Origin of the sequence: Mycobacterium pinniadriaticum (assembly GCF_026242045.1) — a bacterium.
GTDB lineage: Bacteria > Actinomycetota > Actinomycetes > Mycobacteriales > Mycobacteriaceae > Mycobacterium > Mycobacterium pinniadriaticum.
Genome location: NZ_JAPJDO010000007.1, coordinates 1 through 112,269 on the forward strand (window position 1 = coordinate 1; position 112,269 = coordinate 112,269).

Genomic DNA, 112,269 nt, shown 5'->3' on the forward strand with positions numbered 1-112,269 from the left:
TTCATGGTTGACCCCGCCCGTCTGCGACGCAAGCACCTCACCAGGCCGAACACCACGGCCAAATTTTCATCCTCCACCACCGGGCGCAGCCCCCCAGACAGCTGCTCGCGGAAAGTCCCGCGGCGCGGGAAATCACTCCCGCATGACTAGAACACGTTCTAGTGTTTCGGCATGGGATTTCTGAAGCAAGAAGTGCCCGTCATCGACTTCGAGTCGTGGAGCAAGGGCACCCGTGCCGAGAAGATCAAGCCGATGGCGCGGCACTGGGCCGAGGTCGGCTTCGGCACCCCGGTGGCCCTGCATCTGTTCTATGTCGTCAAGATCCTGCTCTATGTCTTCGTCGGTGCACTGTTCGGACTGGCCACCACCGGCATCGGTGGGCTGACCGACATCGGCTCGTGGTGGTCGGAACCGATCGTCTACGAAAAGGCCGTGCTCTACACGATGCTGTTCGAGGTCGTCGGGCTCGGGTGCGGTTTCGGTCCGCTCAACAATCGGTTCTGGCCGCCGATGGGCTCGATCCTGTACTGGTTGCGCCCCAAGACGATCCGGCTGCCACCATGGCCCAACCTGGTGCCGCTGACGAAGGGTGACAGCCGCGGTCCCGTTGACGTGGTGCTGTATGCGGCGCTGATCGTGATGCTTCTGGTGGCCTTGTTCTCCGACGGCACCGGGCCGATCCCGGAACTGGGGACCACGGTGGGTCTGCTGCCGACCTGGCAGATCGCGACGGTCGTCGCGCTACTGGCGTTGGCGGGGTTGCGCGACAAGGTGATCTTCCTGGCTGCCCGCGGCGAGGTGTACGGCGCGTTCGCGGTCGCCTTCCTGTTCGCCGGCGTCGATGTCATCATCGCGGCCAAGCTGGTGTGCATGGCGATCTGGATCGGCGCGGCGACCTCCAAGCTCACCCGGCACTTCCCGTTCGTCATCTCCACGATGATGTCCAACAGCCCGGTGGTGCGGCCGCGGTTCCTCAAGCGGATGTTCTTCAAGAAGTTCCCCGAAGACCTTCGGCCCGGCCCGATGTCGCACATCCTGGCGCATGTCAGCACGGCCATCGAGGGACTGGTGCCGCTGGTGTTGTTCTTCTCCCACGGCGGCTGGCCGACCGCGATCGCCGCGTTCGTCATGGTGTGCTTCCATTTCGGCATCCTGTCGGCCATCCCGATGGGTGTGCCGCTGGAGTGGAACGTCTTCATGATCTTCTCGGTGTTGTCGTTGTTCGTCGCGCATGCCCAGATTGGGATCACCGACATCACCAGCCCGTGGCCGATCCTGCTGTTCCTGGTGCTCGCCGTGACGGTGGTGCTGGGAAACACGGTGCCGCGCAAGGTTTCCTTCCTGCCGGGAATGCGTTACTACGCCGGCAACTGGGATACCACCCTGTGGTGCGTGAAGCCCTCGGCCGAGGCCAAGATCGAGCAGAACCTGGTGACGATCGCCAACATGCCGGCCGCTCAGCTCGAAAAGTTCTACGGCAGCAAGGAAGCCGCGCAGATCCCGATCTTCATGGGGTATGCGTTCCGGGCGTTCAACACCCACGGCAAAGCCCTGTTCACCCTGGCGCACCGGGCCATGGCTTATGGCAACAACGACGTAGACGAAGAGGCCTACTCCATCACCGACGGCGAACGCATCTGCAGCATGGCGATCGGTTGGAATTTCGGCGATGGGCACATGCACAACGAGCAGCTCATCGCCGCGATGCAGAAGCGCTGCCACTTCGAGCCCGGTGAGGTCAGGGTCGTTCTGCTCGACGGCCAGCCGATCCACCGGCAGCGACAGGAGTACCGGCTGGTCGACGCCGCGACCGGCGAGTTCGAGACCGGCTACGTCGAGGTCGCCGACATGGTCACCCGCCAGCCCTGGGACGACACGTTGCCGGTGCACGTCACGTCGGGGAAGTAGGGCACCGGGCGGGCTGACCGAACGGTTGGTTGACCCGCCCGAAGCCTCCCAGAGGGGACGTGTTATTAATCGAAGATCAACCCCTCTGCGTCTAAGGAGTAGGCCGATGGCTGAAGCGGTAATTGTCGAAGCTGTGCGTTCGCCGGTCGGCAAGCGCAACGGTGGATTGTCCGGTGTGCACCCCGCCGAACTGTCGGCCCAGGTGCTCAACGGCCTGGCCGAGCGCGCCGGGATCGATCCCGAGATCGTCGAGGACGTCATCTGGGGCTGTGTCATGCAGGCCGGCGAGCAGGCGCTGGACATCGCCCGCACCGCGGTGCTGACCGCGGGCTGGCCCGAGACGGTTCCCGGGGTGACGGTCGACCGTCAGTGTGGTTCCAGCCAGCAGTCGGTGCACTTCGCCGCAGCCGGTGTAGTGGCCGGCCACTACGACGTCGTCGTCGCCGGTGGCGTCGAGTCGATGTCGCGTACCCCCATGGGCGCATCGCTGGCCAACGGCGGCAACCCCTACTCGGCCGGTTTCAAGGGCCGCTACGACCGCACGCCCAACCAGGGCGTCGGCGCGGAGATGATGGCCACCAAGTGGGGCCTGGACCGCACCGCGCTGGATGAGTTCTCCCTGGGCTCACACGACAAGGCGGCTGCCGCACAGGATTCCGGCGCGTTCGATGATCAGATCGTGGCGATCAAGGATCCCGAGGGCAACGTGGTGCTCAAGGACGAGGGTATCCGCCGCGGCACCACACTGGAGAAGATGGGCCAGCTCAAGCCGGCGTTCTCCGAGGACGGCGTGATCCACGCCGGCAACTCCTCGCAGATCTCCGACGGTTCGGCCGCCCTGCTGTTCATGTCGGCGGAGAAGGCGAAGTCGCTGGGGCTCAAGCCGATCGCCCGGGTGCACACGGCAACGCTGGCCGGTGCCGACCCGGTGATGATGCTGAGCGCTCCGATCCCGGCCACCCAGAAGGCGCTGGCGAAGTCGGGCCTGAGCCTCGACGACATCGGTGTCTTCGAGGTCAACGAGGCCTTCGCGCCCGTTCCGATGGCCTGGCTCAAGGAGTTCGGCGCCGACGAGAAGAAGCTGAACCCCAACGGTGGCGCGATCGCGCTGGGGCACCCGCTCGGCGGCTCCGGTGCGCGGATCATGACCACACTGCTCTACCACATGCGGGACAAGGGAATTCGCTACGGCCTGCAGACCATGTGCGAAGGCGGCGGCCAGGCCAACGCCACCATCCTCGAGCTGCTCTGAGCGTGACCGACGTCGAGACCCCCGCCGCTCTCGGTGAGCGGCGGGGCAACGTCCTGCTCATCACGATTAACCGCCCCGATGCCCGCAACGCCGTCAACGGCGCGGTCAGCACCGCGGTCGGTGACCTGCTGCAGCAAGCTCAGGATGACGCCGGCGTCTGGGCTGTGGTGATCACCGGTGCCGGTGACAAATCGTTCTGCGCGGGCGCGGACCTGAAGGCAATCTCGCGGCGGGAGAACCTGTTTCACCCGCAACACCCGGAGTGGGGGTTCGCCGGATACGTCCGCCACTTCATCGACAAGCCCACCATCGCCGCGGTCAACGGCACCGCGCTCGGTGGCGGCACCGAACTGGCCCTGGCCAGCGACCTGGTGGTCGCCGAATCCAGCGCCAAGTTCGGGCTGCCGGAGGTCAAACGAGGCCTGGTCGCCGCGGCGGGCGGAGTGTTCCGTATCGTCGATCAGCTGCCGCGCAAGGTAGCCATGCAACTGCTGTTCACCGGCGAGCCGATCACCGCGACCGAAGCGCTCGAGTGGGGCCTGATCAACGAGGTCGTACCCGACGGCACGGTCGTCGACGCCGCGCTGGCTCTGGCGCAGCGGATCACCGTCAACGCACCGCTGGCCGTGCAGGCCAGCAAGCGGGTCGCGGTGGGTGTCGACGACGGGACCATCACCGCCGATGAGGCCGGCTGGTCGCGCACCATGCGCGAGATCGGCGCCCTGATGAAATCCGAGGACGCCAAGGAAGGCCCGCTGGCCTTCGCCGAGAAGCGTCAGCCGGTCTGGAAGGCGCGCTGACGGGTTCGGTCCGCTAGGCAGGCTGGGTGGTCGTCGTCGTCGACGTCGTCGACGGCGCCTCGGCCGGTAGTGAGGTCGGAGTCGTGGTGGGGCTCTCCGACTCGGTGGAGCTCGTCGTCGTGGTGGTCGTCGCCACGTCGGGCTCCGGTGCGTCACCGGGGCTGAGCACGGTGTCGATCATGTAGATGTAGGCACCGCGCGCGGTGTAGCTACACACCACCTTGGCGGTGTCGTTGATCTTGATGTCGCCACCCTTGCCGGTCACCGTCACCAGGCTGCCCTGCTGAGTGGGCATGGTGCCCGCCACATCGTCGGGGCCGAGGTAGCCGAGCACCATGTGGTAGAAGAGCGTCGAGGTCAGCAACGCCGGGTCACTCTTGAGCTGCTCCAGTGTCGCCTCGTCCAGCTTGGCGAACGCATCGTTGGTCGGTGCGAAGACCACGTACGGGCCCCCGTCGAGCACGCTGACGATGTCGACCGCCGGGTTGAGCTGGCCGGAGATCGCCGCGCTGAACGTGCTCAGGTCGGGGTTGGCGGCGATGGCCGCGGACGCGGGCTGGTTGCCCATGCTCTTGAACGAGCCGGCTCCGGTGGGAATCCGGTTCTTGTAGGCGTCGCAGCCGGAACCCTGTGGGTCGGGCAGCTGGCTCATGCTGGGCACCGGGATCTCCGATGTCGTCGGCGCCGCCGGAGTGGTGGTCGTCGGCGTCGGTTCGGCGTAGGCCTGGACGGCGGTCGGGATCGCGACGGCGATGGCCGCCAGCGCCGCGACGACGCCCAGGGACTTGGTACGAGTGCTCACTTGGGCTCCTTTGAGTCACTAGTGGAGTCGGCGAAAAGCGGGTCCCCGTTACCGCTGCGCCGTGCAGAATCGTACTGGCAGCAAAGTGTCAGGCTCAAAACGGGCGGTGTATCCGCAGGTCAGAGCCCTAGTCGGGGTGCGTGCGTGCGAAGGCAGCCGAGCGGTCTGCCTACGATGTCGGCCATGGCCGAACCACTGATCATGTCCGTGCGCGGACACACTCCCGACCTGCACGCCGAGTCCTGGATCGCGCCCAACGCGGCGGTGATCGGCCAGGTGCGGCTCGCATCGCGGGTCAGCGTCTGGTACTCGGCGACGTTGCGCGCCGAGGCCGAGTGGATCGACGTCGGTGCGGGCAGCAACATTCAGGACGGTTCCACCGTGCACGTCGACCCCGGGTTCCCGGCGCGGATCGGTGCCGGCGTGACCGTCGGGCACAACGCGGTGTTGCACGGCTGCACGGTGGAGGATGGATCCCTGATCGGGATGGGCGCCATCGTGCTCAACGGCGCGGTCATCGGGGCGGGCTCGATCGTGGCCGCCGGGGCGGTGGTGCCCCAGGGAATGGTCGTGCCGCCGCGGTCGCTGGCCGCCGGGGTGCCGGCCAAGGTCCGGCGCGAGCTGTCCGACGCCGAGCTCGAGGGCAACCGCCACAACGCCGCGGTCTACGAACACCTCATCGACCTGCACCGTGACCCTTCCTAGGTTTGGGTCGGCGCCAGACTGCCGATATTCGTAGTGTGAAGTCGCTGTGGATTGTGGTCACCTGCGCCGCGGTACCGGTGACCAGCGGGCCGGCCGTCGATTTCATCGAATCGCTGGATCATCCGATGACGGCCTCCGACACTGTCCTACGTGACCACGTGCCAGATCCGCCGGGTGGGCTCACCACGATCGCCGATGCCGTCGCCGCCGCGGCGTCCGGCCGATCGCCGCGAGCGGTTGCGACGGTGACGCCTCGACCGGATCTGCTCCTGGCGAAGGCTCGGGCGCTATGACGGTGTTGTCCGAGATCCGCGCCGTGGTCACCAATTCGGCTGTTCGGCAACAGGAATGGCCGTCGATGATTCGGCGCAGGCGCGTCGTCGTGTGCATAGTGCTGGTCCTCGGGGCGGTGTTGCTCGGCTACTCGCTGACCCGAACGCCCGGTGACACGACGTTCTACTGGCTGACGCTGGCGCTTGCGGCGGTATGGGCCCTGGGGGCGCTGTTGTCCGGGCCGCTGCACCTGGGGTGTATCCGCTGGCGCGGGCGCAACCGGCGCCCGGTGCTCACCGGGATCGCGATCGGATTGCTGCTGGGCGGCGTGTTCGTGGTCGGCGGGTTGGTGGCCCGCGAGATCGGGCCGGTGGCCGAGCGCATCACCCGGGTGCTGGAGTACGCCAATCACGGCAGCCTCGCGCTGATCGTCGCGATCACGCTGGTGAACGGTCTTGCCGAGGAATTGTTCTTCCGCGGCGCTGTGTATCCCGCACTGGGTGCGTTTCATCCGGTGGTGATCTCCACGCTGTTGTATGCGGTGGCCACATCGGCCGGCGGCAACCCGATGCTCGGCTTCGCCGCTGTCATCCTGGGCGCGGTGTGTGCCGTCGAACGCCGCGCCACCGGCGGAGTGCTGGCACCGGTCCTGACCCACATGGTGTGGGGGCTGATCATGGTGCTGGCGCTGCCGCCGATGTTCGGCGTGTGGGACTAACTCAGCGGGTGCGCGATCTCATCGCGCGTCATCCGTGCCGCAACGAGCGCGATCGCTGCGAGCAGCACCGGCGCGACACCGGTCACGGCGAAGATGACCTCGATCGGGACCACCTTGGACAGCGGGCCGGCGACGGCCATCGACACCGGCATGAATGCCAGCGAGACGAAGAAGTCCAGGCTGGACACCCGGCCCAGCATGTGCGGCGGTACCCGCCGCTGCAGCAGAGTTCCCCAGATGACGCCGGCGCCTTCGGCGAGACCGATGACGAACAGCGCAATCAGCATCACCGGCAGCGAGGACGTCGTACCGACGATCACGAACGGCAGCGAGCCCACGCCCCACATCGTCATCATCACCGTGAGGTAGCGGCGCGGCAGTGGCCGGGAGGACACGACCATTGCACCGACCGCGCTGCCCACCCCGAACGCGGCAAGCATCAGGCCGTATACCTGCTCGCCGTGGGCGAACCGCTCACGAGCGATGAACGGCAACAGCACCTCGATCGGACCCAGTGCCAGGAACACCCAGGTGCTGGCGAACAACAGCGTCCAGCGCAGCCATGGCGTGTGCACCACGAAGCGCAGACCGTCGCGCAGATCGGTGAGCACGTGCGGCTTCTCGCGGTCGACGGTCAGCACGATGTGCTTGCCTTCGCCTGGGTGCATCGACACCAGAAGGACCAGTCCGGTCACCATCAGCACGGTCACCGTCACCGAGCCGAGCGCGGGGAAGGTGAGCCCGACGAGGACACCGGCCACCGCGGGGCCGACAGCCTGCTGCAAGGTCGGCCGGACCGCGCCCTCGACGCCGTTGGCGGCCAGCAGGTGTTCGGCCGGCAGGATCCGCGGCAGGTACGCGTTGTAGGCCGGGAAGAAGAAGGCCGCGCCGATGCCGAGAACCGTTGCGGCAACGGCCATATGCCAGAGTTGCAGCTCGCCTGCCAGGCCGAGGATGGCAACCGCACCGGTCGCCGCGGCATTGGCGACCTCGACGGCGATGATGATCGCGCGCTGTGGGGCGCGGTCGGCGACGATACCGCCGACCAGCATGAAGGCCAGCATGCCGCCGGCCAGGCAGGCGGCGACCAGGGACAGCGCGGCCGGATCGTCGGCCAGGGCGATGACCTGAAGCGCCATCACCACCGTCCACATGCCTTCGGCGAACAGGAATAGCGACATCGCCGTGATGAGCAAGCGGAATTCGCGGAACTGGAAGGGCGCGAGCACGCGCCAACGGCCGGTGGTCCGCACCGGCTCGTCGGTGTCGCAGTTCGTACTCATGACATCGATGGTCGCTGACCGATCGGCGCCACGTCCAACGATTTTCGGGTCAGTCGAAGAGGTCGTCGATGGACGGCGCGGCGCGGCCGGCGAGTTTGTAACTCACCCACTTGTTCAATGAGATGCCCTGTTCGGCGGCCTCGATGATCAGCCGCTCGTGCAGCACGGGGGAGGTGCGCACCGCGAACTTGCCGCTGTAGTGGTGGTCGGTCAGCGACTCCGGTGGATCGATGCCGAGGTCGGCCAGTTCTTCGAGTTCTCGGGCTATAAGTTTCTCGACCCGCTCGATCGCTTCATGCGGCGTCAGCGCTGTCGCGTAGCGGCCCTTGAACTCCAGGCAGAGCCCAAGGTACTGGCAGTAGTCGTCGGACCACTCGGCTCGGTAGGTGTAGTTCGGCATCGCCTCATGATGGCGAGGACGTCCGACAATTCCGGGTGACCTTCGGCCAGGGGTCAGGGAACATGTGGCTTTCCCGAAACGCGATATCACCGGTGATATCGCGTTTCGGAGAAGAGAGGTGTAGGCCTGCCAGCGACCTAGTCGTCAGTGAAGGTGGGGGAGCGATGCTCCTGAAATGCCTTGGTGCCCTCGCGGAAATCCCTGGTGCCCAACAGGACCAACTGGCCTTCGCTCTCCCGGCCGATCGCTGGCTCGAGCTCGGTCAACGTCGCCGCGTTGATCGCCTGCTTGGTCTTGCGCAGCGCGATCGCCGGCCCGGACGCCAGCCTGTCGATCACCGCGGCCGCCCCGGCCTCCAGCTCGTCGGCCGGGTGCACCGAACTGACCAGACCGCTGTCGAAGGCCTCGGCGGCGGAAACACGTTCGGCGAGAAGCGCCATCTTCATCGCGCGGGCCCGGCCGATGGACGCGGCGACCAACGCCGACGCGCCGCCGTCGGGCATCAGCCCGATCTTGGTGAACGCCAACAGAAAGAACGCCTTCTCCGAAGCCAATACGATGTCGCAGGCCAGCGCCAGCGACACCCCGACCCCGGCCGTCGGGCCCTGCACCACCGCCACCACCGGCTTGGGCAGATTCACGATCGCCCGCACCGCGCGGTTCGCTTCCTGTAGAACTTCGTCCGGTGTATCCGGCCTGCGGTTCGACTGGTCCTCGGCGCTGATGCCCGCGCCCGAGCTGAACCCGCGGCCCGCCCCGCCGAGGCGAACCACCCGCACAGCGGGGTCGTCGGCCGCGTGCGCCAGGACATCGGCCAGCGTGCGCAACATCGCCGCGTTCAGCGAGTTCAGGCTGTCCGGACGATTGAGTGTCACCGTGAGCAGTCCGCCGTCGAGCGACACGGTCAGCTCCGGGATGCCGGCGTAGGCGTCGATGGTCGTCATGGCTGCACCTTAGGCGTCGACGGGGGCGCAGGCCGCGCCGGGTCAGCCCAGGTGTAAATAGTTAAGGCGGCGATCAATCAACTGGAGGGTAGACAGCTATGGCCGGACCACTGCACGGGTTGCGCGTCGTCGAGCTGGCGGGCATCGGCCCCGGTCCGCACGCCGCGATGATCCTCGGCGACCTCGGCGCCGACGTCGTTCGCATCGATCGGCTCGGCAAGGGCACCGGAACCCCCAGCAATGACTACCTTCTGCGTAACCGTCGCTCGGTGGGTGCCAACCTCAAAGACCCCGCCGATCGCGACATGGTGCTCGGGCTCATCGCGAAGGCCGACGTGCTGATCGAAGGCTTCCGGCCCGGCGTCACCGAGCGTCTGGGCCTGGGCCCGGAGGACTGTGCCAAGGTCAACGAGCGGCTGATCTACGCCCGGATGACCGGGTGGGGTCAGACCGGTCCGCGCAGCCAGCAGGCCGGCCACGACATCAACTACATCTCGCTGAACGGTGTGCTGCACGCCGTCGGCCGGGTCAACGAGCGTCCGGTCCCGCCGCTGAACCTGGCCGGTGATTTCGGCGGCGGCTCGATGTTCCTGCTCGTCGGCATCCTGTCGGCGCTGTGGGAGCGGGAGCGGTCCGGCAAGGGCCAGGTCATCGACGCCGCGATGGTCGACGGCTCGAGCGTCCTGGCCACCATGATGTGGGCGTTTCGCCACATGGGCATGTGGAGCGACGTGCGCGGCACCAACATGCTCGACACCGGCGCGCCCTACTACGACACCTACGAATGCGCCGACGGCCGCTACGTCGCGGTCGGCGCGATCGAGCCGCAGTTCTACGCCGAGCTGCTGGAGAAACTGGGCCTGAACGCCGCCGACCTGCCCGACCAGAACGACGTGGCCCGCTGGCCGGAGCTGCGCGCGGTGCTCACCGAGACCTTCGCCGCCCAGGACCGCGACCATTGGGCCAAGGTGTTCGCCACCAGCGACGCCTGCTGTACTCCGGTTCTCTCATTCGCCGAGGTGGACACCGAGGCCCACAACACCGAGCGCGATACCTTCTACACCGAACAAGGTTCGATGTTTCCCGCGCCGGCTCCGCGGTTCTCCCGGACCGAGCTCGATGCGCCGAAGGCGCCCGGCGTCCCGGGGGCCGACAACGACGCGGTGTTGCGGGACTGGGTATAGTCCCCAACCAACCAGTAGGTCGACTTAGCCGAAAGGAAACTCATTCGTGGAGATCAAGGACGCCGTTGCCGTCGTCACCGGCGGTGCCTCGGGCCTGGGCCTGGCAACCACCAAGCGCCTGCTCGACAAGGGCGCTTCCGTGGTGGTGATCGACCTCAAGGGTGAAGAGGTCGTGGCCGAGCTGGGCGAGCGCGCCAAGTTCGTCGCCGCCAACGTCACCGACGAAGAGGCGGTCACCAAGGCGCTGGATGTTGCCGAGTCGATGGGCCCTGTGCGCATCAACGTCAACTGCGCGGGCATCGGCAACGCCATCAAGACCCTGGGCAAGGACGGCCCGTTTCCGCTGGATGCGTTCAAGAAGGTCGTCGAGGTCAACCTGATCGGCACCTTCAACGTGCTGCGCCTGGCCGCTGAGCGGATCGCCAAGCAGGAACCGCTCAAGGGCGAGGAGCGCGGCGTCATCATCAACACCGCGTCGGTCGCCGCCTTCGAGGGCCAGATCGGTCAGGCCGCCTACTCGGCGTCCAAGGGCGGTGTAGTCGGCATGACGCTGCCGATCGCTCGCGACCTGTCGCGCAGCCTGATCCGGGTGTGCACAATCGCGCCGGGCTTGTTCAAGACCCCGTTGCTGGGCTCGCTGCCCGAAGAGGCCCAGCGCTCACTCGGTCAGCAGGTGCCGCACCCGGCCCGCCTCGGTGACCCCGACGAGTACGGCGCGCTGGCCACGCATATCGTCGAGAACCCGATGCTCAACGGCGAAGTGATCCGCCTCGACGGGGCGATCCGGATGGCTCCGAGGTAGACATGACTCTGACGACGAAGTTCACCGAGGCCTTCGGTGTGGAGCACCCGATCGCCCAGGGCGGTATGCAGTGGGTGGGGCGCGCGGAACTTGTTGCAGCGGTGGCGAACGCGGGGGCTCTAGGTTTTATCACCGCCCTCACCCAGCCCACGCCGGCCGACCTGGCCAACGAGATCGCGCGCACCCGCGACATGACCGACAAGCCGTTCGGGGTGAACCTGACGATCCTGCCCACGATCAACCCGCCGCCCTATGACGAGTACCGCCAGGTGATTGTCGACGCCGGCATCAAGATCGTGGAGACCGCCGGGTCCAACCCGGCCCCGCACCTGCCGATGTTCCACGACAACGGCATCAAGGTGCTGCACAAGTGCACGTCGGTGCGCCATGCGGTCAAGGCGCAGAGCCTGGGTGTGGACGGCATCAGCATCGACGGTTTCGAGTGCGCCGGACATCCCGGCGAGGACGACATCCCGGGCCTGGTGCTGATCCCGGCCGCGGCCGACAAGATCGAGATCCCGATGATCGCCTCGGGCGGGTTCGCCGATGCCCGCGGCCTGGTGGCCGCGCTGGCCCTGGGCGCCGACGGCATCAACATGGGCTCACGATTCATGTGCACCGTGGAGTCCTGCATCCACCAGAACGTCAAGGAAGCCATCGTGGCCGGCGACGAGCGCGGCACCGAGCTGATCTTCCGCAGCCTGCACAACACCGCCCGGGTGGCCTCCAACGTCGTCTCGCGCGAAGTCGTGGAGATCCTCGCCGGCGGCGGTCAGTTCGAGGACGTCAAGGACCTGGTCGCCGGCGTGCGTGGCCGCAAGGTGTTCGACGACGGTGATATCGACGCCGGCATCTGGACCGTCGGCACCGCGATGGGCCTGATCAACGACATCCCGACCTGCGGCGAGCTCATCAGCCGGATCGTCAACGAAGCCGAGGACATCATCGCCGGCCGACTGGCTGGAATGGTCGAACCGAGCGAAGACGCGAAAGTGCCCGCCTGAACTCAGGCGGGCACTGCACGCGTATCGAAGCTCCGAGAAGCGCCAAACCGCGGGTTCGCGGTGAGGCGCCGATCGGCGCTGCGCTCAGCTGGCGTTAGCGAGCGGGGGCTTGTCCTCGAACTGCTCCGAGGTGTCACCCTCCACGAGGAAGTCGCCGTGGTAGAGCGCATCAAAATCGATTTTGATGACATCGGCATTGGTGTCGTCGATCCACATACCCAGGACTCTATGAGCCGCTTTTAAGGAATCCTTGAGCCGGGATTCGGAGTTTCATGGCAATTCTTACTCCCGAGTCAGGTCGCTGGTTACTCGTGAGTCAGGTTGGTCACACCCGAGGCCAAAAACCCCTACGACTAGGGTGGGGGCTGAACAGGGAGGACATCACAGACATGACGCCGCAGACCGTCGATCATCCGTTTTTCGCCCGCTGCTGGAAGGTGTTGTCGGCCCACGAGTCGAGGGCCATGCGCGACCTCCGTCGAGACAATCTCGCGGGCCTGTCCGGGCGTGTCCTCGAGGTGGGGGCCGGCACCGGAACCAACTTCGCGTTCTATCCCGACACGGTGAGCGAGGTCGTCGCGCTGGAGCCGGAGACCCGCCTGGCGCCGCTGGCCAAACAGGCCGCCGCGGCCGCCCCGGTCCCGGTTACGGTGATCGAGTCGACGGTCGAGACGATGCCCGCGACTGAACCCTTCGATGCGGTGGTGTGCTCGCTGGTGTTGTGCTCGGTGGCAAACCCGGATGCGGTGCTTCGGCAACTTCACGCGGCGCTGAAGCCGGGCGGCGAGCTGCGCTACTTCGAGCACATCGCCACACCGGGCTGGCGGGGTGGGTTGCAGCGCCTGGCCGACGCCACCATCTGGCCGCGGTTCGCCGGGAACTGCCACACCCACCGCGAGACGGAGAGCTCGATCGCCGGTGCCGGATTCGTCATCGACACCGCCCGCCACGAGGCGACCTTCCCGGCGTGGGTGCCCCTGCCGGTGCAAGAGGTCGCGCTGGGACGGGCGAGCAGGGCCTAATTCTGGAGGAGCTCGGGCAGCTGTTGGAGCAGCCGGGGCAGCGCCGTGCTCGCCGACGCCTGGATCGAAACGGTGGCGTTGGCCGTCAGCGGTGTCGGCTCCGGGTTGATCTCGATCACCGTGACGCCCCGGGCCAGGGCTACGTCGGGCAGTCCGGCCGCCGGGTACACGATCCCCGAGGTGCCGACCACCACCATGACGTCGGCGGTGGCGGTCGCCTCCACTGCCGCCTGCCACGGTTCGTCGGGTAGTTGCTCACCGAACCAGACGATGCCGGGTCGGATCAGTCCACCGCATTCGCAGTGCGGCGGCATCTTCGCCAATTCGGGTTCGGGCATGTCCGGCAGCGGGCCGTGGTAGCGAGAGCCGCAGGTGTCACACCAGAACTCGGACAGGCTGCCGTGCAGGTGATAGACCGGCTTGCTGCCGGCCCGCTCGTGCAGATCATCGACATTCTGCGTGATCACCGTGACGTCGGCGTAGTCCTGCCAGGCCGCCAGTGCGCGGTGACCGTCGTTGGGTGCCACCCGCCCGACCAGGTGATGGCGCCACAGATACCAGGCCCACACCCGTTCCGGATGGCTTTGCCAGCCGTCGGTGCTGGACAACTCATAGGGGTCGTACTTGGCCCACAGGCCGGTCTTGTCGTCGCGAAATGTCGGCACACCGCTCTCGGCGGATATCCCCGCCCCGCTCAGCACCGCGATACGCACATCCCCCAAAATAGCCGGTCTAAGCGATACTTAGCAGGTGTCGGAGTTGGGGGTCTGGTTGCGCATTGACGAACAGGCGGGGCGGCCGCTGTTCGATCAGTTGAGAACACAGGTCATCGCGGGTATCCGCGAAGGGCGGCTGCCACCGGGCACCCGACTGCCGACGGTGCGTGAACTGGCCGGCCAGCTAGGCCTGGCCGTCAACACCGTGGCGCGCGCCTACCGGGAGTTGGAGACCGCCGGGATCGTCGAAACCCGAGGCCGATTCGGGACGTTCGTGGCCCGCGCCGATCCAGCCGATGCCGCGATGGCGGCCGCAGCCAGCGCCTACGTGGAGGCCGCGCGGGCCCTCGGCTTGGGCAAGGTCGAGGCGTTGCAGTATCTGGACGCGGCGTTCGGCTGACACCTCACTCAGCCGAATTCCAGCAGGGTGTAGGCCCCACGGAAGCGTTTCGTCGGACCGAAGTCCCAGAGCGCTGGAAACACCTTGCTGAAGAAGAATCCGCGCCCCCGGGGCATCGGGATGTCGTGGACGGCCTTGATTCCCGGCACCGTGTTGACCAGCTCGGCCAGCTGGTTCGTGCTCAGGCTGAACGGCATCGGCGGCACCCGGTAGTGCCGCGAGGATCGCATACCCTTCGGGGCGAGCTTCTTGACCAGAACCGGCGGCAGATCGAAGAACATCTGCCCACCGGCAAACCGCTTGGCGCACTCGGCGATAAGCCCCATCGCCTCATCCGGCTGCAGGTACATCAGCAGACCCTCGGCGGTGATGAACACGCCATCGCTGCTGTCCACCTGGTCCATCCAACTGAAGTCGAGGGCGGATTGGGCGAGGCTGGTGATCCGCGGCGAGGACGGCAGTAGTCGCTCGCGCAACTCGATCACCGGAGGCAGGTCCACCGACACCCAGTGGAACTGCGGATCTTCGACGGCGTCGCTCAATCGCCAGAAGCTGGTCTGGAAACCCTCGGCCAGCGCAACGACGGTGGCCCTGGGGTGTTGTTTGAGATAGTTGACCGCGCATCTGTCGACGGCCAGTGATCGCAATGCCATCTCCTGGCCCTTGCGGCCGAACTTGTCGAAATCGAAGTCGATCGAGTCGACCAGCTTGATGGCCAGCGGGTCGTGCAGGATCGCGCCGGGCAGACCGGCCTGGTGGGCGCGGCCGTTGAGGGTCAGCAGCGCTGTCTCGGAGACGCCGCGCAGCTGGCCGGCGTCTATCTTCTTCGCTGTCATTTCACCAACTTGGCCAGTGTGCGCAGGTTGCGCGTGGTGGTCGACGACTTGTAGCGCTTCTTGCCCATCGTCTTGCCGATGGTCGAATCCAGGGTGGAGGCCTTGGGTACCTGCCAGTACAGGACGCCATCGCCGCGGGCGATCTTCTCCTCGGGGCCGGCTTCACCGGCCAGCGAGGCGAGTTCGTCGAGAACTTTCGCGTCGCTGACGAACGTCACATACGAGTGGTGGCCGTCGACCTCGGGTTCGAACGGATAGCCGGCGGCGACGGCGCGGACGGCGTCGAGTTCGTAGACCAGCACCCAGGCTTCGTAGCCGAACGAATCACGGAGCGCTGCTTCAGCTTTGGTCCGGACACTCGACGCCGATCCACGGGCATCGAGGACGACGTTGCCACTGGCCAGGACGGTGCGCACGTTGTCGAACCCGGTTGCGGTCAGGGCCGCGGCGACGTCGGCCATCTTCATGTTCACGCCGCCGACATTCACGCCGCGCAGGAAGGCTGCGTAACAGGTCATGCAGCCCATGCTAGGAGTCTGTCCGGCGTGGTGGGGTTCGCCCCTCAAAGATGTTGGGGTTCCCGCTGCGGTGGGCGTTCGGCAACGCTGCAGCCGCCGTCGCCGGGTGTGGCTCGTTCTCGTGCGGGAAGACCCCGCGCACAGGATCGGCCAGGAATACGCACTTGCCGGATTAGTAAGGACCAAAGTCACATATTGCGTAGCAATAGTGGAATAACACTGATGATTCTTGATATACATGGCGGCGGCACGGTCAGGGGTGATCCACGCCTGGCGGCCACGCTCACCGGCATCGATCCAGAGAGGAAATGCCATGACCAGTGGACTCCGCAGAAGTCCCGACGTGATCATCATCGGGGCCGGCTTTGGCGGAATGTCAGTTGCCTTGCAGCTCAAACAATCCGGGATCGACACCTTTACGATCCTGGAGAAGCAGAGCGAGGTGGGCGGCGTCTGGCAGGCCAACGACTACCCCGGGGCGGCGTGCGATGTGCCCAGCGTCATCTATCAGTTCTCCGACCATCTGAAGCCGAACTGGTCCCGGCGGTTCGGAAGCCAGTCCGAGATCCGCGACTACATTCGCGAGGTCTCGATCGAGAGCGGTGTACGGTCGCACATCCGATTCGGTGTCGAGGTCGTCAGCGCGCAGTTCGACGAAGATACGTTGAAGTGGACACTCACTTTGGCCGACGGCGAGAAGTTGACGGCCGACGTGCTGGTCGGGGCCACCGGACAGCTGAGCCGTCCCCGTCTGCCCGACGTGGCCGATCGGGAACGGTTCCGCGGTAAGCAGTTCCATTCCGCGGAATGGGATTGCACCACAAGTTTGCGCGGCAAGAGAGTGGTCGTGGTCGGTGGCGGGGCCAGTAGCATCCAGATCGTTCCAGCCATCGCCAACGAAGTAGCTCATCTCACGGTGATCCAACGGTCACCGAGTTGGGTTGTCGGCAAATACGACTGGTCACCGGGTCTCGTCGAACGCACCCTCTCCAGGAACCCCGCTTTCCTGCGGGTCTACCACTTGGCGATGTGGTGGTGGTTCGAGGTCAAGTACCCCTTCGTGCTTCACCGGCTCGATGGGTTTCGCTCGGTCTACGAACTCGTGTGGCGCAGGCGGATGGCGAAGATTCTGGGCGACGACCAGAAGTACCGGGCCTGCAACCCCGATTACCGAATGGGCTGCGCGCGGCTCCTGCTGTCCAACGAGTGGTATCAGACCCTCGCTCGTCCGGACGTCTCCGTGATCCGCGACAACGTCGTCTCGATGGACGAGTCAGGCGTCGTCGTCTCCGACGGCACGCACATTGACGCCGACGTGGTGATCTGGTCGACCGGATTCACGGCCACCGAATACCTGGCGCCGATCAAGATCACCGGCTACGCCGGTGCGGACCTGCACCAGCGCTGGAAGGACGGCCCGGAGGCCTACCTCGGGGTATCGACACCCGATTTCCCCAACATGTTCATGTCCTACGGACCGAACACCGGGTCGCTGACCAACACCATCACCAGCATGCTGGAATACCAGGCCGGCTACATCCGGCAGGCCGTCGAATACATCGGGCGCACCGGTGGGGCCTACTCCATCTCCCAGTCGGTACACGACGACTTCAACGACGAGATCGAACAACGACTCCAGGGCACGATTTTCACCAGTGGTTGCCCAGGCTGGTACTCGACCCCCGGAGGCAAGGTCACGACGGTCTGGGCCGGATCGCACAGTGAGTACAAGCGTCGGATCGCCGAGTTCGATCCGTCGGTCTATCAGCGGATCGCACCGGCCGAGGATCGTGTTCGGCAGATCGAGGCCTTGGAAGAGGAGGCTTCGCTGTGACATCGGTAACCAACCCCGATGGTCTCGACATCGGTTGGGTGCTCGGGCCGGGCTCGGTGACGTGGACGGTCCTCAAAGATCCGACGACGTTTCTGGTCGGGCTTTTGCGCGAGGCGCTGCTGCTGGCTCTGCATCCGCCGTTCGCGGCCGCCGCGGTCGACCACGACAGCTTCGGGGACGATCCGGTGATGCGGTTCAAGCGCGTTGCCATCTACACCTACGCGGCCGCCTACGGCACCAAGGTCGATGCACACCGAGTCAGTGCCATGGTGCTGCGGTCACACGCGAGAATCGTCGGCAACGAACCGTTGACGCAGCAGCCGTACCGGGCCGATTCCGAGTACGAACTGGCACTCACCCAGGCCATGCTTGCCATGTCCTTCCTCGCAGTGCACGAGCAGCTTTACGGCGAGCTGCCGACGGCGAAACGAGACCAGTTCGTCCTGGAGCAGAAGCTGCCCGGCGCGCTCATAGGGGTGAACCCGCTGCACCTCCCGTCGAGCTACAGCGAACTGACTGGCTTCCTCGGGCAGGCCCGGATGAGATTCGCCACCGGGGCCCAGGCACGGGAGACCATCGGCCCGTTCGCCGCCATGCCGTTCGCACGCGGGACCGTCATCGGTGACCTACCGCCGGCCAAACGGCGACTCGCGAGCTGGGCGGCCCGCGCCGTCGCAGACATGGCGATGCTCACCATGAACGACGAGGAGCGAACCCTCCTCGCAATCGACCGGGCTGCTCGGCTGGGTTCTCGAGCTGCCGTGCGCCGATCGCTGCGTGCTCTGTCGGCATATCTGCGCAGCGACAACGGTATGGCCGCGTTTGGTGCGTTTCTGGGCAGTGGAACGGCCGGGATATTCCACCGTGCGCTGGAGGCCGATCGCGCTCCCGGTCGACGCATCCGGGCGGCAAACTTTCGGGTCCCAGATGCCATGCCGTGGTTTCACGAGCCGGACGATCTGGTGCGGAACTGGCCCGGCTCACCCGGGGCGTACGTGCTGGGACAGGGTGACATCCAGCTCGTCGCGGCGCCGACCCCGGAGGCGGAGGCGATCGGTCTGTGACGACCGCTGGTCGACTGGACGACGTGGTGATGGTGGCGGCGAAGTTACCGCCGCCACCATCACTGCCGGCTCGCTGACGCCCCGAGCAGAGGCACGCACGCACCACCAAAGAATCCGTAGGATAGCCGTCTACATGACATGCAAATTACCGATCAACGTAGGTGCCGGCGGGTATGACCACGGCGCCGCTCTTCCCCTTGGTCGTCGCGTTGTCAGTGGTCAGGGTTTGGTCCCGTCGCCAAAATGGCATGGATCATGAGCGTCAGGAGATCGCGCCGAATTGCAGTCCGACAAATTGGACGCCGTTGACCGAGCGCTCGTCGAGCGGTTGAGAATCGATGGCCGCGAGAGCAATCGAGCACTCGGTGAGGCGCTGGGCATCAGTGAGGTTGCCGTCGCCAATCGGCTTCGCCGATTAGAGGAATGTTCGGTCATGCGGGTGGTGGCCGTCACCGACATGCGCATCTTCGGTCATCGTGAGCTGTCGTTCGCCTTGCTCCGGGTGAGTGGCCGCTCGCCGATCGAGGTGGCACAGGCGATTGAGAAGCTCCCCGATGTCGTTGCCGTGACGGCGGTCATCGGCCGGATCGACTTGGTGGTGCCGATGTTGGGTCGCAATCACCGTCACCTTGCACAGTTGTTCGGAACAACGCTGCCGCGGGTCGCGGGCGTAGATTCTGTGCAGGGCCTGCTTGCGCTTGACGTTCTGAAATTCGAGTCGAAGTGGGGGGTCCTATCCGCCGACTCGGGTACTGCTCCTGACTCATACCCAAGCGAGAGTGTGGACGAACTCGATCTCAGAATACTCAAGCGGTTGCAGGTCGATGCGCGCCGTAGCTTCCGTGGCCTGGCTTCGGAATTGGGGGTTTCGGAGAGAACAGTCAGGGGCCGCGTGAAACGGCTGTCGGTCGAGAACGTCATCAGAATCCAGGCAGTATCCGATGTCAATGCGTTCGGGATGAACGCAAACGCGTACATAGGGATCACGGCCACTCGAGGTTTGACGGATGAGGTTGGTCAAAACCTGATCCAGCGCGACGATGTCGCCCAGTTGACTCGAACCCTGGGCGAGTTCGACTACATCGCGGTGGTGATCGCCCCTGACCGAGAATCTCTGCATCGATCTGTATTCGGTTCTATTGCAACGATTCCCGGTGTCCGAAGAGCGGAACTCTTCGAAGCCTGGGCGAACAGCAAGCACAACTATGCCTGGGGTTGGCTCGTTTGAAGCTGGCCGACCGTTTCCGGAACGATCCGTCGGGCATTGCCTTTCAAGGCGGCGACCATGACGTCCATGGCATCGGCCATGCCGTGGTTCTGTTGTGTCATTGGTGTCCAAATCAAGCTGTAGGTCAGGGATTTAGGCCGTGGGAGCGCGTTTGGTGTTGATTACAACCGGCGCAGGACGCCTTGCTCGGCGAAGCCTGCCCCGCGGGCCTCGGAATTGCCGTCGATCCAGACGTCCACCGAATCGTCATAGGCGCTCATTGTCGGTGGGGGACCTCCGGTCCCCATCGGCAGCCAGAATCCGCCCCGGGCTCGTTGCATACTCAGGTGCGTGTTCCGACCCTGTGCATCGGTGTAGTCAGCGCCGGTGATGAGCCCGCTGGCGTCGCGCGAGTAGACGATGTCATGCACCGGCTCCGTGCGGTCTGCATACATCAGCACTCCGTGGGATCGGACCTTGCCGTCCTTGTCCATGAACTTCGCGAGTGCGACATTGAATTCAGGCATCGCAACCAATACCGCGGCGTACTCGGCGATGGACGCCGACTCATCGCGCAAACCCCAAGTCCTATCGCGATACCCATTTCCCTCAATGCGCGCCGAGATCTCACCGACCCGGATCGCACCCGTGACCGATGCTCCGCGCTCGAAGTGGGACAGCGGATGGTCCACGCTGAGATCGGGGATGATCCCGGCTTCGTAGCCGTGTCCGGCGAGCCGCGGTTGGCTCTCCAGGTCGACGCTGACCTCGGGCGAATCGACCAGAATTCTCGAGGTCTCCAGGTCGAAGTTGATATGTGCCGAGCAGAACGTGCCGGGGCTGAGATCCTCAACGAGGTGTGCCTCGCGACCGGCCACAGCGATGCTGCACCGCGCTCGCCGGCCCCTCGGCGTTCGGCGATGTGGACACGTGGACCGTGCCGAAGACGTCGCTGTCGGTATCCCAGAAGGCGAGGAAGGCATTGTCTCGCCATGGCGCGTTGCCCCCGCGGCCGCATTCCGCCGGGACGTGGGTGTGGACGGGGTGGGCAAGCGGGCCCCAACCCGTCGTGTCCTGAACTGCCGTAGTCACGACGATCCTTCCTGCACTGAAAGCTCCGCGGTCGGGATCGCCGGATCCTCGGCCGTCTGCACCTGAGTCGGCTGTTGTCCGCGCTCGAGTATGTCCACGGTGCCGTGGCCGCCGTCGACTCGAATGAGATCCCCGGTCCGCAGATCCCGGGTTCCGGTGCAGGTGTTGACGACACAGGGGATTTTGAGTTCCCTGGCTACGACGGCAGTGTGGCTGAGTGCCCCGCCGATGTCGACGACCAGAGCGCGGGAGATGAACATCACCGAGGACCAGCTGGGGTCGGTGTGTGGCGCGACAAGAATCTCATCGGGTTCGACGACGGTGAAGTCGGGCTCCATCAGTACTCGCGCGCGCCCCTCGACGACGCCCGGACTGACTCCCACGCCGGTCAGCAGTGTCGCGTCTGAGGATGCCGCCTCGAGTCTTTTGACCTCGGGGATCCCGACCCAGTCGCCGGGCACGACGAGCTTCTTGTGCTGCTCCCAGTAGATTCGGCGGGTGGCAACGCGGGACCGCAGATCGCTCGCGTGCCCGTTGCACAGCTCGTCGATGTCCAGGAAGAACACGTCGTCGATCGCGTCGAGGGCTCCGTCAGCGACCAGGAGCACGCCGAGTCTGCGCGCCGCCGCTCGCGATACATCCAGGCCCTGCAGGAACGAGCGCTTGGCAACGCCACGCAGGGGCAGGCGCCGGCGCCCGAGTTCCATGGCCAGCATGATGACGGGCCGGGACCGAAAGGGAAAGGTGTTCAGCACTTTCCGTGCGATCCTTGTTCGATCGGTAGCGCGGGCGTCTTCCGCCCGTGCTGGGTCCTGATCGTCGGGCCGCTGTGTGTACTGCTCGATCAGCTTGACCAGGGGAGCGTCATCCTCGCGCCACACCTGGCTGGCGATCTCTCCCTCCAGCGGACCGTGGAAGCCATGCCTACGCTTGAACTCGTCGAGAGTGAGTCGGCCACGGGAGACCTCCCACATGTCTGAGATCACGGCAATCTCGGCGTGACCGCTGCCGCTCAATTCCGCTACGTCGCCGAAACCCGCCTTGTCGACGATCTTCTGCAGAATGCCGAACAGCGGTTGAATGACGGCGAGCAGGCCCGTCGTCTGTAGGGTCAGCGCGGCCTCAGTCCGTAGGACGCCCTCGCGAAACAGCGCCGCAGCGCCGTCGGCATCGAGCTCCGGCGCCGTCGCGATCGATTGCGCCCACCACTGGTCATAGTCACGTGCCAGCGCACGGGCTCTACGCGGGTAGCGCAGGAAGACTCCACCCATTTTCCACGCCACGATCGGATAGCGCCGCCGAGTCGGTTGGAAGACCATATCGGCGGGGACCTGGCCCAGGATGGTTGCGACGATCTCCTCGGCGCTCACTCCGGGTAGCCGGTCGCCCATGCGGGCGATGAAGTCGACGTTAGCGGTGTAGCGGCCGTGGAAGACCCGCACGACGTGGTCGTCCGGCCGTTCTGGCATGCGTGATTCCGCTGGGGTCAGGGCGCCTATGGCGCGGCCACTGGCCCGCACGCTGTGCTCCCCGACGCCTGCCCAGATTGACCAGTTCAACGGCGTGAGCACGCCCGGAATTGCCTCGCCGACATTAGTTCTCGTCCAATGCAGGTTGGGTGCACTCGAGCTCATCAGCGGATCTTGAAGCCAGTGAGCGTCGCCGCGATCGGTCACCGAACGCTTGCTCCATACCGTTTCCGCCCGGCACTGAAGCAGGTACACCACGCGATCCTGACCGCGGCCCGGACCGATCGCCCATTCCATTTCCAGGTGCTCGCCGAAGTTGTTCTCCGCGCGGATCGACAGGCCCGACAGCTCGCGAATCTCGTCGTCCGACAGTGCTGAGTGGGCGGCCCGTCCCGGGGAAACCGGCATCATGCGAACCTCGCCACCATCGGTGTCGAATTGGTAGGCAACCGCCTTGGACCCGATGACCTTGGACCGAATACGTTGCCGCGATTTGTCGACCGTGAAGCAATCGGGTGAGACCTCGCCGCGAACCACTGATTCACCCAGGCCGAAAGCGGCCTCGATATAGACCCGATTCGGGTCACCGGTCGTCGGCTCCAATGTCATCATCACACCGGCGCACTCGGCGACCACCATTTCCTGGACCACCACGGCCATCGCCGTGTTCTCCAGGGGCACGCCGAAGCGGCGGCGATAGGCGATGGCGCGGGGAGTGAATACGCTTGCCCAACAGGCGATGACGTGTTCAACCACCTGCTCGGCGCCGGTCACCCACAGGTAGGTGTCCTGCTGGCCGGCGAATGAGGCATCCGCGGTATCCTCTGCCACCGCGCTGGACCGCACTGCCACCGGGATGTTCTCGCCGCTACCGAGATGCAGGTAGGCCTCCCGGATCTCCGCTGATATCTCGGCCGACATGCCGGAGCTGGCCAACAGCGTCTCGATCTGCTCGGACGCGCGAGCGTCGGATTCGGGGGAGTCGGCCAGGCCCACTATCGTGGCGACCTGCTGCTCCAGGGCGCTGGTGGTGGCCCGGAATGCGGCGGTGGTGACGACGAAGCCGGGGGGCACGTGGAAACCCGCCGCGATGAGCCGCGACAGGCCGGCACCTTTGCCGCCGACGCAACTGATGTCGTCCCCACAGTCTGCCAATGGGGTGGCGGTGGTCGGCATCAGATCCCCCTCCTCGGTGGGGGTGCGCCCGCCTGGCGGCGCGTGACATGTACGGGCATGCCGTTGTCGGGATGAATGGACAACTGCGCCTTGGCCTTCGGTAGCATCCCGTTCGCGTGCCGGAAGATGAGTCGCTGCGAGATCATCGCCACCATGAGAAGTGATTCCATCTGGCCCACCCGGGACCCGAGGCAACGCCGTTTGCCGTATCCGAAGGGCAGGTACGCGCAGCGCTCGCGTTCCTTGCGCAACTCGGGCCGATGGCGCAGCGGATCGACCCGCTCCGGCTGCGGCCAGTTCTTCTCTTCGCGATGAATGCCGTATGCAAAGAACGCAAACTGCTGTCCGGTACGCATCGGGTAACCGCCGAGTTCGAAGTCCCTGATCGCCTCGCGCTGTAGGAAGACGAACGGGGGATACAGGCGCATCGCTTCGTCGATGACTCCCTGGGTGTAGCGGAGTCGGTCGAGGTCGGCGAACGTCGGCTTGCGGTCTCCGAGGACCTCATCGACCTCGTCCAGTACGCCTTGATAGATCGTGGGGTCCGCTGCCATCAGGCCGAACGCCCAGGTAGCGACGGTGGGGGTGGTCTCCTGGCCACCGAACCACAGCGCTGTCACATTCTCGCGAATCCGCTCGTCGCTCAGCGGAGTGCCCTTGTCATCCACTGCGTCGATCAGGATATCGAGCATGTCCTCGGCCTCGCCGCTGCGAGTACGTCGTCGCTCGCCGATCAATTGATGGGCTCGCGCGTTGATCGCGTCCAGGTCCTTCTTGCCCTGCCGCACGGCGGGGAAGGCGTTGACCAGTGGACTTGCGTTCGTCAAGTAACGAGCCGCGATGTACTTGTTCGAGCTGGTGAAGCGCGTGAGAATGAGCGGAATCTCCTCAGGTGCCATGCCGCGGTTGAACAGCGTGCGAGTCAGAGCGAGAAACGTGCCGAATTTGATTGCCGGATAGAGCTCGACGACCTCGCCGGAGGCGGCGTATCGGTCCAGATCGGCGACTTCATCGATGATGGCCTCGACCGTGCTCTCGAAATAGTTCCGCATCATGCGCGGACTCATCATCGGGAGCATCTGGCGATGAAGTGTGTTCCAGAACTGGGCGTCCACCGTGGTGGCCACGCTCTCGCCCAACATCGGGTACAGCGATTCACGCATCGTTGTGGCGATCGTGGTGTCCTCGAACTCCCGCCCGAGAATCGGCTCTGCGAGTTCGGCGCTGCTGACGAAGACCAGGTGTCTGTTTCCGAGCTTGACCTCGAAGATCGGGCCGTAGTTCGCCGCGGACTGTTCGAGGAATCGCAACGGGTCGCGCACCATGTCGAGGGCCGAGCCGACAATCGGTAAGCCTCGCGGTCCGGGAACACCACGGGCACCGGATGTCCCGCCTTTGCTTGCCGGCGTGGTCATCTTCCCACCACCTTCAGGACGATGCCGTCCAGCTGGTCGGTCAGTTCCAGTTGGCACGCCAGCCGGCTGAATTCGGTGACATTGCCGTCGAACTCGAGCATCTCGGCCTCGAGGTCATGCGGCGGGCCGACCTTGTCGAACCATTGGGGGGCGACGTGAACATGGCACGTCGCACAGGCACACCCCCCGCCGCACTGGCCATCGATCCCATCAATCCGATTGTCGACCGCCAGCTGCATGATCACGTCACCTGGGTCACCGCAGACTTCGATCCGAGCCTCCGAATCGGGGAGCTCGAAGATCACCTTTGGCATCCAAATCCTTCCAGGAGTGCAGTATGCGTGCCCATAGAACGATATAAGTGGCATTAACTACGCGTCAAGGCGACTACAGGACAAAGGATGCGTATCAATTCGGAGAGATCGCGCCGCGAGCTGGCATATCGACCGATGGCCCGCTTCCTCATCGGCGGCGTGGCGTTTGCCGCCGCCAGGTTCGTCGCGCGGGTAGGCCTGGCGGCCCGCAGGTTCTGGACATTGTGCGCCGCGGTTGCGGCGGTCGACTTCCTTGCGCCCGGACGCGAACGGTCGCGATCTCGTGTGGGTCGCTCGGAGACGATGCGGTGAGATGTCGTGTCTGTGCCCCACCGCATAGTAGGGACGCCCCTTTCGGGGTTGAGTCCACCGCCTCGGCCCCTCACACCAGGCGCCGTGATATGCCTAGTAATAGTTGCCTATGACTATGTGTACATAAACTTGCGATGCAGAGATGTACAACTATGCGTAGACACCGTCACAACGGCCGGTCGTCCGCTTCGAGTCGTGGAAGGACATCGCGGATGATGGTCAGGACCGTTCGAGTCAGCAACAGAAAGACGTCGTCGCGCGACAACCTGTTGTGGACCAGCCACTGTCGCCCGGCGGCGCGAGTCAGGCCGCCGAAGGCCAGCAACAGGGTGTGCAGCCGTTCGTGCTGCGGGTGGTCGTGAAGGCATAGCGCTTCGAGCATGCGGTGAGCAGCCACATGGTCGGCTTGTTCGAGGATTTCTTGTAGATCCCGATCGCCCGCGTCGATGCTGATCGCCGAGGTCCACATCGCCCTATGGCGTGCGGTGACCGAGAGCCAGTAGTCGATGCTGACCCGAATCCGCTCCTCGATCGCGTCCTCGGGTATGCCCTCCACTACCGTCGCGGGCACATTGGGCGGGACGAGCGCCAGGCGGCGGACCACTTCAAGGTAAAGCTCGCGTTTGGTGCCGAAGTAGTAGTGAATCAGCGGACGGCCGACGCCGGACTCGTCGGCTATCGCCCCGGTGGACACCTCGCTGTACGGTCGGCGCTCGAAGTGGCGGGCCGCGATCGCCAAGATCTGTTCACGACGGAGCTCCGAACCGATGCGTCGCCGCCGAGGCAGCGGTCGTTCGGCTGCCGTGTCGGTCGGTCGCATGGATGGGCCGTTCTTCTCCGGTGTCGTCGGGGGTGGCCTTGATGGGTGGTCACCCGCTTCGTTAAGCCTTAGCACATGCTCGCATACCAGAGCGGCACCGAACCTCGATCCGATGCCTGCGATGCAAAGCGCGGAAAAAAATGCGCAATTTGTTGACCAGTGCCATGCCAGGCAAATAATATGCGTTTCATGCCCCCAATCGACTACGAGGGGGCCTCGATGCGGTGGACGTGCCGGGGCGCGCGGTGTTTGCCAGTGCGGTCGGTCAGCGGGCCAGTCAGACAGGTGCAGAAAGGGTTCAGGCCATGGGAATTGCAGCCGTGACACCAAACGCCAAGCCGGTGACCGGTACCAAAGCGGAGGTCGAGGAGACCACTTGGGCACTCGGGCCCGGTTCGGTGACCTGGCGAGTGATGAAGGACCCCACCGTGTTCATCATCGGCTTGCTCCGAGAGGCGATGCTGCTGAGCCTGCATCCGGCTTTCGCCGCGGCGGCGGTCGACCACGACAGCTTCAACGATGATCCCATCATGCGTTTCAAGCACATCGCTTGGTACACCTATGGTGCCACCTACGGCACCCCGGACGACGCGGAGTTCGTCAGCGATATCGTCCGTCGCAGGCACAACACGATCGTTGGCATGGAGCCGCTGACGCAGCTGCCCTACCAGGCGAACGCCGAGTACGAACTCGTCCTGACCCAGGTCATGCTGCAGGCCTCGTTCCTAGCCGCCTACGAACTCCTCTACGGCGAGCTCACCAGCGCCCAGCGCGATCAATTCTGCCGGGAGCAGAAGGTGCCTGCCGCGCTGCTCGGCGTCAACCCCGATCACCTGCCGGACACCTACGGCGGCGTCATCGATTTCATCGCCCAGGCACGCAATCGCTTCGCGACCGGCCTGCAGGCCCGCGAAGTCTTGTCGCCCTTCGCAACCGGGGAGTACCCGCGGGGAACTGCGATCGGTGACCTTCCGCCCGGGGTGCGCCAGGCGGCGATGTTCGTCCTCCGTTCCTTCTCCGACATGGCCATGCTGACCATGTCCTGGGAAGAGCGGGAGCTGATCTCGATCAACCGGCGACCCAAACTCGGGTCCCGCCGTGCCACCGCCGCCGCCATGCGGCTGCTTTCGAAGTGGTTCACGGGCGAGAAGGGACAGGCGTTCTTCGAGAAGTTCCTCGGCGAACGTTTCGCCGCGATCTATGTGCGCGGGCTCGCCGCGGAGAATGCTCCCGGCGGCCGCACCCGGGTGGCCCAGTTCGAGGTTCCCGATGCCGCGCCGTGCTTCTACCACCATGCCGACCTGCTCAGCAACTGGCCCGGATCCACGGCGGACTATTACCTGGGCGTGGAGCGCCAGCTCAACCAGGACACGTCGGCCTCGGCATCGGCTCCGGTGTTACTCAGCGCGCCGGTGTCGGCATCATCCTGACCGATCACGTGCCCGCCCCGGAGGCAGGTTCAAAGAAAGTAGGTTCATAGGTGAACGTCTCGTCGGCGATGCGCCACGTCTTGGGCCGGAATTCTCGCAAAGGCACTTCCGTCGTCATCGTTGGCAGCGGATTCGGCGGGCTGGCCTCCGCCATCGAGCTCAAGCGGGCCGGCTTCGACAACATCACGCTCCTCGAGCGGGCCTCCTCGGTTGGCGGTGTATGGCGGGACAACACCTATCCGGGGGCCGCCTGCGACGTTCCGTCGCCGATCTACTCGTATTCCTATGCGCTGAAATCGGATTGGTCTGCCCTGTTCGGCTCTCAACCGGAGATTCACCGGTACCTCGCCGATGTGGCAACCGAGTTCGGCATCGAACCGCTGATCCGGTTCGACTCCGAGGTCACCGCCGCGGAATTCGATGAGGAGAGCGGGAGCTGGACGGTCAGTACGGTGGATGGGACGGCCGTGACTGCCGACGTTCTGATCCTGGCGACTGGCCAGCTCAGCAGGCCGAGAATGCCCGATGTCGCCGGACTGGACACCTTTGCGGGTGCGTCGTTCCATTCCGCCGAGTGGGACCACGACGTCGATCTGACCGGGAAGAAGGTCGTCGTCGTCGGCAGTGGCGCCAGCGCTGTCCAAGTAGTCCCTGCCATCGCCGAGCGGGTCGCCGACCTGACCATCGTCCAGCGGTCACCGAACTGGGTGATGTGGAAGAGCCGTCGCGTGCCCGGGCGGCTGCAGACCGACTTGATGCGCCGCTTCGGATGGCTGCGCACGCTGCACCACATCGTGTTGTTCCTCGCCTACGAAGTGCGCTACCCGTTGGTGACCCGCGCCGCCGAACCGGTGCGGCGGCTTTCGCAGTGGTACTTGATCTGGCGGCTGAAGCGGCACGTCAAGGATCCGGCCGAGGTCAAGGCTGCGATCCCGGATTACCGGCTGCTCTGCAACCGGCTATTGCTATCCAACGACTGGTATCCGACGATCGGCCGTGAGGACGTGCACCTGGTGGGCGCAGCGGTCGAGAAGGTCGATCAGACGGGTGTCATCACCACCGACGGTCAGCATATCGACGCCGATGTGATCGTGTGGTGCACGGGATTCAAGGCCAGCGAGTTCCTCGCGCCGATCGCGGTCACCGGACGTGGCGGGGTCGATCTGCACCGGCAATGGGCCGGCGGACCGGCGGCATACCTGGGCATGACCGTGCCGAACTTCCCCAATATGTTCATGCTCTTCGGGCCCAACACCAACAGCATCACCAACACGATCGTGTTCTTGTTGGAACGGCAGGCCTCCTATATTCGGCAGGCCGTCGAGTACAAGGAAAAGCACCATCTGGCGTGGCTGGAAGTCAGCAACGCCACGTATCAGCGTTTCCAGGGTTGGTTGCAGAGCAAACTGGACCGCACCGTTTTCACCGACAACTGCCCCGGCTGGTACACCAACGAACAGGGCAAGGTGACAGCGATGTGGCCCGCCTCGCACTTGGCTTACGCGCGGGCCACCTGGCGGTTCGACCCGTCGGAATTCGACGGGCAGGCCCTGCCGGAGCGGATCCCTACGACGGCCGGGCGTGAGAGAGGCGGAGTAGCCCTCTGATGGCAGCGGAGAATCCTGGCCAGCACTGGCCAGCTACGCTGTGCGAGGCGTTCGACCGCACCGTGGGAAGCATCGCCGGGCAGACTGCGTTGCGGTCCGCCGAGGGCGACACCCACTACACCTACGCCGAATACCGCAACGCCGTAGCCGATGTCGCGTCGGCGCTGTACGAACGTGGTATCCGCCGCCACGACACGGTGGTTCTGATGTTCGAGAACAGGCCGGTGTTCCACATCGTCGATGCCGCGGTGATGCATCTCGGCGCGGTCGCGTGCTCGATCTACAACACCTCGCCGGCGGGGGACATCGCCCATATAGTCGCCAGCTCAGGTGCCCGTATTGCGTTGTGCGAGAGTGGCTTCGCACCCCGGATCCTCACGGCGGCGCCGGAGCTCGAAGTGATCTGTACCGACCGTGGAGTTGCGGGCACGCAGTGCCTCGATGACCTTGCCCGCGCGACCGACTTCGATTTCGACGCCCAGTGGCGCGCTGTCGAACCAGATGACGTCTTGACGCTCATCTACACGTCTGGCACCACCGGGAAGCCGAAGGCGGTCGAACTCACTCACCGAGCGATCGTCGCCGAGACGTTCCTCGTCGCCGAGGTGCTCGAGTTCCGCTCCGGGGACCGGGTGCCATCGGCGCTGCCGATGGCACATGCCGCGCAACGGTGGGGCACCCACTACACCGGGATGGCGCTGGGGCTGGAGGTCATCTGCGTCGCGGACTTGTCGACCATGGGCGCACACCTGATCGCCATTCAACCCGATATCTGGGGCACTGTGCCCCGGGTCCTCGAAAAGATGGTGGCCGCCCTGCGGACACGGTTGGACGCCGAGCCCGATGCCCAGAAGCGGGCGTTGGTCGCCTCCGCGGTTGACATCGGACAGCGTTATGCGAAGGCGCAAAGCGACGTTCGGTTCAGCGGTGGGTCGATCCCGTCCGCCCTGGCCGAACAACGGGCGGGCGCGGAGCCGATTCTGGCTGGTCTTCGCGCGGCCATCGGCCTTGGGCGGATCCGCTGGTTGATGGTCGGGGCGGCCCCGACGGCGCCACATGTGCACGAATACCTTTCGGGATTGGGGCTGGACATCGTCGAGGTATGGGGGATGTCGGAGTTGAGCTCCGCGGCGACGGTCAACCCCCCTGGCGCGCAGAAGGTCGGCACGGTCGGCCGACCGCTGCGTGAGGTCGAGGTTTCCCTGGCCGACGACGGTGAGGTGCTGGTACGCGGACCGATCGCCATGCGCGGTTACCGCGGCGATCCGGCCGCTACCGCGGCGGCGGTCACCGCCGACGGGTGGCTGCGCACCGGTGACCTTGGTGTCCTCGACGATCAGGGATATCTGTCGCTGGTCGGGCGGAAGAAGGAGCTGATAGTCAATTCCGCTGGCAAGAACATCTCCCCGGCGAAAGTCGAGGCGGCGATCAAGGCGGAGAGCCCGTTGATCGGGTCGGTGATGGCCGTCGGTGACGCCAGGCCGTACCTGACGGCGCTAGTGGTGCTCGACCCAGACGAACTCGTCCGAGTCGCGGCTCAGAACGGACTGTCCGCGTCGGAACCGGAAAAACTCGTGGAGACTGACACCGTCCGTACCGCGGTGGCCGAGGCCATCGACCGGGCCAACACGCAGCTCGCCCGAGTCGAGCAGATCAAGACCCACACCGTGCTGCCGCGGTTCTGGTTACCCGACAGCGAAGAGCTGACCCCCACCCTCAAGCTGAAACGACACGTGATCAGCCAGAAGTACCGCGACCAGATCGAGGGCCTCTACGCCTCCGCGGCGGCAGCCCGATGAGCGCCGGTCTGGCCGCCGCGCCTACCGCACTGACGCACGTGGATTCTCGTGACATCGCGACCGGCGAGGTGATGGCTACCTACGCCGCGATGGACGCTGACGCCGTGGCGGACGTGGTCCGACGGGCGAGATCAGCGACGGCCGTTTGGGGCCGACTGGGATTCGACCAGCGTCGGATGCGTCTGGAGGCCTGGGCGACCGATCTCGTGGACCACTCCGAGGAGCTGGTCACCCTCATCCACCGGGAGAGCGGGAAACCCGAAGCCGACGCCTACCTGGAGCTGGTGATCGCCGTCGAGCACATCCGGTGGGCGGCGCGCAACGCCAAGCGGGTGCTGCGTTCACGCCGTATCCGTCCCACCGTGCTGATGGCCAACTATGCCGGCGTGATCGACCGGGAACCCTTCGGGGTGGTCGGGGTGATCAGCCCGTGGAACTACCCGCTGTTCGCACCGGTGGCGCCGATCGCCTCTGCATTGGCGGCCGGAAACGCCGTGGTGCTCAAGCCGAGCGAGCACACCACCGGTGTCGGTGCGGAGTTGGTGGCGGCCTTCGCTCGGGCCAACGCCGATCTACCCGGCCAGCTATTGGCCTTGGCGACCGGATCTGCCGCCGCAGGCGCAGGTCTCATCGCCGCGCCCGTCGACAAGCTGGCTTTCACCGGATCTCCGCGAACGGGCCGGCTGATTCTCGAGGCATGTGCAAAGACCCTGACTCCTACCGTGATGGAGTGCGGCGGCAAGGACGCCCTCATCGTCGCCCCCGACGCCGACGTCGAGCAGGCCGCCGATGGCGCTGCCTGGGGCGGGTTCAGCAACGCCGGACAAACCTGTGTCGGCGTAGAGCGCATCTATGTGCACCGTGATGTGGCGGAGGCTTTCATCGCGGCCCTGAAACGTCGGTTGTCGCGTGTGCAGATCGGTACCGACGTGGGCAGCACCTACGGGCCGATGATGTTGGCCAGGCAGGGCGAAACCATGCGTGCGCAAGTGCAGGCGGCGATACAGGGCGGTGCCGGCGCACCATTGGGCGGCGCCGAACGGGTGCACGGACAGTTCGGTGAGCCCATCCTGCTCGTCGATGCTGACGAGTCGAGTCAGGCAGTGCAGGAAGAGACCTTCGGTCCGATGGTGACCGTGAGGACGGTGTCCAGCGTCGAAGAGGCGATCCGGCTGGCCAACGGAACGCCGTTCGGCCTTGGTGCAGCGGTTTACTCGCGTCGCGAGGGCCGGCGGATCGCCAGTGCGCTGCGGTGTGGCATGGTCTCCATCAACTCGGTCATCGCCTTCGTGAGTATCCCGGCGTTGCCGTTCGGCGGTGTGGGGGAGAGTGGATTCGGCCGCATCCACGGTGATGAGGGACTGCGAACGTTCAGCCGGACGAAGTCGGTGTCCACCAAGCTCTACGACATCCCGGCAATGAACGGGATGCTGCTCTTCCGTCCACGAATCACTCTGTGGGCCTTGAAGAAGATGACCAACCTACGCTTCGGCAGGACAGGACGGCGCTGAGAAACGTGAGTGTGCAGGGAACGTTCGCCTTCATCGCGCACTGCCGTGCCGATGCATCGGCGGTCATGGATGTCCTCGATGATGTCGATGACTGGCCGAGCTGGGCTCGTCCGCTGCTGGTTCAGGCGCAGTGGGAGCGCTGGGGTGAGGGCAGTGCAGGCGGTGTCGGTGCGGTGCGCAAGTTAGGTGCGTGGCCGGTGTGGATTCGCGAGCTGATCCTGACCCGCGATGAACGTGGCCACACCTATACGGTGATCAGTCCAGCAGTGTTCACCCACTATCTGGGGTCGGTGCGCATCACCGACAGTCTCGACGGTGGGGTGGACGCCGTGTGGCGAATCACCTTCACCGCCAAGCACAGTGTCATGGCGCCGCTGTTGCGAGCGGCGTTGCGAACGACCATCTCGGGTTTGTTGCAGCGCCTGGTCGCGACAGCCGAACGTCGAGCACAAGGAGTGCGGGTATGAGCGAGACGGCCGACATCGCTGTCCAGACTGCCGGCGACGCGCCGTTGCGGGGCGGGTCGCGTTGGTGACCGGGGGTTCCCGGGGGCGCCGGTGTTGCTAGGGAACTCGCGTCGGCTGGAGCCAAAGTCGCTGTCACTTTGACGAACTCACCTGAAGCAGCCGCGAAGGTGGTGTCCGACATCGAGTTCGCCGGAGGTCAGGCACACGCGGTGTACGCTTCGGCCGCCGACGGTGACTCGCGGCGTGCGGCGACCGAATCCATCGCCGAGAATCTCGGTGAGGTCGACCTTTTGGTGAGTAATGCCGGTACAACGGCGTCCGAGTGAACACCATCTCGCCAGGATTGGTCGATACGGCTATGGGCGCCAAGATGGTCCGTGCGAGTTCGGATGGCGGCACCATCGAACAGGCCGAACTGGGTGCTCCGTTCGGCCGCGTCTGCAAACCCGGCGACATCGCGCGCTTGGTCGTCTTCCTCGCCGGCCCCGGTGGGGAGTACATCACCGGGCAGCGGTTCATCGTCGACGGTGGTGGCGCGCCACCACCGATGTACTGAGCAGGTACTGAAAACGCAACGACAGCGCCTGCACCACCCGCCGACAGGTGAACAGTGCAGCCGTTGTCGAACGTTGTCGAACCTGGTGCCGAGTGGCGCAGGACGTCACAGGGTCCGTGCGATCAACTCCTTCATGACCTCATTGGCGCCGGCATAGATCTTCTGAATGCGCGCGTCGGCGTACATCTGGGCGATCGGATACTCCAAGCTGTAGCCGTATCCACCGAACAACTGCAGGCACCGGTCGACGACGACACATTGTTGCTCGGCGAGCCAGTATTTGGCCATCGCCGCAGAGGTGGCGTCAAGCTCACCCCGCAGCAGTGACTCGATGCAGTGGTCGATGAAGGTACGGGACACCTTGGCCAGCGTCGCGCACTCGGCCAGCTCGAACCGGGTGTTCTGCATGGCCAGCAGCGGGGCGCCGAACACGTTGCGCTGCTTGGTGTACTCGACAGTCAGGGCTACCGCGCGTTCCATTGCCGCCACGGCGCCGACGCCGAGGATGACCCGCTCGGCCGCGAGCTGGGTCTTGAGCTGCTTGAAACCGGTGTTCAATTCCCCGAGGACCGCGTCCTCCGGCACCACGAAATCCTCGAAGTACAGCTCGGCGGTGTCTTGGCCCTTCTGCCCGATCTTGTGCAGTGCGGCGCCACGGCTGAACCCGGTGGGTGCCGAACCGGCCGATGCCTCGGTGACGTCGACAACGAACAACGAGATCCCGGCGCCGCGGGCCCCCGGATCAGTCTTCGCCGCCAACACCACCACATCGGCGTTCAGTCCATTGGAGATGAAGCACTTGGTTCCGGTGATCGCATATCCGCCAGCGCATTTCACCGCCTTGGTGGTCATGGCCTGGAGGTCTGAGCCTGCCCCCGGCTCGGTCATGGCGATCGCCGAGATCCATTCGCCGGAGGCGAGGTGAGGAAGATAACGTTGCTTCTGCGCCTCGCTACCGTAAGCCAGGATGTAGTGCGGGACGATGATCGAGTGCACGCCGAGGTGCATGGAGGAATCACCCACGAGGGTCTGCTCGGTGACCAGCGCGGCCTCGTGAGCGAACGTCCCGCCGCCGCCGCCGTACGCCTCGGGGATCGACATGCACAGCAGACCCATCTCACCGGCTTTGCGATAGAGTTCGCGAGCCGGCCGCCCGTCGCGGACCGACTGCTCGGCTATTGGTATCACGTGATGTGTGAAGAAGTCTCGCGCCAGTTCTGCCACCGCAGCGACATCGTCGGTCATCCAGGACGATGACGAAAAGGTGGGACGGCTAGGTGCGGAGGTCACGGCGGTCCTTTCTGGTTCGGTCGGTCGAGATGCCCGTTCAAGCGCCGGCCGTTGGGATATCTCCACTCGTCCACGGACCCTGAGTGCGTGGACTGCCGGCGGTTGCGGGTACAGGACCGATCTATGCAGAGTAAAACACCTCGTGTACTACGCATAATTGACTATCCTCCCCGCTGGCTCTACCGTGATTTGAGTCATGGCGCCGCACAGAAATTGCGCCTTATCGCCGCCACGTCTCGACCACCAGGAGGGCAGCACCATGCACAGTGTCGAGGGCGCGCGGCAGCACGATGTCGTGATCGTCGGTGGCGGGCACAACGGACTGGTGACGGGGTGTTATCTGGCTCGGGCCGGCCTGCGCGTGTTGGTACTCGAGCAGCGGTCCTGGTTGGGCGGCATGGCTGCTTCACAGCCGTTCGTGGAAGGCGCCCCCGAGCACATCCTGAGTCCTGGCGCATGGGAGAACGTGTACTTCCGGGCCGGTGGAGTGGGCCGTGATCTCGAACTGGAGCGTTACGGACACCGCGATCTGGATTCGGCTGGGTGGGCATGGCTCGGAGGCGCGGGCGAATCTCTGGTGGTGCAAGCCGATCTCGGCAAGACGATCGCCGACATAAGACGGTTCTCCGTCAAAGACGCCAACACCTACGCCGAGCTCACCGAGGCGGCTATCAAGATCCTCGAGATCCAGGATCAGTACGGACTGTCAAACCCGACCCGGCTGAGCCGGGGCACCATCCAAGCGGTACTGCGTGCGGTGGCCGGCGGACGCCGGGTGCGGTCGCTGCTCGCGTCGGCGCTGACGACAACAGCAGCTGACGGCATTGACGGGCTCTTCGAATCGGACGCTGTACGTGGTATTTTCGCGGGCACCGGGTCCATCTTGGCTCCACTCACGGTGGACGGCAGTGCCATCGCTGTGCTCGCGCCATCGATGATCCACCATCAGGGTGCGGTCCGTCCCGTCGGTGGAATGGGCGGTCTGGTGGCTGCGCTCGAGCGCTGCCTGCTTGCGCATGGTGGGCAGGTACGGCTCGACAGTGAAGTGGTGGCCATTCGAATGGGTGGTCGCGGCGGAAGCGTGGAACTCACCGACGGTTCGGTGATTCGTGCCGGTCGCGCGGTCATCGCGGCATGCCCTGCCCAGCGCGTTCCGGACCTGGTGGGAGATGGCTTTCCGGCCGATATCGCGGCCCGAATCCGAAAGGCGCCTGCCAACTCGACCGGCCTCGGGACGTTCACTGTCAATGTCGCGCTGGCCGGACGGCTCGAACTACCCCATCACCAACCGCACCGTGCCGACGGCATCGACCTGCGTAGGCCAGCGCTGTACGCGGGCAGCCTGGAGGACGTCGTCGCCGCCGGTGAGCAATCGGCACGTGGCGAAGTGCCGGACCAGGCGGTCTTCTGCTTGGGAATCCTGTCCGCGATCGATCCATCGCAAGCGCCTGCGGGGCAGGACGTCGCTCAGTTGTACGGGCCCGCTCCGGTCGATCCGGTCGGCGGATGGGACAAGTGGCGAGATGAGGCACAGCGTCGATTGGTGGAGAAGGTCGAGCAGTTCACGCCGGAGTTCTCCGCATTGACCATCGGACCGTTCGTGGAGACCGCACAGGATATCGCCGTGCGCACTGGTGCGGTGAACGGCTGCATTTATCATATCGACAACGTGCCGACCCGGCTCGGTCCGATGCGGCCGGCCGCTGGAACTGGTGGGTACCGGACTCCCGTCGACGGCCTGTATCTTGGATCGGCCAGCGTACACCCGGGTGGTGGAGTCTCCGGACTTCCCGGAAGGCATTGCGCAGAAGTAGTTCTCAAGGACCTCGGCTACCGGAGCCGAAAGTCAGCTGCTCGGTGAGGCGTCCGCGCCCCGGAACACGCGCGCGGATGTGACCATCAGTTGGCTGTTCGGATTGTCTCCGTGGATGCAGTAGATCGCAGACTCGGAGGTGACAGCGCAGCGGGCACCGTGATAGTCGATGACAGTTTTGCCGACCAGAATGGACTGTTGGGCACCGGAGTCGAATCGCGGTTGGTCGGTGGCGTACAGCCGCGGATACGGGTCACCGACGAACCAGGCAATCTCATTGTCCCCCGCGGGGACGCCCGGAAGTGCGCCCGAGCATCCGAAGCTGCCGGAATCATCGATGGCGCAATGTAATCCCAGCGGTGTTGTCAGCCATACACCTTCGGCGTCGACGACCCGATAGATCTCGTTGTTCACCGGACGGTAGTCGCCGATGTCAGGGTAACCCACGGCCTGGGCGCCGGCTGGGGGAGTGGCGGCCAGGCTCAACGCGATGAGCAGGACGATGATTGCTCGAAAGTCATTGGGTTTCATCTAGTTCAGCCAGGTGTGGGTCGGGGTGATCATGAAGCGGAAGGGGCCACGCTCGCAGTAGGTGCTCTGGTTCAGAGTGGTCGCGCAAGTGGTGCCCCCGACGCTGATGTAGGACAACGGTGGGATGGTGGCCGATCCTCGGGTCGGCGGGAACCGGATCGCCAATGTCCAGTCGTAGTGCACGCGGGTGTCGCCGGTGATCCAGCCGATCTTGTCCACTCCCTGGGGCGCCCCGGGGATCGGGCCGGTACAGCCGAAACTTCCCCGGAACCAGATGCCGCAGTCGATGCCCTGTGCGGTGACGAACCAGTAACCGGCTTGCTCTGGGAGAGATACACCGGGTGGTTCCGACATGGCATAGGGGGACGGATCGATCTCGGTGAAGTAACGCAGTTGCGGATAGTCGGGTGCGGTGCCCACCGTGGCTGTGTTGGTGTCGGCAATTGCGGCCGACGACGCCGATGTCAGCGAGATCAGCGCGGCGAGTGCGGATAAGACGGCGAAGACTCGGAATGCAGCCCCCGTCAGGCTAATTCGAAGCCGGTCGTGGCACGGGACGGCGGGATCGGAGGCATTCCGATTATTCGTCACTGTGACGTAACTCCTCCAGTGCGGCAATCGGAAAGGGGCGATCGTCACCAATGCTGTGACGGCCGACACTCCCGCAACGATAACCGGTCGACGCTACAGATGTCAAAGATGCGTAGGAAATCACCCATAAATCCATGCGAGGTGCTCAAAAGTGCTGATCATGAATGTTAGTTGCGGATCAACGCTATGGTTGTGCTGCTGGAACCGTAAGAATCACCGATGCCAACACTGACCCCTTGTCAGTGCGACTCAGGTCGGTGCCGAACTGGGAGTACGCACAGTCCGGCTTGAAGGCCTGATACTGCAGGAGTACTGCTTGCAGGGCCTCTGCCTCCGTCGCGCCGTATCCGGACAGCATCAGGCCCTTGCTCCCGGCGTAGCCGATGGTCGCCAAGGCGGGCAGCGGATCGGTGAACGGCACTGCAGCGCTGCGGTGGCTGATGTAGCCGGCGCTGGCCAGATTGGCCATCGCCGCGCCGCGTTCGACTAGCGGATTCCACTGCAAGGGCGGACAGTTAGACGCGGCGCGGGCGGCCACCGTCGCCTGGGTCAGCGTGGTCGATGGGTCGGCCCGCGAACTGGGAAGTGACGGCGACGCGATGACAAGCACTGAGGCAAGGGCAGCCACAATTGCTGTCGTCCGAATCCGTGGTAACAGCACCTGCTACACCTCGCAATGACCGGCCGGTTGAGTGATTCGCATACCGTATAGCAAAACGATCATTGCGCGACAGTACGCGTAGAAAATACATTCACCGGATGCGCGGTTGCCGATCGTCCCGAACATTCACCTGGCGGTGATCGGTCCTGCTCGGCCAAGTTGCTGCGTGTACTGCTGTTATGACGGACGGATGTGAGGCGGAAGATGCGTCGAAAGTTCCTGTACTGCCTGGTAATCCAGGGATTAGTCTGCTTCGGTCTCGCGACGCCGGCGTCGTCCAACGCGGATCCCTGGGTGGACGATATCGCACCGCCGTTGCCGGTGATGGTCGCAGGTCCGAGTGACTGGCAGCCCAAGTTCCCGTATCCGTACGACGCGAGTCGCAACCAGGTGACCGACGCCGACATCAATGCCGAACGCGAGATGTGTCAGTGGTACAACGCCCAGTACGACCCGCTGATCAAGCAGATAGACCGCTTCAACACCAATCTGACGAGAAGCAACGGCGATTACAACGTCGAGAACAACCAGGCGATCGCCGATGCGGTGACAGCCAACATCGACCAGTCAGAGGACTTCCTGGCACCTCGCGCCCAGTCGCTCACCCTGACAAAGGACTACCTTGGCGATGACTACTTCCCGCTTTACCAGGGAGAAAGCTTCTTTCGCCTGTGGCAGCACCTGTCCAACGTGAGCGGCGGAATCCGCGGTCGGCAACCGGCCTGGTTCGTCGGCCCGTCGTTGCAGCGCGCGAAGCGTTGGGGTAGCCGCATCGGGCATTCTCGCGTGTGCGACTGACCAGCCGACGCGATGCGGCGGCGCCTCAAAGATTGACAACGAGTCAGTACCGTGTGTAGGAATCATACGTCGCAGTACAGCATCCGCATGAAAGGACGATGTTCACCATGCATCCTGTAAATGCGGGTCAGAAGCGAGTTGATGTTGCGTAGTGGTGTTGATGTGACGGATGTGATGACAGCGATCCCGCCGCCTGCCGCCGGGCCGGTACGGGATGGCCCGCGCAACGCGCTTTCGTCAAAGAAGGCTGTGGTGCTACTCAGGCGCGCGTTGACTCATCTCGTGAGCGTTCCCGTACGCAGCGTGGGAACGATCGGTCGCGGTGTCGCGCTGGCCATTTCGGTGGTTCGCTACTCGATCATCGATGGGCTGCGGCTACGCCTGCCGACCGGCGAGATGCTGGTTCAGGCCTGGGCTCTGCTGAAAGTGACCGCCACTCCGGCCCTGCTGATGGCGATTCCGATCGGTGCGATCGTATCGATCCAAACCGCGGGGTTGGTCAACCAAGTCGGGGCCAGTTCGCTCGTCGGCGCCGCCAGCGGGGTGGGCGTGGTTCGTCAGGGCGCGCCAGTGACCGCGGGACTGTTGATGGGCGGCGCCGCCGCCTCGGCAATTGCGTCGGATCTCGGCGCACGGGCGATCCGCGAAGAGCTGGATGCACTGCGAGTGCTCGGTGTCGATCCGGTGCGCAGCCTTGTCGTTCCCCGATTCCTTGCGCTGCTGATCATCGCCCCGATGTTGTGCGCGATCATCATCGCCTCAGCGGTCGCCGCGGCGTTCACCATCGCCGTGGGTGTTAGTGGGGTGACCACAGGCAGCTTCTGGCAGTCATTCGGAACCTTCGCCTCGGTCACAGATGTCTGGTTCACCCTCGCCAAATCGCTGATTTTCGCCGGGGTGGTCGCGGTGGTCTCATGCCTGCGCGGGATGGAAGCCAAAGGCGGTCCGCGCGGCGTTGCCGACGCCGTCAACTCGTCGGTGGTTCTCAACGTCGTCTTCATCGCGATCATCAATCTGGCGCTGACTCAGTTGCAAACGATGTTCTTCCCGATGGAGGTGTCGTGACCGAGGCATCGGTGAGCCGGCCCTCCGCCGGCCTACATCCATTCGTCGCCCGCATCGCCTCCGCACGCCCAATGCAGGCGGCGTTCCTGCAGAGCGGACAGTTCGTCGTCTTCGTATGCCAGACCCTGTGGCTGCTGCCGGTGACGATTCGGCGGTATCGCCGCCAGACGCTACACGCCGTGAACGACTTGGCCTGGGGCCGAGGTTCTCTGATCATCGACGGCGGTGTGGTAAGTGTCCTGGTCATCCTCGGGATGGCGATCGGCGGCACCGTCGCGGTGGAGGCCTACGCCACCCTCAACCTGATCGGTTTCGGGGCGCTGTCCGGAATCGTCGGTGGACTCGCAAACGTACGGGAAATGGCGCCGCTGGTGGCCGGGATCGCCTTCGCGGCGCAGGCCGGCTGCCGGATGACCGCCGAAATCGGATCCATGCGGATCGCCGAGGAGATCGACGGCGTGGAGGCGATCGGTCTGCGCCCGATCCCGTTCGTTGTCGGCACCCGGCTCGTCGGTTCGATGATCTGTGTCATCCCTGGCTATCTGTTGACGCTGGTGACGAGTTTCTTCGTGTCCAGCACCGTGATTCGGGTCTTCCATGATCAGCCGGGCGGCACCTACGACCACTACTTCGTCCAATTCCTCCCGTTCGGTGACATCATGTACTCGGTGGTCAAGGCGGCGATATTCTGTGCCGCCGTCACCCTGATCCACTGCTACTACGGATATTTCACCTCCGGAGGGCCGGTGGGAGTCGGTCGGGCATCTGGTCGTGCGGTGCGAGCGAGCCTGGTGGCAATCATGGTCCTCGACGTCCTTCTGACCATTGCCCTGTGGGGCCTTCAACCCGTCTTCGTGTTCAAGGGCTAGCGCATGCTGTTCCACAAGTCATCGGAGTCGTCGGAGGCGCGGATCCTGACGCTGATCGGCATGGCGGTGATCACCGTTGTCGCGATGGTATCCACCTTGATCATCACCGACCCCTTCCACCGCCGGCCCGCCGACCTGATCAACGTCACGATCGAGTCGCCCTATGTCGGGGAGGGCGTGCAGCAGGGGACCGAACTGATGATCCACGGGTTCAAGGTCGGGGAGGTGACCAAGGTGACCAGCATGCCGCGTGGCGGCGTGCGTCTGGACGCCGACCTGCAACGTGGCCCCATCAACGGCCTCACTGACACGATGAGCATCGACTTTCGGCCGGCGAACTACTTCGGCGTCACCGGAATCAACATCCGCCCGGGTGAAGGTGGGGTGCCACTGACTCCAGGTTCGGTGATCACCGCGGTGCCGGCGGGCAATTTCACGCTGCAAGCGTTGTTGTCCAGATTGGGTGAGATCTCGCACGGCGTGCTGACCCCCGAGCTCATCGACGTCATCGACCGGACCACCAGGTACGTCGACGGGCTGGACCCCATGTTGGAGACGATGCTGGTAGTCACCAGTTCGCTGGCCAATGTGCAAAATGTCAGCACCGAGACGCTGATGGCCAACGCGACGGGAATCAGCGTCGCCTTCCCGGGTTTCGTCGACGCGGCGACAAAGACCGGCGACCTCTATCTACACGGTGGACTCGACGGGGTGAGCGAGGACTACTGGCGCAACACATACTCCCCGTCGATCAACCTGGCAGCCACGGATCTGTTCGGTGCGGCAGGCGGACTCGTCGGTAGTCACAGCGAAGAACTGGCGCCGTTGACAAACATGATCAAGGTTCTCGCCGATGTTGCCCCAGGTGTCATTCCCTCGGACGAGATCGCCTCGACCGCGGTGGAATTGCGGACCCGTCTACAACGTCTCTTCGCCGGGCCGCCGGACCGTCGCGCCGTCAACGTCCGAGTGATCCTCGACAGCTTTCCCGGTGTCGCTGCGCCGATCGACGCGATCGGTGCTGCACCCGCCTCGCCCGATCCGGGGGCTGACGCGTCCCCGCAGGCCGCGCCCGGCGATCAGCAGATTCCGGACAGCGCCGCCGGTCAGCCGCAGGAAGGTGGGTCGCGATGAATCCCATTTCGGCACTGTGGCGCCTGGTCATCGCCGGGGTAGTGGCAACCTTGCTGATCGTCCTGGTGATCAACGTGATCAGTCAGCCGGTCGGCGGCAAGTTGACGGGGTACACCGCGGACTTCACTGACGTGTCGGGCCTGCGCAGCGGCGCGGATGTCCGGGTGCGAGGGGTGCGGGTGGGCAAGGTCGAGTCCATCGAGTTGAAGCGGCACGCCGGACGAAGTGTCGCCGAGGTAGCCCTGACCCTCGACAGTGCCTACAAGATCGGCGCGGAGACCCGGCTGGCGGTCAAGTACCAGGCGCTGACCGGACTCAGATACATCGACGTGCAGAATCCGGCCGAAGGCAGCACCCCGTCCGCGTTGACCGCCAACCGGATTCCGACGTCGATGACCCAGCCGTCGTTCGACATCACGCGGCTCTTCAACGGGCTGCAGCCCGTTCTGGCCACGTTGAGTCCGGAGGACCTCAACGTCTTCACCGCCAATGCGGACAACTTCCTCTCCGGTGACGGCACCGGCATTGGTCCGGTTCTGGAGAGCCTCAACACACTGACCCGTTTCCTGGCCGACCGGCAGCAGGTGGTGTCCACCCTGTTACACAACCTCAAGTCCGTGGCCACCGAGATGTCCGGCCACAGCCGAGACTTCATCCACGTCGTGGAACTGCTCAACGAACCGATCGACGCGGCGTTGTCCGTCCTCGATGAGTTTCGCAAGTCCCAGATCTATGGGCCCGACTTCACCCGATCAGTCAGCCAACTGCTGGACAATGCCGGTCTCAAGCCGGGAATCGATGTTGATCGGGCTATCGACAAGGCGATCACGAACTTCGACGACGTCATGGACGCGGTCAAGATGGTGCCGGTCGTGTGGGACAACATTCCGTCACCCGCCGAGGAAGGTGCCCCCATCGCCTGCTCGCAGGGCCGCGCGGAGTTACCGCTGCCGGTCGATGTGCTGCTGAACGGCCAGAAAGTGGTGCTGTGCAAGCAATGAAAGCAACGGTTTGGCGCGATTCGCGGCTGTGGGGCACGGCGGCGTTGGCCATCATGACCATCCTCGCCGTCGTCGCAGCGGCCGTTTACATCAGCCCGCCAGGCAGCAAGGTTGTCAGCTTCTACACCGACGACGCCTCCTCGATCCAACCCGGCATCACGGTCCGGATCGCCGGAATAACCGTCGGCAAGGTCACGGATCTGTCGATCGAGCCCAAGCAGGTGCGGGTCAACGCCACCGTTGAGGGCAGCGCCTTCGTCGGCGATCAGTCCAGCGTCGAGGTTCGCATGCTGACCGTGGTGGGCGGCTACTACGTGAACCTGGACTCGCTTGGTGACAAGCCCCTCGGCAAGTCGGCGATCCCCAAAGGTCGAGTTACGTTGCCCTACAGCCTGGTCCGGACCCTGACCGATGCCACGAAGATCACTGATGGTCTTGCGCCCGTGCCGATCAAGCAGTCGCTGGACAACATTCAGCACGGCCTGTCGGGTTCCAACCTGGACACCATCACCGCCATTGTCGACGCGGGGACTGCCATGACCGACATGCTGGCCCGGCAGCGTGGTGAGCTCTCGCAGATTCTGAACATGTCCGACGAGTACATCGAGCAACTGGCTCAATACCGGGGGCGACTGGAGGAACTGATCGAGAAGGTCGCCATCCTCGAACAGACCCTGGTGCTCTACGGCAAGGGTTTTGCAGCCGCGATGCAAGGGATGGGCAAGATCCTGCTGGGGATAGGTCCGGTCGCCGATTTCTACATGGCGCACCGCGAGGAGTTCCTGGAGAAGTTCACCCGATGGCAGCAGATCGTGCGCACCTGGGCCGACCGCAACGGGCTGGTGATCCGGATTCTCAAGCGCACCCGCCAGCGGCTCTATCAGGCGCTCGACCGGCAGAACGCCCCGCCGGAACTCTTGGCGACCGATGTGTGCATTCCGGTTCCGGGAAGCCCCTGCTGATGGCCAGATGCACCTTCCGACGAGCCGTGACCGCCGCGCTGATCGCAGCGGCCGTTGCGCTGGCCACCGCCTCGTGCGGCGGCAGCCGAGCGGCGAGAGCTGCCGGGGATTACTGTGCAATCCTCCCGGATGCCGTTGGACTCTACGCAGGTAACCCGATCACCCAGATGGGATACAAGATCGGGACCGTCGACACGGTGACGCCCGGGGCGCGCAGCGTCCGAGTGAACTTCTCCCTCGCGGAGGATCGGTCGTTGCCCGCCAACGTCAAAGCGGTCGTGCGCTCGACATCCATCCTCGCCGATCGGGCGCTCGAACTCGTCGGGAACTACGAGTCGGGCCCGCGCCTGAGGCCCGATGTGTGCGTGTCCCTGGACCATTCGATGACGCCTAAGAGTCTTTCGGAGATCATCGGGTCGGCAAACACCTTCATCAACGCGGTGAACGCGGAGAACTCCGACAACATCGGGGCGGTCATCACCCAACTGGACCAGGCCGCGAAGGGCAACGGTCCGGGGATCAACCGCATCCTCACCACGTCCTCCCAGTTGCTCGACAGCCCCGACGGTGCGATCAGCGATATGACATCGATCGTGCGCAATCTCGGTGACGTCACCGACACCCTGGTGGCCACGCGGGACCCGCTCAAACAGATCCTCAACGATGGTGCGACCACCACGCCGGACCTCGTGGACGCCATCCAGGGCGCGCGCAAAATGACCGAGTCATTGCCCCAACTCATCGCCGCGATCTCGGATCTGGAGGTACGGGCCGGAGACGAGATCCAGCTGACCCTCGACACGGTCTCGGACACGACCCGCATCCTGTCCCCGCACGCCGCGGGCCTGGCCAGTCTGCTCGATCCGCTGCCCTGGTGGATCAACGGAGCAGCCAATCACTTCAACAATCGGGAATTCATCATGTCGTTTCGTCCTCCGCTCTATCGGGTGCGAAGCCCGAACGGCCCCTTGGTATGTCACTTCATGAACATCGACATGCCGGGCAGTTGTGCGAACGTGGCGGGACAACCGTACGGAGTCGATGTCAACTTGCTTCAGTACGTTTTCGTCGAAGCGAGCCGGCGATGATCCGAGTTGCGCGGGTACTGGCCGTCTGCGTGTGCGTCGGTGTGCTCAGTTCTTGCTCGGCGATCACCGTCGCCGACCTTCCACAACCTGGCAACAGCTACCGCGACGGCTATCCGATCACCATGGAGTTCGCCAACGTCCTGAATCTGCCGGATCGGGCCAAGGTGGTGATGGACGGGACGACGATCGGAATCGTCGACAACATCAAGTTAGGGCAGCGCTCAGTCGATGTGACGGCCCAGATCGACAAGGACGTGCGCATCCCCGCCGACACCCATGCAGTGCTGCAGCAGGCGACGGTGCTCGGCGACATCTATGTCGCGATCACCGGGCCCGACCAGCCCGGCACGGCTCACAACGGACCCGGCGCGACACTGCCGTCCGGCGGCCGGATCGCGCTGGCGCGGACAACGTCTCCGCCGCAGCTGGAAGACACGATCGCCAATCTCGCGAATTTCGTATCCAGTGGGTCGATTCAGCGGATCCAGAACAGCATCATCCGGGTCAACAACGTCACGCCGGAACGCTCCGAGCAGGTGCGGGCGATTGCCTCACGGGTGACGGCGGATCTGCGTGACCTCTCCGACAACATCGACACGGTCGACCAGTGGCTCAGCGGCGTCGCAGGCACCGGCCAAGTACTGGCCGGCCATGTCCCCAAGTTCCGGTATTGGTTCTCGCCGGAGGGCATGATCGAGTGGGAGCGGATGTCCGTGGTCGGTGCCGCCAACGGAATCCTGATCCCTTCCGTCGGGAGCATCTACACCGGGGGGTACTGGATGGTGCCGATGCTGGAATCGATGGGGGTGGCCGTCGGTGCGGTCCAGAGGAGCAAGTGGGCCGTGGAAGGTGAATACCGGCCGTGGCGTGACCTGTTCCAGGAAGCGTTCCTGCCCGAGGACAAGTATCCGGCGATGAACATCGTGTCGGTCCAGACCGCCGATGGTCGTGACATCACCAACAACGTGCAGGATGTGCTGCGGATGCTGGGGGCGATTCCGTGAGGCTTCGACATCTGGTCTCGTTCGCGGCCTTTGCCACCATCACGTGTTTCTGCGTCTACTACATTGCCGCCCTGGGGGTGCGCGTCGGCCCACCCGAAGACCGCATCTCGGTGAGCATGCAAGTCCCTGACGTCAACGGGCTGGTCGTCGATTCCAACGTGCTGCTCCGCGGTATCCCGGTGGGCAAAGTGACCGGCATATCGACCGCACTGTCCGGTGCGACCGTTGATTTCTACCTGACCCGTGACGTGCCGGTGCCGGTCGACAGCGAGGTCCGCCTCGAGAACCTCTCAGCGTTGGGGGAGACCTACATCGGTCTGGTCCCGCGGTCGAGCGCTGGCCCGTTCTTCCAGAGCGGACAGCACGTCGTCGCCGATAACATCATTGCGCCCGCGTCGATTTCCGAGCTGTCCGTCAGTCTGGCGCGCGTCCTCAGCCAGCTCAAACCGGACAGTCTCGATCATCTCGTTGGTGAGGCCGACGCCGCGCTGCCCGATCCAGATGTGGTGCTCCCCAATCTCGCTCGGGCCAGCATTTTGCTCCGAAACGCGGTGTCCGGCATGGACGGCCGGGGGTCGAAGCTGCTCGACGACTTCCAGACCCTGCTACGCAATGCCGGTTTCGTCGGGCCGCGGGTCGCTGAGATCACCCCGGCGCTCTACGCGCTTGGGCCCGAGCAGTTCGGACTGTTCATCAACTCCAAACACCTGGTGGACGACACCGGTTCGCCCGAGGGCCTCAGGAACGTGGGCCGGTTGATGAAGCGGGTGCAGAATTTCCTCGACGCACGAGGCCCCGATCTCAAGGTTTTCGCTGATGCGTTGACTCCCAACATCAACGGGATCGCGGCTGCGGCGATGAACTTCGACACCGGCCAGATCCTGTCCAACATGCTGGCCGCGTACCCCGAAGACGGAGTGGTCACGCTGCGCGTGAAGACGCCACCCCCCTGAGCCCGAAAAGAAAGGATGTGGTCGAGGTGGAAAGTACTACCATGGTCGACACCATGGACAGTGACGATCGGCTCGATGAGCATGTCGCCGAGCCGCCGGTGGCGCCCGTCCCGGCGGCAGCCACGCCTCGACGCGTGTCACTGAGCCTTCGTGCGCTGGTGACCGGTGCGGTGATGGTGGCTCTCGTTGCCGGCCTCGGCGTGATGACGTGGCTCTACATCGGCGAGCGCGAGGTCGTCGAGGCCAACACACGTGCGATGCAGAACCAACAGAAGGCGGAGCGGATTGCTCTCGACTACGCCGTCAGCGCCGCGGCGATGAACTACCAGGACCTCAACGGGTGGAAGACCAACCTGGTCAAGGGCACCTCGCCGGAACTCAATGACAAGCTGTCCAAAGCCGCCACGTCCATGCAACAGCTGCTGGTGCCACTGCAATGGACCTCGACTTCCAAACCGCTTGCCGCCAAGGTTCGTTCGGACACCAACGGCGTCTATGTCGTCGACACCTTCGTCAGCGTCCTGACGAAAACCACCCAGGCGCCGGACAATCTGCAGTCCACCGCGACTTACAGCATCACCATTGACAGCAACAACAATTGGCTCATCACTGATGTCGGCGGAATCAGCGCCGTCGTCGGCAGCAAGTGACCGGTCAGTGGGCATCCCGGCTCGGACTGCTCGTGGCACTGGCGCTGGTCGCCGGTATGAGCCCGGCCGTGATGCCGGTGGCCCGTGCCGCCGATGCGGTGACCTACGAGATCTTCTCCGACACCATTCCGGTTGTGGACGTCGAGTACCTGCAGCCTGGTGGGAGAGTCCTGATCACCGGGGTTGCTCTGCCGTGGCGCATCGACGTTCCTCTCGATGACGCTCAGGGGCCGACAGGAACAGGTGCCCAGTTACGAGCGGATTGGCGGCGGATCCGCGGGCCGGCTAAGTGGGTCACGGTTCGGATCTTCGGCAACGGCAAACTGCTGTGCGAGAGTGTCCTGGACGTCGGCAATGCGACGTGTTACGGCAACACACCGCATTTCGGGTGATCGGCCATGACTAGGCCGGCGCGCCCAGCCGCTTCAGGTAGGGGCTGAACCGCAGCGCGTCGACGAACAGGAGGGTGTCGGTGTCGCGGACGCCGGTCAGCGACTGAACGCCGGCGCCGACGAATTCCATCAGCTCGTAGAGATCGGCACCGGTGACCGTCAGGTGCAGGTCGAAGTTGCCCACACAGCGCGCCCCGAACACGACGTTGGGCATCGCCATCAACGCGGACAACGCGGTCTCGAGATGACGGCGGTCGACCCGAACCGACAACGAGGCGATCACCCCGGCCAAGCCCAACGCCACGGGCTCGACCATCGCCACGACCTGGGCCAGCCCCGCCCGCGACAAGCGGGACGACCGGGCTCGGATGGTCCCCTCCGAAACCCCGAATGAGCGGGCCATGCTTCGGCTCGACTGGCGTCCGTCCCGGACCAACTCCTGGAGCAACGCGACGTCGAGGTCGTCGAGTTCGATACAGGGACAAGGCAACCGAATCGGGGGCGCATCTACGGCCAGAAACAACTGGCGGCCGCGCGGGCTGACAGCGGTATCGGTGGCGAGTTCGACATCCAAGGACGCCACCCCGGGCACGAGCGACAGCGCGTCGATAACCGCATTGAGTTCGGTGCGGTCGGCCGCCAAGAAGTATCCGAGGATGTCATGGGAACCGAGCACCACCGCGACGGCTTCGCACCCGGCGAGTAGTGCGATGTCCTTGGCGACTTCGCGGGGAGCCCGCATCCGGGTCTTCATCCGGCAGATGACGAACCATTCGAAACCCGCTGCTTCCCAGTCGATCAAGGCGGTGAACACGAGCACGCCGGCTTCGATGAGCTTGCGGATGCGCACGCTCACTGCTGACTCACTGATCCCAATTCGGTGAGCCAGATCGCGATTGGTCATTTTCCCGTCGAGCAACAGGTGGTTGATCATCGCCGTGTCGACGTCGTCGAGGGTGGCATCCTCGTGGCGGCGTGCGGCAAATGCCGCCGACCCGCCCGTCGCGCCACGCACGTTCGGTGGATGCAGCACCGCTCGGTCGGTCGAGGGCGACAGGCCTTCGGCGGGTGGCGTGAGTGCCACTCGGTGACCTCCAAGCGATCAAAGGGGCAGTGGGATCCAAGCGAATGGTCGAGACGCCACACAGCCCCGAACTGTGAAATGCCTACTTCAGACTAGACCGCAGTTTTGCGCAAGTTTGCGTAACGCTCTCAATCAATATCCGCGCGTCATGCCGCTCGCTGATGGACGATCAGACGATCCACGTCCATGCGTAGGCGTGCTTGAGGGAGCCGACGCCGTCCATGATCTCCGCGCGGCGCACTCCCGGCAGCAGTGCGATCTCGTCGTAAATGCTGTTGAGAAGTGTTGCCCGGTCGCTGGAGTGCAGCACTGCGATGAGGTCGACGGGCTCCAGCACGCGTGTGACCTGGGCGACGTCCTCGCGGCGAGCAAGGGCCTTGGCGATGTCGTGGGCCTTGCCGGGGGCGGCCGACACCAGGAGATAAGCGTGCGCGCCGACCCCGGACAGGACGACATCGGACACTGCCTGGATGCGGAACACCCGATCGGCCAGCATTCGCTTGATGCGGACGCGGACCGTGCCTTCCGACACCCCGAGATCCGCGGCGATCTGCCGATTGCTGCGGCGGGCGTTCTGCTGGAGCAGGGCGATGATCGAGAGATCCATCTGGTCGACGGTCTCACTGACCTGAGCCTCGGGAGTGCTGCCTGAGTCAACGCCGAACATGGCCCATTTGGAGTCGAACTTCAACACGTCGAGAGCAATGCTGCCGTGAACGGCGCTGACGCCTTTCACCTTGGGTAGCACTCGGCCGAAAAGATCGGCGAGGTGCTGGCGGTCACGGCCGAGAACGCCGACGACGATGTCGAACCGGCCGGTGCCGATGGTCACGCCGATGGACTCTGACAGTTTCGCCATATCGGCGGCAACGGCATGGACGGGCCGGCCCGCGACCTGGATCAGCGCGAAGGCGAACTCGCGATGGCCGAAAAGCCGGATATCGGTGATCGCGACGACCCGCATGACGCCGGCGTCCTCCAGCCGCCGGAGTCGAGCGGCAATGGTGACTTCGTTGACCTTCAGCCGCGCAGCGAGCGACCGGTTGCCCGCGCGCCCGTCGTGGGTGAGTTCTTCGATAAGTGCCCGGTCCAGGTTGTCGAGTTCCACGGGTGTTGCCGCCAGTTCCTGATTGAGCGTGCCTGCGTTGGTCCTGTTGGCTCCGGCCCGAGTTGCCACGGCGATTCCCATCCGATCTGACGATTGCGACCTCAGTCTCGTCGCGTCACTTTACGCAATCTGCAGGCAACCACGGGGGAAGCCGCCAGCCTCCGGGTATGCATCGATGGTGGCCGCACTGAGCATCATCACAGCGGAAACTCGACTATGCGTAGTAAAAGATTGATAAAGCTACGCAAAACTATGATCTCCCGCTGTCATGTGTCACACTCGGTATCGCCCCCGTGGAGCGAGCCATCACTGTGGGTCGAGGCGAGGTGGCCCGCATTTTTGCGCAATCACGCGAGAAAGGAGCCAGGAAATTGGTGGACGGTACTCGGCTCGTCAAAGGCCCCCCGATGTACCCCGTGCCGCCGGGCGATCTGTCGGCACCGCACTTCTGGAGCCTGCTGTTCACCGTGGTGTGCGCCGGGTTTTTCGTCGCTGCCGTGGTCTGGGTGATCCGGCTGGCCCTGCGGGGGGAAATGCTCGGTGTCGTCTTCCTGGTCGGCGGATTGTGCATGGGGCTGCTCGAGCCCTATCTGGACTATCTCGGCCTGCTGTGGTTCGCCCAGGACAATGTGGCGGTTGCGGTCAACCTGTTCGGTCGGCACATCCCGCTCTACGTCGTGCTGGGATACTCCTTCTTCTTCGGTCTGCAGGCCTACATCATCTACCGGGCCATCCACGTGGGTAAGGGCCCCAGATTCTTCCTGTATGCGTTCGCCCTGTCATGGGTGTTCGACGCCGCACTTCAGATCACCGGCGCGCAGCTCGGCCTTTACCAGTACTACGGTCAGCAGCCGTTCCTGCTCATGGGTGCGCCGATGTGGTGGTACACCATCGACGCCACGTTGCAGCTGACCGCCGGGCTCATCTTCTTCCTGCTGCGTTATCGGCTCGTCGGTTGGGGCCAACTCCTGGTTATCCCGATGCTGCCGGGCCTGTACGCGGGCCTCAACGGCGCGCTGGGCTGGCCGGTGTTCACCGCCCTGAACAGCAACTTCACCCCGGCGGTCAACGGGAACGGTTCGTGGCTGCTGGTTTACCTCGGCGGTGTGGCCACCATAGTGCTCGCCGCGCTCCTGGTCTGGCTCGTGCTAGGAGAGATTTCCCGCGCGCAACGGCGTGCCGGTATCGAGATCGACCCCAATGCGACCCTGCGTGACGTCTTCCTGACCAAGGTCGGGGTCGCGCCGGACGGCTGGGCCGGTTCGGCGTCGCGTGTCGGTGCACAAACCACATCGTGAAAAGCGCCACCTCGCAATAGAGCTCACCACCGTTACAGCCCCGCTGGGCGGGGATGCCTCCGATACAGGGAAACTCATGACCACAACCACCACGAGACAAGTCGTGCCACGATCCGTCGGCATATTCGGCATCGCGACCGGGATCGCGCTGCCGGCGTTCATCGGAATCGGATTCGTCCTTGCGGGGTTCATCCCGCCTCCCGGCCCGTACGCCGCCGATGTCACGGCCGCCTACTTCCACGACAACATCGACCAGAAGCGGCTCGGGGTCATCTTGGTGATCGTGGGTGGCAGCATGTTCATGCCCTTCGGGGCAGCGGTTGCTGAGCGTCTGCGGCGCGTCCCCGGAATCGGGCCGCTGGCCGCCATGACTCAGTTCGGCGCGGCGGTCATCGCCAGCACCCTGATGATGATCTGCGGCTCGATGATGTTGGTCGGATTGCATCGACCTGACATGGCCGACAGCTCCTATCAATTGCTCAACCACGTCACCTGGATGGCGTTGATCGGGCTGTGGCAGCCGGGCGCGATACAGGCTGCCGCGGCCGCGTGGGCGATCCTCGGGGACACGTCATCCACCCCGGTGTTTCCCAGGTGGGTCGGCTGGTACAGCCTGTGCATGGCGTTTGGCTCGTTGACCGGGTCGCTGATTCCCTTCTTCACCTCCGGGCCGTTCACCTGGAACGGTTTCATCAGCTTCTGGATCGCCGGTGCCGTCTTCTTCGCCTGGTACAACATCATCGTCGTCCAGTTGTACTTCGCTCACCGCCGCGATCAAGCCGAACGGCGCCATCCCGACGGCGTCGACGCGCAATGGTCCGAGCTGCCCCAGAGTCGTTCCAGCCACGGCGAGGTGGCAGCGCGATGACGCAGCAAGCCATCCGCACCAGGCCAGCGGCTCCGGTGCACCCCGCTGGCCGGGTCCCCGGCGAACCCGGCGTCTGGGTCTTCATCTTGACCGAAATGGCGATCTTCACAGCCCTTTTCGGTGTCATCGTGTGGAATCGTGCCCACCAGCCGGAGATGTTCGCCGCGGGATCGCGCGTACTCAGTCAACCCCTGGGGTTGGTCAACACCGTCGTGCTGATCGTCGGATCGGTGCTCGTCGTGCTCGCCATCGACGCCATGCATGCCGACCGATTCCGGCAAGCATCGCGCTACCTCGGCGGAGCGATGGCCACCGGCCTGTTCTTCATGGCGGTCAAAGCCGTGGAGTACCACTCGGTGATCGATCACGGAATGTGGATTCACACCAACGCCTTCTGGATGATCTTCTTTGCCGTCACCGGTGCGCACCTGCTCCATGTGCTGGTCGGAACCACCACGCTGGGATTGATGCGCGCGCGCACAGCATCCGGTCTCACGGGGCCGCGTGACCGCGAACTGTTCATCTCGGCAACCTGCTACTGGCACATGGTCGACCTGTTGTGGCTGGTGCTGTTCCCGCTCTTCTACTTGGTGAACTGACATGACAACACTCTGGGACAACAACGCGTCGTTGAAGAAGACGGCGGTCACCGTCGGGGTTGTGCTCGCGGTCATCACCGCGGGCTCCTACCTGCTGGGTATCGACCATCTGCTCGGGTTCAGCCGGATGGCGATGGCCGTCATCTTGGTGGCCGCGTTCGTGAAGGTCTGGTTCGTCACCCAGTACTTCATGGACATCCGACACTCGCCGCGGTGGTTGCAGATGATCGTCAACGGCTGGACCGTGCTAAGCGCTGCGGTGGTCGTCGGGCTGTACGTGTGGCTGTAGCTGACGGGTAATCGCGCTGGGGCCCGCCCGCCGGATCCGAGCACGTAGTCTCGACTCATGACGCGTCACGTGCTCGACGACAAACTGCTGGCGGTGATCGCCGGCAACAAACTGGGTGTGCTGGCGACCATCAAACGCGACGGCCGTCCGCAGTTGTCCAACGTGACCTATCACTTCGACGCCCACAACCTCATCGTGGAGGTGTCCGTGACCGAGCCCCGGGCCAAGACCCGCAACCTGCGCCGCGACCCCAGGGCCTCGATCCTGGTGTCCTCCGACGACGGCTGGTCCTACGCGGTGGCCGAGGGCAATGCCATCCTCACTCCGCCGGCGGCTTCGCCACATGACGACACCGTCGAGGCGCTCATCGCGCTCTACCGCAACGTCGCCGGTGAGCATCCGGACTGGGACGACTACCGCCGCGCCATGGTCACCGACCGGCGGGTGCTGTTGAAGCTGCCGATCTCACACGTCTACGGAATGCCGCCGGGTATCCGCTGACTCACACCTTGTGTGATGCCTCCGGCATCTGGCTCGAATCGCGTTAGTCTGATCGGCATGGCCGAATCAGAGTCCGATCCGCAGGACGGCACCAGGCAGAAGTTCCGTGAGGCGCTCGAGCGCAAGAAGGCGAAGTCGGCGGGTGGCTCCGCGCACAAGGATGCCGGCGCTAAGCAACCGCGTTCACATGGGCCGGTGGAGAACCGCCGGGAGTTTCGCCGCAAGAGCGGCTAACCGGCCACCTTTTCGGGAAGCCCTGCCGCCGAGCGCTTTCCCGATTTCATTCGAGATTCCTCCCAGAGGATCGCGACCAGGCAGGCCAGCGCCAGCACACCGACCGCGATGGCGAACACGGTTCCCCCGGTGCGCAGACCCCACGCCCGCGCGGCAAAGCCCTCGCCGATCACCGGGATCGAAATCGCGATGTAGGCCACGACGAAGTAGGTCGAGCTGACCTCGGCCCGGCGCTGCGCGGGGGTGCGCTCGGCGATGGCGGCCAGTCCGCGACTGAAGCTGATACCTTGGCCGGCACCGGACACCACCGCCGCGGTGATCAGCCCGGCCAATGACGAATAGTGTAGCGCCGCAACGAGAACTATCATCCCGACGATCAGAATGGCGCAGCCCAGGGCGACGGCGCGCTGAGGCGTGATCCGGGTGCCGGCGATCTGGGCGAGCGCCGAGGCGCCGAAGATGGAGCCGGCTATCAGGCCGGCCACCGCGTGGTCGCCGATGCCGATGATATTGGTGAGCAACGATGGCGTGACCGAGGTGAACAGGCCGGTGACGGCGAACCCGGCGAACGCGGCCAGTGCGGCGGTGACGAACACCGGTCGAACCTCGGGAGGAACCGAAAGTCGTTGCAGTCCAAGTTTTCCGGTTCGACTGGAGGTTTCGGGAACCAGCAGCACCGCGATCGCGGCCAGGACGACCAACGCGATGTGCACAACGAAGGTGAGTTCCAGCGGGCTCGGGGCATACTGCGCCAGGATCCCGGCCAGCACCGGCCCGGAACCCAGCCCGCCGATGTTGGCCACGGTGGCCACCGCCGGTGCGCGGGTCCGCCAGCGCGGCGGCGCGGCTTCGATGACCGCCGCGGTGGCGGTGCCGGTGAAGATTCCCGCCGACAGTCCGGACAACACCCGGCCGACCAGCAGCTGCGGTACCGAGTCCGCCGTCAGGAACACCACGGCACTGGCCAGTGCGCAGACGGTGCCGGCCATCAGCACCGGTCGCCGCCCGATGACATCGGACCAACGGCCGAACACCAGCAGCGCGAACAGCACGCCGCCGGCGTAGGTGGCGTAGATGACCGTCGTCGTCAGGACAGCGAAGTGCATCCGCTCCGAATACAGCGCGTAGAGCGGGGTGGGCAGGGTGGTGCCCACCATGATCGCGGCGAAGGCATAGGCCAGCAGGGCGAAGGCGAAGTCTCGCCGGGTGCGGGTCATGTGGTGCGGTGGGCTGGAGCGGAGCGACCGGGGGTCATGAGGAAGTCAACGTCGTCGGCACCTGTCCACCATTCCCGTACCCGGCGAGATTCTCACCTCAATGTCAGTGGTGGGTGGCCTTCTCGGCGCCCACACCTGTCAGCGACCGTACCTCCATCTCGGCGTCGAGCTCCGGATCGCCGGAGTCCGACGAAGTCAGCGTCCCGACGATGCCCAGGATGAACGCCAGGGGGATCGACACGATGCCGGGGTTGGCCAGGGGGAACCAGTCGAAGTGGGCGCCGGGGATCATTGCCGACTTGCTGCCCGACACCGCCGGTGAGAAAACGATCAGCACCAGGCAGCTGATCAGCCCGCCATACATGCTCCACAGCGCACCACGGGTGTTGAACCGCTTCCAGTACAGCGAGTAGACGATCGTCGGCAGGTTGGCCGAGGCGGCGACGGCGAAAGCCAACGCCACCAGGAACGCGACGTTCTGGCCATTGGCCAGGATGCCCAGGCCGATCGCGGCGATGCCGAGCACCACCGCGGTGATCCGGGATACCCGCACCTGTTCGTCCTCGGTCACCTTGTGGTTCTTCATGACGCTGGCGTAGACGTCGTGGGCGAACGACGCGGAGGCGGTGATCGTCAGACCGGCGACCACGGCCAGGATGGTCGCGAAGGCCACCGCCGAGATGATGCCGAGCAGGATCACGCCACCGAGTTCGAAGGCCAGCAGAGGTGCGGCCGAGTTCTGCCCGCCGGGTGCCTTCAGGATGCGATCGGGCCCGACGATGGCCGCCGCGCCATAGCCCAGGGCCAGGGTGAACAGGTAGAAGGCGCCTATCAGCGCGATCGCCCACACCACCGAGCGACGGGCTTCCTTGGCGGTGGGCACCGTGTAGAAGCGCATCAAGACGTGCGGGAGACCCGCCGTGCCCAGTACCAGCGCCAGGCCCAGCGACAGCAGGTTGATCTTGGAGGTGGTCGACCCGCCGTACTGGGCGCCCGGGGCCAGCACGTCTCGGCTGGACACACCCTTGGTGGTGGCCTGATGCACCATGTTCTGTGCCGAGCCGAGGATCTCGGAGAAGTTCAGCCCGAACTTGGCCAGCACCAGGATGGTCATGAATGCCGCACCGGCGATCAACAGCACGGCCTTGATGATCTGTACCCAGGTGGTGCCCTTCATCCCGCCGACCAGGACGTAGACGATCATCAAAACCCCGACCACCGCAATCACGAAGGACTGGGCGGTGCGGCCGTGCACGTCGAGCAGTAGCGCGACCAGGCCACCGGCGCCGGCCATCTGAGCGAGCAGGTAGAACAGCGACACCGTCATCGTCGAGGTGGCCGCGGCCAGCCGTACCGGGCGTTGCTTGAGCCGGAAACTCAGCACGTCGGCCATCGTGAATTTGCCTGTGTTGCGCAGCAATTCGGCCACCAGCAGGAGAGCGACCAGCCAGGCGACCAGGAAGCCGATGGAATACAGGAAGCCGTCGTAGCCGTACACCGCGATCGCGCCGGCGATGCCGAGGAAGCTGGCCGCAGACAAGTAGTCACCGGCGATGGCGATGCCGTTCTGCGGTCCGGAGAACGCGTGGCCCGCGGTGAAGAACTCAGTGGCGTTGGTGTTGGACCGGCTGGCCCGGATCACGATGAACAGCGTGATCAGCACGAAGCCGACGAAGATGCTGATGTTGATGACCGGGTTGCCGATGCGGCCGCCCTCGGCGAGCACGGTGGTCGTCATCGCGCACCGCCCTCCATCTCGGCGCGGATCGCTTCGGCGCGCGGGTCCAGCTCACGGTTGGCGAACCGCACGTACAGACCGGTGATGAGGAACGTCGTCACGAATTGGCCCAGCCCGATCAGCAGACCGAGGTTGACATTGCCCCACACCTTGAGAGCCATGAAGTCGTGCGCGAACGCCCCCAACAGGACATAGGCGGCGTACCAGATCAGGAAGAACGCCGTTGTCGGGAAGACGAAGCGGCGCAGGGCGCTGCGCAACTCCTGAAACTCGGGGCTGGCCTGCACGGCCAGGTATTGGGCGCCGCTGGGGTGGGTTTCCCGCGGCGGCAGGTCGGTTGTAGGCACCGTTTGCTCCTCTTGGCGAAGGTTGTGAACTCCGATGTGTTCAGAGGGTATTGAGAGGTGGGTCACAGCCCTAGGGAGCGAGCGGAGCGTGCGGTGAACGGTTGTCAGGCGGCGTTGAGCGGTCACCTTGTGTCCCGATCCCCGGCCGGCAGGATCAGCCGCGCGGGACCCGCTCCACACCCAAACCGAGGCGTTCCGGCACGTGCATGCGGGCGAAGATGCGCGCGACATCGGGCGGGATCGTCCCGCGAGTGAGGCGGCTGGCAAGCACCATCGTCGCGAAGGCGAGAGGGACGGTGATGGCGGCGGGATAACCGATGAGCGTCGACGGCCACCCGCCGAGTGCATCGTCGTCCACCCGGCCGGTGACCGACACCAGGATCGCCAGACCCGAGCTCAGCGCACCGACGATCAGCCCGGCGACGGCACCCGCAGCCGTCAATCCACGCCACCAGATCCCGAGCACCAGCAGCGGGCACAGCGTGGATGCCGCGACGGCGAACGCGAGGCCGACCCCGCGGGACAGCTCCAGCGCCGGGGCGACGAGTGAGATGGGAACGGGAACGAGCCCGGCGATCAGCGCCACCAACCGGAAGTCACGGACCCGGCCCCGCAGCACGTCGGTGGACACCGCACCGGCGATGCTGACCAGAAGGCCCGACGAGGTGGCCAGGAACGCCGCGATGACACCCGCGGCGACCAGAGCGCCGAGCAGTTCGCCCCCTAGTCCGGCGAGCACCGCAGACGGGAGGAGCAGGACCGCGGCATCAGCCTTGCCGGTGATGAGCAGTTGGGGCACGTAAAGCCGGGCGAACACTCCCAGCAGCACGGGGAACAGGTAGAACAACGCCAACAGGGTGATCACCGACAGGGCGGTCCGGCGGGCGGCCCGTCCATCGGGGTTGGTGTAGAAGCGCACCAGCACGTGGGGCAAACCCATGGCGCCCAGGAAAGTCGCGACCATGATCGAAAACACTTGATAGAGCGGGTGTTTGCCGCCCAGTCCGCCGCCGTTCCGGATCCAGGCCGCCCCGTCGGCCGGTGCCCCGACGACCACGGGGGTGTGGGCGCCGGCCGCCAGCGTGAGCGTGGTGCCCTGCGGCAGCGTGTACTCCCCAGGGCCGGGGAGTGTGCCGTCGTGGGCGGCACCGCTCACCGTCACGCCGGTCGGGTCGGTGACGGTGACCATGACGTCGGTGTCGATCGACACGGTGGTCTGCTGGTCCACTGTCGGCGGCAGGGGCCCGCCGAGCTGCGGGTGTTCGTGGCCGAAGTGGACCAGCAGCACCAGCGCGGGAACCGCGACCGCGGTGAGCTTCAGCCAGTACTGGAACGCCTGCACGAAGGTGATGGAACGCATCCCGCCGCCGACCACGTTGGCGATCACGATCCCGCCGACCGCCAGGGGGCCGACCCAAACCGGAACGCCGAGCAGCGCTTTCAAGGCTATCCCGGCGCCCTGGTATTGCGGGATCAGATACACGATGCACACCGTGACGACGACGAGCATCGCCATCTGACGGACCCACGGTGTGCCCAGCCGGAATTCCGCGAAGTCGGGAACGGTGTAGGCGCCGGAGCGGCGCAGCGGAGCGGACACGAACAGCAGCAGGCCCAGATAGCCGGCGGTGAAGCCGACGGGGTACCATAGCGCGTCGGCGCCGTACTTGGCGATCAGGCCGGCGACACCGAGAAACGAAGCCGCCGAGAGGTATTCGCCGGAGATCGCGGCGGCGTTCCAGCTCGGTCCCACGGTGCGGGAGGCCACCAGAAAATCGGATGTGGTGCGCGACAGCCGAACCCCATACGCGCCCACGGCCACTGTCGCCACCGCGGCGGCCAGCAGGCTGCCGGCGGTCAGGGCCGTCGCCGTCGGTTCGCTCACCGCGGCGGACCGTCATCGTCGACCACGCCCATGAAATCTCGTTCGGCCTGCTCGGCCAGGCGGATGAACAGCCGGCCGACGCCGTAGAGCGCCGGATAGACCAGCACGGCCAGCGTCAGCCAGTTCAGCCGCACGCCGAACACGGTGGCGGCGGACAGCTCCGGGAAGACGGCATTGAGCAACGGCAGCGCGGCCATACCCCCGGCCACCAGCACGGCCAGCCGCAGCGCCAACCCGAGCTGTGCCCGCACCAGACCCCGTACCAGCGCATCGCCGACCCCGGTCTGCTCGGCCACCTCGACGCGGGTGTGCACCACCCGGGTGCCGCGTCGATGAGCCAGCACGACGCGCTCGCGCTGCGGCCTGCCCGGCCTAGTCATCTGGCGCTCCCGGGCGGAAGGTCCGCATCGGGTCGCGGATCAGCCGGTCGCGCAGTTCGCGGGCCTGGCGGCGGCTGACCGGAAGTTCGACGGGTGCCGATGCGCCGTTGGCGCGCAACCGCACCAGGGTCGAGGCGCCCGATGTGCGCAACCCGGTCACCATGTTCAATGCGACCAGATACGAGCGGTGCACACGCTGGAAGCCGCGGTTGCGCCAGCGGTCTTCCAAGGTGCTCAGCGGGATTCGCACCAGGTGTGACCCGGAGGCGGCGTGCAGCCGGGCATAGTCTCCTTCGGCCTCCACCCAGCCGATGGTGTCGCAGCGGACCAGTTGGGTGACACCGCCCAGTTCGACGGGGATCGTGTCGGCTTGCGGCTCGTCGGATTGCGACGCCGGTTCGGCGGCGCGGGCGGACGCCACTCGTCGGACCGCTTCGTCGAGGCGCTCCTTGCGGATCGGCTTGAGCAGATAGTCCAGCGCACCGACCTCGAAGGCGGCCAGCGCCTTGTCCTCGTGTGCGGTCACGAAGACGACTGCCGGGGGGTGTGCGAAATTGCCCAGCACACTGGCCAGTTCGAGACCCGACAGGCCGGGCATGTTGATATCGAGGAAGATCGCGTCGACGGTGCGCTCGTTGATGATGCGCAGAGCCGAGGTCGCGTCGCCGGCGCCGGTCACCTCGGCGACGTCGGGATGCCGGCCGAGCAGGTAAGTGAGTTCGTCGAGGGCAGGGGCTTCGTCGTCGACCGCCAGCACCCAGAGTCCCGCCACCGCACCTCCTCTGTCGCTAAACCCGTACGCCCGCCCGGAACTTGGGCACCCGCATGATCACCTTCGTGCCCGCGTCCGGGGCGGTCTCGACCACCAGACCGTAGTCGTTGCCGAAGGCTGCGCGCAGACGATGGTCGACATTGCTCAGCCCGACATGTGCGGCCTGCTCGCCGGAGCCCAGGACGTCGCCATGCCCGGAGCGCAGCGTCTCCGGGTCCATGCCGATGCCGTCGTCTTCCACGCTGATCACACAGTCGGATCCCTCATTGCGGGCAACGATTTCGATCGAGCCGCCCTGCCGCCCGGCCAGACCGTGCCGCACCGCGTTCTCCACCAGGGGTTGCAACGCCAGGAACGGCACCACGACGGTGAGCACTTCGGGCGCGATCTGCAGGGTGACCGACAGATTCGGGCCGAACCGGGCGCGTTCCAGCGTCAGGTAACGGTCGATGTTGCGCAACTCGTCGGCCAGCACCGTATACGGCCCAGCGGAGCGAAACGAGTAGCGGGTGAAGTCGGCGAATTCCAGGATCAGGTCGCGGGCCCGGTCGGGGTCCGTGCGGACGAATGAGGCGATGGTGTTGAGAGCGTTGTAGATGAAGTGCGGGCTGATCTGGGCGCGCAGTGCGAGCACCTCGGCGCGATCCAGGCGGGCTCGTGACGCGTCGAGTTCGGCCAGCTCGAGCTGGCTGGCGGCGTAGCGCGCGACCTCGGCGATGGCCCCCAGCATGCCTGGTGACGGCTCGTCGGTATTGACCACGACGAGGACGCCGATGACCGCGCTGCCGTCGTCCAGCAGGGGTTGGGCCACCACCGCCGGGGCCTGGTCGCGGGCCAGCACCCGGCGCTGGCCGCTGATCGCGTCGCGGGCGGTGTGGTGACACGTCTCGAGGGTGCCCGGCGTCCACAACGGGTCCCCGGGCGGGTCGGTTGCCAACAGTGCGCTGTCGCCGCCATAGATGGCGACGCCGTCGGACCCAGTCAGGCCCCGCAGATGCGGGGCGGCACCGGCCGCGGAGTCGGCATCCAGGCCCTTGCGCAGGGAGTGGGCCGCCAGGGAGGCGGTGTGCAGCGCAGCGTGCACCGTGCGCTCGGCCGGCGTGCTCACCACCCGGCGGGTCAGCACAGCCACGGTGCCGACGATCAATGCCACCGCGACGAGCGCGGCCGCCAGCGCGAGTGCGACCGCACCCGACATGTTCCTCTCCCGTCACCCAGGCGACTGTGTTCGGCCACGGCGCATCCGGGGATCTCGCGATCGGCCAGGGCCGGCCCGGTTTACTGAACGGGGCACGCGTACTTTCGTGCCACATCGAAAACCCGGTCTTGGGCTCCGGGGCCGATAACCCCTTGAGCAGCCAGTTCCAAACCGATGTATCCCGGTATGCCACCTATGCACGCCTGATGGGCAACCCGCCACGCAGTGTCTGGATTGAGGTTGTAGCCATTGCGGGCCAGGCCCTGCATATACAGATCGAATTCCGGTGTGCCCTGGTCTGGTATCGCGTGGGCACTTCCAGCCAACGCAATGGCGGTGGCGACCGCCGTGACAACTGGTGCAATCACCCGTCTCATGTGCGTCTCCTAGGGGCCTATCCAGCGGGAATCGACTCCACGATCGCACAATCCTGCGACGCGGATCCCCGAACCGGATCGATCGACCGTGCCGCCGACGCTCGGCACCGAGTCACTCTGGATCTGGGGCGCGAAGCCTATCCCGGCAACACCATCGCGAGCATGACGACAGCCAGGTAGGTGAGGAAAAGCCAGAACTGAGCGGTCTCTGCCATCCGGTGCGAGATTCGGACACCAAGCGGTGAACCCAGCAGGGCGCCTGCGGTCATTCCCGCGAACGCCGGCAGGTACAGGTATCCGATTGCGGCGGCGGGGAGTCCGGCAGCACCAAGTCCCCCGAGCAGGTAACCGGCGCCCGCGCCGATCCCGATCACCGCGGACAGTCCCGCGGCAATAGCGGATGCGTTCTGAATGCGGTAGCCGGCCGCTTGCAGGTAGGGCACCGTGATGATTGCCGCACCGGCCCCGAGCAGTGCGCCGGTGACCCCGGTCGTGAACCCAGAGATCAGCCGGCTGGGGCGAGAAGGCATCACCGGCCCAGCGGCCGTCTTGTCGCTCGCGCCCGAGCTTCGCGACTGTCTGTAGTGGCGGCGCAGTGCGCGCGCGAGCATGTAGGCGACGAAGCCGACGAAGAACACCCGAAGGACCGGGCCCGGCAACAGGCCGCCGGCAAAGGCGCCGAGTGCGGTTCCGAGCACCACCGGTGGCAACATGTGCCAGAACAGCGGCCAGATCATGTCGCCGTGGCGACTCCGCAAGAAGGTTGTGTACAGCGCCGTGAAGAACATCGCCGCAAGGGATGTCCCGATCGCCAGATGCATCACGTGCTCCTGCGCAACGCCCTGCAGTGGCAAGGCCACGGCCAGCGCCGGCACGATGGTCAAGCCACCCCCGAGTCCGAACAACCCCGAAACCAGGCCGGCGACAATGCCGGCGAGCAGATAGACCAGATAGATCGCGACGCCGGTCATACCTGGTCCGGCGCGGCGTAGCCACCTGCGAGGACTGGCCGGTAAATCGCGTCGTGTCCGAGCATCGGACAATGGTCTCCCGTCGGGCGGCCGTGCGGCGCTGCTTCGGCCGGATCCGACCCATCGCCGACTGCCGATGCCGCAGGCGGCAGCCCGGATAGGCTCTTACCCATGACAGCGAAGCTCTGCTTGGTGCAGGACCCGGAGGCCGACGAACTACTGTCCGGCGACCCGTTCGCCTTGCTGACCGGCATGCTGCTGGATCAGCAGATCCCGATGGAGACGGCGTTCGCCGGCCCGCGCAAGATCGTCGATCGGATCGGTGGCATCGACCCGCGGCTGATCGCCGACTACGACCCCGAGCAGTTCACCGAGAAATTCTCGAAAACGCCCGCTGTCCACCGCTTTCCGGGGTCAATGGCCAAACGGGTGCAGGACCTGGCCCGCGAGATCGTCGATCGCTACGGCGGCGACGCCGCCCAGCTGTGGATCGAAGGTGACCCCGACGGCGCCGAGGTGCTCCGCCGGCTGAAGGCCCTGCCCGGTTTCGGCGAGCAGAAAGCCAAGATCTTCCTGGCCCTGCTGGGCAAGCAGTATGGCGTCACGCCGAAGGGATGGCGTGAGGCGGCCGGTGACTACGGCAGGGCGGGCACTCACATGTCGATCGCCGACGTGGTCGACAAGGGGTCGCTGGAAGAGGTCAGGGCGTACAAGAAGAAGATGAAGGCGGCGGCGAAGGCGAAGGCCTGAGCCATAGAGTGAGCGAAGGCGAAGGCCTGATGACAGGAGGCACCATGAAGACCCACATCAATTGTCCGTGCGGCGAGGCGATCAGCGCCAAGGACGAGGACGAGCTGGTCGAGCTCACCAAGGCGCACCTGGCTGCGGCCCACCCGGGCATGGACTACGGCCGGGACGAGATCCTGTTCATGGCCTACTAGGCCACCTGCGTGAGGTTGAGGCAGAACTCAGAGCGACGATTTGCTCCTCAGATTTCCGCCCTCAGTTCTGCCTCGACGCCGACAGACTAGGTAACCCCGACGGCGGCCTCGAGCTCGGCGAGCGCGGTCTCGGTCAGCGGAATGAGGTCGTCGATGCTGGCCACTACATCGCGGTCGGCCACATAGCCGACGCCGATCTTGTCGGCGTAGGAGCACAGCGTCACGTTCAGCGCCATCCCGTCGTACACCGTGGACACGGGATAGATCTCGTCGACGCGGGCGCCGTTGTAGTACATCTGCTGGCGGGGGCCGGGCACGTTGGAGATCGGCACGTTGTAGCTGGGCCGCACCCACGAGGTGAACGGCAGCAGCGGTGACAACACCGTCGGCAGGATCGCCGGCATGAGTACCAGCAGCATCGCGCCCGGGCCCTGGGCGGCGACCTGATGCTTGACGTTGGCCATCGCGTGGTGGATCAGGTTCAACCGCTGGACCGGGTCCTCGACGGAGGTGCCCAGCGGACACATTCCGAGACCGAACTGGTTGCCGTGCCGGTCGGATCCGGCGGCGTCGCGCCCGCGGACCGTCACCGGGCACAGCGCCACCAGCGACTGGTGCGGGAGCTCGTCCTGCTCGGCCAGCCAGCTGCGCAACACCGCGGCCACCAGCGCCGTCACGACGTCGTTGCCGGTGACTCCGGCGGCCTGCTGAATCGCCCGAATTCGATTGTGGTCCAGGCTAGTTGCCGCAAACGCACGGCGGGAACCCAGCTTGGTGTTGAACCGGGTGTGCGGCGCGCCGAACGGCGGCGCGACACTGGGCGTGGTCAAGCTGCCCACGATGTTGGCCAGCTCCGCGGCCGCCACATGACGGGCCAGACTCAGCCCGGACGTCGCGGCGTTCGCGACCTCCCGCATCGCCGAGAGCGGACCCCGCCGGCGGTGTTGCGGGCTCGGGTCGGCAGGAGCGGAGGCGGCGTAGAACGGCGGCATCGAGCGGCGATCCGGGTCATCGCTGAGCGAGTCGCCGATCATTTGCAGGCCCGCGACACCGTCGATCAGGATGTGATGCACCTTGATGTACAGGGCGAATCGGCCGCCGGCCAGCCCGTCGATCAGATAGGCCATCCACAGCGGCGCCGACCGGTCGAGCCGCTCGGCGTGCAGTTCGGAGACCAACTCCCACAATGCCGCCGTGCCCGAGCCGCGCGGCAGCGTCCGTCGTTGCACGTGGTGGCGCGGATCGAGCTCGGCCTCCTCGCGCCACACCCACAGGCCGCCGGTGTCAACGCCGCGATGCGGGCGCCGGCGCAGGCGCGGGTCGACCGGGTCGGACGAGGTCAGGCTCTGTTCGTACAGCTCGTCGACGAACTTCGCGCGCTTGGCGCCCTTGGGCGGGCTCATGATCAGCATCACCGCGACGTGCATCGGGCTGGAGAGCAGCTCGCCGGTCAGCATCAGCGCGTCGATGGGGTCGAGCGTCTCCATGTCGAACCGACCCTTCGTTGGGCTGGGATTTCGATTTCCCAAGCCTAGCGCCGCAATTCGCAGTTCAGGGCACGACGGTGGAACCGATGGTCGGCATGAAGGTGCACTGCTTGTCCACGGTGGTCACCTGGCCGAAGATCGTCGACATGATGCTGCCCGAGCCGGTGTCGGCGATGGCGGTCAGCGTGGTCGGTCCCTGCGAGTTGATATCGGGATTGGGTTTCAGCGTGACGCTGCCCGACTTGCCGGTGGTCAGGTTGACCCAGGTGACGTTGAGCGGCAGCTTCTGCTCGGCGGCCGGGGCCGGGGTGCCGACCGCGGTGAACACGTAGGCCGTCTGGCCAGGACCAGGCCCGGGCGTGGGGATCTTGGCGGGACCGGCCACCGACAACGCGGTCGCGATCACGTTGCCGCCGTCCTTGAGGCACCCGTTGCTGATCGACGGGTACATGAAGTCCTGGGTGGGCGGGCTGGCCGGGTCGTAGTTCGGGGTGGCGGCCGGAGCGGGCGCCGGAGCCGGGCCGGGGGCGGTCACCGAGTTGGCGGCCGGCGTCGCCGAGGGAGTCACGACCGTCACCGGCGTGGGCACCTCGGGCATGGCGTCGGGCGCCGGCCCGACGGCGTGCGTCGGGTCGATGCCGGTGGGCAGGTGTGCGTCGGCGCCCGGGATCGCACCGGGCGTGAAATCGGCGGGAAGGTGCGCAGGCAGGGGGACGGGACCGTTTCCGGTGCCGGGCGTCAGCAGCGGCGTGGTGCCGTGCGGGACGCCACTCAGTGCCCGGGCGGCGGGGGGAGCCGCCGACGGCACCGCGGCGGAGGGTCCGGCGGCCCCGCCCTCCTGCACGAATTTGGTGACCTGTTCAGCCAGCGCCGCCGAACCGGCCGGCGTGGTGGCGTTGCCGGCGAGCTGCGAAGCCGCCGCGAGCAGCAGCGACTGCGCCGATGTGGGGTTCCCCGCGGCCTGCTGAACCACCGGGCCCAGAAGCTGCATGGCGTCGAGGCCGGGCAGCTGGCCGGGATCCAGCGGGATGGCCGGATCCGCGGCCGCAGCCGGGCTGAACGCCAGGTTGGCTGCGGCCACGAACGCGGCGGTGGTCAGCAGAAGAGCCCGCTTGGCGATCTGCGGCACGGTGAGCTCCCTCATCGGGTGGTGGTCGGTCAGGGCAGGGCGGACAGCGGCAGCAGCTGGCCGATGCCGGCGCCGCCCGGGGTGGTCGGTGCGACCGGCGGATTGCTGGCCGGCGGCACTCCGGCCGGCCCCGCGACCCCGGTGGCCACCGGGGCTACTGGTGCCGGCTGACCGACCGCCAGGCCGTCGCCGACCTGGACCGGGAACGGCACGTTCGACGGCGTCAGGTTGGCCAGGTCGCCAGGTACCCCCAGCTGGTTCAGCAGCGGGATGATCGGGCCGGCGATACTCCCACCCGATGCGGCGGGAGCCGGCGCGGTGGCAGGCGTGCCGGGCAGCGGCGCGGTGGCCGGCACGCCGCCGATCGGCGAGACCGGCACCGTGGACGGTGCGCCGGTGAGGGCCGACGCGCCACCGAGTGCGGTCGCGGCGGTCTGTAGCAGCGCCGCGGCGCTGGCCGGGTTGGTGGCGAATTGCTCCAGCATGGCGAGCCCGGGCACGCCGGGAACGGCCGGCGCAATGCCGGGGTCGGCGGCCGCCGACGGGCTGAATGCGAGTGCGGCCGAGCACAGCGCGGCAGCTCCAATCGCGTTGGCGGCGAACAGCTTTGTGATACGTGGCATGGTTATCCCAATCCTTCGGATGCAGGTCTGAACCCGAAGGTAGTCCGTTACTGGAGTTACTCAAGTGACACGTGTGGTGGTTATTCAACCGTTACGGACGTGATGGGAGATGGTGATGCGGGGCCGTCCACCGGACGCGATTTCGGCGCGCTTTCGTTCGCTCAGCGGCGGTTAGCGCGCCGAAGTCGCGGAGTCGGAAGCATCCGTCGCTACAGTCGCACGGTGGACACAGTGGCCCCCGCGGCCTCGGCGGCGCGGCCAGCTTGGCTGGCTCCGGTGTTGCTGGCCGCCAGTGTGGCCGCCCGGCTGGCATGGACCTACCTCGCCCCCAACGGGGCGAACTTCGTCGATCTGCACGTCTATCTCGGCGGCGCGGGCGCACTCGACCATCCCGGAACGCTCTACTCCTACGTCTATGCGGATCAGACGCCCGACTTCCCGCTGCCCTTCACCTATCCGCCGTTCGCTGCGCTGGTGTTCTACCCCGTGCACCTGCTGCCGTTCGGGTTGGTCGCATTCTGCTGGCAGTTGGGCATCATCGCCGCGCTCTACGGCGTGGTTCGGGTCAGCCAGCGGCTGCTGGGTGTGCGCGCCGGACAAGGCCGCGGCGTGACGATGCTGTGGACCGCCGTGGGGATCTGGATCGAGCCGCTGCGGAGCAACTTCGACTACGGCCAGATCAACGTCATCCTGGTGCTGGCCGTCTTGTACGCCGCCTACAGCAGTCGGTGGTGGCTGTCGGGTCTGCTGGTCGGTGTGGCGGCCGGGATCAAACTGACTCCGGCCATCACCGGGCTGTACTTCCTGGGCATGCGCCGCTGGGGTGCGGCGATCTTCTCGGCGGTCGTCTTCTTCGTCACGGTCGCGGCGTCCATCGCGGTGATCGGCCAGCAGGCCCGCTTCTACTTCACCGACCTGCTCGGCGATGCCGGCCGCGTCGGCCCGATCGGGACCTCGTTCAATCAGTCCTGGCGCGGCGCTATTTCGCGCATCCTCGGCCACGACGCCGGCTACGGACCGGTGGTGCTGGCCGGGATCGCGGTGACCGCGGTACTAGCGCTGCTGGCCTGGCGTGCGTTGGGCGGGGAGCCGCTGGGTTCGTTGCTGGTGGTGCAGTTGCTCGGCCTGCTGATCTCCCCGATCTCGTGGACCCACCACTGGGTGTGGTTGGTGCCGTTGATGATCTGGCTCATCAACGGGCCGTGGCGGGCGCGCCCGGGCGCGCGGGCGCTGGGCTGGGGCTGGCTGGCGCTGACCCTGATCGGCGTGCCCTGGCTGCTGAGCTTCGCCCAGCCGACGATCTGGCAGATCGGCCGGCCCTGGTATCTGGCCTGGGCCGGTTTGGTCTACATCGTGGCGACGCTGGCGACACTGTTCTGGATCGCGCTCAGCGGTCGTCGAGAATCTCGTTGATCTCGGCGGCCATCTGCACGTCCTTGTCGGTGATTCCACCTTCGGAATGCGTGACGAGTGCGAAAGTGACTGTCCGCCATCGGATATCGATGTCGGGGTGGTGATCCTTCTGTTCGGCGTGCTCGGCGACGCGCCGTACGGCATCGATGCCGGCCAGGAATGATCCGAACTTCACCGACCGGCGAAGGGCTCCGTCGGAGCGTTCCCAGCCGTCGAGATCCTCGGCGGCGGCGTCGACTTCTTCATCGGTTAACACGGCCATGACTCGACGGTAGTACCGTCACACGCGATGTCCACCCAGATCGTCGTCGCCGGAGCCCTGATCTCGGGTACGGCGCTGCTGGTGGCGCAGCGGCAACGTCCGCCCGAACTCGCCGGGCTGTGGGAGCTGCCGGGCGGCAAAGTGGCCGCGGGGGAGAGCGAGGCCGACGCGCTGACGCGGGAGCTGCGTGAAGAGCTCGGGGTCGACGTCGTCGTGGGCGAGCGGCTCGGTGCCGATGTCGCGATCGGACAGTCGCTGATCCTGCGGGCCTACGTCGTCAGGCAGACCGGCGGGGTGCTGCACCCGCACGACCATCGCGCGCTGCGCTGGGTCGATGCTCGCGAGCTGGGGGCGCTCGACTGGGTGCCCGCGGATCAGGCCTGGCTGCCGGAGCTTTCGAAACGCCTTGGAGTCTGAGCCCGTCACCCTATGATCTGGGGCGTGCTCACGGACGTCATCGCCGGCGTCGATCTGATGGACGGCCGGTTCTACGCCAGCAGCGAGGCGCGGGATGCCTACCGCTGGATGCGCGAACACCAGCCGGTGTTCCGGGACTGCAACGGCCTGGCCGCCGCCACCACCTACCGTGCGGTGATCGACGCCGAGCGGCAGCCCGAACTGTTCTCCAACGCCGGCGGCATCCGCCCGACGACTCCGGCGCTGCCGCACATGATCGACATGGACGATCCCGCGCACCTGCTACGGCGCAAATTGGTCAATGCCGGCTTCACCCGTAAGCGGGTTAGAGACAAGACGGAATCCATTGCGGGACTGTGCGATACGCTGATCGACGCGATCTGTGAGCGCGGTTCGGCTGACTTCGTCCGCGATCTGGCCGCACCGCTGCCGATGGCCGTCATCGGCGACATGCTCGGCGTCGCACCCCGGGATCGGGCCACCTTGCTGGCCTGGTCCGACGATATGGTCGTGGCATTGAGTTCGGTGGCCACCGAGGAATCGCTGACCACCGCGGCCAACGCGCTGAGTGCCTACAACGAGTTCATGGGCGATTTCGTCGCTGCCCGCCGCCGCGAAGCCGCCGATGACTTGGTCAGCGTCCTGATCGCCGCCGAGGTCGACGGCCAGCGGCTCACCGATGAGCAGATCCTCGCCGAGACCCTGTTGATCCTCATCGGCGGCGACGAGACCACCCGGCACACGCTGTCGGGTGGAACCGCGGAACTGATCCGTCATCCCGATCAGTGGGAGGCGCTGCGCGGCAACGCCGAGTTGCTGCCCGATGCGGTCGAGGAGATGCTGCGCTGGACCTCGCCGATCAAGAACATGTGCCGAACCCTGACCGCGGACGCCGACTTTCACGGCACTTCGTTATATGCCGGGGAGAAGATCCTGCTGATGTTCGAATCGGCCAACTTCGACGAGACGGTTTTCGGGGACCCCGAGGTGTTCCGCATCGACCGTCAGCCCAACAATCACGTCAGCTTCGGGTTCGGCACCCACTTCTGCCTGGGTAACCAGCTGGCGCGGCTGGAGCTGACCACCATGACCCGACGGGTGCTGGCCCGGCTACCGGATTTGCGGCTGGCCGAGGGTGCGCAGCTGCCGCTGCGGCCCGCCAACTTCGTCAGCGGGCTGGAGGCCATGCCCGTGGAATTCACCCCGACCGCGCCGATTTCACGCTGAAGTCCGGGCTGGGGTTGCTCCGCCGGTAAGGGTCAGTAGTGCAGCGGGTCAGCCACCGTGACGTCGGCGCGACTGTCCGGGTGTGCCACGGCGTGCACCGGGTGCATCAGCACGGGATGGCGGCAGTGCGCACACGACTGCGGCTGCCGGCGATCCGACGAGACCGTCAGGTGGTGACAGTTCGCGCAACGCACGATGTAGGCCCCGCCGATCCAGTTGAGCAGGCCGAGGTAGATCCCGGCGGTCGCGGCCGTCCCCAGGACGACGATCAGCGCGATGGTGAGAACTTCGTAGACCGTCATGCCAAACCTCCCATTTGACGGTTCGAATTCAGAGTAGCTCCGCAGGCTTGGTGCCCGCTGGCAGTGCGCAGGAGTTGTTGGTCCAATCCGGACGGTCGCTCCCCGTTTTCGCAAAAGGGCACCTGCGCTGCCAGAATCAGGGCCGTGAGCAACCAGGACTTCCGCAATGTCGCCATCGTGGCGCACGTCGATCATGGCAAGACCACGCTGGTAGACGCCATGCTGCGGCAGTCCGGTGCGCTGACGCACCGCGGCGACGACGCGATCGAGCGCCTGATGGACTCCGGTGACCTGGAGAAGGAAAAGGGCATCACCATCCTGGCGAAGAACACCGCCGTCCATCGTCATCACCAGGACGGCTCGATGACGGTGATCAACGTCATAGACACCCCCGGCCACGCCGACTTCGGCGGCGAGGTCGAGCGGGGATTGTCCATGGTCGACGGGGTGCTGCTGCTGGTCGACGCCTCCGAAGGCCCGCTGCCCCAGACCCGCTTCGTTCTGCGCAAGGCGCTGGCCGCGCACTTGCCGGTGATCCTGGTGGTCAACAAGACCGACCGGCCGGACGCACGGATCGCCGAGGTCGTCGAGGAGAGCCACGACTTGCTGCTCGACGTCGCGTCCGATCTCGACGAGGAGGCCCAGGCCGCCGCCGAGAAGGCCCTCGACCTGCCGACTCTGTACGCGTCGGGTCGGGCCGGCATCGCCAGCACCACCGCGCCCGCCAACGGTGAGAACCCCGACGGGGAGAACCTCGATCCGCTGTTCGACGTTCTGCTCGAGCACATCCCGCCGCCGCAGGGCGATCCGGAGGCTCCGCTGCAGGCGCTGGTGACCAACCTGGACGCCTCGGCGTTCCTGGGCCGGCTGGCCTTGATCCGGATCTACAAGGGCCGCATCCGCAAGGGCCAGCAGGTGGCCTGGATGCGGGAGGTCGACGGACACCCCGTCATCACGAACGCCAAGATCACCGAGCTGCTCGTCACCGAGGGCGTCGAGCGCACCCCGACCGACGATGCCATCGCCGGTGACATCGTCGCGGTCGCGGGCATCCCGGAGATCATGATCGGTGACACGCTCGCCGACGTCGACCATGCCCACGCACTGCCGCGCATCACCGTCGACGAACCGGCGATCTCGGTCACCATCGGCACCAACACCTCGCCGTTGGCCGGCAAGGTGTCCGGCCACAAGCTGACCGCGCGAATGGTCAAGTCCCGCTTGGATTCCGAGCTGGTCGGCAATGTCTCGATCAAGGTCGTCGACATCGGCCGCCCGGACGCCTGGGAGGTGCAGGGCCGCGGTGAGCTGGCCCTGGCGGTGCTCGTCGAACAGATGCGCCGCGAAGGTTTCGAGCTGACCGTCGGCAAGCCACAGGTGGTGACCCGCACCATCGACGGCAAGCTGCACGAACCGTTCGAGGCAATGACGATCGACTGCCCCGACGAATTCGTCGGCGCCATCACCCAGTTGATGGCCGCCCGCAAGGGTCGCATGGAGGAGATGACCAATCACGCCGCCGGATGGGTGCGGATGGACTTCATCGTGCCCAGCCGCGGCCTGATCGGGTTCCGCACCGACTTCCTGACGCTGACCCGGGGCACCGGGATCGCCAACGCGGTGTTCGACGGTTACCGGCCGTGGGCCGGGGAGATCCGCGCGAGGCACACCGGTTCGCTGGTGTCCGACCGCGCCGGATCGATCACGCCGTTCGCGATGATCCAGCTCGCCGACCGCGGCCAGTTCTTCGTGGAGCCGGGTCAGGACACCTATGAGGGGCAGGTCGTCGGGATCAACCCGCGAGCCGAGGATCTCGACATCAACATCACCCGCGAGAAGAAGCTGACCAACATGCGGTCCTCCACCGCCGACGTGATCGAGACGCTGGCTCGTCCGCTCGAACTCGATCTCGAGCAGGCCATGGAGTTCTGTGCGGCCGACGAATGCGTAGAGGTGACCCCGGAGATCGTCCGGGTCCGCAAGGTCGAACTGGACGCCACCAGCCGGGCCAGGGCCAAGGCGAGGGCGAAGGCGCGGGGCTGATATTCCGCGAGTGTGAAGAATTTGCGGGATTTCGCCGATTTTCCCGCAGAGGTTTCACACTCGTCGCGCCCGGGCGTTCGTCACCCAGTGGATGATGGCGCCCTCGGTGTCCTCGACAGTCACCCGGATGACGATCCACCCGAGTTCGGTCAGCGCATCGACGCGCCGGATGTCGCGATTGAACTGCCGGCGATCGGTGCGGTGGTGGTCGCCCTCGTACTCGACGGCCACCTTGAGCTCCGGCCATGCCATGTCCACGCGGGCGATGGCCTGGCCGTATTGGTCACGCACCACGAATTGTGTTGTAGGTGCCGGAAACCCGGCACGGATCAGCAGAAGCCGCAGCCATGTTTCACGGGGCGATTCCGCTCCGCCATCGACGAGCGCCAGGGTGGCGCGGGCCTGTGCGATCCCGCGGTGATTGCGATAGCGCTCGACGAGTTCGTCGATGTCGGCCGGTTTGAGGCGCGTCGCGTTCGCCAGTGCGTCGATGACCGCGACGGCGCGGTCCGACCGATACCGGCGCGCCAGGTCGAGGGCAGTGCGGGCCGGGGTGGTGACCGGTACGCCACGCAGGACGACGACTTCGTCCTCGGCCAGCCGGTCGGCCCATGTCCGAATGCCCGGGGGCGGGTGCCGGTTGTCGTGAATCAGTTCGGCGGGCTCGTTGGGGCCTACCCACTTGGCGCCATGCCAGGCTGCTGCGGAATGTCCTGCCACCACGCCGCGGCGCCGGGACCACAGCCAGGCAGCCTGTGCGCGCCCGACTGCGGACAATTGGCTATCGCGGCGGACGTGGACACCGGGATAGACAGACCTGAACGCGGTGCGTAGCCCGTGGGGTGTGACGGTGCCGGCAGCCACCGCCTCGCTGCCGATTATCGCGCCGACCATTTCCGCAGTGTGCTCATCGGGTCCGACAGCACCGAGACCGCGAATCGCTACTCTGATGGGCGTGCCGGACAGACATCGCAGCCTACAAGCCCTGGCTGTGTTGGTGTCTGTGCTGTTCACGGCGGCGTGCACGGTCAGCCCGCCGCCCGCCCCGCAGAGCACCGAGACGTCGGAGGCGCCGGCTCCACCACCACCGCGGGCAACCCAGATCATCATGGGTATCGACTCCATCGGCGCCGGATTCAACCCGCATCTGCTCTCCGACCAGTCCCCGGTCAACGCGGCTATCAGCTCGTTGGTGCTGCCCAGCTCCTTCCGGCCGGTGCCCGACCCGGCCACCCCGACCGGCTCCCGCTGGGAGATGGATCCCACCCTGCTGGTCTCGGCGGAGGTCACCAGTGAGGACCCGTTCACCGTCACCTACAAGATCCGCCCGGAAGCGTCCTGGACCGACAACGCGCCGATCGCCGCGGACGACTTCTGGTATTTGTGGCGTCAGATGGTCAGCCAGCCCGGAGTCGTCGACCCGGCAGGCTACGACCTGATCACCGGGGTGCAATCGATCGACGGCGGCAAGACGGCGGTGGTCACGTTCTCCGAGCCGTATCCGGCCTGGCGTGAGCTGTTCAACGATCTGCTGCCGGCACACATCGTCAAAGACGTGCCGGGCGGCTTCCCGGCCGGCCTGGCTCGTGCGCTGCCGGTGACCGCCGGCCAATTCCGGGTGGACAATATCGATCCCCAGCGCGACGAGATCCTGTTGGCGCGCAACGACCGGTTCTGGGGCCCGCCTGCCCACCCTGACCAGATCCTGTTCCGCCGCGCGGGCGCGCCGGCGGCGCTGGCCGACTCGATTCGAAACGGCGACACGCAGGTGGCTCAGGTCCACGGGGGCGCGGCCGCGTTCGCGCAGCTGTCGGCCATCCCGGATGTGCGCACCGCACGGATCGTCACCCCGCGGGTCATGCAGCTGACGTTGCGGGCCTCCGAGCCCAAGCTGTCGGATCCCGCTGTGCGCAAAGCGATCCTGGGTCTGCTCGATGTGGATCTGCTCGCCGCGGTGGGGGCCGGCAGCGACAACACTGTCACCTTGGCCCAAGCGCAGGTGCGCACCCCCAGCGACCCCGGCTACGTGCCCACCGCGCCGCCGGCGTTGGGCCGGAAGCGGTCGCTGGAACTGCTCGAACAGGCCGGCTTCCAAGTCGACCGCACCCCCACGGAATCGCCGCTGCAGCCGCCGCCGTCAGCCGGCTCACGCACCACCACCGAGGCGCCGGGCCCCCCGGAGATCACCCGCGGCCGGATCAGCAAGGACGGTGAGACGCTGTCGCTGGTGATCGGGGTGGCCGCCAACGACCCGACGTCGGTGGCAGTGGCCAACACCGCGGCCGATCAGCTGCGCAGCGTGGGGATCGCCGCGACCGTCCTGGCGTTGGATCCGCCGGTGCTCTACGGGGATGCGCTGGTGAACAACCGCGTCGACGCGATCGTCGGCTGGCACGCGGCCGGAGGTGACCTGGCCACCGCGCTCGCCTCCCGCTACGGGTGTCCGGCTCTGGAGGCGACCGCGGTCTCGACGACGCCGGCCGGCGCGACCACCACAACGACACCGGCACCGACATCGAGTGCGTCGCCCGGCCCGGCCACCAGCACGCCGACGGCCACCGCGACACCGACGACCACGACCCGGCCCCCGGCTGCACCGGAGTCCGGCGAACTCGTGCAGGCGCCGTCGAACCTGACCGGAATCTGCGACCGCAGCATTCAGCCCAATATCAATGCCGCCCTTGATGGTTCGGCCAAGATCGGCGACGTCATCGATCTCGTCGAACCCCGGTTGTGGAACATGGCCACCGTATTGCCGATCCTGCAGGACACCACGATCGTCGCGGTCGGTCCGAGTGTGCGGAACGTGAGCCTGAGTGGCGCGGTGCCGGTCGGCATTGTCGGCGACGCGGGCCGGTGGGCCAAGGCCGCGCCGTAGGCCTACCCGCCGGCGGCGGCCTTGTGAGCGCGCTTGGAGCCGCCGACTCCGCTCTTCCTCGGTCCGGCGGACTGACCGCCGCCGGCGGTGTCGGCCGACCCGGAATCGCCGGTGGCCGCGGCGGGGGAGGCGGTGGTGCCAGGCACCGCTTTGGCCGAGTTGATGACCTTGGTGACTCGGGCGGACGCCGCCGTCGGCGCCGGGACCGTGGGGATCGGCGACGTCGCAACCCCGGGCCCGGCGGTGAGGTCGGCGTAGATGGTTGTGCGCCCCTCGTTGACCTCGTTGACGAGATCGGTGACAGCGGTTGTCACCGACGCGTGAATCGGGGCGCGACCGTTGGCGAACGCGGTGGCGAAGTCGCCGGTCTGGGCGAGGGTCGCGGTGAACGCTGTCGCGCCCTCGACCGCGCCGCCCAGAATCGTCAGCGGTCCGGTCACCAATGCTTGGGCGGCGATGTTGATCGCGTAGTCGACGGCGTGCTTGTAGGCGGCGAACGCCCGGTCCAGGGTCTCCTGCAGGGCGAAGCCGCCGGCAGGAACTCGTGGCGCGAGCAGCAGGCTGAAGGTATTCGTGATCGGCACCTGGATGGCGAGCAGCGCGACGCCGAGCGCCTGCGCGACGTCCTGACCGGCCTGCAGCGCCGTGACCAGCGCGAACGGGCTGGAGATCAGCCCCTTGCCCAATCCGACCAGACCCCAGCCGGTGAACGGCGCGTAGGTCGGTGCGGGCGCGGGGGTATTGGGACCGAGGCAGTACGTCTCGCATTGCTGCGTGCTGCCGATCAGGATCGGCGCCGCGGCGATGATGTCGCCGAGAACGTTGATCCCGATCTGGTACGGGATTGCTCCGAACGCGGGAGTCGTCACGTCGGTGAGCTGGATGTGAGGCAGGTGTACCGCGGCGATACGCCCGTCCTGACTCGCGGCCAGCGGGCTCACCGCGATGACGCCGGCCCCGGCGAGCGCGATGCTGGTCTTGTACAGCGAGCTGGCTGCATCAGGCATTTCAGGCTCCTTCGCCGAGTTTGTGCCGACCAGCGAAAACTACCTGAGAGCAACCTGAGAAACGGTCGATTTCGGCGTGACGGCCTAGGTTGCTTGAGCGCGCAACCAATGCCGGAGCGCGTCAATGACCGGGTTGGCGTGTCGGCGGTGCCGCTGGCTGCGGCTTTGGGCGGCCGGTGGCAGGTCGCGGACTAGCCGGTGGCGGCGCCGGACTTCACATCCCGGGCCGACCCTGCCATCGAGTGTGTTGACCCGGTCGCCGGCTTGCTGCTGCTGCCGCTGTCCCTGCTGCTGGATGCCTTGGTCGAGGTCGTCGGCTGCGACGACGGCTGGGTTGACTTCGACGTGGGTGTGATGCGCCGCAGGCCGGCGGCCGACGGTGCGTCATCGTGGTTGCGGGCCGACTCGGCTTTGCCGTCGCGGGTCGGACGAACCGTGCCGCCGGTGGCGGACTGGGCGGCGTCGGTCGCGGTGCTCTGGATCACCAGGCGACTCGCGCTGGCCGGCGGTGGCGTCGGTGGTGGCTGGCGGCCGTAGAGGACGTCCCTGATCCCGTCGAGGAGGATCAGCCCGGGGCCGAAGAACGCCGTGATGGCCGATTTGACGGTGTCGAGGACGCCGGCGATGTCTCCCTGGAGCAGGTCCAGGGCGGCGGTGATGACGAACTGCGGCACCCGGATGATGACATCCACCACGGCGTAGGCGGCCTCGACGACTTTCCCGCCCAGGTAGGAGGTATCGGCAACCAGGCTGTTGATCGCCTCGGTCACGTCGGTGCTGAACACCGTCGAGGTAAAGCCGGTGCTGGATGCGACAGGGGTGGCGTTGGGGGATTCGACGACTGTGCTGGCGACGGGCTCAGGCCGGTAGGCAGTTTGCTCTGGCGGGCCCGCGGCGAGTTGCGTCTCGGGGCCCGACTCGGAGTTGACCTCGCGGCTGATGCGATCGGCGTCGGCGGCCAGCGCGGCCAGGATCTGTGCCAGCGCGGGACCGATGCCCTCAATTGACAACGGCGGCGTCAGTGCGCTGAGCAGCGACTTGTCGGACGGGCTGAGCAGATCGGGGCTTGTCGACAACTGCGTCGTCGAGATCTGCATATCCCTGGATGGGGGCGCGAGGGGGTTGGCGACGACCACAGTGGCCGCCACCAGCGCCACTCCTGTGGTGAGGAATGGCCCCAAGGCCCGTCGCATGCCGTCTCCCTCCGCTGTTTGCGGCATGGCTAAACGAGAACGATACCTGAGAGGAGGCTGATAAGGCTAAAGACTCTTCCTGAGAATTTTTGCGAGTTTGTCGGCCGGCTGTGCGGCCGTCGCGGCAGAAACTTATTGGGACCCAATCCAATCCGTCCGGGGGTACGTCTGAAGGTCGACTGAGGGTCCTGGCGGGTGCAACGACCGGCTAACTTCGGTGCGGAGAATCGACCTCGTAGGGGCTGTGACGGGCGTCACGGAGTCGCTACATGGCACGGCACAATGCGTGCGTGGGGGTTTGTCAGACCAGCCACTGCGACTCGATCGGCCGACCTGTTCGGGGGAAACCCCGCGCAGCCGATTGACCTAGCGAAAGTCCGATACCACGTCGGACACCAGGATCAGCTGGTGCTCACGTCGTAGATCGTCCAGCCTGGCAAAGATATCGCGGTGCGGCACGCGGACGGTCAGCGACTCCCGTCGCGCCTCGGCGAGCAGCGGTGGTTCGCGCGTGGCGATCCAGTCCTCGTGGGCCCTGGGGCCTTCCCGTCACCGCGGGCCGGCTGCTCTCGCCGTTGGCGATCGAACGCCGGTGTAGACGGCGGGTCATCGCCTGCCGAAGCGAGGATGCGTTATTCGGCGTGAGCGGCGACATTCCCCACGTTCTTCTACCCGATGCGGTCACGGTTGTCAGTGGTCATGAATAGATCGGTTGACGACCAATCAATCTCACCCGCGGTGTGGCAAAGAACGGTTCGTGCGATCGATACGCGGGCAGGCGAAAATCGCCCGATTTCGGTCGACTTCTCGTTATCCCTGCTCGACGCCGACTTTCGAAACCGGCAATGTCGTTACCAAACTGCTGTCGTCCAGATGCATTGATGCTCAGAGATTTTCGTCAGCGAAAATTGCCAGAGACGTATTGTCATGGCTTTGTTCACCGATATAGTCGGGTGATGGCGGACACCGACGAAGATGTCGAAGTGTGTTCTGCCCCAGGGTTTACCACGCCGACAATTTGGCAGCGATTGTCGCCTATTGCCATTGTGATCGCGCTGATCGCTCTCGCCATGTCGATCTGGGCAGTGGTGTCGGCATCCGCGAACGACGCCGATACCGTTGCGCTGCCTGGTAATCCGAAGGTTCGCGTGTGTAATGCCTTCGATATGGTCGTCAGGGCTGTGGCGCTGCAGACGCGCACCGATCTGAGTCGGGGCCCGAACCCGCCGGCCGCGGGCGTCGGCAACACGGGCCTGGCACTGGTCGGTGGGGGTGACTACCTCCTGCGCCAGCTCGACGCCGACACCCCGGCACATCTTGCCGATGCGGTCCGGGCGTTCGCCCGCGATCTACAAGAGATCGGGATGAACACCCTGGCAGGTGGGTCGTACAACGATCCTCGGCAGGCGGCTCGACAGGCCGAAGGCGAATTCGATCGCAAACAAGTCGAGGACCTGTGCGCGTGACCTCACCGGCTTGATGCGCCCGCGGCCCGCTTCCTTAGCAGGCCATCGAGGTGATGGGTCGCGATTGCGGCGGCGGCGAACACGATCAGCAGCCATAGGGGTGGGTGGGCCAACTCCCACACGAACAGCGCGGCCCATGTGGGTGCTCCCTGGGTGACGGCCAGTACGCCCGCGGCACAGGCCAGGGCCACCGCCGGCACGCTGACCGTCAACGGGGTCCAGGTGTTCACCGCCAGTGCGACCACCGAACCCATGGCCGCCCCGGTGGCCAGCGCGGGGGTGAGCATGCCGCCGACGCCTCCGGCCCGCAGGAACAGCGCGGTCAGCAGTGGCTTGAGCAGCAGGATCGCCGCCGCCGAGGCGAGGGTCAGGCCGCTGCCGACGCTGACGGTCAGCACACTCTTGCCGTTGCCGGGCAGTTCGGGCCACCAGTGCGACAGGACTCCGACGGCCAGGCCGGCCGCCGCGATCGCGGGGATCAGCAGCCACGAGTCGCCGACCCGATGGGCTTTGCAGTAGTCCATGAGCCGGTTGAAGCCCCGCCCCACCGCCAGAGCGAGTGGGGACAGCACGACCGCGAGGCCGGTCAGCAGGTACGACAGCTCGGGATTGGGCCAGTGCAGCGGTACTTCGAGGTGGGTGACGGGGGCGGCCACCGCCACGGCGAGGCTCGAGGTGATGAGTGCGGTCCCGACGGTACGGATGCTCCAGCTGCGCAGCACGATCTGAATGGCGAACAGGGCACCACCCAGCGGCACGCTGTAGACCGCGGCCAGACCGGCGCCGGCCGCGCAGCCGAGCAGAATTCGACGGTCGTCGGCCCGCAGTGCCCACCTCGAGGTGCCCAGGTCGCCGAGTGCGGCGGCGAGCTGGCGCGGCGCGCCCTCCCGGCCCAGCGACGCGCCGGAACCGACCAGCAGCACCTGAAGCCCCGCATCGAGCGATAACGCCAGTCTCGGCATCGGCGCGGGTGCATCTATGGCGTCTGTCAGCGAGGGCACAGGTGTGCGCCGGCGCAGCAGCCACCACCCCGCGCCGGCCAGGGCGCCGCCGATCATCGGGCCGACCGCGCGCCGCACCGGGCTCGAGCCGGTGACCCCGTCGAGCAATGTTCCGAAACTGTAGTGATAGGTGAGGTGCTCGATGGTGTGCAGCACCAACGTTGTCGCGGCGCCGGCGAGCCCGGCCAGTAGACCGATCACGCCGACCGCGCAGCCGAACTCCAGGTGGCGCCGGTTCACGCGCCGAATCTATGTCACCGGCCCCGGTAGGGTGAGGTTCGTGGCTTCGCAGGAGACTCCGCGGTTGTTGTTCGTGCACGCCCACCCCGACGACGAGACGATGAACAACGGCGTCACCATCGCCCGCTATGTGCAGCGGGGCGCCGAAGTCACCGTCGTCACCTGCACCCTCGGCGAAGAGGGCGAGATCATCGACGATCGGTGGCGGCGGCTGGGGGTTGACGAGGCCGACCAGCTCGGCGGCTACCGGATCGCCGAATTGACAACCGCCCTGCAGAAATTGGGTTTGGCGGGACCTCGGTTCCTGGGCGGGGCCGGCCGGTGGCGTGACTCGGGCATGCCCGGTACTCCGGCACGCAGTCACACCAAGTTCGTCGACGCCGATTTCGAAGAAGCGGTCGGCCTCTTGGCGGACGTGATCGACGAGTTGCGGCCACACGTGGTGGCCACCTACGACCCCGACGGTGGCTACGGCCACCCCGACCACATCCAGACCCACCGCATCACCACCGCCGCCGTCAACACCTCCACGTGGCGGGTGCCGAAGCTCTACTGGGGTGTCGTGGGTGCCAGCGCGTTCCGGGACGCGGTCAATGCGCTCGGCGAAGAGGACGTGTTGCCGGACTGGATCCGGCCGCCCGCCGACGTCGAATTCGGTTTCTCCGACGACAGGATCACCGCGGTCGTCGAGGCACCCGAACACATGTCGGCCAAGGTCGACGCGATCGCCGCGCACGCCACCCAGATGCTGGTGGGGCCGACCCGGCGGGCATTCACCCTGTCCAACAAGCTGGTCTTACCGGTGATGTCCGCCGAACACTACGTGCTCGTCGAGGGCACCGCGGGTCCGACCGACGGGCGTGGTTGGGAGACCGACCTTCTGGCCGGTCTTGACTTCGGGCAGTAGCGAGGGTCGCCGGTTCGCCGGCCGTGTCTCTCGCCAGCAACCCGACCTGATCGCGACCAAACGTTCCGCCGAGGACCCCGGCGCGACCGATCCGGCCATCCGGACCGTGGTGCTCGCGCTGCTGGCCGTCGACGGGGTCATCTCGGCGGTGGCCGGCGCGTTGCTGCTGCCGTTCTACCTCGGTCCGGCCCCGGTCCCCATCAGCGCAGTCGTCAGCGGGCTGGTGAATCTGGCGCTGGTGTGGGCGGCCGCCCACTGGACGGATTCGTCCCGGCTCGCCGCGTTGCCGTTGCTGGCGTGGCTGGTTACGGTCGCCGCGCTGACACTCGGTGGGCCGGGCGGGGACATCATTTTCGGCGGGCCCGGAGTCATGGCCTACTCGGTGCTGGTGTTCTTGGCCCTGGGCGCTGCGCCCCCGGCCTGGTTTCTGTGGCGGCGCCAGCGCTCGACCTGAGGCGGGCGACCGCCTCGGTGCCCTCACCGCACAGTCGATCGTGGGCTGCTACCCGACGCTGCCCTTCGCGGACTTAGCGCCCTTGGCGGACTTAGCGCCCTTGGCGGACTTGGCGCCCTTCGGGGAGCTGACGTCCTTGGCGCCCTTCGGGCCGTGGGTACGCGCGGAGTGGCCGGTAGACCGCTTCGTGCCGGTGTCAGAACCTGGCTGGGCCGAGCTCTCCTTGGTGGATGCCGCGTCGGCGCCGTCGTCGGTCGCAGCCTTCGTGGCGGCGACGGACTTGACGACGTCTGCGGCGACCGCGTCGGCCGACTGCGTGGTTGCTCGCGGCGGACGGGCGGAATGGCCGGTGCCCTTGGCGACGGTCGGTGCTGCCGGTTCAGCCTGCTCCGCGGCGGCCGTGTCGGTACCCGCCGCGGCGGGAACCGCGGCAAACGGCAGCGGCGGTAGCGGCGGCAGCGGGATCGGGAACCAGGCCAGGCTCCAGAAGTAGGCGATCTCCTGATTCGCCACGACGCCCAAGCTGGTCAGCGTGGTCTGGACGATCGAGTTCAACCCGGCCGCCCACACGGCCGGGTTCAGCGGGTCGTTGACGACGGGGTCGAGGAAGTCGTAGACGAAGCTGTCGGCGACGGGCACGGTGAGGTTCGGGTACCAGATGTAGATCTGGTCGCTGATGAGGTAGCCGAATGGAATCCATCCGAGTAACCACGGGCCCAGTTCCAGGGCGAAATAGTTCGACCAGTACAGAATCGTCGAGTACGCGGCGTCGATGGCGTTCGACACGTTGTTGTTCGCCTGCACGGCGGCCTGGGCGCTCGATTGCGTCGGCGTGGCAACCGTGTCGAGTCGGCCCAGGGTCGCCGCGGCGCTGTTCACCTGGTTGACCAGTGGCTGGACCGCGGCGGACAGGCGAACGGTGTCGGCCGAGATCGAATACGGTGTCGGCGGCTGCACCGGCGCGATTGCCATGGCTCCGACGACCATCGCCGCCACACCTGCCGTCAGATAGGAACGGGTGGACACGGTCATGGCAGAACTCCCTGCTTCAGCTGCAGCTAACAATGACAATTTACGTTGCTGTCGGGCTGGCGTTACAAATTTCTTTGCCGTGTCCGGGTGTTTTTGTGGTGCTGAGGCACGGGATCGCACCGCCGACCGGGGGTACTACTGTGTGGACCATGTCAGTCGCCCGAGTTTCAGATTGTGAGACGCGCGGATGATTTCCCAGCTCCCGCCGGTTACCGGGGAGTGGCCCTGAACTCGCAGCCCAGCAGCCCGCTGCCAACACCGGTGGTTCCGCCGCGGAGTGAGGCTCCATCACCTGCCGCGATGAGACGTGTCCTGCGTCGAGCCCGCGACGGGGTGGCGCTCAACGTCGACGAGGCCGCGATCGCGATGACCGCCCGCGGCGCCGACCTCGCCGACCTGTGTGGCAGTGCGGCTCGGGTGCGCGACGCCGGCCTGGAATCAGCCGGGCGACGAGGGCCCGGCGGGCGGCTGCCGGTGACCTATTCGCGCAAGGTGTTCATTCCGCTGACGCATCTGTGCCGCGACACTTGCCACTACTGCACGTTCGTCACGGTGCCCGGCAAGCTTCGCGCCGAGGGTGCAGGGATGTACCTGGAACCCGACGAGATCCTCGACATTGCCCGTCGTGGTGGCGAACTCGGCTGCAAGGAAGCACTCTTCACCCTCGGCGATCGCCCTGAGGCGCGCTGGCCCGAAGCCCAGCAATGGCTCGACGAGCGGGGCTATTCCTCGACGCTGGACTATGTGCGGGCGATGGCGATCCGGGTGCTGGAAGAAACCGGCCTGCTCCCGCACCTGAATCCCGGGGTGATGAGCTGGGCGGAGCTGTCCCGGCTCAAGCCGGTAGCGCCGTCGATGGGGATGATGCTGGAAACCACGTCGCGGCGATTGTTCGAGACCAGGGGCGAGGCGCATTACGGCAGCCCGGACAAGGATCCCGAGGTGCGGCTGCGCACCCTGACCGACGCCGGCCGACTGTCGGTTCCCTTCACCACCGGCCTGCTGGTCGGCATCGGGGAAACCCTGGCCGAGCGGGCGGACACGTTGCACGCGATCCGGCGGCTGCACAAGGAGTTCGGCCACATCCAGGAAGTGATCGTGCAGAACTTCCGGGCCAAGGACCACACCGCGATGGCCGGCGCCCCCGACACCGCGTTCGACGATTTCGTGGCGACGGTGGCCACCACGCGCCTGGTGCTGGGTCCCGGGATGCGCATCCAGGCGCCGCCCAACCTGGTGTCGCGCACCGAGTGCCTGGCGCTGCTCGGTGCCGGCGTCGACGACTGGGGCGGCGTGTCGCCGCTGACACCGGACCACGTCAACCCCGAGCGGCCCTGGCCGGGGTTGGACGAGCTCGCGGCGGTGACCGCCGAGGGTGGTTTCGATCTGGTGCAGCGGCTGACCGCGCAGCCGCGCTACGTACAGGCGGGTGCGGCGTGGATCGATCCGCGGGTGGCCGGTCATGTCGAGGCGCTGGCCGATCCTGCCACCGGCTTCGCGCTCGACGTCAACCCGGCCGGGCGGCCGTGGCAGGAACCCGACGAGGCCAGCGAATCGCTGGGCCGTACCGACCTGCACTCCGCGATCGACTCCGAGGGCCGCCGCACCGAGACGCGCAGCGATCTGGGAAGTGCCTTCGGTGACTGGGAGTCCATCCGGGATCGGGTGGATGAACTCGCCGCCCGGGCTCCCGAGCGTATCGACACTGATGTGTTGTCCGCGCTGCGTTCCGCGGAGCGCGATCCCGGCGGCTGTTCCGACGACGAATACCTGGCCCTGGCCACCGCGGACGGCTCCGCTCTGGATGCCGTAGCAGCCCTTGCTGATTCGCTGCGCCGCGACGTGGTGGGCGAGGACGTCACGTTCGTGGTGAACCGCAACATCAACTTCACCAACATCTGCTACACCGGCTGCCGGTTCTGCGCGTTCGCCCAGCGCAAGGGCGACGCCGACGCCTACTCGCTGTCGACGCAGGATGTGGCCGACCGGGCCTGGGAAGCCCACGTGGCCGGGGCGACCGAGGTCTGCATGCAAGGCGGCATCGACCCCGAACTGCCGGTCACCGGATACGCCGACCTGGTTCGCGCGGTCAAGGCCCGGGTGCCGTCGATGCACGTGCACGCCTTCTCCCCGATGGAGATCGCCAACGGGGTCACCAAGAGCGGCTTGAGCGTGCGGGAGTGGCTGACGGGCCTGCGCGAAGCCGGTCTCGATACCATTCCCGGCACGGCCGCCGAGATTCTCGACGACGAGGTGCGCTGGGTGCTGACCAAGGGCAAGCTGCCCACGTCGATGTGGATCGAGATCGTCAGCACCGCCCACGAGGTCGGGCTGCGGTCCAGCTCGACGATGATGTACGGCCACGTCGACACCCCTCGGCACTGGGTCGGCCACCTCAACGTGCTGCGCGACATCCAGGACCGCACCGGCGGATTCACCGAGTTCGTCCCATTGCCGTTCGTGCATCAGTCCTCCCCGCTGTATCTGGCCGGGGCATCGCGGCCGGGACCGACCCACCGGGACAACCGAGCGGTGCACGCACTGGCGCGGATCATGCTGCACGGCAGGATCCCGCAAATACAGACCAGCTGGGTCAAACTCGGGGTGGAGCGCAGCCGGGTGATGCTGAACGGCGGAGCCAACGACCTGGGCGGCACGTTGATGGAGGAGACCATCTCTCGGATGGCCGGATCCGAGCACGGGTCGGCCAAGACAGTGGCCGAGCTGGTCGCCATCGCCGAGGGGATCGGCCGGCCGGCCCGCCAGCGCACCACGACCTACGCCGACCGCGCGGCCTGAGTCTTCTGGGTTCGGGCGGTGTCTTCGGGCCCCGGGTTCGGGTAGCTGGCTAATATACGAAACGTCTAGTATCAGTTACCGCGCGGAACACCTGGGTGCGCCGGTATCGGGTACCGACAACTTAGGGCACACTGAGTCGGCTATCCGGCCACCGGCATCGGATACTAGGCGTTCTCAGCGCCCGCTCGAGAACTACAGCCACACCGAAGAGCAGACAGACCGAGGAGAACCTCAGTGACGTACGTGATCGCCGAACCCTGCGTCGACATCAAGGACAAGGCATGTATTGAGGAGTGCCCGGTCGACTGCATCTACGAGGGCGCGCGCATGTTGTTCATCCACCCCGACGAGTGTGTCGACTGCGGGGCGTGCGAGCCGGTCTGCCCCGTCGAGGCGATCTACTACGAGGACGACGTCCCGGATCAGTGGTCGGCGTACACCCAGATCAACGCCGATTTCTTCACCGAGCTCGGTTCCCCCGGCGGCGCCTCGAAGGTCGGCCAGACCGATAACGACCCGCAGGTGGTCAAGGACCTGCCGCCCAAGGAAGAGGACTGACGCCTTCCGTCCCGTTGCGTGCGCGCCGCCGTCCGTTGTCGGCGGTCCTGCCGGTGTTCCCGTGGGACACGCTCGCGGAGGTGACGGCCACCGCGCGGGCGCACCCCGGCGGCATCGTCGATCTGTCGGTGGGCACGCCCGTGGACGAGGTAGCTCCGGTCATCCGGCAAGCGCTCGCCGCGGCCAGCGCCGCACCCGGCTATCCGGCGACTGCGGGAACCCCCGCGCTGCGGGCCTCGGCAGTGGCCGCGCTGCGGCGGCGATACGGCATCACCGGGCTGCCCGAAGAGGCGGTGCTACCGGTCATCGGCACCAAGGAGCTCATCGCGTGGCTGCCGACGTTGCTGGGTGTGGGCGCCGATGACGTCGTCGTGGTACCCGAGCTGGCCTATCCGACCTATGACGTGGGTGCCCGGCTGGCCGGTGCCCGGGTGGTCGCAGCCGATTCGGTGACCCAGCTCGGTCCCGAATCGCCGGCGGTGATGTTCATCAACTCCCCGAGCAACCCGACCGGGAAGGTGCTGGGCCGCGACCATCTGCGCAAGGTCGTCGAATGGGCCCGCGAGCGCGGCACGCTGGTGGTGTCCGACGAGTGTTATCTGGGCCTGGCGTGGGAGGCGGAGCCGACCTCGGTGCTGCATCCGGCCGTCAGCGACGGCGACCACACCGGCCTGTTGGCGGTGCATTCGCTGTCGAAAAGCTCATCGCTGGCCGGGTATCGCGCCGGGTTCGTCGCCGGCGATCCGGCCGTGGTGGCCGAACTGCTGGCGGTGCGCAAACATGCCGGCATGATGGTGCCGACTCCGGTGCAGGCGGCGATGGTGGCCGCGCTCGACGATGACGCTCACGAACTCGAACAGCGGCAGCGCTATGCGCGCCGCCGTGATGTGTTGCTCGCCGCGATGCGGTCCGCGGATTTCACCGTCGACCATTCCGAGGCGGGACTCTACCTATGGGCTACCCGCGGTGAGCCCTGCCGGACGACGCTGTCCTGGCTGGCCGAACGTGGGATCCTGGTCGCTCCCGGGGAGTTCTACGGAGCCCGGGGCGCCCAGCACGTTCGGGTGGCTCTGACCGCAACGGACGAACGCATCTCCGCCGCGGTGGAGCGGCTGGGCGAATAGTCCGGTTCCCAACCGCCCCACCCAAGCGGGGTCAGAAACGTTTCGTCAGTTCATGTTCCAGGCTTCGCCATAGGTGGTGACGCTGTCACCGGCCTTGGAGATCAGCCGGGCGAACGGGCGCAGCAGCACACCGCCGGCCGCACCGGTGACGGTGCCGTGGGCGTTGGCCACGGCCACCGAGCCGTTGGGGCCTTCGACGTCCACCGAGAAGGTGGCGACTTCCTGGATGCCGGGGCCGTTGCCCAGGTCAGCGCTGATCGACACACCCGGGAACAGGTTCGGGGTGATCACCGAGCCCAGCGGGTTGAAGCCCGTCGGGGAGATGTCGGCGTCGTCGAGCAGGATGTTGGGCGTGGTGTAGCTGAAGTTGATGCCCACACCCAGCGACCACGGGAAGCCCACCTGGTAGCCCAGCTCCAAGGTGCCCGCGAAGTCATCAGCACCCGGGCCGACCACGCTGTAGACGGCCTTGCCGGAGTGGAACCACTCGCGAGTCAGCCGGTTGCGGTCCAGGGGGAACACACCGTTGAGGAAGGTGTCCCACTGCTGAATCGTCATCGTGCGGCCACCGCCGTCAACCAGACTCAGTTCGTTGTCCAGACCCGCGTGCGACGTGCCGGTCCCGACGAAGAGCGCAGCGATGGCGGCGATCAGCGCCACCAGCACTCGACCCATGTATTTCATGCTGACCCCTTGGTGCCTAGTGGTTCGACGGTGATCGGGAGTCCGTTCACCGGTGTTTCTGACGCCCTGACGAGAGGTGGGTCCCGCCGCGGGGTGCACCGCGTGACGGGACTCACAGCCAGTCATGACACAAGCCTCATCGGCCACAGATGCAACATTGTTACCAAAACTCTCATTTTTTGCAGACTTTCCGGCGCGGCTGCTTGACTGCGCAGGTCAGGCGGTTGCGCGCAGGCTCAAGGAGAGCAGCAGCCGGACGTCGGGATCGGCCAGGGAGGTCGACAGCATCTGCTCGATGCGGCGGACCCGATAGCGGACGGTGTTGGGGTGCACGTGCAGCGTCGCAGCCGCCGCCGCCACGTCCCCGAAACTGTCCAGGTATACCTGCAGCGTCTCGGCGAGTACCGGCTCGGCGTCTCGCAGCCGTCGTATCCGCGGATCAACCAGCCGGGGGTCGGCGCCGACCAGAGTCACGATCTCGTCGAGCAACACCGTCGTGCGCGCCTCGGCCAACGTCGTCACTTGACCGAACACCGGGTGGCGCTGCGCACTGTCGAAGACCCGGTCGATCTCTCGCCGGGCGCCTGCGACGGCCGCCAGGCCCCCGATCGGAGCCGCGATCACCGCGCGCAGGTCCAGGCCGAGTTCGGTGTGTAGCGAAGCGATCGTGCCGCGGATCCACGACACGACCGCGGCGGTGCGCCCCGAGTCCGGCAACACCACATAGACCCGCGACCCGTTGGCGGCAACCTGTGCGTCGGGGCGAAAAGCACTGGCGCTCAACGCCAGAACATCCGCGGTGCGGGGATGCGCATCGGTGGTGGCAAAGCCGATCACGGCTGCCCGCCCGTCGGGGATGACGCCGAGTTCGCGGGCCAGGGCGGTGATCTCCGTGCCGTCCGCCTCGGCCAGCCCGAGCAGCTGCTGCACGGCCAGGAGGTGCGCCGACGGTCGGGCGGCCAGCCGGGCGATGATCCGGGCGGCCAGCACCGCGGCCCCGCGCAGCACGTCCTCGGCGTCGTCGGCCAGCGGCCGCGAGCCCTGCTGAACCCAGATGGTGCCGGCGAAGGTCTCGCGACCCGGATCCTGGCGATGGATGCCGATCGCCAGCCGCGGTCGTAGTCCCAACTCGGGTCGCTCTTCCACCGTCACCACATCGGTACCCGCGCGAAGCCGGTCGAAGATTCCCCACTGGGCGATCCAGCGTAGGTGCTCCGCCGGTCCGGCGCGTCCCAGAATCGAGAGCCGCCGCAACTCGTCGGCCTCCTCGTTGGACGCCGAATACGCCAGCACATGCGACTGCGCGTCCTCGATGCTGACCATGCCGTGGGTGCGGTCGGCGATCGACTGCGCCAGGGCGAAGAGGTCGGTGCCGGTGTCCGTCACCGAATCGGTCCGCCGGTGCTCGAAGACGTGGTTGACCAGGCGATACAACCGCTCCCAGCGCGCTTTCGGGTCCACCGCGACGACGGCTGTGCCCGCCGCGGCCGCCCGCGCGACGACGGCATCGGACGGCTCCTTGACGAACACGGCCGCCGGCGGGCCGTGCGCGGCGATCTGGCGGTCCAACCATCGGATGGCGTCGGCATCCGAGATTCCCAGCAGAAAGAACACGTCGGCCGAGCCGGCGCCGACCGACAGGCCCAATCGCACGTCGTCGGCGTCGATCAGCGCGGCCGACCGCACCTCGCGATCCAGACCGCGCGGTGCCTCGACAAGGCAGACCATGGCCGCATCCAGGGCCAACAGCAGTTGGCCCAGCCCGACGCCAGCCTCACGCATATTGTCGGATACTACTAGCAAGGCTGTGAGGTCTTGTCTGATCAGCTAACAGATTCCTGCGTGCCGCGCGCAATCCTGTAGTGCATGGACGCCCGCACCGAAGTTCCCGTGCCCGCCAACGAGCCGGTTCACGAATACGCACCAGGTTCTGCCGAGCGGGACCGCCTGACCGCGGCCCTGCACGATCTGTCCGCACACCCCATCGACCTGCCGCACGTCATCGGCGGCCGCCACCACCTCGGCGACGGCGAGCGCATCGACGTCGTCCAGCCGCATCGCCACAGCGCCCGGCTCGGCACCCTGTCCAACGGCACCACCGCTGATGCCGCCGCAGCTGTCGAGGCGGCGATGACCGCCAAACGCGAGTGGGCCGCCACCCCGTTCGACGAACGCGCAGCGGTGTTCCTGCGCGCGGCCGACCTGCTGTCCGGCCCCTGGCGGGAGAAGATCGCCGCGGCGACCATGCTGGGCCAATCCAAGACGGCCTATCAGGCCGAGATCGACGCTCCGTGTGAACTGGTCGACTTCTGGCGCTTCAACGTCGCCTTCGCCCGCCAGATCCTGGCCCAGCAGCCGATCAGCGGCCCGGGCGTATGGAACCGCACCGACTACCGCCCCCTGGACGGCTTCGTCTATGCCGTCACGCCGTTCAACTTCACCGCGATAGCCGGCAACCTGCCGACCGCACCGGCGCTGATGGGCAACACCGTGGTGTGGAAACCGTCGATCACCCAGACCTTCGCCGCCTACCTGACAATGCAGCTGCTCGAAGCCGCCGGGCTGCCGCCCGGGGTGATCAATCTGGTCGCCGGTGACGGGTACGCGGTCTCCGATGTGGTGCTGGCCGACAGCCGACTTTCCGGCATCCACTTCACCGGGTCCACCGCCACGTTCCAGCACCTGTGGCGCGAGGTGGGAATCCGCATCGCCGACTACGACAGCTACCCGCGTCTGGTCGGGGAGACCGGCGGCAAAGACTTCGTCGTCGCGCACACGTCGGCCAACCCGGATGTCTTGCGCACAGCACTGATTCGCGGAGCCTTCGACTATCAAGGGCAGAAGTGCTCGGCCGCCTCGCGGGCGTTCATTCCGCGCTCGGTGTGGCAGACGATGGGTGATGACTTCCTCGGCGCCACCGAGGCGCTGACCTACGGCGACGTCACAGACCTGTCGAACTACGGCGGGGCCGTCATCGACGGGCGTGCTTTCGCGAAGAATGCCCGGGCCTTGGAAAGGGCCAAGAGCGCTGCCGGCGTCACGATCGCCGTCGGCGGTGAATGCGATGACAGCGAAGGCTATTTCGTCCGTCCCACCGTCCTGCTATCCGACGACCCGACCGACGAGGCATTCTCGACCGAGTACTTCGGGCCGATCCTGGCCGTCCACGTCTATCCCGACGACGAGTTCGACAGGGTCCTCGACGTCGTCGACGGCGGTTCGCGCTACGCGCTGACCGGCGCGGTTATCGCCGACGACCGCGCCGCCGTTCAGAGGGCGGGTGAGCGGCTGCGATTCGCCGCGGGCAATTTCTACGTCAACGACAAGCCGACCGGTGCCGTCGTCGGGCAGCAGCCGTTCGGCGGATCCCGGGCCTCGGGCACCAACGACAAGGCCGGCTCCCCGCTGAACCTGCTGCGCTGGACGTCGGCGCGCTCGGTCAAGGAGACCTTCGTCGCTCCAACCGATCACACCTACCCGCACATGGGGGAGGATCGGGCATGAGTGCCTTCAGCCGCGTCGCGCGACCGGCCATCCTGGCCGCGAGTCGCTCAAACCGGTTACGCCACAGTGCGGAACGGATGCCCATCGCACGTGACGTCGTCGGCCGGTTCGTGCCGGGCGAAACCGTCGACGATGCGCTGAGGGCAACCTCCGTGCTGCGGGACTCGCAGCGCCTGGTCAGCATCGACTACCTCGGCGAGGATGTCACCGATGCCGACGCCGCCGAGGCAACCGTCAAGGCCTACCTGCAATTGCTCGATGCGCTGGGCGCGCGGGGGGAGCGCCGGGAGGCGGAGGTGCGTCCGCTGGAGGTGTCGCTGAAACTATCCGCTCTCGGCCAGGCTTTGCCCGCCGACGGCGACAAGATCGCCTTCGAGAATGCCCATGCCATCTGTGAGCGGGCGCACCAGGTCGGCGCGTGGGTCACCGTCGACGCCGAGGACCACACCACCACCGACTCGACGTTGTCGATCGTGCGCGAGCTGCGCAGCGAGTTTGATTGGGTGGGAACGGTTCTGCAGGCCTATCTGAAACGTACGGAGAGCGACTGCGCCGAGTTCGCGGCGGCGGGGGCGCGGATCCGGTTGTGCAAAGGCGCCTACGACGAACCGGCATCGGTCGCTTATCGGGACGCGGGCGAGGTCACCGAGTCCTACCTGCGCTGCCTGCGCGTCCTGATGGCGGGCAGCGGCTATCCGATGGTCGCCTCCCACGACCCCGTCGTCATCGGCGGCGCCGGCGAGCTGGCCCGGGAATCCGGTCGTGGCGTGGACGGATTCGAATACCAGATGCTCTACGGAATCCGCGATGTCGAGCAGCGCCGGCTGGCCGCCGAGGGCAACCACGTGCGGGTGTACGTGCCGTTCGGCACCCAGTGGTACGGCTACTTCGTCCGCCGACTTGCCGAACGCCCGGCCAACCTGATGTTCTTCCTGCGGGCACTGGCGCACCGGCACTGACCGCGCAAACGATTCAGAACTGAGAGCGACGATTCCTCGACAATCTCGGTCTCAGTTCTGAATCGATGTGCGCAGGCTGCGTGAGGGTGTCAACGCCACCAGCGCCACGCCGACGGCGAATCCGACACTGGTAGCGGTGGGGAATCGCCCGTCGGGTGCGAACCCGAGGGAAGCGAACACCGAGATCGTGACGGCTATCGCGACGGTGCCGGCGAAAAGCAGGACCTCGCCCAGTAGGGGCGGGATGCCAACCGTCATGGTGGGCAGTGGCGCGGAGAACAACCCGCGCCCCCACCACAACAAGGCCAGCTCGACGGCCGCCACCACCGCCAGGATCGCCACCCACTCCAGCCGGAACCACCACCAGGCCGAAGTGCCGACCGTCGGTTGCGGCAGCAGTCCGGTCGGATACCCGGCCAGCGCTACGATCACCACCGGCACCATGTGCCAGAGGTAGAGCGCCATCACATTGTCGTTCGCGATCGCCAGAATGCGTTGGGCACGCCGTGATTCCAGCGCCCGGTTTACCGCCGGCGCGGCAGCCAGCGCCAGCCCGGCCTGGACTCCGCCGAGCGCCAGCAGCGCCAGGTTGGGCGGGCCGGTGTTGTTCACCACAGCCCCGGGAACACCGATCATGCTCACCGGATAGGGCCCCACGGTCACCAGCAGAAGCAACACGATTGCCGAACATGCGGCCAGCGCGATCGCGACCCGCCCGCGCACCATGCCGTCGTGCCAGGCGATTCCGAGCTGGTAGAGCACCGCCCACACCAGCAGATGGTTCAGCCAGCCCACGTACGGCAAGTGGGCCCCGATGGTCGCCACGTCGACCAGGACGACCACTGCCGTCGTCACCACCGGAACCCACAGACCCCAGCGCCGGTGCGCGGCCACCGCAACCGGCGTCAGCGCGACCACCAGCACGTAGATCCCGAGGAACCACAGATGCATGGCCACCGCCCAGGCGCCGAAGTCCAGTTCCGAGCCGGCCACCCCGACCCGGCCCAGCACGGCCACCACGAGCAGCGCGAACGTGACGTAGACCGCCGTCGGCCCCAGCGGGCGGACCAGCCGGCGGCGCAGCCAGGCCTGCCGGGATTCGTCGGCACTGCGCTGGGTCCACGACACCGCGCTGGCATAACCGGCCACCACGAAGAACACCGGCACCACCTGGAAGATCCAGGTCAGCCACTGCGTCCAGGGCATCTCGACGAGCGGGTTCTCCCGCCAGAACGCTCCGTCGGAGAAGCTCAGCGCCGCCGTCACCCAGTGCCCGATGACCACGAGCAGCAATGCGCACACCCGATACAGATCCATCGAGTGGTTGCGCGTCGCCGTCGTCGCCACAGTGTCAGTCATCGCTGTCCATTGTGGGCGATGCCACGGCGGCGCTCAGGCCGGGAACGCCGCGACCGGCATGACGACGCTGCCGCGGCAGGGCCCCTGAGCGATATCGGTGTGCCAGGTGCCGCGCAGCGACCCGTCGGGCTGCGGCGCATAGAACGCCCAGGATGTCGCCGGACTCCACTGCTTCTGATACCCGTCGCCCAGAAAGCAGTCCCATACCCAGTCGTAAGTGGTCGCCCACTCGGAGCCGTTCCAGGCGTAGCGGGTCGGCTGCGGAATGGTGGGATTACCGGGCGCGGGGCCGTCGATCACGGTGGCCACACAACCGTTGGCCGTGCACGAGGTCGACAACGTGAACGTGGCGCCGAAGTCGTTTTCCTTCTGGTGGGTCGCCGGGCTGGTACCCGCCTTCTGCGAGGCGTAGGTGACCATCTGGTAACGCCCGTTCCAGGCCAGCGGCTGGCCGTGCGCCGAGGCGGGTGACAGCAGTCCCGCAGCGCAGATCGTCGCTGCGGCCAACAGCGTGACACTCAAACTGCGGCGGCCGGACCTCATGACTCCTCACTGACGACGTTCAAAAGGCATGTCGATGCGAACACCAAGCGTAGCCGTCAGTAAACCTCAGGCGTCACATCTGCAACATGACGCGCCGGTCAGGATCCGATCCGCTCTCTGAGCAGCAACAGTCCGTACGCGGCGATCGACTGGGCGTCGGTGATCTCGCCGGAGCGGACCATGTCCTCGAACCGGCTGCGCTCGAACCATGCGAAGTGCATGTCCTGTTCCTCGTGCTCACGGTCGTGCTCGCCCTCGGTGATATCGGTGGCCAGGAAAACGGAGCCGCGCTGACTGCTCATCCCCGCAGCGATGTCGAGGCGGCCCAGCACCACGAACGAGCCAGCGGTCAGGCCGGTCTCCTCGCGCAGCTCGCGGGCGGCCAGTTCGGCCGGTGCGACCTCGGCCCGGCCCGGGGCGGTGCCTTGGGGGAATTCCCAGCGGCGTTCACCCAGTGGGTACCGGTACTGCTCGACCAACGCCAGCCGATCGCCGTCGACGGCGATGATCAGCGCGTAGTCGGGCTTGTCGACCACTCCGTAGATACCGGTGGAACCGTCCGGCCGCCGGACGACGTCCTCACGCACGGTCAGCCAGTTGTTGCGGTACACCTCGCGCGACGAGACCTGGGTGGTGGGCTTCACCAGGCCAGTATCTTCGGTAGCCTCGCTGGCGTGCTGCTGGCCTCCTTGAATCCGGCCGCCGTCGCCGCCGGAGCCGATATCGGCGACGCCGTGCGTATCGACGGCACCGTGCTGTCGCGTAGCGACCTCGTCGGAGCGGCCACCTCGGTGGCCGAGCGGGTCGGCGGCGCCGGCCGGGTTGCCGTGCTTGCCACTCCCGCTGCCGCGACAGTGCTGGCGGTGGCCGGCTGCCTGATCGCCGGGGTGCCGTTCGTGCCGGTGCCCGCCGACGTCGGCATCGCCGAGCGGACACACATCCTGACCGATTCCGGTGCCCAGGCCTGGCTGGGGGAGCAGCCCGCCGACCTCGGTGGGCTGCCGCACATACCGGTCCGGCTGCATGCGCGCTCGTGGCATCGTTACGCCGAGCCGCCGTCGGACGCCACCGCGATGATCATGTACACCTCCGGCACCACCGGCCTGCCCAAGGGAGTGCTGATCAGCCGGCGGGCGATCGCCGCCGACATCGACGCACTCGCCGATGCGTGGCAGTGGACACCCCACGACACACTTGTGCACGGGCTGCCACTGTTCCACGTCCACGGTCTGATCCTTGGACTGCTCGGCTCGCTGCGGGTGGGAAACCGCTTCGTGCACACCGGAAAACCGACCCCGACCGGTTATGCCGCCGCCGGCGGCACGCTGTATTTCGGCGTCCCCACCGTGTGGTCGCGGGTGGTGGCCGATACCGCCGCCGCGCGCGCGCTTTCCTCGGCGCGGCTGCTGGTGTCGGGCAGTGCGCCGCTGCCGGTTCCGGTTTTCGACAGGCTTGTCGAACTCACCGGTCACGCGCCCGTCGAGCGGTACGGCAGCACCGAATCCCTGATCACCTTGAGCACCAGGGCCGACGGCGAGCGCCGACCCGGGTGGGTCGGCCTGCCGCTGACCGGGGTGCAGACCCGGTTGGTGCGCGAGGATGGTTCGATCGCCGCACATGACGGGGAAACCATTGGCAGCCTTCACCTCAAGGCGCCCACCCTGTTCGACGGCTACCTCAACCGGCCCGACGCCACGGCCGAGTCGTTCGATCCCGACGGCTGGTATCGCACCGGCGACGCGGCTGTCATCGACGACGGCGGTATGCACCGCATCGTCGGGCGTGAATCGGTGGATTTGATCAAGTCTGGCGGCTTCCGGGTCGGGGCGGGTGAAGTGGAGACGGTGCTACTGGGCCATTCCGGGGTCGACGAGGTGGCCGTGGTCGGCCTGCCCGACCCCGACCTCGGTCAGCGGATCGTCGCGTTCGTGGTCGGCGATGCGAAGCCGGATGAACTGATTGATTTTGTGGCGCAGCAGCTTTCGATCCACAAGCGCCCGCGGGAGGTGCGGCTGGTCGATTCGCTGCCGCGCAACGCGATGGGCAAGGTGGTCAAGAAGGAGCTGATGACATGGGAATGAGGTTCAGCGAGATCTGCGTCGACGCCCATGACATCCATGCGCTGTCGACGTGGTGGTCGACGGTGCTGGGCTGGCCGGCCGAGCCGACCGAGGATGGTGACGTGGTGCTGCGCGCACCCGCCGGCGCCGGGCCGGACTGGCTGTTCTTGGCGGTGCCGGATGACAAGGTGGTCAAGAACCGCATCCATTTCGACTTCACGCCGGCCGATCAGCAGACCGAAGTCGATCGCGTGCTGGCGTTGGGCGCGCGCCGCGTCGATATCGGCCAAGGCGAGCAGAGCTGGGTGGTGCTGGCCGACCCCGAGGGCAATGAGTTCTGCATCCTGTCGGGGGATTAGCGGTCCCGCGAGGGTGCGCTCCCGTCCGGGGTCGGCGGGGTGTCGCGGGTCGGACACGCACGCTCGACGGAGACTAGTTGGCGTGCAGAGCCTCGTTCAGCGCGATGCCCTTGCCGTCGCGAGCCACCACTTCCACGGCTCCGGTCACCGAATTGCGGCGGAACAGAAGGTTGTTCGCGCCCGAGAACTCGCGTGCCTTGACTGTCGTCCCGTCCGGGGTGGTGACCTTGGTGCCTGCCGTCACATAGAGTCCGGCCTCGATGATGCAGTCGTCGCCCAGCGAAATGCCCAGCCCCGCATTGGCGCCCAGCAGGCAGCGCTTGCCCACTGAGATCACCTGCGTGCCGCCACCGGACAGCGTGCCCATGATCGATGCGCCGCCCCCGATATCGGAGCCGTCGTCGACCACCACGCCGGCCGAGATGCGGCCCTCGACCATCGAGGCGCCCAGCGTGCCGGCGTTGAAGTTCACGAATCCCTCATGCATGACAGTGGTGCCCGGAGCCAGGTGGGCACCCAACCGCACCCGGTCGGCGTCGGCGATGCGCACCCCGGTCGGCACCACATAGTCGACCATCCTCGGGAACTTGTCGATGCCGTATACCGTCACCGGGCCGCGACGACGCAGCCGCACCCGGACCTCCTCGAAGCCCTCGATCTGGCACGGCCCGAAATTCGTCCACACCACATTGGTCAGTGCGCCGAAGATGCCGTCGAGGCTGCACCCGTGCGGCTCGACCAGCCGGTGTGAGAGCAGGTGCAGCCGCAGGTAGGCGTCGTAGGTGTCGGCCGGCTTGTCGGCCAGGTCGGCGATCACCGTGCGGACGACCACGGTTTCGACGCCTCGGGCCGCATCGGTTCCGGCCAGGGCGGCCAGGTCCTCGGGCGCGTCGTCGGCCGACAGGCGGGTACTGCCCGACGGGCTGTAGGCGCCCAGTTCCGGATCCGGGAACCAGGTATCCAGGACGGTGCCGTCCTCGGTGATGGTGGCCAGGCCGACGCCCGCAGCAGATGTCACGGTGCTCCACCGTAATGCATCGGCGCCGCCCGCTGACACGAAAATTGGGTGACCACAACGGGTGACCCGGCTGGGTGGCTGGTTATGCGGATTGGGTGAGTGGTTGCAGGGTGACTCGGTAGCCGAGGGCTTCGAGTTGGTTGATTACTCGCGATTTGGTTCGGGCGGGCTGGTGGGCGCTGTAGTAGTCGGCGCCGGGGTCGCGGTAGAAGTCGCCGTTGGTGAGCATGTTGTGGGCGGCGATGATCATGGCGTGTTCGAGGGCGACGATGGCGCGCATCGGGCCGCGACGTGTGGCGATGCGCTTGTACTTGGCGGAGAAGTAGGTGTTCTTCGAGCGGGCCGCTGAGAGTGCGGCGATGCCCAGGACGCCTGTGAGGTAGCGGTTGCCAGGTCGGGTCTTGGTGGATTTGATCCGGCCGGCGGATTCGTTGGAACCGGGTGAAACTCCGGCCCAGGACGCCAGGTGCCCGGCGGTGGGGAAGACGCTCATGTCGCCGCCGGTTTCGGCGATGAACACCTCAGCCACGATGCGGGAGAATCCCGGGATACTCATCAGCAGGTCCCGGGCTGGGCGAAAAGGTTCCATCGCCTCCTCGATGCGCTCATCGAGTCGACCGATGTCGACGCTGTGGGCGTCGATACGGTCCAGAAACAGTCGGGCCATGAATGCGTGATGCTCGCTGAAACGTCCGGTCAGTGCTTCGGTCAAGGCCGGGATCTTCGACCGCAGTCGGCGTCGGGCCAGATCAGCGAGCACGGCGGGATCGCGTTGCCCGGCGATCAGTGCCTCGAGCATGGCGCGCCCGGAGACCCCGGTGATCTCGCAGGCCACCGCCGACAGTTTGATCCCGGCGTCTTCGAGAAGTTTCTCCAGCCGCTGCACTTCCCGGGTGCGTTCGCGGGTGATCACGGTGCGGGTGCGGGTCAGATCACGCAATTCCCGGATCGGAGCCGGCGGCACGAACGAGGCCTTCACCAGCCCGTGGGCGCCCAGATCGGCCAGCCACGCGGCATCGGAGACGTCGGTCTTGCGGCCGGGCAGGTTACGCACTGAGGCGGCGTTGACCAGCACCACGTCCAGTTCATCGTCGAGCAGGTAGTAGAACGGTTTCCAGTAGTCGCTGGTGGACTCGATCACCACGCAGCTGATCTTCTCCGCGATCAGGTGCTCGCGCAGCGCCAGGATCTGGCTGGTCGTGGCCCCCAGGTGCTTACCGTCGCCGATTTCGCGCGGTTGCTCTGCCCCTGGATCCGTACGCAGACCTTCGCGTCCTTCTTCGAGCAGTCGATTCCCGCGCACCGCGGGTGTACTACATCCATCACCCATCACTCCCTCGTGAACTCTCGTATCCCGTTGCAGTGGAGAGTGTTTCGGGGAGGGCGGGGTGAAACAGGACTCTGACACTCGTGCTCGAAGGCAACATTCCACGGTTCCCGCGGACAAGGTTGTGCCCTCCGCCCCAAGCTAGCCTGCGGGCTCAGCGACAACATAGACGGACCGGGGTCGACCGAAACACTTCTCCAGCATCACCCCGCGATTCGTGGGACACAACCAGAGATCCGAGCCGAGCGCACAGCAAAATTTTCTAACCCCACGGAGGAGCGCAGCGCCCCTGGACAGCTAGCCTGGGAAGTTGTGCCGGACCGTTTACTAGACCTGAGCGCTGACCCGATCGCGCTGACCGCCGCGCTCGTCGACATCCCCAGCGTGTCGCGCGACGAGGCTCTGATCGCCGACGAGGTCGAGGCCGCGCTGCGCGAACAGACCACCGGCTACGAGATCGTCCGCAACGGTGATGCGGTGCTGGCGCGCACGAATTTCGGCCTGCCCACGCGCGTCGTGTTGGCCGGCCACCTCGACACCGTGCCGGTCGCCGACAACCTGCCGTCCCGGTTCGATGGGGACCACCTCTTCGGTTGCGGCACATCGGACATGAAATCCGGTGACGCGGTATTCCTGCACCTGGCCGCCACCATCGCCGAACCGGCCCACGACATCACCCTGATCTTTTACGACTGCGAGGAGATCGAAGCCTCGGCCAACGGCCTGGGCCGCATCCAGCGCGAGCTTCCGGACTGGCTGGCCGCCGACGTCGCGATCCTGGGTGAGCCGTCCGGTGGCTACATCGAGGCCGGCTGCCAGGGCACCCTGCGGGTGGTCATCTCGGCGACCGGAACCCGGGCGCATTCGGCACGATCGTGGCTGGGCGACAACGCCATTCACAAGCTGGGTGCGGTCTTGGACCGGCTGTCCGGCTATGACGCCCGCATCGTCGACATCGACGGCTGCACCTACCGGGAGGGCCTGTCGGCGGTGCGGATCGACGGCGGCGTGGCCGGCAATGTCATCCCCGACGCCGCCTCGCTGACCGTCAACTTCCGGTTCGCTCCGGACCGCTCACCGGAGGCCGCGCTGGCCCATGTGCGGGAGGTGTTCGACGGGCTCGACGTGCAGCTGGAGCTCACCGACTCCGCCGCCGGCGCCCTCCCCGGGCTGAGTCATCCGGCGGCGGCGGCGTTGGTGGCGGCCGCCGAGGGGCTGGTGCGCGCCAAGTACGGCTGGACCGATGTCGCTCGCTTCGCCGCGCTGGGCATCCCCGCGGTGAACTACGGCCCCGGCGATCCCAATCTGGCCCACCGGCGCGACGAGCGGGTATCGGTGGCACAGATCAGCGCCGTGGCCGGCACGTTGCGGCGTTACCTGACGGCCTGACCGGGGTCAGCTTCGGGCCCGCTCCAGCGCCGCCCGGGCGAACGCGCAGTCCACCGTCTCGGCCAGTTTCGCCAGGGCGCCGGCGGCATTCGTGTCGCCGAACCCGGCGGCCTCGTTCCAGGCCCACACCGCGACCGCCAGCTGACCGCCGCGCTCGGCACCGCGTGCCGCCTCTCGCGCGGTCGCGATCGCCGCGTCGGTGTCGCCGACCGTGGCCAGCCGCCAGGCCCGCGCCACCCCCAATTCGGGGGCGAACAAGGCCGATTTGGTGCCGTGCCGGGACTCGGCGCGGGCCAGCGCCTTGGCCGAGTCGGTGATCTCGCCCTGCTGAGCCAGCGCGGTGGCCAGATATATCAGCGACAGCGGGCCCCAGGAATAGCCGGTGCGCTCGAGCGTGGCCGCCGCCGGGCCGAGCAACCGGGCCGCACCGCCAGGGTCGCCCCGGGCGATCAGCACCTGGGCAAGGAGCACTTCGCCGATCGATCGGCCGGGCTGGGCCAATTCGGCGAAATCGGTGAACTGGCGCGCGGTGTCGCGCGCCGCCTCCGGCTGCCCGGTCATCAGCAGCGTCGTCGTCTCGGCCAGCCCCACGGTGAACCGCAGCAGCCCGGGATGTTCGGCACCCAGCGCCCGCGCCACCAGCGGACCCACCTGGTCGAACCGGCCCATGCGCGCCGAACACAACGCCGAGGCACTGGCGGCCCAGGCCACCGCCATGTCGGCGGCCTCTGGCGCGGCCAGCACCTCGGCCCCGATCTCGACCGCTCGCGTCAGGTTGCCGGCGTTCATCGCGAAGGTCGCCGACAGCGCGTCCAGCGTCAGGCGGTCCGCCGTCGTGCTGATCCGCTTCCGGATGTTCCGCAGGAACGCGGTGGCGCGCTCGGGTTCGGACAACATCCAGAACTGGTTGGCCGCCCGCGGCAACGCCCACGCCATCACTTCGGCCTCCGAGAGCGTTTCGGCGTCCATGTCGGCCAGCACCGCATCCGCTTCACGGCCACGGCCCTGCCAGGCCAGTGCGTAGCTCAGCGCCAGCCGCGCATCGAAACGCTCGGACCGCGCCACGGCGGCAGCGGCGAGTCGCTCGCTCAGGCTCAGATCGCCCAACCGCAACGCCTGCTGGGCGGCCGCCACCACGTCGTCGACGGGCTCGGGCGCGTCGCTGTCCAATGCCAGCACCGCCCGGCCCAGTCGGTCGGCGAGGTCGCGGCAGGAGTGGGTGGCCAGCTGGGTGACGATCTCGGTGCGCAACCGCCGGTTCTCGTCCGGGTCGGCCTCGCGGGCCACCCGCTCGATGAACAGCGGATGGCCGGCATACACCATCGAGTCGAATGTGATTGTTGCCCCGGCTGTTTCGGCTTGTTCGACGGCATCCGCACTGGTCAGCGCCGCCAGGTCGGCTCGCGACAGCGGCTCGTGGACCGCCAGGTAGGCCAGGACCGTGCGCACCGACGCCGTGAGCCCGGCCAGATGTGCGTCGACCAGAGTTTCCAGCGAGGTCGCCGCCGAGCGCGTCTGCATCAGCATCCGCAGCTCCAGCGGATTGCCGCCGGTGCGCCGGTAGGCGTCATCGCGTGACTGCTCCAGAGCGGCCAGTACGGCCTGGGTCTCGGCCTCGTCGAGTGGGCCGACGTCGAGGGCGGCCACGAGTCCGTCCTCCCACAGCGCGGCCACTGCCGACGGCAGCGGTCCGCCGGCCCTGGCCGTCACGATCAGCCGGCCCGACGCGCGGCGGGCCAGTTGGTAGACCAGCGTGGCCGACAGCGGGTCGAGCAGCTGGGCGTCGTCGACGACGATCAGCGGGCTGTCAGCTTGAGCCAGTAGGGAATCCAGCGCCGAGTGGATCAGTGCCGCGGGTCTACCGACCTCGGTGACCTCGACCAGCGGACCGAATGCCCCGAACGGTACGGCGGCCTGGGTCGCGGTGGCGATCACCCGCACCGGGTTCTTCTCGCCGAGCCGGTCGGCAATCTGCTCGGCCACGGTCGTCTTGCCGACCCCGTCGGAGCCCAGCAGGGCCACACCGCCGTGGCATTCGAGCAACTCGACAGCGCGATCCACGGACTTGCGAGGTGCGAGAGGCCACCGAGTCGGCATAGCCGGACTCTATTTGCCGACCCTGTACCGGCAGGGCGATAGCCACAAATCGGCTGCGTTAGGTTTGCTCACGTGCATCCCGGATCCGAGAACCGTGCCGACGAGTGGGCGGTGTGTGTGTACTGCGCGTCCGGCCCGCGCCATCCCGAGTTGCTCGACCTCGCGCATCGGGTCGGCGAGGCCATCGCCGCGCGCGGCTGGACCCTGGTGTCCGGCGGCGGCAACGTCTCGGCGATGGGAGCGGTGGCCAACGGAGCCCGGACCCGGGGCGGGCGCACCGTGGGCGTCATCCCCAAGGCCCTGGTCCACCGCGAGCTGGCCGATGTCGACGCCGACGAGCTGATCGTCACCGACACCATGCGGCAGCGCAAACAAGTCATGGAGGACCGCAGTGACGCCTTCCTGGCGTTGCCCGGCGGGATCGGAACGCTGGAGGAACTTTTCGAAACATGGACCGCGGGGTACCTGGGTATGCATGCGAAGCCGGTGGTGCTCCTCGATCCCGCCGGCCACTACGACGGCCTGAGGACGTGGCTGGCATCTCTGGTCGAGACCGGCTACGTCGCGCAGGCCGCGCTGGACCGGCTGGTGGTCGTCGGCGATGTGGAATCCGCGATCGAGGTCTGCGCGGCCGGACGGTAGCGACCCGGGGTTACGCTGACCCGCGGGACGGGCGAGATCAAGTGGAGGTGGCGCGGCATGCCCGGTGACGAATCCGGTGCGCGGAAGTCGGTGGGATTGCTCGACCTGGCGATGGGATTGCCGTCCGTGGTGCTGGACGCGCCGGTGATCCTGCGCGGCGTGCTCACGGGCTTGACGGCCACCCCGTCGTCGAAAGCCTCGATTGGCAAGGTGTTCCAGGACCGGGCAGCCCGGTACGCCGACCGGGTGTTTCTGCGCTTCGGCGAACAGGAGCTCACCTATCGGCAGGCCAATGAGGCCGCCAACCGCTACGCGGCGGTGCTGGCAGAGCAGGGTGTCAGCCGCGGTGACGTGGTCGGAATCATGCTGCGCAACTCTCAGAACGCGGTGCTGATGATGTTGGCCGCGGTCAAATGCGGGGCGGTCGCCGGGATGCTCAACTACCATCAGCGTGGCGAACTCCTTGCCCACAGCATCAACTTGCTTGACGCGAAAGCGCTTGTCGCAGAAGCGGATCTGATCGATGCGATCGACGAAAGCGCGAACTCAGGTCCGTTCCCGATCGCCATAGACGAGTTCGAGCGGCTGGCGGCCGACAAGTCGTCGGGCAACCCGGCGTCGGTGCTGGAGGTGCAGGCCCGCGACACCGCTTTCTACATCTTCACTTCGGGCACCACCGGACATCCCAAGGCCAGCGTGATGACTCACCACCGTTGGCTGCGGGCATTGGCGGCGTTCGGCGGGATCGGATTGCGCCTACACAGCAGCGACGTCCTGTACTGCTGTCTGCCGCTATATCACAACAACGCCCTGACGGTTGCGTTGTCGTCGGTGATCAACTCCGGTGCGACCTTGGCGCTGGGCAAGTCGTTCTCGGCCTCGAAGTTCTGGGACGACGTGATCGCCATGGACGCGACCGCGTTCATCTACATCGGTGAGGTATGCCGCTATCTGCTCAACCAGCCCGCCAAGGACACCGACCGCGCCCACAAGGTCCGGGTGATCGCCGGAAACGGGCTGCGTCCGGACATCTGGGACGAATTCACCCGCCGGTTCGGCATCGATCGGGTGGTCGAGTTCTACGCCGCCAGCGAGAGCAATACCGCCTTCATCAACGTGTTCAACGTGCCCAGGACGACCGGTATCAGTCCGATGCCGTTGGCCTATGTCGAATACGACCCGGAGACCGGCGATCCGGTGCGTGACGAGAGCGGCCGGGTCCGCAAGGTGCCCTCGGGCCAGCCCGGCCTGTTGATCAGCCCGGTGAACAAGCTCTCGCCCTTCGACGGCTACACCGATAAGGAAGCCAGCGAGAAGAAGTTGGTGCGCAACGCTTTCCGGGACGGCGATGTCTGGTTCAACACCGGTGACGTGATGAGCCCGCAGGGCATGGCGCACGCGGCGTTCGTGGACCGGCTCGGCGACACGTTCCGGTGGAAGGGCGAGAACGTGGCGACAACCGACGTCGAGGCGGCGCTGGCCGCCGACGACGACGTCGAGGAGTGCACGGTGTTCGGCGTGGAGGTCCCCGACACCGGTGGTCGCGCGGGCATGGCGGCGATCAAACTGCGCGACGGGCTGGAGTTCGACGGCAAGGTGTTGGCCGCGACGGTCTACGACAACCTGCCCAGCTACGCCGTGCCCCTGTTCATCCGGATCGTCGAGTCGCTGGAGACCACGTCGACGTTCAAGAGCCGCAAGGTCGACCTGCGCAAGCAGGCCTACGGTGGCGACGGCGAAAAGATCGAGGACCCGTTGTACGTGCTGGCCGGCAAGGAGGACGGTTATGTGCCGTTCTACCCGGAGTATCCGCAGGAAGTAGCGGCCGGCGCCCGGCCGAAGGGTTAGCGATCCGCCCAAACCGACGTTTCGCAGACGAAGTACGAGGAGAAGCCTGCATTTCGTCGATCTCGCCGTCACCAGGCACCATGGAGGGGTGAAGTCGACGTTCTGCGGACGGCCGGTCGCCGGTGATCGCGCGTTGATCATGGCGATCGTCAACCGCACGCCCGACTCGTTCTACGACCGCGGCGCAACCTTCACCGACGAGGCAGCAAAAGAGGCCGTCCACCGAGTCGTGGCCGAAGGGGCCGACGTGGTCGACGTCGGGGGAGTCAAGGCGGGGCCGGGAACCCTGGTCGACGCCGACGAGGAAGTCGCCCGTGTGGTGCCGTTCATCGAATGGCTGCGCGCCGAGTACCCCGACCAGCTGATCAGCGTGGACACCTGGCGCTCGACGGTGGCCAAACAGGCCTGCGCGGCCGGAGCGGACCTGATCAACGACACCTGGGCGGGTGCCGATCCGGCATTGCCCGAGGTCGCCGCCGAATTCGGCGCGGGACTGGTGTGTTCGCACACCGGTGGCGCGGCACCACGGACCCGGCCATTCCGCGTCAACTACGGGACCGCTGTGACCGGTGTTGTCGATGACGTCATCGCCGAGGTCACCTCCGCCGCCGAACGCGCGGTGGATGTCGGTGTCGCCAGGGACGCGATTTTGATCGATCCGACGCACGATTTCGGCAAGAACACTTATCACGGTCTTACTTTGTTGCGCCATGTAAAAGATCTTGTTAAGACCGGATGGCCCGTCCTGATGGCACTCAGCAACAAAGATTTCGTCGGGGAGACTCTGGGTGTGGAGCTCACTCAACGTCTGGAGGGAACCCTGGCGGCGACCGCTTTGGCCGCCGCCGACGGGGCCCGGATGTTCCGGGTACACGAAGTGGGCCCCACTCGGCGCGTGCTGGAGATGGTCGCGTCGATCCACGGCGAGCGTCCGCCGACGCGGACGGTGAGGGGACTGGCATGACAGAACTCATCACCAACGACACAGTGCCTGGCGACACGTGGCTGTCCGACCACAGCTGGAACCGCCCGGACTGGACCGTGGCCGAGCTGGTGGCCGCCAAACGCGGCCGCACCGTCTCGGTCGTCCTGCCCGCGCTCAACGAGGAGGAGACGGTCGGCGCAGTCGTCGAAACCATCAGCCCTCTGGTCGGTGCCGGCCTGGTCGACGAGCTGATCGTGCTCGACTCCGGCTCGACCGACGACACCGAGATCCGCGCAATCGCCGCCGGAGCCCGGGTGGTCAGCAGGGAGCAGGCCCTGCCGGAGGTGCAGCCCCAACCCGGCAAGGGTGAGGTGCTGTGGCGTTCCCTGGCCGCCACCACCGGGGATATCGTCGCGTTCGTCGATTCCGACCTGATCGACCCCTGCCCGATGTTCGTGCCGCGACTGGTCGGTCCACTGCTCACCGGCGAGGGGATCCACCTGGTCAAGGCTTTCTACCGGCGGCCGCTGAAGGTCAGCGGCAGTGAGGACGCCCACGGCGGCGGTAGGGTCACCGAACTGGTCGCCCGCCCGCTGCTCGCGGCGTTGCGCCCCGAACTCGGCTGTGTGCTGCAGCCGCTGGGCGGCGAGTACGCCGGCACCCGGGAGCTGCTGACGTCGGTGCCGTTCGCCCCGGGCTACGGGGTGGAGATCGGGCTGCTCATCGACACCTATGACCGGCTCGGTCTGGATGCGATCGCGCAGGTGAATCTGGGTGTACGCGCCCACCGCAACCGGCCGCTGACCGAGCTCGGCGCGATGAGTCGCCAGGTCATCGCGACCCTGTTGTCTCGCTGCGGGGTCATCGACTCCGGGGTCGGCCTCACCCAGTTCTTTGCCGACGGTAACGGGTTCACGCCGCGGACATCGGCGGTCTCGCTGGCCGACCGTCCGCCGATGAACACTCTGCGCTGACTAGCGTCCGCCCTTTCGTCCAAACCGACATTTCGCGGCAGAAGTGCGGGTGCGGAGGCGCGAAACGTCGATCTCGGCGCGGACGATGTCAGCCGGTTAGGGCAATATCGGTGTCGTGACGTTGATCTTGCTGTACCTGGTGGTGCTGATTCTGATCGGCATCGTGCTGTTCGGGTTGGCCAGCCTGGTGTTCGGGCGCGGCGAGGAGCTTCCGCCGCTGCCCCGCGCGACGACGGCGACCGTGCTGCCAGCCTCCGGGGTCACCGCGCAGGACGTCGAAGCGGTGAAGTTCACCCAGGTGATGCGTGGTTACAAGACCAGCGAGGTGGACTGGGTGCTGGATCGGCTCGGTGCCGAGCTGGATCAGCTGCGCGCCGAGCTGGCGACGGTGCGCGCGGCCGCGGGGCTCGAGGAACCGGCGGTCACCCACCATGCGGCGGTCGGTGCTGACGAGGAGCAGGCGTGAGCGACGCTTGCGGAGCGAACCATCGGGTGGCACGCGATGACCGAGCTTGCGAGGGGGTCGCGTGAGCGACGTTGTCGACGACGGGCGCAATCGCTGCGGCTGGGCTCAGATGCAGTCGCAGCTCTACCGTGACTACCACGATCAGGAATGGGGCCGCGTCCTACGGGGCCGGGTGGCGATGTTCGAGCGGATGAGCCTCGAGGCTTTCCAAAGTGGCCTGTCGTGGCTGATCATCCTGCGCAAAAGGGACAACTTCCGGCGCGCGTTCGCTCGCTTCGACATCGAGACGGTCGCCAGGTACACCGATCGCGACGTCGCCCGGCTGATGGCCGACGAGGGGATCGTGCGCAACCGGGCCAAGATCGAGGCCACCATAGCCAATGCCAGGGCGGCCGCCGATCTCGACGTCGACCTGTCCGAACTGCTGTGGTCCTATGCACCGCCTCCGCGCCCACGGCCCGCGTCACTGGCCGATGTGCCCGCGATCACGCCTGAGTCGCAGGCCATGGCCAAGGACCTCAAGAAGCGCGGATTCCGCTTCGTCGGTCCCACCACCGCCTACGCGTTGATGCAGGCCACCGGCATGGTTGATGACCACGTCGCGTCCTGCTGGGTGCCGCCCGCCAAGGGAGCCTGACGGGGCGAATCAATTCCGCTCAATCGGGCCTTTCGCACCCATGCCCGCCGATAAGGAACAATAGAATCGAAAACAAGCAGTTCAGTGCCGGATGCACCTGCCAGGTAACCGGCATCGGATCGGGTCCGTGAAGGCGGGCCGGCTCGAATCTGGAGGGAGCACTCGATGGCGGCGATGAAGCCCCGGACTGGTGACGGTCCGCTGGAAGCAACCAAGGAGGGGCGAGGCATCGTGATGCGAGTACCGCTGGAGGGCGGTGGGCGGCTGGTCGTCGAGCTGACGCCCGATGAGGCCGCCGCCTTGGGCGACGAACTCAAGAACGTCACCAGCTAACTGATCCACTTTCGAAACCCCGCGTGGCCGCGCGGGGTTTCTTCTCTGCCGGTTGGCCTATGCCGATACTTTGCGGTAAATCTCCAACGTCTGCTCGGCGATATGGGCCCAGGAGAACTCGTCGATGCAGCGTTGCCGTCCGGCTGCGCCGAAGCGCCGAGCCCTATCCGGATCGCCTACCAGCGCATTGACCGCCTCGGCCAGACCGGCCTCGAAGCCCACCGGGTCGGCCGCCTCGTAGTGCACCAGTGTTCCGGTCACACCCGCGTCGACCACCTCGGGTATGCCACCGACATCGGAGGCGACCACGGCCGTGCCGCACGCCATCGCTTCCAGATTCACGATGCCCAGCGGCTCGTACACCGATGGGCAGATGAAAGCTGTTGCCGCCGAGAGGATTTCTCGGATCTTGCCGATCGGCAGGAATTCCTGAACCCAGAACACGCCGTCGCGCCGGCTGGCCAGCTCCTGCACCGCCGAGCTGACCTCCGCGGCGATCTCGGGAGTGTCGGGCGCGCCGGCGCAGAGCACCAGCTGAATCTCGGGATCGAAGTGATGCGCGGCGGTGATCAGGTGCGGTACGCCCTTCTGTCGGGTTATCCGGCCGACGAACGCCACCATCGGCCGGGACGGGTCGACACCGAGCTCGGCGAGCACCGACTCACCCCGTTCCGGGGGAGCCGGGTACCAGACGTCGGTGTCAATTCCGTTCTTCACCACATGAACACGGTTGGGGTCCAGGGCCGGATAGGCCGACAGTACGTCCTCACGCATGCCCGAACTGACCGCGATCACCGCGTCGGCGGCTTCGATCGCCGTGCGCTCCACCCACAGCGACACCCGGTAGCCGCCGCCGAGCTGTTCGGCCTTCCACGGCCGCAACGGTTCGAGGGAATGGGCGGTCAGCACATGCGGGACGCCGTACAGCAACGCCGCGAGGTGACCGGCCATCCCCGTGTACCAGGTGTGGGAGTGCACCACCGTCGCCTCGACGGCCGCGTTGGCCATCACCAGATCCGCCGACAGCGTCGACAGCGAAGGGTTGGCGCCTTTGAGTGCCGGGTCGGGCTGGTGGACGAATGCGCCGGCGCGCGGCGCACCCATGCAGTGCACGTCGACTTCGCAGAGTCGCCGCAGTTGCGCGACGAGCTCCGTCACGTGCACGCCCGCCCCGCCGTACACCTCGGGTGGATACTCCCGAGTCATCATCGCCACCCGCATAGGCCAGACGGTAGTAGCACTGGGCGGGCGGCGCAGCCTTGCGGGGCAACGTGCTTGTGCGCTACCTCATGTCGTGTCGAACGCGACACAGCGACCTGCAATAGTCGCTATGGCCTAGCCGTCTGTTGTCAGTGCCATTAGGTTTGCAGCATGAGGGAATTGCCACACGTGCTTGGCATTGTCCTGGCCGGCGGAGAGGGCAAGCGGTTGTATCCGCTGACCGCGGACCGGGCCAAGCCTGCTGTTCCCTTCGGTGGTGCGTACCGATTGATCGATTTCGTGCTGTCGAATCTGGTCAATGCGCGGTATCTGCGTATCTGCGTGCTCACCCAATACAAATCGCACTCGCTTGACCGGCACATCTCGCAGAACTGGCGGCTGAGCGGCTTGGCCGGCGAGTACATCACCCCGGTGCCCGCGCAGCAGCGCCTGGGCCCGCGCTGGTACACGGGTTCGGCCGACGCGATCTACCAGTCGCTGAACCTCATCTACGACGAGGATCCCGACTACATCGTGGTTTTCGGTGCCGACCACGTGTACCGGATGGACCCCGAGCAGATGGTCAAGTTCCACATCGAGAGCGGCGCCGGGGCGACGGTGGCGGGCATTCGGGTGCCGCGCGCCGAGGCTCACGCGTTCGGCTGTATCGACGCCGACGAGTCCGGGCGCATCCGTGACTTCGTCGAGAAGCCGGCCGACCCGCCGGGCACGCCGGACGATCCTGACCAGACGTTCGTGTCGATGGGCAACTACATCTTCACCACCAAGGTGCTCATCGACGCCATCCGCGCCGACGCCGACGATGACAACTCCGATCACGACATGGGCGGCGACATCATCCCGCGGCTGGTCTCCGACGGCATGGCCGCGGTGTACGACTTCAGCAACAACGAAGTGCCCGGCGCCACCGAACGCGACCACGGCTACTGGCGTGACGTGGGAACCCTGGATGCCTTTTACGACGCACACATGGATTTGGTGTCCGTTCATCCGGTGTTCAACCTCTACAACAAGCGCTGGCCGATCCGGGGGGAGTCGGAGAACCTGGCTCCGGCCAAGTTCGTCAACGGTGGCTCGGCGCAGGAGTCGGTGGTTGGCGCGGGCAGCATCATTTCCGCGGCATCGGTGCGCAACTCGGTGTTGTCCAGCAATGTCGTGATCGAAGATGGCGCGATCGTCGAAGGCAGCGTGCTGATGCCCGGTGTGCGGGTGGGCCGCGGCGCGGTGGTCCGGCACGCGATCCTGGACAAGAACGTCGTCGTGGGTCCCGGGGAGATGGTCGGTGTCGACCTGGAGAAGGATCGCGAGCGGTTCGCGATCAGCTCGGGCGGTGTGGTGGCCGTCGGTAAGGGCGTCTGGATCTAGACGGCCCCCGGGTTTGGCTGCGTCGCTTTGCGACGCCGGCGGCGGCGCACCAGCACGACGGCCGCCCATGCCAGCGCGATCATCACCACCAGCACCAGCGCGGGAATCAGAATCGCGATGAACACCAGGGCAGTGCTGGCGATGTCCTCGATCGTGCTCAGCACCGGCGCGGCAGTGCCGGCACTGGCCACGTTGGCCGCGGGGCGGACCGTGGTTTTCGTCAGATGCACCACCAACGCCGTGACGACACCGATCGCGATCGGAACCCACTGCCCGGTCCGGGCGAACTCACCGGGGTCGGTGACCGCGGCGGTCTGCGCGGCGGTACCGGACCCGAACACGATGCCGCCGGCGGTGGGACGGACCAATGTCTGCACCGCGTCGTTGACGGAGTCCAGCGCCGGGATCTTGTCGGCGATGATCTCGATCACCAACAGAATCGCGACAATCGTGATCACCCAGCCGTTTTCCAGCCACGACCACCCGTGCGGGAGGGTGATCAGGGTGGTGAAACGACCGAGCAATCCCATCGCGAGTAGCGGAATGTAGGCGTTGAGGCCTGCGGCGGTGGCCAGGCCGAAGCCAGTCATCAGCTCCACGGAGGCCTCCTCACCAGATCAGCGGGATCAGGCGGTAGCGCACCTTCTGAGTGTATTGCTGGTAGCCGTCCAGCTCGGTGCGCAGCAGCTTCTCCTCGTCGAAGATCCGTACGGCCATGAGGAGCAAACCGACGACGACGAGCAGTAGC

The 112,269-nt window shown here is 66.3% G+C and carries 115 protein-coding genes and 1 pseudogene (1 of these 116 only partly in view); 66 read left to right on the plus strand and 50 right to left on the minus strand.

Features of this window, described 5'->3' with window-relative positions:
• Positions 1–171 precede the first annotated feature (171 nt).
• The 3 genes from ORI27_RS10170 (at position 172) to ORI27_RS10180 (ending at position 3,960) form a co-directional block, all read left to right on the plus strand.
• Positions 172–1,908, plus strand: coding sequence for a DUF3556 domain-containing protein (locus ORI27_RS10170; protein WP_265996654.1), 1,737 nt, complete (start codon positions 172–174; stop codon positions 1,906–1,908).
• Positions 1,909–2,014: 106 nt separating this feature from the next.
• On the plus strand, positions 2,015–3,160 hold the full coding sequence (locus tag ORI27_RS10175; RefSeq protein ID WP_265996655.1) for a thiolase family protein: 1,146 nt from the start codon (positions 2,015–2,017) through the stop codon (positions 3,158–3,160).
• A gap of 2 nt (positions 3,161–3,162) precedes the next feature.
• Complete coding sequence (locus ORI27_RS10180; protein WP_265996656.1) at positions 3,163–3,960, plus strand: crotonase/enoyl-CoA hydratase family protein; 798 nt, start codon at positions 3,163–3,165, stop codon at positions 3,958–3,960.
• 13 nt (positions 3,961–3,973) lie between these two features.
• On the opposite strand, the gene ORI27_RS10185 is transcribed toward ORI27_RS10180, so the two are convergent.
• Positions 3,974–4,762 carry a fasciclin domain-containing protein gene (locus ORI27_RS10185; RefSeq protein WP_265996657.1) on the minus strand — a complete coding sequence of 263 codons (789 nt, stop codon included), beginning with the start codon at positions 4,760–4,762 and terminating at the stop codon, positions 3,974–3,976.
• A gap of 183 nt (positions 4,763–4,945) precedes the next feature.
• Between ORI27_RS10185 and ORI27_RS10190 the strand changes: the two genes are divergently transcribed.
• The 3 genes from ORI27_RS10190 to ORI27_RS10200 are packed head-to-tail and all read left to right on the plus strand — an operon-like array spanning position 4,946 to position 6,458.
• Positions 4,946–5,467, plus strand: coding sequence for a gamma carbonic anhydrase family protein (locus tag ORI27_RS10190; protein ID WP_265996658.1), 522 nt, complete (start codon positions 4,946–4,948; stop codon positions 5,465–5,467).
• 35 nt (positions 5,468–5,502) lie between these two features.
• A complete protein-coding gene (locus ORI27_RS10195; protein WP_265996660.1) occupies positions 5,503–5,760 on the plus strand; it encodes a hypothetical protein in 258 nt (85 codons plus the stop codon).
• On the plus strand, positions 5,757–6,458 hold the full coding sequence (locus ORI27_RS10200; RefSeq protein WP_265996661.1) for a CPBP family intramembrane glutamic endopeptidase: 702 nt from the start codon (positions 5,757–5,759) through the stop codon (positions 6,456–6,458). The genes ORI27_RS10195 and ORI27_RS10200 overlap by 4 nt, the downstream gene beginning before the upstream one ends.
• Here the strand turns inward: ORI27_RS10200 and tet(V) are convergent.
• The 3 genes from tet(V) to ORI27_RS10215 form a co-directional block, all read right to left on the minus strand.
• Positions 6,455–7,741 (minus strand): tetracycline efflux MFS transporter Tet(V), encoded by a 1,287-nt coding sequence (gene tet(V), locus ORI27_RS10205; RefSeq protein ID WP_265996662.1) that lies wholly within the window; start codon positions 7,739–7,741, stop codon positions 6,455–6,457. The two genes, ORI27_RS10200 and tet(V), sit on opposite strands and share 4 nt — an antisense overlap.
• Before the next feature lie 49 nt (positions 7,742–7,790).
• Positions 7,791–8,141, minus strand: coding sequence for a type II toxin-antitoxin system HicB family antitoxin (locus ORI27_RS10210; protein WP_265996663.1), 351 nt, complete (start codon positions 8,139–8,141; stop codon positions 7,791–7,793).
• 137 nt (positions 8,142–8,278) lie between these two features.
• Positions 8,279–9,085 carry an enoyl-CoA hydratase gene (locus ORI27_RS10215; RefSeq protein WP_265996664.1) on the minus strand — a complete coding sequence of 269 codons (807 nt, stop codon included), beginning with the start codon at positions 9,083–9,085 and terminating at the stop codon, positions 8,279–8,281.
• Positions 9,086–9,183: 98 nt separating this feature from the next.
• On the opposite strand from ORI27_RS10215, the gene ORI27_RS10220 reads away from it, so the two are divergent.
• The 3 genes from ORI27_RS10220 to ORI27_RS10230 are packed head-to-tail and all read left to right on the plus strand — an operon-like array spanning position 9,184 to position 12,075.
• Positions 9,184–10,269, plus strand: a complete 1,086-nt coding sequence (locus ORI27_RS10220; RefSeq protein WP_265996666.1) for a CaiB/BaiF CoA transferase family protein — start codon at positions 9,184–9,186, stop codon at positions 10,267–10,269.
• Positions 10,270–10,315: 46 nt separating this feature from the next.
• Positions 10,316–11,071, plus strand: coding sequence for a 3-hydroxyacyl-CoA dehydrogenase (locus ORI27_RS10225; RefSeq protein WP_265996667.1), 756 nt, complete (start codon positions 10,316–10,318; stop codon positions 11,069–11,071).
• Between the two features lie 2 nt (positions 11,072–11,073).
• Positions 11,074–12,075: an NAD(P)H-dependent flavin oxidoreductase gene (locus ORI27_RS10230; protein ID WP_265996668.1), complete on the plus strand. Its 1,002-nt coding sequence runs from the start codon at positions 11,074–11,076 to the stop codon at positions 12,073–12,075.
• 84 nt (positions 12,076–12,159) lie between these two features.
• Here the strand turns inward: ORI27_RS10230 and ORI27_RS10235 are convergent, their stop codons facing one another.
• On the minus strand, positions 12,160–12,291 hold the full coding sequence (locus tag ORI27_RS10235; protein ID WP_265996669.1) for a hypothetical protein: 132 nt from the start codon (positions 12,289–12,291) through the stop codon (positions 12,160–12,162).
• Positions 12,292–12,464: 173 nt separating this feature from the next.
• Between ORI27_RS10235 and ORI27_RS10240 the strand changes: the two genes are divergently transcribed.
• Entirely contained in the window at positions 12,465–13,097 is a 633-nt protein-coding gene (locus tag ORI27_RS10240; RefSeq protein ID WP_265996671.1) for a class I SAM-dependent methyltransferase, read from the plus strand.
• On the opposite strand, the gene ORI27_RS10245 is transcribed toward ORI27_RS10240, so the two are convergent.
• Complete coding sequence (locus tag ORI27_RS10245; RefSeq protein WP_265996672.1) at positions 13,094–13,810, minus strand: NAD-dependent deacylase; 717 nt, start codon at positions 13,808–13,810, stop codon at positions 13,094–13,096. The genes ORI27_RS10240 and ORI27_RS10245 overlap by 4 nt on opposite strands.
• 37 nt (positions 13,811–13,847) lie before the next feature.
• On the opposite strand from ORI27_RS10245, the gene ORI27_RS10250 reads away from it, so the two are divergent.
• A complete protein-coding gene (locus tag ORI27_RS10250) occupies positions 13,848–14,213 on the plus strand; it encodes a GntR family transcriptional regulator (RefSeq protein WP_265996673.1) in 366 nt (121 codons plus the stop codon).
• Positions 14,214–14,221: 8 nt separating this feature from the next.
• Here ORI27_RS10250 and ORI27_RS10255 read toward each other — a convergent pair whose 3' ends face one another.
• Both ORI27_RS10255 and ORI27_RS10260 read right to left on the minus strand, forming a co-directional pair.
• Positions 14,222–15,049: a class I SAM-dependent methyltransferase gene (locus ORI27_RS10255; protein WP_265996675.1), complete on the minus strand. Its 828-nt coding sequence runs from the start codon at positions 15,047–15,049 to the stop codon at positions 14,222–14,224.
• Positions 15,046–15,567 (minus strand): DUF1697 domain-containing protein, encoded by a 522-nt coding sequence (locus ORI27_RS10260; protein WP_265996676.1) that lies wholly within the window; start codon positions 15,565–15,567, stop codon positions 15,046–15,048. The genes ORI27_RS10255 and ORI27_RS10260 overlap by 4 nt, the downstream gene beginning before the upstream one ends.
• 313 nt (positions 15,568–15,880) lie before the next feature.
• Between ORI27_RS10260 and ORI27_RS10265 the strand changes: the two genes are divergently transcribed.
• The 3 genes from ORI27_RS10265 (at position 15,881) to ORI27_RS10275 (ending at position 19,693) form a co-directional block, all read left to right on the plus strand.
• The gene (locus tag ORI27_RS10265; protein WP_265996677.1) at positions 15,881–17,401 is read left to right on the plus strand and encodes a flavin-containing monooxygenase; all 1,521 of its coding nucleotides are present in this window, start codon (positions 15,881–15,883) and stop codon (positions 17,399–17,401) included.
• On the plus strand, positions 17,398–18,465 hold the full coding sequence (locus ORI27_RS10270; protein ID WP_265996678.1) for an oxygenase MpaB family protein: 1,068 nt from the start codon (positions 17,398–17,400) through the stop codon (positions 18,463–18,465). Before ORI27_RS10265 ends, ORI27_RS10270 begins: the two co-directional genes overlap by 4 nt.
• 280 nt (positions 18,466–18,745) lie before the next feature.
• The gene (locus ORI27_RS10275) at positions 18,746–19,693 is read left to right on the plus strand and encodes an Lrp/AsnC family transcriptional regulator (protein ID WP_265996679.1); all 948 of its coding nucleotides are present in this window, start codon (positions 18,746–18,748) and stop codon (positions 19,691–19,693) included.
• Between the two features lie 161 nt (positions 19,694–19,854).
• On the opposite strand, the gene ORI27_RS10280 is transcribed toward ORI27_RS10275, so the two are convergent.
• The 5 genes from ORI27_RS10280 to ORI27_RS10300 are packed head-to-tail and all read right to left on the minus strand — an operon-like array spanning position 19,855 to position 25,192.
• Positions 19,855–20,550, minus strand: a complete 696-nt coding sequence (locus ORI27_RS10280; protein ID WP_265996680.1) for a hypothetical protein — start codon at positions 20,548–20,550, stop codon at positions 19,855–19,857.
• Complete coding sequence (locus tag ORI27_RS10285; RefSeq protein WP_265996681.1) at positions 20,522–20,764, minus strand: hypothetical protein; 243 nt, start codon at positions 20,762–20,764, stop codon at positions 20,522–20,524. The genes ORI27_RS10280 and ORI27_RS10285 overlap by 29 nt, the downstream gene beginning before the upstream one ends.
• The gene (locus ORI27_RS10290; protein ID WP_265996682.1) at positions 20,761–23,409 is read right to left on the minus strand and encodes a PEP/pyruvate-binding domain-containing protein; all 2,649 of its coding nucleotides are present in this window, start codon (positions 23,407–23,409) and stop codon (positions 20,761–20,763) included. The genes ORI27_RS10285 and ORI27_RS10290 overlap by 4 nt, the downstream gene beginning before the upstream one ends.
• Entirely contained in the window at positions 23,409–24,824 is a 1,416-nt protein-coding gene (locus tag ORI27_RS10295; RefSeq protein WP_265996683.1) for a cytochrome P450, read from the minus strand. Before ORI27_RS10295 ends, ORI27_RS10290 begins: the two co-directional genes overlap by 1 nt.
• A complete protein-coding gene (locus ORI27_RS10300) occupies positions 24,821–25,192 on the minus strand; it encodes a 2Fe-2S iron-sulfur cluster-binding protein (protein ID WP_323055592.1) in 372 nt (123 codons plus the stop codon). The genes ORI27_RS10295 and ORI27_RS10300 overlap by 4 nt, the downstream gene beginning before the upstream one ends.
• Positions 25,193–25,225: 33 nt before the next feature.
• On the opposite strand from ORI27_RS10300, the gene ORI27_RS10305 reads away from it, so the two are divergent.
• Positions 25,226–25,450, plus strand: coding sequence for a hypothetical protein (locus ORI27_RS10305; protein WP_265996685.1), 225 nt, complete (start codon positions 25,226–25,228; stop codon positions 25,448–25,450).
• A 166-nt stretch (positions 25,451–25,616) separates the two neighbouring features.
• On the opposite strand, the gene ORI27_RS10310 is transcribed toward ORI27_RS10305, so the two are convergent.
• The gene (locus ORI27_RS10310; protein ID WP_265996686.1) at positions 25,617–26,270 is read right to left on the minus strand and encodes a TetR/AcrR family transcriptional regulator; all 654 of its coding nucleotides are present in this window, start codon (positions 26,268–26,270) and stop codon (positions 25,617–25,619) included.
• 305 nt (positions 26,271–26,575) lie between these two features.
• On the opposite strand from ORI27_RS10310, the gene ORI27_RS10315 reads away from it, so the two are divergent.
• The 7 genes from ORI27_RS10315 to ORI27_RS10345 all read left to right on the plus strand — a co-directional run bounded on the left by ORI27_RS10315 (position 26,576) and on the right by ORI27_RS10345 (position 33,640).
• Positions 26,576–27,700 (plus strand): oxygenase MpaB family protein, encoded by a 1,125-nt coding sequence (locus tag ORI27_RS10315; protein WP_265996687.1) that lies wholly within the window; start codon positions 26,576–26,578, stop codon positions 27,698–27,700.
• Between the two features lie 50 nt (positions 27,701–27,750).
• Positions 27,751–29,307, plus strand: a complete 1,557-nt coding sequence (locus ORI27_RS10320) for a flavin-containing monooxygenase (RefSeq protein ID WP_265996688.1) — start codon at positions 27,751–27,753, stop codon at positions 29,305–29,307.
• Positions 29,307–31,106 carry an AMP-dependent synthetase/ligase gene (locus tag ORI27_RS10325; protein WP_265996689.1) on the plus strand — a complete coding sequence of 600 codons (1,800 nt, stop codon included), beginning with the start codon at positions 29,307–29,309 and terminating at the stop codon, positions 31,104–31,106. The genes ORI27_RS10320 and ORI27_RS10325 overlap by 1 nt, the downstream gene beginning before the upstream one ends.
• Complete coding sequence (locus ORI27_RS10330) at positions 31,103–32,617, plus strand: aldehyde dehydrogenase family protein (RefSeq protein WP_265996690.1); 1,515 nt, start codon at positions 31,103–31,105, stop codon at positions 32,615–32,617. The genes ORI27_RS10325 and ORI27_RS10330 overlap by 4 nt, the downstream gene beginning before the upstream one ends.
• 5 nt (positions 32,618–32,622) lie before the next feature.
• Positions 32,623–33,084 (plus strand): SRPBCC family protein, encoded by a 462-nt coding sequence (locus ORI27_RS10335; RefSeq protein ID WP_265996691.1) that lies wholly within the window; start codon positions 32,623–32,625, stop codon positions 33,082–33,084.
• Positions 33,085–33,221: 137 nt separating this feature from the next.
• Positions 33,222–33,410, plus strand: coding sequence for an SDR family NAD(P)-dependent oxidoreductase (locus ORI27_RS10340; RefSeq protein WP_265996692.1), 189 nt, complete (start codon positions 33,222–33,224; stop codon positions 33,408–33,410).
• Entirely contained in the window at positions 33,407–33,640 is a 234-nt protein-coding gene (locus ORI27_RS10345; protein WP_265996693.1) for an SDR family oxidoreductase, read from the plus strand. The genes ORI27_RS10340 and ORI27_RS10345 overlap by 4 nt, the downstream gene beginning before the upstream one ends.
• Positions 33,641–33,745: 105 nt before the next feature.
• On the opposite strand, the gene ORI27_RS10350 is transcribed toward ORI27_RS10345, so the two are convergent.
• Entirely contained in the window at positions 33,746–34,885 is a 1,140-nt protein-coding gene (locus ORI27_RS10350; protein ID WP_265996694.1) for an acyl-CoA dehydrogenase family protein, read from the minus strand.
• A 304-nt stretch (positions 34,886–35,189) separates the two neighbouring features.
• Between ORI27_RS10350 and ORI27_RS10355 the strand changes: the two genes are divergently transcribed.
• Positions 35,190–36,791: a phytoene desaturase family protein gene (locus tag ORI27_RS10355; protein WP_265996695.1), complete on the plus strand. Its 1,602-nt coding sequence runs from the start codon at positions 35,190–35,192 to the stop codon at positions 36,789–36,791.
• Here the strand turns inward: ORI27_RS10355 and ORI27_RS10360 are convergent.
• The 3 genes from ORI27_RS10360 to ORI27_RS10370 all read right to left on the minus strand — a co-directional run bounded on the left by ORI27_RS10360 (position 36,777) and on the right by ORI27_RS10370 (position 38,475).
• Complete coding sequence (locus tag ORI27_RS10360; RefSeq protein ID WP_265996696.1) at positions 36,777–37,274, minus strand: hypothetical protein; 498 nt, start codon at positions 37,272–37,274, stop codon at positions 36,777–36,779. The genes ORI27_RS10355 and ORI27_RS10360 overlap by 15 nt on opposite strands.
• Positions 37,275–37,865 carry a hypothetical protein gene (locus ORI27_RS10365; RefSeq protein ID WP_265996697.1) on the minus strand — a complete coding sequence of 197 codons (591 nt, stop codon included), beginning with the start codon at positions 37,863–37,865 and terminating at the stop codon, positions 37,275–37,277.
• A 184-nt stretch (positions 37,866–38,049) separates the two neighbouring features.
• Entirely contained in the window at positions 38,050–38,475 is a 426-nt protein-coding gene (locus ORI27_RS10370) for a spore germination YkwD domain-containing protein (protein WP_265996698.1), read from the minus strand.
• A gap of 255 nt (positions 38,476–38,730) precedes the next feature.
• On the opposite strand from ORI27_RS10370, the gene ORI27_RS10375 reads away from it, so the two are divergent.
• The 11 genes from ORI27_RS10375 to ORI27_RS10425 all read left to right on the plus strand — a co-directional run bounded on the left by ORI27_RS10375 (position 38,731) and on the right by ORI27_RS10425 (position 48,442).
• Positions 38,731–39,324, plus strand: coding sequence for a hypothetical protein (locus tag ORI27_RS10375; protein WP_407666273.1), 594 nt, complete (start codon positions 38,731–38,733; stop codon positions 39,322–39,324).
• A gap of 174 nt (positions 39,325–39,498) precedes the next feature.
• Entirely contained in the window at positions 39,499–40,389 is an 891-nt protein-coding gene (locus tag ORI27_RS10380; RefSeq protein WP_265996699.1) for an ABC transporter permease, read from the plus strand.
• 71 nt (positions 40,390–40,460) lie between these two features.
• On the plus strand, positions 40,461–41,258 hold the full coding sequence (locus ORI27_RS10385; RefSeq protein ID WP_265996912.1) for an MlaE family ABC transporter permease: 798 nt from the start codon (positions 40,461–40,463) through the stop codon (positions 41,256–41,258).
• Positions 41,259–41,261: 3 nt separating this feature from the next.
• Complete coding sequence (locus ORI27_RS10390; RefSeq protein WP_265996700.1) at positions 41,262–42,392, plus strand: MlaD family protein; 1,131 nt, start codon at positions 41,262–41,264, stop codon at positions 42,390–42,392.
• Positions 42,389–43,393 (plus strand): MlaD family protein, encoded by a 1,005-nt coding sequence (locus tag ORI27_RS10395; RefSeq protein WP_265996701.1) that lies wholly within the window; start codon positions 42,389–42,391, stop codon positions 43,391–43,393. Before ORI27_RS10390 ends, ORI27_RS10395 begins: the two co-directional genes overlap by 4 nt.
• A complete protein-coding gene (locus tag ORI27_RS10400; RefSeq protein ID WP_265996702.1) occupies positions 43,390–44,355 on the plus strand; it encodes an MlaD family protein in 966 nt (321 codons plus the stop codon). Before ORI27_RS10395 ends, ORI27_RS10400 begins: the two co-directional genes overlap by 4 nt.
• On the plus strand, positions 44,355–45,443 hold the full coding sequence (locus tag ORI27_RS10405) for an MCE family protein (RefSeq protein WP_407666274.1): 1,089 nt from the start codon (positions 44,355–44,357) through the stop codon (positions 45,441–45,443). The genes ORI27_RS10400 and ORI27_RS10405 overlap by 1 nt, the downstream gene beginning before the upstream one ends.
• Complete coding sequence (locus ORI27_RS10410) at positions 45,440–46,447, plus strand: MlaD family protein (protein ID WP_265996705.1); 1,008 nt, start codon at positions 45,440–45,442, stop codon at positions 46,445–46,447. Before ORI27_RS10405 ends, ORI27_RS10410 begins: the two co-directional genes overlap by 4 nt.
• Positions 46,444–47,400, plus strand: coding sequence for an MlaD family protein (locus ORI27_RS10415; protein WP_265996706.1), 957 nt, complete (start codon positions 46,444–46,446; stop codon positions 47,398–47,400). Before ORI27_RS10410 ends, ORI27_RS10415 begins: the two co-directional genes overlap by 4 nt.
• Positions 47,401–47,453: 53 nt before the next feature.
• A complete protein-coding gene (locus tag ORI27_RS10420) occupies positions 47,454–48,050 on the plus strand; it encodes a hypothetical protein (protein ID WP_266073937.1) in 597 nt (198 codons plus the stop codon).
• Entirely contained in the window at positions 48,047–48,442 is a 396-nt protein-coding gene (locus tag ORI27_RS10425; RefSeq protein ID WP_266073939.1) for a hypothetical protein, read from the plus strand. Before ORI27_RS10420 ends, ORI27_RS10425 begins: the two co-directional genes overlap by 4 nt.
• A 10-nt stretch (positions 48,443–48,452) precedes the next feature.
• Here ORI27_RS10425 and ORI27_RS10430 read toward each other — a convergent pair whose 3' ends face one another.
• Positions 48,453–49,526 carry an Lrp/AsnC family transcriptional regulator gene (locus ORI27_RS10430; protein WP_265996711.1) on the minus strand — a complete coding sequence of 358 codons (1,074 nt, stop codon included), beginning with the start codon at positions 49,524–49,526 and terminating at the stop codon, positions 48,453–48,455.
• Between the two features lie 169 nt (positions 49,527–49,695).
• Complete coding sequence (locus ORI27_RS10435) at positions 49,696–50,715, minus strand: Lrp/AsnC family transcriptional regulator (RefSeq protein ID WP_265996713.1); 1,020 nt, start codon at positions 50,713–50,715, stop codon at positions 49,696–49,698.
• 293 nt (positions 50,716–51,008) lie between these two features.
• Here ORI27_RS10435 and ORI27_RS10440 point away from each other — a divergent pair, with 293 nt between their 5' ends.
• The 6 genes from ORI27_RS10440 (at position 51,009) to ORI27_RS10465 (ending at position 54,423) form a co-directional block, all read left to right on the plus strand.
• Complete coding sequence (locus ORI27_RS10440; RefSeq protein WP_265996714.1) at positions 51,009–51,932, plus strand: hypothetical protein; 924 nt, start codon at positions 51,009–51,011, stop codon at positions 51,930–51,932.
• Between the two features lie 76 nt (positions 51,933–52,008).
• A complete protein-coding gene (locus ORI27_RS10445; RefSeq protein ID WP_265996715.1) occupies positions 52,009–52,800 on the plus strand; it encodes a hypothetical protein in 792 nt (263 codons plus the stop codon).
• Positions 52,797–53,399, plus strand: a complete 603-nt coding sequence (locus ORI27_RS10450; RefSeq protein WP_265996716.1) for a cytochrome c oxidase subunit 3 — start codon at positions 52,797–52,799, stop codon at positions 53,397–53,399. The genes ORI27_RS10445 and ORI27_RS10450 overlap by 4 nt, the downstream gene beginning before the upstream one ends.
• A 1-nt stretch (position 53,400) precedes the next feature.
• Positions 53,401–53,688, plus strand: coding sequence for a cytochrome C oxidase subunit IV family protein (locus ORI27_RS10455; protein ID WP_265996717.1), 288 nt, complete (start codon positions 53,401–53,403; stop codon positions 53,686–53,688).
• A gap of 57 nt (positions 53,689–53,745) precedes the next feature.
• Complete coding sequence (locus ORI27_RS10460; protein WP_265996718.1) at positions 53,746–54,189, plus strand: PPOX class F420-dependent oxidoreductase; 444 nt, start codon at positions 53,746–53,748, stop codon at positions 54,187–54,189.
• Positions 54,190–54,246: 57 nt separating this feature from the next.
• Complete coding sequence (locus ORI27_RS10465) at positions 54,247–54,423, plus strand: DUF5302 domain-containing protein (RefSeq protein ID WP_265996719.1); 177 nt, start codon at positions 54,247–54,249, stop codon at positions 54,421–54,423.
• Here ORI27_RS10465 and ORI27_RS10470 read toward each other — a convergent pair.
• The 9 genes from ORI27_RS10470 to ORI27_RS10510 all read right to left on the minus strand — a co-directional run bounded on the left by ORI27_RS10470 (position 54,420) and on the right by ORI27_RS10510 (position 63,308).
• Positions 54,420–55,640 carry an MFS transporter gene (locus tag ORI27_RS10470; RefSeq protein ID WP_265996720.1) on the minus strand — a complete coding sequence of 407 codons (1,221 nt, stop codon included), beginning with the start codon at positions 55,638–55,640 and terminating at the stop codon, positions 54,420–54,422. The two genes, ORI27_RS10465 and ORI27_RS10470, sit on opposite strands and share 4 nt — an antisense overlap.
• Before the next feature lie 103 nt (positions 55,641–55,743).
• A complete protein-coding gene (locus ORI27_RS10475) occupies positions 55,744–57,378 on the minus strand; it encodes a solute symporter family protein (protein WP_265996721.1) in 1,635 nt (544 codons plus the stop codon).
• Positions 57,375–57,725 (minus strand): DUF485 domain-containing protein, encoded by a 351-nt coding sequence (locus tag ORI27_RS10480; protein WP_265996722.1) that lies wholly within the window; start codon positions 57,723–57,725, stop codon positions 57,375–57,377. Before ORI27_RS10480 ends, ORI27_RS10475 begins: the two co-directional genes overlap by 4 nt.
• Before the next feature lie 154 nt (positions 57,726–57,879).
• Positions 57,880–59,610 (minus strand): sodium/solute symporter, encoded by a 1,731-nt coding sequence (locus tag ORI27_RS10485; protein WP_265996723.1) that lies wholly within the window; start codon positions 59,608–59,610, stop codon positions 57,880–57,882.
• Positions 59,607–59,990 carry a hypothetical protein gene (locus ORI27_RS10490; protein WP_265996724.1) on the minus strand — a complete coding sequence of 128 codons (384 nt, stop codon included), beginning with the start codon at positions 59,988–59,990 and terminating at the stop codon, positions 59,607–59,609. Before ORI27_RS10490 ends, ORI27_RS10485 begins: the two co-directional genes overlap by 4 nt.
• On the minus strand, positions 59,983–60,762 hold the full coding sequence (locus tag ORI27_RS10495; RefSeq protein WP_265996725.1) for a LytR/AlgR family response regulator transcription factor: 780 nt from the start codon (positions 60,760–60,762) through the stop codon (positions 59,983–59,985). Before ORI27_RS10495 ends, ORI27_RS10490 begins: the two co-directional genes overlap by 8 nt.
• A 16-nt stretch (positions 60,763–60,778) precedes the next feature.
• Positions 60,779–61,960, minus strand: coding sequence for a sensor histidine kinase (locus ORI27_RS10500; RefSeq protein WP_265996727.1), 1,182 nt, complete (start codon positions 61,958–61,960; stop codon positions 60,779–60,781).
• Positions 61,961–62,040: 80 nt separating this feature from the next.
• Complete coding sequence (locus ORI27_RS10505; RefSeq protein WP_265996728.1) at positions 62,041–62,337, minus strand: DUF732 domain-containing protein; 297 nt, start codon at positions 62,335–62,337, stop codon at positions 62,041–62,043.
• 137 nt (positions 62,338–62,474) lie between these two features.
• Positions 62,475–63,308, minus strand: coding sequence for a sulfite exporter TauE/SafE family protein (locus ORI27_RS10510; protein ID WP_265996729.1), 834 nt, complete (start codon positions 63,306–63,308; stop codon positions 62,475–62,477).
• Positions 63,309–63,479: 171 nt separating this feature from the next.
• Here ORI27_RS10510 and ORI27_RS10515 point away from each other — a divergent pair, with 171 nt between their 5' ends.
• Complete coding sequence (locus ORI27_RS10515) at positions 63,480–64,058, plus strand: HhH-GPD-type base excision DNA repair protein (protein WP_265996730.1); 579 nt, start codon at positions 63,480–63,482, stop codon at positions 64,056–64,058.
• 44 nt (positions 64,059–64,102) lie between these two features.
• Positions 64,103–64,249 (plus strand): DUF1059 domain-containing protein, encoded by a 147-nt coding sequence (locus ORI27_RS10520; protein ID WP_265996731.1) that lies wholly within the window; start codon positions 64,103–64,105, stop codon positions 64,247–64,249.
• A gap of 86 nt (positions 64,250–64,335) precedes the next feature.
• On the opposite strand, the gene ORI27_RS10525 is transcribed toward ORI27_RS10520, so the two are convergent.
• The 3 genes from ORI27_RS10525 to ORI27_RS10535 form a co-directional block, all read right to left on the minus strand.
• A complete protein-coding gene (locus tag ORI27_RS10525; protein WP_265996732.1) occupies positions 64,336–65,736 on the minus strand; it encodes a wax ester/triacylglycerol synthase family O-acyltransferase in 1,401 nt (466 codons plus the stop codon).
• A 64-nt stretch (positions 65,737–65,800) separates the two neighbouring features.
• Positions 65,801–66,880, minus strand: coding sequence for an Rv1157c family protein (locus ORI27_RS10530; protein WP_265996733.1), 1,080 nt, complete (start codon positions 66,878–66,880; stop codon positions 65,801–65,803).
• 14 nt (positions 66,881–66,894) lie between these two features.
• The gene (locus ORI27_RS10535) at positions 66,895–67,488 is read right to left on the minus strand and encodes a hypothetical protein (RefSeq protein WP_265996734.1); all 594 of its coding nucleotides are present in this window, start codon (positions 67,486–67,488) and stop codon (positions 66,895–66,897) included.
• Between the two features lie 222 nt (positions 67,489–67,710).
• Between ORI27_RS10535 and ORI27_RS10540 the strand changes: the two genes are divergently transcribed.
• Positions 67,711–68,901: a mannosyltransferase gene (locus ORI27_RS10540; RefSeq protein WP_265996735.1), complete on the plus strand. Its 1,191-nt coding sequence runs from the start codon at positions 67,711–67,713 to the stop codon at positions 68,899–68,901.
• Here the strand turns inward: ORI27_RS10540 and ORI27_RS10545 are convergent.
• Positions 68,876–69,163, minus strand: coding sequence for a 4a-hydroxytetrahydrobiopterin dehydratase (locus tag ORI27_RS10545; protein ID WP_265996736.1), 288 nt, complete (start codon positions 69,161–69,163; stop codon positions 68,876–68,878). The two genes, ORI27_RS10540 and ORI27_RS10545, sit on opposite strands and share 26 nt — an antisense overlap.
• Before the next feature lie 27 nt (positions 69,164–69,190).
• On the opposite strand from ORI27_RS10545, the gene ORI27_RS10550 reads away from it, so the two are divergent.
• Positions 69,191–69,580, plus strand: coding sequence for a (deoxy)nucleoside triphosphate pyrophosphohydrolase (locus ORI27_RS10550; protein ID WP_265996737.1), 390 nt, complete (start codon positions 69,191–69,193; stop codon positions 69,578–69,580).
• Positions 69,581–69,592: 12 nt separating this feature from the next.
• Entirely contained in the window at positions 69,593–70,807 is a 1,215-nt protein-coding gene (locus ORI27_RS10555; RefSeq protein WP_265996738.1) for a cytochrome P450, read from the plus strand.
• A gap of 32 nt (positions 70,808–70,839) precedes the next feature.
• Here ORI27_RS10555 and ORI27_RS10560 read toward each other — a convergent pair whose 3' ends face one another.
• Complete coding sequence (locus ORI27_RS10560) at positions 70,840–71,109, minus strand: hypothetical protein (protein WP_265996739.1); 270 nt, start codon at positions 71,107–71,109, stop codon at positions 70,840–70,842.
• 144 nt (positions 71,110–71,253) lie between these two features.
• On the opposite strand from ORI27_RS10560, the gene typA reads away from it, so the two are divergent.
• Positions 71,254–73,152 carry a translational GTPase TypA gene (gene typA / locus ORI27_RS10565; protein WP_265996740.1) on the plus strand — a complete coding sequence of 633 codons (1,899 nt, stop codon included), beginning with the start codon at positions 71,254–71,256 and terminating at the stop codon, positions 73,150–73,152.
• A gap of 54 nt (positions 73,153–73,206) precedes the next feature.
• Here typA and ORI27_RS10570 read toward each other — a convergent pair whose 3' ends face one another.
• Complete coding sequence (locus ORI27_RS10570; RefSeq protein WP_265996741.1) at positions 73,207–74,046, minus strand: hypothetical protein; 840 nt, start codon at positions 74,044–74,046, stop codon at positions 73,207–73,209.
• Between the two features lie 55 nt (positions 74,047–74,101).
• Here ORI27_RS10570 and ORI27_RS10575 point away from each other — a divergent pair, with 55 nt between their 5' ends.
• A complete protein-coding gene (locus tag ORI27_RS10575) occupies positions 74,102–76,030 on the plus strand; it encodes an ABC transporter family substrate-binding protein (protein WP_265996742.1) in 1,929 nt (642 codons plus the stop codon).
• A 2-nt stretch (positions 76,031–76,032) separates the two neighbouring features.
• On the opposite strand, the gene ORI27_RS10580 is transcribed toward ORI27_RS10575, so the two are convergent.
• Together ORI27_RS10580 and ORI27_RS10585 are read right to left on the minus strand one after the other, a co-directional pair.
• Positions 76,033–77,037, minus strand: coding sequence for a RodZ family helix-turn-helix domain-containing protein (locus tag ORI27_RS10580; RefSeq protein ID WP_265996743.1), 1,005 nt, complete (start codon positions 77,035–77,037; stop codon positions 76,033–76,035).
• A gap of 191 nt (positions 77,038–77,228) precedes the next feature.
• Positions 77,229–78,230, minus strand: a complete 1,002-nt coding sequence (locus ORI27_RS10585; protein ID WP_265996745.1) for a hypothetical protein — start codon at positions 78,228–78,230, stop codon at positions 77,229–77,231.
• Between the two features lie 956 nt (positions 78,231–79,186).
• Between ORI27_RS10585 and ORI27_RS10590 the strand changes: the two genes are divergently transcribed.
• Positions 79,187–79,696: a hypothetical protein gene (locus ORI27_RS10590; protein ID WP_265996746.1), complete on the plus strand. Its 510-nt coding sequence runs from the start codon at positions 79,187–79,189 to the stop codon at positions 79,694–79,696.
• 2 nt (positions 79,697–79,698) lie between these two features.
• Here ORI27_RS10590 and ORI27_RS10595 read toward each other — a convergent pair whose 3' ends face one another.
• On the minus strand, positions 79,699–80,937 hold the full coding sequence (locus tag ORI27_RS10595; RefSeq protein ID WP_265996747.1) for a chloride channel protein: 1,239 nt from the start codon (positions 80,935–80,937) through the stop codon (positions 79,699–79,701).
• A 40-nt stretch (positions 80,938–80,977) separates the two neighbouring features.
• On the opposite strand from ORI27_RS10595, the gene mshB reads away from it, so the two are divergent.
• Positions 80,978–81,844 carry an N-acetyl-1-D-myo-inositol-2-amino-2-deoxy-alpha-D-glucopyranoside deacetylase gene (gene mshB, locus ORI27_RS10600; protein WP_265996749.1) on the plus strand — a complete coding sequence of 289 codons (867 nt, stop codon included), beginning with the start codon at positions 80,978–80,980 and terminating at the stop codon, positions 81,842–81,844.
• Between the two features lie 46 nt (positions 81,845–81,890).
• On the plus strand, positions 81,891–82,298 hold the full coding sequence (locus ORI27_RS10605; RefSeq protein ID WP_265996913.1) for a hypothetical protein: 408 nt from the start codon (positions 81,891–81,893) through the stop codon (positions 82,296–82,298).
• Positions 82,299–82,346: 48 nt separating this feature from the next.
• Here the strand turns inward: ORI27_RS10605 and ORI27_RS10610 are convergent, their stop codons facing one another.
• Positions 82,347–83,330 (minus strand): hypothetical protein, encoded by a 984-nt coding sequence (locus ORI27_RS10610; RefSeq protein ID WP_265996750.1) that lies wholly within the window; start codon positions 83,328–83,330, stop codon positions 82,347–82,349.
• Positions 83,331–83,549: 219 nt separating this feature from the next.
• Between ORI27_RS10610 and ORI27_RS10615 the strand changes: the two genes are divergently transcribed.
• The 3 genes from ORI27_RS10615 (at position 83,550) to dapC (ending at position 87,811) form a co-directional block, all read left to right on the plus strand.
• Complete coding sequence (locus tag ORI27_RS10615; RefSeq protein WP_265996914.1) at positions 83,550–86,129, plus strand: bifunctional FO biosynthesis protein CofGH; 2,580 nt, start codon at positions 83,550–83,552, stop codon at positions 86,127–86,129.
• A 234-nt stretch (positions 86,130–86,363) separates the two neighbouring features.
• The gene (gene fdxA / locus ORI27_RS10620) at positions 86,364–86,687 is read left to right on the plus strand and encodes a ferredoxin (protein ID WP_265996751.1); all 324 of its coding nucleotides are present in this window, start codon (positions 86,364–86,366) and stop codon (positions 86,685–86,687) included.
• Between the two features lie 35 nt (positions 86,688–86,722).
• Positions 86,723–87,811: a succinyldiaminopimelate transaminase gene (gene dapC / locus ORI27_RS10625; RefSeq protein ID WP_265996752.1), complete on the plus strand. Its 1,089-nt coding sequence runs from the start codon at positions 86,723–86,725 to the stop codon at positions 87,809–87,811.
• 45 nt (positions 87,812–87,856) lie between these two features.
• Here the strand turns inward: dapC and ORI27_RS10630 are convergent, their stop codons facing one another.
• Positions 87,857–88,495: an MspA family porin gene (locus ORI27_RS10630; RefSeq protein WP_265996753.1), complete on the minus strand. Its 639-nt coding sequence runs from the start codon at positions 88,493–88,495 to the stop codon at positions 87,857–87,859.
• A gap of 216 nt (positions 88,496–88,711) precedes the next feature.
• Complete coding sequence (locus tag ORI27_RS10635; RefSeq protein WP_265996754.1) at positions 88,712–90,277, minus strand: PucR family transcriptional regulator; 1,566 nt, start codon at positions 90,275–90,277, stop codon at positions 88,712–88,714.
• A gap of 84 nt (positions 90,278–90,361) precedes the next feature.
• Between ORI27_RS10635 and pruA the strand changes: the two genes are divergently transcribed.
• Positions 90,362–91,999 carry an L-glutamate gamma-semialdehyde dehydrogenase gene (pruA, locus tag ORI27_RS10640; protein ID WP_265996755.1) on the plus strand — a complete coding sequence of 546 codons (1,638 nt, stop codon included), beginning with the start codon at positions 90,362–90,364 and terminating at the stop codon, positions 91,997–91,999.
• On the plus strand, positions 91,996–92,958 hold the full coding sequence (locus ORI27_RS10645) for a proline dehydrogenase family protein (protein WP_265996756.1): 963 nt from the start codon (positions 91,996–91,998) through the stop codon (positions 92,956–92,958). Before pruA ends, ORI27_RS10645 begins: the two co-directional genes overlap by 4 nt.
• A 51-nt stretch (positions 92,959–93,009) precedes the next feature.
• Here ORI27_RS10645 and ORI27_RS10650 read toward each other — a convergent pair whose 3' ends face one another.
• From ORI27_RS10650 to ORI27_RS10660, 3 genes are all read right to left on the minus strand, one after another.
• A complete protein-coding gene (locus ORI27_RS10650; RefSeq protein WP_265996757.1) occupies positions 93,010–94,317 on the minus strand; it encodes an acyltransferase family protein in 1,308 nt (435 codons plus the stop codon).
• A 33-nt stretch (positions 94,318–94,350) separates the two neighbouring features.
• Positions 94,351–94,860 (minus strand): Rv2253 family sensor-like surface protein, encoded by a 510-nt coding sequence (locus ORI27_RS10655; RefSeq protein WP_265996758.1) that lies wholly within the window; start codon positions 94,858–94,860, stop codon positions 94,351–94,353.
• Positions 94,861–94,958: 98 nt separating this feature from the next.
• Positions 94,959–95,504, minus strand: coding sequence for an NUDIX domain-containing protein (locus tag ORI27_RS10660; protein WP_265996759.1), 546 nt, complete (start codon positions 95,502–95,504; stop codon positions 94,959–94,961).
• A 30-nt stretch (positions 95,505–95,534) separates the two neighbouring features.
• Between ORI27_RS10660 and ORI27_RS10665 the strand changes: the two genes are divergently transcribed.
• Together ORI27_RS10665 and ORI27_RS10670 are read left to right on the plus strand one after the other, a co-directional pair.
• A complete protein-coding gene (locus tag ORI27_RS10665) occupies positions 95,535–96,941 on the plus strand; it encodes an acyl-CoA synthetase (protein ID WP_265996760.1) in 1,407 nt (468 codons plus the stop codon).
• Entirely contained in the window at positions 96,932–97,279 is a 348-nt protein-coding gene (locus tag ORI27_RS10670) for a VOC family protein (protein WP_265996761.1), read from the plus strand. Before ORI27_RS10665 ends, ORI27_RS10670 begins: the two co-directional genes overlap by 10 nt.
• A gap of 73 nt (positions 97,280–97,352) precedes the next feature.
• On the opposite strand, the gene dapD is transcribed toward ORI27_RS10670, so the two are convergent.
• The gene (gene dapD / locus ORI27_RS10675) at positions 97,353–98,336 is read right to left on the minus strand and encodes a 2,3,4,5-tetrahydropyridine-2,6-dicarboxylate N-succinyltransferase (RefSeq protein WP_265996762.1); all 984 of its coding nucleotides are present in this window, start codon (positions 98,334–98,336) and stop codon (positions 97,353–97,355) included.
• A 43-nt stretch (positions 98,337–98,379) separates the two neighbouring features.
• A pseudogene (locus ORI27_RS10680) lies at positions 98,380–99,620 on the minus strand (IS110 family RNA-guided transposase).
• Between the two features lie 316 nt (positions 99,621–99,936).
• Between ORI27_RS10680 and dapE the strand changes: the two are divergent.
• Positions 99,937–101,013, plus strand: a complete 1,077-nt coding sequence (dapE, locus tag ORI27_RS10685) for a succinyl-diaminopimelate desuccinylase (RefSeq protein WP_265996763.1) — start codon at positions 99,937–99,939, stop codon at positions 101,011–101,013.
• 6 nt (positions 101,014–101,019) lie between these two features.
• On the opposite strand, the gene ORI27_RS10690 is transcribed toward dapE, so the two are convergent.
• Complete coding sequence (locus tag ORI27_RS10690) at positions 101,020–103,110, minus strand: AAA family ATPase (protein WP_265996764.1); 2,091 nt, start codon at positions 103,108–103,110, stop codon at positions 101,020–101,022.
• A 72-nt stretch (positions 103,111–103,182) separates the two neighbouring features.
• Between ORI27_RS10690 and ORI27_RS10695 the strand changes: the two genes are divergently transcribed.
• From ORI27_RS10695 to ORI27_RS10725, 7 genes are all read left to right on the plus strand, one after another.
• On the plus strand, positions 103,183–103,752 hold the full coding sequence (locus ORI27_RS10695; RefSeq protein ID WP_265996765.1) for an LOG family protein: 570 nt from the start codon (positions 103,183–103,185) through the stop codon (positions 103,750–103,752).
• Positions 103,753–103,809: 57 nt separating this feature from the next.
• Positions 103,810–105,600 carry a long-chain-acyl-CoA synthetase FadD6 gene (gene fadD6 / locus ORI27_RS10700; protein WP_265996766.1) on the plus strand — a complete coding sequence of 597 codons (1,791 nt, stop codon included), beginning with the start codon at positions 103,810–103,812 and terminating at the stop codon, positions 105,598–105,600.
• Between the two features lie 139 nt (positions 105,601–105,739).
• Positions 105,740–106,564, plus strand: coding sequence for a dihydropteroate synthase (folP, locus tag ORI27_RS10705; RefSeq protein WP_265996915.1), 825 nt, complete (start codon positions 105,740–105,742; stop codon positions 106,562–106,564).
• Positions 106,561–107,499, plus strand: coding sequence for a glucosyl-3-phosphoglycerate synthase (locus ORI27_RS10710; RefSeq protein WP_265996767.1), 939 nt, complete (start codon positions 106,561–106,563; stop codon positions 107,497–107,499). Before folP ends, ORI27_RS10710 begins: the two co-directional genes overlap by 4 nt.
• 115 nt (positions 107,500–107,614) lie before the next feature.
• Entirely contained in the window at positions 107,615–107,965 is a 351-nt protein-coding gene (locus tag ORI27_RS10715) for a DivIVA domain-containing protein (protein WP_265996768.1), read from the plus strand.
• A 61-nt stretch (positions 107,966–108,026) separates the two neighbouring features.
• Positions 108,027–108,602, plus strand: coding sequence for a DNA-3-methyladenine glycosylase I (locus tag ORI27_RS10720; protein WP_265996769.1), 576 nt, complete (start codon positions 108,027–108,029; stop codon positions 108,600–108,602).
• Between the two features lie 165 nt (positions 108,603–108,767).
• A complete protein-coding gene (locus ORI27_RS10725) occupies positions 108,768–108,935 on the plus strand; it encodes a DUF3117 domain-containing protein (RefSeq protein WP_005059648.1) in 168 nt (55 codons plus the stop codon).
• 57 nt (positions 108,936–108,992) lie between these two features.
• Here the strand turns inward: ORI27_RS10725 and glgA are convergent, their stop codons facing one another.
• A complete protein-coding gene (gene glgA / locus ORI27_RS10730) occupies positions 108,993–110,156 on the minus strand; it encodes a glycogen synthase (RefSeq protein WP_265996806.1) in 1,164 nt (387 codons plus the stop codon).
• A 150-nt stretch (positions 110,157–110,306) separates the two neighbouring features.
• Between glgA and glgC the strand changes: the two genes are divergently transcribed.
• A complete protein-coding gene (gene glgC / locus ORI27_RS10735; protein WP_265996807.1) occupies positions 110,307–111,521 on the plus strand; it encodes a glucose-1-phosphate adenylyltransferase in 1,215 nt (404 codons plus the stop codon).
• Here glgC and ORI27_RS10740 read toward each other — a convergent pair.
• Positions 111,518–112,120: a DUF4126 domain-containing protein gene (locus ORI27_RS10740; RefSeq protein ID WP_265996808.1), complete on the minus strand. Its 603-nt coding sequence runs from the start codon at positions 112,118–112,120 to the stop codon at positions 111,518–111,520. The two genes, glgC and ORI27_RS10740, sit on opposite strands and share 4 nt — an antisense overlap.
• Before the next feature lie 10 nt (positions 112,121–112,130).
• Positions 112,131–112,269: the final stretch of a methyltransferase family protein gene (locus ORI27_RS10745; RefSeq protein ID WP_265996809.1), read on the minus strand. The gene runs 536 nt beyond the window's last position; only the last 139 of its 675 coding nucleotides appear in the window; the start codon falls outside the window, past its right edge — the gene reads right to left on this strand; the stop codon is at positions 112,131–112,133.

What these genes read in the sequence shown, in the direction of transcription:
- ORI27_RS10170 (WP_265996654.1), top strand. Translation starts at nt 172, where the DNA reads ATGGGATTTCTGAAGCAAGAAGTGCCCGTCATCGACTTCGAGTCGTGG.
- ORI27_RS10175 (WP_265996655.1), top strand. Translation starts at nt 2,015, where the DNA reads ATGGCTGAAGCGGTAATTGTCGAAGCTGTGCGTTCGCCGGTCGGCAAG.
- ORI27_RS10190 (WP_265996658.1), top strand. Translation starts at nt 4,946, where the DNA reads ATGGCCGAACCACTGATCATGTCCGTGCGCGGACACACTCCCGACCTG.
- ORI27_RS10200 (WP_265996661.1), top strand. Translation starts at nt 5,757, where the DNA reads ATGACGGTGTTGTCCGAGATCCGCGCCGTGGTCACCAATTCGGCTGTT.
- ORI27_RS10210 (WP_265996663.1), bottom strand. Translation starts at nt 8,141, where the DNA reads ATGCCGAACTACACCTACCGAGCCGAGTGGTCCGACGACTACTGCCAG.
- ORI27_RS10215 (WP_265996664.1), bottom strand. Translation starts at nt 9,085, where the DNA reads ATGACGACCATCGACGCCTACGCCGGCATCCCGGAGCTGACCGTGTCG.
- ORI27_RS10220 (WP_265996666.1), top strand. Translation starts at nt 9,184, where the DNA reads ATGGCCGGACCACTGCACGGGTTGCGCGTCGTCGAGCTGGCGGGCATC.
- ORI27_RS10230 (WP_265996668.1), top strand. Translation starts at nt 11,074, where the DNA reads ATGACTCTGACGACGAAGTTCACCGAGGCCTTCGGTGTGGAGCACCCG.
- ORI27_RS10235 (WP_265996669.1), bottom strand. Translation starts at nt 12,291, where the DNA reads ATGTGGATCGACGACACCAATGCCGATGTCATCAAAATCGATTTTGAT.
- ORI27_RS10240 (WP_265996671.1), top strand. Translation starts at nt 12,465, where the DNA reads ATGACGCCGCAGACCGTCGATCATCCGTTTTTCGCCCGCTGCTGGAAG.
- ORI27_RS10255 (WP_265996675.1), bottom strand. Translation starts at nt 15,049, where the DNA reads ATGACAGCGAAGAAGATAGACGCCGGCCAGCTGCGCGGCGTCTCCGAG.
- ORI27_RS10260 (WP_265996676.1), bottom strand. Translation starts at nt 15,567, where the DNA reads ATGACCTGTTACGCAGCCTTCCTGCGCGGCGTGAATGTCGGCGGCGTG.
- ORI27_RS10265 (WP_265996677.1), top strand. Translation starts at nt 15,881, where the DNA reads ATGACCAGTGGACTCCGCAGAAGTCCCGACGTGATCATCATCGGGGCC.
- ORI27_RS10290 (WP_265996682.1), bottom strand. Translation starts at nt 23,409, where the DNA reads ATGCCGACCACCGCCACCCCATTGGCAGACTGTGGGGACGACATCAGT.
- ORI27_RS10295 (WP_265996683.1), bottom strand. Translation starts at nt 24,824, where the DNA reads ATGACCACGCCGGCAAGCAAAGGCGGGACATCCGGTGCCCGTGGTGTT.
- ORI27_RS10300 (WP_323055592.1), bottom strand. Translation starts at nt 25,192, where the DNA reads ATGCCACTTATATCGTTCTATGGGCACGCATACTGCACTCCTGGAAGG.
- ORI27_RS10305 (WP_265996685.1), top strand. Translation starts at nt 25,226, where the DNA reads ATGCGTATCAATTCGGAGAGATCGCGCCGCGAGCTGGCATATCGACCG.
- ORI27_RS10310 (WP_265996686.1), bottom strand. Translation starts at nt 26,270, where the DNA reads ATGCGACCGACCGACACGGCAGCCGAACGACCGCTGCCTCGGCGGCGA.
- ORI27_RS10315 (WP_265996687.1), top strand. Translation starts at nt 26,576, where the DNA reads ATGGGAATTGCAGCCGTGACACCAAACGCCAAGCCGGTGACCGGTACC.
- ORI27_RS10325 (WP_265996689.1), top strand. Translation starts at nt 29,307, where the DNA reads ATGGCAGCGGAGAATCCTGGCCAGCACTGGCCAGCTACGCTGTGCGAG.
- ORI27_RS10330 (WP_265996690.1), top strand. Translation starts at nt 31,103, where the DNA reads ATGAGCGCCGGTCTGGCCGCCGCGCCTACCGCACTGACGCACGTGGAT.
- ORI27_RS10350 (WP_265996694.1), bottom strand. Translation starts at nt 34,885, where the DNA reads ATGACCGACGATGTCGCTGCGGTGGCAGAACTGGCGCGAGACTTCTTC.
- ORI27_RS10355 (WP_265996695.1), top strand. Translation starts at nt 35,190, where the DNA reads ATGCACAGTGTCGAGGGCGCGCGGCAGCACGATGTCGTGATCGTCGGT.
- ORI27_RS10360 (WP_265996696.1), bottom strand. Translation starts at nt 37,274, where the DNA reads ATGAAACCCAATGACTTTCGAGCAATCATCGTCCTGCTCATCGCGTTG.
- ORI27_RS10375 (WP_407666273.1), top strand. Translation starts at nt 38,731, where the DNA reads ATGCGTCGAAAGTTCCTGTACTGCCTGGTAATCCAGGGATTAGTCTGC.
- ORI27_RS10380 (WP_265996699.1), top strand. Translation starts at nt 39,499, where the DNA reads ATGACAGCGATCCCGCCGCCTGCCGCCGGGCCGGTACGGGATGGCCCG.
- ORI27_RS10385 (WP_265996912.1), top strand. Translation starts at nt 40,461, where the DNA reads ATGCAGGCGGCGTTCCTGCAGAGCGGACAGTTCGTCGTCTTCGTATGC.
- ORI27_RS10390 (WP_265996700.1), top strand. Translation starts at nt 41,262, where the DNA reads ATGCTGTTCCACAAGTCATCGGAGTCGTCGGAGGCGCGGATCCTGACG.
- ORI27_RS10395 (WP_265996701.1), top strand. Translation starts at nt 42,389, where the DNA reads ATGAATCCCATTTCGGCACTGTGGCGCCTGGTCATCGCCGGGGTAGTG.
- ORI27_RS10400 (WP_265996702.1), top strand. Translation starts at nt 43,390, where the DNA reads ATGAAAGCAACGGTTTGGCGCGATTCGCGGCTGTGGGGCACGGCGGCG.
- ORI27_RS10405 (WP_407666274.1), top strand. Translation starts at nt 44,355, where the DNA reads ATGGCCAGATGCACCTTCCGACGAGCCGTGACCGCCGCGCTGATCGCA.
- ORI27_RS10410 (WP_265996705.1), top strand. Translation starts at nt 45,440, where the DNA reads ATGATCCGAGTTGCGCGGGTACTGGCCGTCTGCGTGTGCGTCGGTGTG.
- ORI27_RS10420 (WP_266073937.1), top strand. Translation starts at nt 47,454, where the DNA reads ATGGACAGTGACGATCGGCTCGATGAGCATGTCGCCGAGCCGCCGGTG.
- ORI27_RS10435 (WP_265996713.1), bottom strand. Translation starts at nt 50,715, where the DNA reads ATGGGAATCGCCGTGGCAACTCGGGCCGGAGCCAACAGGACCAACGCA.
- ORI27_RS10445 (WP_265996715.1), top strand. Translation starts at nt 52,009, where the DNA reads ATGACCACAACCACCACGAGACAAGTCGTGCCACGATCCGTCGGCATA.
- ORI27_RS10450 (WP_265996716.1), top strand. Translation starts at nt 52,797, where the DNA reads ATGACGCAGCAAGCCATCCGCACCAGGCCAGCGGCTCCGGTGCACCCC.
- ORI27_RS10455 (WP_265996717.1), top strand. Translation starts at nt 53,401, where the DNA reads ATGACAACACTCTGGGACAACAACGCGTCGTTGAAGAAGACGGCGGTC.
- ORI27_RS10460 (WP_265996718.1), top strand. Translation starts at nt 53,746, where the DNA reads ATGACGCGTCACGTGCTCGACGACAAACTGCTGGCGGTGATCGCCGGC.
- ORI27_RS10465 (WP_265996719.1), top strand. Translation starts at nt 54,247, where the DNA reads ATGGCCGAATCAGAGTCCGATCCGCAGGACGGCACCAGGCAGAAGTTC.
- ORI27_RS10470 (WP_265996720.1), bottom strand. Translation starts at nt 55,640, where the DNA reads ATGACCCGCACCCGGCGAGACTTCGCCTTCGCCCTGCTGGCCTATGCC.
- ORI27_RS10475 (WP_265996721.1), bottom strand. Translation starts at nt 57,378, where the DNA reads ATGACGACCACCGTGCTCGCCGAGGGCGGCCGCATCGGCAACCCGGTC.
- ORI27_RS10490 (WP_265996724.1), bottom strand. Translation starts at nt 59,990, where the DNA reads ATGACTAGGCCGGGCAGGCCGCAGCGCGAGCGCGTCGTGCTGGCTCAT.
- ORI27_RS10500 (WP_265996727.1), bottom strand. Translation starts at nt 61,960, where the DNA reads ATGTCGGGTGCGGTCGCACTCGCGCTGGCGGCCGCGCTCGTCGCGGTG.
- ORI27_RS10505 (WP_265996728.1), bottom strand. Translation starts at nt 62,337, where the DNA reads ATGAGACGGGTGATTGCACCAGTTGTCACGGCGGTCGCCACCGCCATT.
- ORI27_RS10510 (WP_265996729.1), bottom strand. Translation starts at nt 63,308, where the DNA reads ATGACCGGCGTCGCGATCTATCTGGTCTATCTGCTCGCCGGCATTGTC.
- ORI27_RS10515 (WP_265996730.1), top strand. Translation starts at nt 63,480, where the DNA reads ATGACAGCGAAGCTCTGCTTGGTGCAGGACCCGGAGGCCGACGAACTA.
- ORI27_RS10520 (WP_265996731.1), top strand. Translation starts at nt 64,103, where the DNA reads ATGAAGACCCACATCAATTGTCCGTGCGGCGAGGCGATCAGCGCCAAG.
- ORI27_RS10525 (WP_265996732.1), bottom strand. Translation starts at nt 65,736, where the DNA reads ATGGAGACGCTCGACCCCATCGACGCGCTGATGCTGACCGGCGAGCTG.
- ORI27_RS10530 (WP_265996733.1), bottom strand. Translation starts at nt 66,880, where the DNA reads ATGAGGGAGCTCACCGTGCCGCAGATCGCCAAGCGGGCTCTTCTGCTG.
- ORI27_RS10535 (WP_265996734.1), bottom strand. Translation starts at nt 67,488, where the DNA reads ATGCCACGTATCACAAAGCTGTTCGCCGCCAACGCGATTGGAGCTGCC.
- ORI27_RS10545 (WP_265996736.1), bottom strand. Translation starts at nt 69,163, where the DNA reads ATGGCCGTGTTAACCGATGAAGAAGTCGACGCCGCCGCCGAGGATCTC.
- ORI27_RS10550 (WP_265996737.1), top strand. Translation starts at nt 69,191, where the DNA reads ATGTCCACCCAGATCGTCGTCGCCGGAGCCCTGATCTCGGGTACGGCG.
- ORI27_RS10555 (WP_265996738.1), top strand. Translation starts at nt 69,593, where the DNA reads ATGATCTGGGGCGTGCTCACGGACGTCATCGCCGGCGTCGATCTGATG.
- ORI27_RS10560 (WP_265996739.1), bottom strand. Translation starts at nt 71,109, where the DNA reads ATGACGGTCTACGAAGTTCTCACCATCGCGCTGATCGTCGTCCTGGGG.
- ORI27_RS10570 (WP_265996741.1), bottom strand. Translation starts at nt 74,046, where the DNA reads ATGGTCGGCGCGATAATCGGCAGCGAGGCGGTGGCTGCCGGCACCGTC.
- ORI27_RS10575 (WP_265996742.1), top strand. Translation starts at nt 74,102, where the DNA reads ATGGGCGTGCCGGACAGACATCGCAGCCTACAAGCCCTGGCTGTGTTG.
- ORI27_RS10580 (WP_265996743.1), bottom strand. Translation starts at nt 77,037, where the DNA reads ATGCCTGATGCAGCCAGCTCGCTGTACAAGACCAGCATCGCGCTCGCC.
- ORI27_RS10585 (WP_265996745.1), bottom strand. Translation starts at nt 78,230, where the DNA reads ATGCGACGGGCCTTGGGGCCATTCCTCACCACAGGAGTGGCGCTGGTG.
- ORI27_RS10590 (WP_265996746.1), top strand. Translation starts at nt 79,187, where the DNA reads ATGGCGGACACCGACGAAGATGTCGAAGTGTGTTCTGCCCCAGGGTTT.
- ORI27_RS10610 (WP_265996750.1), bottom strand. Translation starts at nt 83,330, where the DNA reads ATGACCGTGTCCACCCGTTCCTATCTGACGGCAGGTGTGGCGGCGATG.
- ORI27_RS10630 (WP_265996753.1), bottom strand. Translation starts at nt 88,495, where the DNA reads ATGAAATACATGGGTCGAGTGCTGGTGGCGCTGATCGCCGCCATCGCT.
- ORI27_RS10635 (WP_265996754.1), bottom strand. Translation starts at nt 90,277, where the DNA reads ATGCGTGAGGCTGGCGTCGGGCTGGGCCAACTGCTGTTGGCCCTGGAT.
- pruA (WP_265996755.1), top strand. Translation starts at nt 90,362, where the DNA reads ATGGACGCCCGCACCGAAGTTCCCGTGCCCGCCAACGAGCCGGTTCAC.
- ORI27_RS10645 (WP_265996756.1), top strand. Translation starts at nt 91,996, where the DNA reads ATGAGTGCCTTCAGCCGCGTCGCGCGACCGGCCATCCTGGCCGCGAGT.
- ORI27_RS10650 (WP_265996757.1), bottom strand. Translation starts at nt 94,317, where the DNA reads ATGACTGACACTGTGGCGACGACGGCGACGCGCAACCACTCGATGGAT.
- ORI27_RS10655 (WP_265996758.1), bottom strand. Translation starts at nt 94,860, where the DNA reads ATGAGGTCCGGCCGCCGCAGTTTGAGTGTCACGCTGTTGGCCGCAGCG.
- ORI27_RS10670 (WP_265996761.1), top strand. Translation starts at nt 96,932, where the DNA reads ATGGGAATGAGGTTCAGCGAGATCTGCGTCGACGCCCATGACATCCAT.
- ORI27_RS10690 (WP_265996764.1), bottom strand. Translation starts at nt 103,110, where the DNA reads ATGCCGACTCGGTGGCCTCTCGCACCTCGCAAGTCCGTGGATCGCGCT.
- fadD6 (WP_265996766.1), top strand. Translation starts at nt 103,810, where the DNA reads ATGCCCGGTGACGAATCCGGTGCGCGGAAGTCGGTGGGATTGCTCGAC.
- folP (WP_265996915.1), top strand. Translation starts at nt 105,740, where the DNA reads ATGGCGATCGTCAACCGCACGCCCGACTCGTTCTACGACCGCGGCGCA.
- ORI27_RS10710 (WP_265996767.1), top strand. Translation starts at nt 106,561, where the DNA reads ATGACAGAACTCATCACCAACGACACAGTGCCTGGCGACACGTGGCTG.
- ORI27_RS10725 (WP_005059648.1), top strand. Translation starts at nt 108,768, where the DNA reads ATGGCGGCGATGAAGCCCCGGACTGGTGACGGTCCGCTGGAAGCAACC.
- glgA (WP_265996806.1), bottom strand. Translation starts at nt 110,156, where the DNA reads ATGCGGGTGGCGATGATGACTCGGGAGTATCCACCCGAGGTGTACGGC.
- glgC (WP_265996807.1), top strand. Translation starts at nt 110,307, where the DNA reads ATGAGGGAATTGCCACACGTGCTTGGCATTGTCCTGGCCGGCGGAGAG.